The sequence below is a fragment of the Allobosea sp. P1_B10 genome, assembly GCF_056406735.1.
On the sequence record NZ_JBFTZP010000014.1, the window covers coordinates 1 to 100,272 of the forward strand.

Sequence of the window (100,272 nt, forward strand, 5' to 3'; positions counted from 1 at the left end):
TGTGTTAAGCCTGCCGCCAGCGTTCGCTCTGAGCCAGGATCAAACTCTCAGATTGTATCTTGAGCTTGTTCCGGCAGTCACTGCGTATTGACGGAGTCATTGCTTGATCACCCAGGCCGAAACCCAAGTAACCAGCGATGGCTCTTGTAAAACGCAGCACACCGAAGTTCTCTTGTCCCAGTCCTTAGACCGGAACCGCAAGAACATCGCCGTCCACGTTTCTCTTTCTGTCTTCAATTTTCAAACAGCATGTCTTCGACGAGACGACCTTGCACACCGAACTGGTCGGCGGCAAGCCCTGAATTCTCATGAAGCGGTAGGCGGCGGCGCCAGCGGCGCTGCCGTCCTGATGTGGCGTATATAGGCGACGGACCCCGAACATGTCAACACGCTTCGCGACGTTTTTCTGACAGGCCCCTCGTTTTTACCCGCGGGCCCGCGAAATCCGGTCCCCGGTGCTTAAGCGTTCGCGCGCGTGCGCGACGATGCCCGCAAACAGCCGCAATCGGCTCACAAAAGCATTCACACGGCGCGAGTGAGATTGATTCCGCCCTGTGAGGCGGGCATGGTCCGCAGGCCCTGCGGGCCGGACATTTCCGAAAGCGGCTCGCGCGCAGGCGTCGAACCCGTTTTTCACGGCTTGTAGACAGACGGACCAAGACACCCGACGATGAACGCCCACCCCGAGTTCAACCTGCCCGCCGAGCCGCTCGCCCCCGAGGCAGCGGCTTTGCTGGTCGATCTCGGGATCGAGCCGCCGATCCAGCCCGATGGCGCCACGCAGGCCGTCCAGGATCGCCGGGGCGTCTCGCTGCGCTGGCTCTTCGCCTGCATGCTGGTGGGATCCTGCGGGGCAGCCCTGCTGGGTGCAGCAATCCTCGTGGCGATGCGCGGCGATGCCAATATTGCCGAGCAGCCAGAGACCGTGACCGTGCGGGCTTCCTCGGGTGCGGGCTCCGGCGACGGCGCGCGCAAGGGCGACAAGCTGATCTCCGACCAGCCGGTGATGGCGGCGCGGCAGGCACTTCGCGCACCGATGTCCCAGCGCATCGGCGCGCGCGAGGTCATCCGGGTGCGCCCCTTCGTTCGGCTGGCGTCCAATCTCTCGCTGACGACCGGTACCTACGCGACCAATATTCCGGCCTTCAACCCGCTGCGGCTGTTCTCGGAGGGGAGCGAGCCCTCGGAGCGTTATGCCGAACCGGTCGCCGAGATGCCGGACGCCGACGTCACCATCGTCAAGCGCAGCCTGGCCGACATCGTCATCCCCGCCGGCAAGGCGCTGCTCGGCGATGCCGAGGTGATCACCCAGATCGAGGAGGAGCGCGCCAACCTCGCCGCCGCAGGGCGCCAGCGCCCTCTGCCTATTCCGCCACAGCTGATGCTGAGCCGCACCCTCAACGGTGCGGCCCAGCCCACGGGCGACATCCTGGGCTATGCGCCCTCCACCGATACGCGCTTTTCCGGGATCGAGGTGCGCGTCGTGCCCGAGAACGTCACCAACGCGCCCAAGACGCCGATCCCCGCCTCGCGCGAGCCGCTCGTCGAGGACAAGCTGGTGATCGCCAAGCGTGGCGAGAATTTCGAACAGGTCATGCGGGGCGCTGGCGCCAGCCCCGAGCAGATCCGCGGCATGATCCAGGCCTTCTCCGGCAAGGTCCGGATCGCCTCGCTGCCCGATGGCCAGGTGCTGCAGATCCTCTATGCGCCGGGTCCTCGCCCCAACGATCCCCGCCAGGTCGTCCGCGTCGCCTTCCTGACCAACGGACAGCCCGACGGCATCGTCGCGATCAACGACGCCGGCGCGTTCGTCTCCGTGGCCCTTCCGGGACAGGATCTCGTCGGTCCGCAACGGCCCCAGCGCAAGGCGGGCAACACCGACGACGATGACGATGACGATACCGGAGGCACCGGCGCGCGGCTCTATGAGAGCCTGTACGAGACCGGCATGCGCCATGAGATGCCGCGCCCGCTGATCGACGAGCTCATCCGGATCTTCTCCTATGACCTCGACTTCCAGCAGCGCGTGCGCGGCGGCGATTCGCTCGAGGTGACCTTCACCGAAGAGGACGAGGGCGAGCGTGCGGAGATCCTTTCGGCCTCGCTGACGGTCGGCGGCGAAACCCGGCGGGTCTATCGCTACCAGGCGCCCGATGACGGGCTGATCGAGTATTTCGACGAGGAGGGGCGTTCGCTGAAGAAGTTCCTGCTGCGCAAGCCGATCGCCGATGGCGAGCTGCGCTCGGGGTTCGGCATGCGCTACCACCCGATCATGCGCTATTCGAAGATGCATACCGGTGTCGACTGGTCTAACCGCATCGGCACGCCGATCCTGGCCGCCGGAAACGGCACTGTGCTCAAGGCCGGCTGGTCCTCCGGCTATGGCAAACACACCGAGATCCAGCACGCCAACGGTTACGTCACGACCTATTCGCACCAGTCGAACTTCGCCAATGGCATCGTGCCGGGCGCTCGCGTCCGGCAGGGCCAGGTCATCGGCTATCTCGGCAACACCGGCCTCTCGACCGGTCCTCACCTGCACTACGAGGTGAAGGTCAACGACAATTTCGTGAACCCGATGAAGATCCGCGTGCCGCGCGGTCGCGAGCTCGACGGCGGTGCGCTTGCCGAGTTCAAGCGCCAGCGCAACGAGATCCAGGGACTCATCGCCAAGGCCGGTGGCTCGGTAGCGCAAATGCGCTAGACGCATAACGCGCGCTTGGATGGCGATTGCGATTGCGTCCAGCGCGTGACTTAGGCATCGGATTTGCAAGAGCGGGCGTCACAGCCCTTCAGCCCTCCTGAGTTCGCGACCCCATGCTTGCCTCCCTTCTTGTCGTTCTACCCGTCTTCAGCCTGATCGGGCTCGGCTATGTCGCGCGCTGGACCCGGCTTGTGCGCGAGACCACCGGCGAGGGACTTTCCGATTTCGTCTTCGTGCTCGCGGTGCCCTGCCTGTTGTTCAGGACGCTGGCCAAGGCCGAGATCCCGGCCGTCCAGCCCTGGGGTTACTGGATCGCCTATTTCGCGGGCCTCGCCATCGTCTGGGCGCTGGCGATGCTGTTTGCGAGCCGCCTGTTTGCGCGCAACGGCCCTGAGCTCGTCGTCTCGGGATTTGCCGCCGCGCAGTCCAACACCGTCTTTGTCGGCGTGCCGATGATCCTGAAGGCCTATGGTGAGGCCGGCGCGGTGCCGCTCGGCCTGCTGCTTGCGGTACATCTTCCGGTGACGATGACCATTGCGACCGTGCTGGCCGAGGGACGCTCGACCTCGCTCGCCATGCTGGTGAAGCGTCTGTTCACGCATCCGATCATCATCGGCATCCTGTTGGGCTCGGCCGCGCGGCCTTTCATCGGCGTTCTGCCAGACCCGCTCTGGACCGTGATCGACCTGCTCGCCGGTGCCGCCGTGCCCTGCGCCCTGATCAGCCTCGGCATCGCGCTGCGCCGTTATGGCGTCGAGGCTGGCTTCGCCCTGCCCGCTATCCTGAGCGGGCTGAAGCTCGGGCTGCATCCGCTGATCGTCTATGTGCTGGCGACCAAGGTTTTCGAGATGCCGGCACATTGGTCCGGCGTGGCGGTGCTGTTTGCCGCCTGCCCCTGCGGGATCAACGCCTATCTCTTTGCCGAGCGCTACCGGCAGGGCGTCGCCGACGCCTCGAGCGCCATCGCGCTGTCGACGATGATGTCGCTTTTCACCACCGCCGCCTGGCTGACCTTTCTCGGCGTCGGCTGATCAGGCAAAGCCCAGCTTCGCCCGGACGTCAGTGGCTGTGACACCGCGCGCCCTCATATCGGCGAGGCTTTCCGACATCCGGCTTTTCGCCAGCTTCTGGCCGGTCTCATCAAGCAGAAGCGCGTGAAACTGATAGCGCGGCGTCGGCAGGCCGAGAAGCTGCTGCAGCACGACATGGATGTCGGTCGCCGCCTCGAGATCGCGGCCGCGCACAACATGGCTGACGCCCTGCAAGGCATCGTCGACCACGACGGACAGATGGTAGCTCGTCGGGGTCTCCTTGCGGGCCACGACGACATCGCCCCAGCGCTCGGGCTGGGCCGTGACCAGCGTGTCGTCGCCGGCTGCGTCGCATACCGGGTAGGTTACGGGGCAGCCGAGCTCCGCCACGGCCCTGGTCATGTCCAGGCGCCAGACATGCGGCAGGCCGCGCGCGACGCGCTGACTGGTCTGCGCGGCATCCAGCTCCTTGCAGGTGCCGGGGTAAAGCGGTGCGCCGTCGGGGTCGACCGCCTGGCGTGTTCCCGTCACAGCCTCGCGGGCCRAAAGCGCCTGCTTCACCTGCTGGCGCGAACAGAAGCAGGGATAGACCAGTCCGCGCTTCTGCAGATTGCCCAATGCCGAGGCGTAGTCGGCAAGATGCTCGGATTGCCGCCTGACCGCGCCATCGAAACGCAGGCCCAGCCAGGCTAGGTCGTCATGGATCGCCTGCTCGAATTCCGGCGTGCAGCGCGTGGGATCGATATCCTCGATGCGCAGCAGCAACCGACCGCCGATCTCGGCGGCACTGCGTTGATTGGTCAGCGCCGAAAGGGCGTGGCCGAGATGAAGGAGGCCGTTGGGGCTTGGCGCGAAGCGGAACAGCGGCTGACCGCTGGCGGGGAGGGACGTTTTCATCGCCACCCTCTATCATGAGTCGCGGCCGCGCCGAGCTTAATGGCGAGGGCTCGAGCGGTCCGTTTTGCTGCTGACACGGCCCGTCGCAAGCGTGGGTTTTCTAAGGGCACGATGACCAGAATCACCAGCAACGCCGATCTCGAAGCGGGCATGGCCGCGCTGCGCGACCTTCACCCGATCTGGACCGATATCATCGCGAAGACCGGGCTGCCGCCGCTGCGCCGGCGCGAGGGCGGCTTTGCCGGCCTGCTCGGTATCATCGTGGCGCAGCAGGTCTCCGTCGCCAGCGCCCGGGCGATCTTGGCCCGCGTCGAGACGGTGTTCACGCCGCTGACGCCGGAGCGCATCCTGGCCTCGACCGATGAGGAGATGCGGCTGGCGGGCCTGTCGCGTCCCAAGCAGCGCAGCATCCGCGCCATCGCCGCCGCCATCCATGAGGGCAGCCTCGATCTTGGCGGGCTGGAGGAGGCCGAGGCGGACCACATCCATCGGCATATGACGACGGTCTCGGGGATCGGTCCCTGGACCGCCGACATCTATCTGCTGTTCTGCCTTGGCCACCGCGACGGTTTCGCCGCCGGCGATCTTGCGATCCAGGAGGCGGCGAAGGTCGCCTTCGGCCTCGACGCGCGACCGAAGGCAGCCGAACTCCTCGCCATGGCGGAGGCCTGGCGGCCTTGGCGCGGCGTGGCGGCAAGGCTGCTCTGGGCCTATTACGCGGTCCTGAAATCGCGCGAGGGCATCGACGCCTGAGGCGGCCTTCAGCCGCGTATCGTCTTGAGCGCGGCCTGCGTTCCGGCGCGCAGCAGGCCGGTATCGCTCATCACCGTCACCATCTTTGCGCCCATGCCGACGAATGCCTTGGCGCGTTCGGCGGTCCCGGCGTAGATCGCGACCGGCTTGTTCACCGCCGAGGCGCGCGCGATGATGTGAGCAATCGCCTCATCGACCGCAGGCGAGGCGGCATCGACCTTCGCGCCGTCCGACAGCGCGATCGACAGGTCGGAGGGACCGATGAACACGGCGTCGATGCCGTCGAGCGCCAGGATGTCGTCGAGGATCGCCATGGCCTCGCGGGTCTCGATCATCGCGAACGACATCGAGAAGCGGTTGGCTTCCTTGAGATAGCCGTTCTGGTCGAGGCCGGAATTTGCGAGGCCGCCATAGCTGCCCCAGCTGCGCTCGCCCATCGGCGGAAACTTCGAATAGGCCGCAAACGTCTTTGCGTCGGCCATGGTGTTGATCATCGGCGCGATCACGCCCGAGACGCCGGCGTCGAACAGGCGCGAGACGTTCTGGAACTCGCCGACGGGGATGCGAGCCAGGGCAGGCTTGCCCGCCGCGTTGATCAGCGGGATCGCGCGGATGACGGTGCCGAGCTGGATCGGGCCGTGCTGCATGTCGAGGGTGACGGCGTCGAAAGCCTCCTGGGCCAGGGTCGCGCCGACGCTGGCATCGTCGATGCCGCACCAGGCAGACAGGATCGTGTCACCCTTGGCGAGACGGTCGGCGAGGGAGGACAGGATTGTCGATTTGGCCATGGCAGCGTTCATCCGTTCAAGGCCCGCTCTTGGGAAATCGGCGGGTCGCGTAATTGGACTATGCCGGGCCGGAAATGCAAACGGGCGCCCATGCGCCCGTTTCAATCACGACCTGCGTTCGCTACTCGGCGAAAGCGAGCGCGGCGCCAAGCCGGGCTCAGCGGCCGGCCTGGATTTCCTCGGCCGCCCGGACGAGCAGTTCGGTCATCACCCGGCGGATCTCGGCATCGTCGACGCCGACGCTGCCGGCCGCGAAGTCGGACTTGACCTTGCGCACCACGTCCTCGTCTCCCGCTTCCTCGAAATCGGCGACGACGACAGACTTGGCATAGGCATCGGCCTCAGCGCCGCTCTTGCCGAGCTTTTCCGCGGCCCACAGGCCCAAAAGCTTGTTGCGCCGGGCCGTCGCCTTGAAGCGCAGCTCCTCGTCATGGGCGAACTTGTGCTCGAAGGCATCCTTGCGCTGATCGAAGGTCGTCATGCGATGTTTCGTCCTCTTGGCGTTTGGTCAGGCGATGCCCTGCCTGCCATATAAGACGCCACATGGCACAGGACCAGAGGGGCGATCGCCGATCAGGCCAGCCTGCGCGCCCCGCGTTTGTTGCGTTTGCAGTGCAGAAGTCCCATATAGCGGGCGCAATCGGAGCTCCCGCGAGTTCCATCGCATTGAGCCAGGCGGCAGCGCAGACTAGGCTGGTTCGGTTTCGACCGGACGGCTCGAGCCATTGCGCAGTCCGGCTGAACAGGGGCCCATGATCCCGCCGCGGGGCAACCTGCGTCCAGAGTAAAGGCCTAAGTTTTGGATTTCCTCAAGCCACGGTACATCCCCATGAATCGCCGCCGTCGCATCTACGAAGGCAAGGCGAAGGTCCTCTATGAAGGACCCGAGCCCGGTACGCTGATCCAGCATTTCAAGGACGACGCGACCGCCTTCAACGCCAAGAAACACGAGGTGATCGACGGCAAGGGCGTGCTGAACAACCGCATCAGCGAGCACATCTTCAGCAACCTGAACGATATCGGCGTGCCCACGCATTTCATCCGCCGGCTGAACATGCGCGAGCAGCTCATCCGCGAGGTGGAGATCATTCCGCTCGAGGTCGTGGTCCGAAATGTCGCGGCCGGCTCCCTCTCGACCCGTCTCGGGCTCGAGGAAGGCACCCAGCTGCCGCGCTCGATCATCGAGTTCTATTACAAGAACGACGCGCTGAACGACCCGATGGTCTCGGAAGAGCACATCACCGCCTTCGGCTGGGCCACGCCCCAGGAGATCGACGACATCATGGCGCTCGCCATTCGCGTCAATGACTTCCTGTCAGGCCTGTTCCTCGGTGCCGGCATCCGCCTCGTCGATTTCAAGATCGAATGCGGCCGTCTCTGGGAAGGCGACATGATGCGCATCGTCGTCGCCGACGAGATCAGCCCCGATTCCTGCCGCCTCTGGGACATCAAGTCGAAGGACAAGATGGACAAGGACCGGTTCCGCCGGGACATGGGCGGGCTCATCGAGGCCTATACCGAAGTCGCGCGGCGCCTCGGCATCCTCGGCGAGAACGAGAAGGCCGGGCCGGCCGGGCCCCGCCTCGTCCAGTAAGCCCGATCGGCTTCCCGTGAGTCCGGTCTCCGGCGTGTCGCACATCTCGAAACGGGAGCCCTCGCGCTCCCGTTTTCGCGTTTCTGCGCTCGCGGGTGCGGCTCTGCTACTGGCAGGATGCAGCAGCCAGTTCGGCATCGGTTTCGCGGAGCTCGCCGCCGACCGCGGCTGGCAGCCTCTCCCGATCGGGCATTGGGTGCTGAATGACGGGCTCTCCGCCAAGGCCATGGCGATCTGCCCGCGGGAGAGCTGCACAAGACAGGGCTTTGCGGCGCTGATCGCGCTGGAGGGCCGCGAGGCCGATGCGCTGGAGCGCACCCTGGCAACCGACCCCACCCGTCTCGCCCGTGACTTCGCCAAGCCGCCGACACCCGCCGACAAGGCGAGCACGAAGGCTGCGGCAAAAACGACAGCGCGCTCCGCAAGGCCTGACGCCCCAAAGAGCGCCACAAGCGTCACTCGCTACACGGATGGCGATGCAAACGGCCTGCTTGTCGAGATCCGAGCGCTCGGCGACAGCGGCAAGCGCGCCGTCACCGCCATCCTGTCTGCTCGGTCCGGCACAACATTGAACGTCGCAATCGGTGTCAGCACCGACCCCGATGCCGCCCGGACTCAAGCCCGTGCCGCCTGGCGAGACCGTTGATTCACGTGAAACGGCACGCAAGAGGTTGAGCCTGCCACAATTCGCGGTTAAGTCACCCGCGACATTCCCCCGGAGAAGACCATGAAAGCCCGCGTCACCGTCACCCTCAAGACCGGCGTGCTCGACCCGCAGGGCAAGGCCATCGAGGGCGCGCTGAAATCGCTCGACATCGCCGGCGTCGCCTCTGTGCGCCAGGGCAAGGTCTTCGACATCGAATTCGACGGCACCGACAAGCCCGCCGCCGAGGCCGCGTTGAAGGTCGCCTGCGAAAAGCTGCTCGCCAACACCGTCATCGAGAATTATCGCGTCGAGATCGGAGCCTGAGCCGATGAAAGCCGCCGTCATCACCTTTCCCGGCTCCAACCGCGAGGGCGACGTTGCCAAGGCCTTGCGCCAGGCCGGCGCTGAGGTCGCGCATGTCTGGCACGCCGATACGGCGTTGCCGGCCGGAACCGACCTCGTCGTGCTGCCCGGCGGCTTTTCCTATGGCGACTATCTGCGGACCGGCGCCATCGCAGGCCGCGCGCACATCATGGACGCGACCCGCGCCCATGCCGAACGCGGCGGCTACGTGTTGGGCATCTGCAACGGCTTCCAGATCGCCTGCGAGGCCGGGCTCCTGCCGGGCATCCTGGTGCGCAATGCCGACCTGAAATTCGTCTGCAAGCGCCAGCATCTCACGGTCGAGCGTGCCGACACGGCCTTCACCGGCGCCTATGCCAAGGGCCAGGTCATCGATGTCTGCATCGCCCATGGCGAGGGCAACTACATCGCTGACGCCGAGACGCTGGCGCGGCTCGAGGGCGAGGGACTTGTCGCCTTCCGCTATGCCGATGCCGACGGGCAGGTCACGGCCGCAGCCAATCCCAACGGCTCGCTGAACAACATCGCCGGGATCTATTCGCCCAAGCTCAACGTGCTTGGCCTGATGCCGCATCCCGAGAACCTGATCGATGGGCTGACCGGCGGCATCGATGGCCGCGGCCTGTTTGACAGCCTGCTAGGCACCAAGCGCGCGGCCTGATCAGCGGCCCGCGATCGCTCGCGCCAACAGACGTCCGGCCGCTTGTGCATCGAGCGGCCCGACATGCTTCTCCAGGATGCGTCCGTCCCCGGCGATGACAAAGGTCTCGGGGACGCCATAGACGCCCCACTCGATCGCCGCGCGGCCGGCCTGGTCGACTCCGACGGCGGCATAGGGATTGCCCAGTGCACCGAGGAAGCGTCGCGCATTCTGCGCCTCGTCCTTGTAGTTCAGCCCGTACAGCGCAACCTTGCCGGCCTTCACGGCTTCCGATTCCGCCATGCCCATCAGGAACGGATGCTCGACCCGGCAGGGCGCGCACCAGCTCGCGAAAACATTGACGATTGAGGCGCGCCCCTTGCCGAGATCGGCCATGGCAAAGGCGGGAACCGGCTGGCCGTTGCGCTGCAGCCCCTCCAGCGAGGCGAGCGTGATCGGCGGCGCAGGCTTGCCGATCAGGGCCGATGGCAGCTTGCTGGCATCGCCGGAAAACAGGCCGGCGGCGAACACCAGCGCCAGTCCACAAAACAGGATCAGCGGGATCAGGTAGACGAGCGGCGAGCGCCGCGGCGTGTCCGTGCGGGTCTCGGCATCGCTCATGACGACCGGCCCGCGCGCCGGCCCGCACCGCGCTCCTCGAACGCTGCAAGCGCGCGCGCCTGGGCGCGATGGTCGAGCAGGATCGCGGCGATCAGCCCGCCGAGGATCACGACGACGGCGGCATAGGAAGCCAGGATGAAACCGGCATGTGGCCCGAGGCTGCTCATAGCTGGGTGCCAATCATGCCGGCTGGCCCTGCGCCGCGAGGCGATCGAGGCGCTCGGTTTCGAGGATCGTCAGCGTCCGCACGCGCCGCCGCATGATCTCGCTGCGCATCGCCACGAGATGCAGCGCGAGCGCCAGCAGCGTGAAACCCAGCGCAAGGATAAGCAGCGGCCAGAGCATGGCCGGATGGATCGTGGGGCCGCCGGCGCGCAGCACGGAGGCCGGCTGGTGCAGCGTGTTCCACCAATCCACGGAGAATTTGATGATCGGCACATTGACGAAACCGATCAGAGTCAGGATGGCGACCATCCGCCCGGCCTGGGTCGGCTCGTCGAGCGTGCGCCACAGCGCCAGGATCCCGAGATAGATCAGGAACAGCACGAGCACCGAGGTCAGCCTGGCATCCCAGACCCAATAGGTGCCCCACATCGGCTTGCCCCAGAAGGCGCCCGTCAGCAGGCATACCAGCGCGAACGCGGCACCGATCGGCGCGGCCGCCTTTTGGGCGACGTCGGCGAGCGGGTGACGCCAGACCAGCGTTCCCAGCGCCGAGAGCGCCATCATCGAATAGAACATCATCGCCAGCCACGCGGCAGGCACATGCACGAACATGATTCGGATGGTCTCGCCCTGCTGGTAATCGGCCGGGGCGACGAACCAGGCGAGATAGAACCCCACTGCCAGCAAGGCCAGCGCGAAGCCCGCCAGCCAGGGCAGCAGCACCAGCGACAGCCGCATGAAGCGGGTCGGATTCGCGAGATCGATCAGGCCTGCCATGTCTTCGCGATCAACTGTGGTCTCGGGGCCGCCCCACAGCTGCCGGGCTGCGTTTTAACAACCTCGCGCTGGCCGGGCAATCCGGGCCTGCGCCCATGCGACACCAGCGCCCGAGCGTGGCTTCAGGCTTCGTCCGAAGAGGCCGGGGCGTCGCCACCCTTGGCTACGACGCCGAAATCCTGAGAGCGCGCGCCTTCCCCCGCAAGGGAGAAGCCGTCGGCGGCCAGCCCGCGACGCAGCAACTCGCGCACGGCCGCCGCACGGCTTGGCATGCGCTTCTCGAAGCGCCAATCCTCGAGAGCTCGCAACTCGTTGTGATTCAACATGATCTGAAGGCGCTCAGGGCGTTCAAGCTCTGCCGACATCGCTGCACCTCCTTCCCGAAGTTGAATGAGTAACTGATGATATAAGCTCACTTGGCGCAAAATCAACATTGTGCGTGTCTGGCCCTGTCTGAGGCAGTAGCGCCATCGACGCCAAATCGGCCATTACCGCAACTTACTAACACATTGAATATATTAGATTTTCCACGACGATTTCGGTTGCGCTCGCAAGATGGAGGCCCTAGCTTTTGCATCATGCAAGGAGAATCCATGCTGATTCAGCTCTCAGACGAAGCGCAACGGGAAGTCGAGACGGCCATCCGGTCGAAGCTCGGCAGTTCGCTGGTCGTCAATGTCTATGAGACGGCAGCGGAAATCCGGCACAAGCACGCCATCGCCGACCTGACCATCGAGGATCTCGCGGCATCGATCGCCAAGCTCGCGGTCCAGCGCGGCTGCGCCGTCGAGTTCGGCAAGGCCCGAACCGACACCACGGAATCCCGCGCCTAAGCGCTGGCTCAACCCTGCCTCAGGGCGGCGGCGGCAGCGATCGTGCCTATCACGATCGCCCCCAGCGACAACGCGCACAGGATCAGGAACGGTGTCAGGAACGGCACGGTCCCACCCAACGCGCTATTGGCCGCGGAAACCCCGAAAATCAGCACCGGCACCGTCAGCGGTGCGACAAGAACCGGCAGGATCAGGCCGCCGCGTCGCAAGCCAGCGGTCAGGGCAGCCCCGCCGGCCCCGATGAAACTGAGCGCCGGCGTCCCGACCAGCAGGGTCGCGGAAATCGGCAGCATCGCTTCCGTGGGCAGCGCCACCAGCAAGCCCAGGAGCGGCGCAGCCAGCGCCAGCGGCAGGCCCGTCACCAGCCAATGCGCCAGCCCCTTGGCGAGGACGGCGAGTTCCAGCGGCAGCGACGAAGCCCGGATCAGGTCCAGCGAGCCGTCCTCCTCATCGCCCTGAAACAGCCGGTCGAGACCCAGTAGCGTCGAGAGCAGGGCGCCCAGCCAGAGGATCGCAGGCCCGATCCGCGACAGAAGGTTGAGATCGGGCCCCAGCGCAAACGGCACGAGCACGACGATCGTCAGGAAGAAGACGAGCGCGAGTTCGCCGCCGCCGCCAGCGCGGGCAGCCAGTGCGAGATCGCGTTTCAGGATCGCGAGGAAGGCGCGGCTCACAGGCCGATCCTCAGTTCGCGCGCGCCATCGAGCCCGAGCGGACCATGGGTCGCGGCGAGTATCGCACCGCCCTGGGCGAGATGGCTCTGCATCAGGCCGACCAGCATCACTTGCGCGGCCTCGTCCAGCGCCGACATCGGCTCGTCCAGCAGCCAGAACGGCCGGCGTGATACCAGCAGCCGCGCGAGCGCCACGCGCCGCCTCTGCCCCGCCGAGAGGTAGCCGACCGGCAGCGCCGCGACATGCGGCAGGCCGACCGCGGCAAGCGCCTGATCGGGCGAAGCGGCGGCCTCGCCGAGCAGCGCCTGAGCGAAATCGAGATTGTCGCGCGCCGTCAGCGCCGTCTTCAGGCCGTCGCGATGGCCGACGAGATGGATCAGCTCACGCAAGGGGGCCTCGTCGACGGAGCCCGCGACCTGGATCGTCCCGGCCTCCGGACGCAGCCGCCCGCACAGCATCGCGATCAGGCTCGACTTGCCGGCGCCGTTGCGTCCCGTCAGCGCGATGGCCTCGCCATTGCGCAAGGTCAGGCCCAGCCCCTCGAAAATCAGCCTGCCACCCCTGCGACAGGCGAGGTTCGCGACACTGAGGGTCAAATCGGGATAGAAAAACTGCCTCAAGACCTCAGCGCCACCCGCGTATCCGACCCTATTTCGTTCATGTAGCGCGCTTCTTGGAATTGCTCTATAGAGCCCTTGGCTACGCCGCACGCCGATCCGGCGCGGGGCTCGGGCACTCCCGAGGCGGCGCGCGCGTCATGCGCATTAGGCCTTCGATCCGGCCTGCCTGCAAGGGCGACCGGTCGCGACCGCAACCCCTTGATCAGGATAGCCCGCATGGCTTCGCTCGACTCATTCAAATGCCGCCAGACACTCACCGTCGGCGACCGCTCCTACGAATATTACTCCCTGCCGCTGGCCGAACAGAACGGACTGCCGGGCATCTCGAACCTGCCCTTCTCGATGAAGGTGCTGCTCGAGAACCTGCTCCGCTTCGAGGATGGCCGCTCGGTCTACAAGGCCGACATCGAGGCTTTCGTCGGTTGGCTGACCGACAAGGGCACCGCCGGCAAGGAAATCGGCTTCCGCCCCGCCCGCGTGCTGATGCAGGACTTCACCGGCGTCCCCGCCGTCGTCGACCTCGCCGCGATGCGTGATGGTGTCGTGGCGCTCGGCGGCGACCCGGCCCGGATCAACCCGCTCGTTCCCGTCGACCTTGTCATCGACCATTCGGTCATCGTCGACGAATTCGGCACGCCGAAGGCTCTCTCGCAGAACGTCGAGCTCGAATACGAGCGCAATGCCGAGCGTTACAAGTTCCTGAAATGGGGCCAGCTCGCCTTCGACAATTTCCGCGTCGTGCCGCCCGGCACCGGCATCTGCCACCAGGTCAATCTCGAATACCTCGCCCAGACCGTCTGGACCCGCAAGGAGACCATCGACGGCCAGGAGGTCGAGATGGCCTATCCCGACACCGTCGTCGGCACTGATTCGCACACCACCATGGTCAACGGCCTGGCCGTGCTCGGCTGGGGCGTCGGCGGCATCGAGGCCGAGGCGGCCATGCTCGGCCAGCCGCAGTCGATGCTGCTGCCGGAAGTCATCGGCTTCAAGCTGAACGGCTCGCTGAAGGAAGGCATCACCGCCACCGACCTCGTGCTCACCGTCACCCAGATGCTGCGCAAGAAGGGCGTCGTCGGCAAGTTCGTCGAGTTCTTCGGCCCGGGCCTCTACAACCTGACGCTGGCCGACCGCGCCACCATCGCGAACATGGGCCCGGAATACGGCGCCACCTGCGGCTTCTTCCCGGTCGATGCCGAGACGCTGGACTATCTCAACACCACCGGCCGCAGCACCGACCGGATCGCGCTCGTCGAGGCCTATTCGAAGGCACAGGGCCTCTTTGCCACGATCGAGACGGCCGACCCGGTCTTCACCGACACGCTCGAGCTCGACCTCTCCTCGGTCCAGCCCTCGATGGCCGGCCCCAAGCGCCCGGAAGGCCGTATCGACCTGAACGGCGTCGCAGCCGGCTTCAAGTCCGCTATGGCAACCGAATACAAGAAGGGCGGCGAGATCGCCCGCCGCGTGCCCGTGGAGGGTAAGAGCTATGATCTCGGCCATGGCGACGTCGTCATCGCGGCGATCACCTCCTGCACCAACACCTCCAACCCGTCGGTGCTGATGGCGGCGGGCCTTCTCGCCCGCAACGCCGTCGCCAAGGGCCTGACCGTGAAGCCATGGGTCAAGACCTCGCTGGCTCCCGGCTCGCAGGTCGTGGCCGAATATCTGGCCAAGGCCGGCCTTCAGGACGACCTCGACAAGCTCGGCTTCAACCTGGTCGGCTTCGGCTGCACCACCTGCATCGGCAATTCCGGCCCGCTGCCGGCGCCAATCTCGAAGGCGATCAACGAGCAGGGCCTGATCGCGGGCGCCGTCATCTCGGGCAACCGCAACTTCGAGGGCCGTGTCTCGCCCGACGTGCAGGCGAACTACCTCGCCTCGCCGCCGCTGGTCGTCGCCTATGCGCTCGCGGGCTCCGTGCAGATGGACCTGACCACGCAGCCGCTCGGCACCGGATCGGACGGCCAGCCCGTCTACCTCAAGGATATCTGGCCCTCCAACAAGGAGATCCAGACCTTCATCCGCGAGAACGTCACCCGCGCGATCTTCGAGGCGAAGTATGCCGACGTCTTCAAGGGCGACGAGCACTGGCAGGCAGTGAAAACCCCCGAGAGCCAGACCTATGCCTGGGACGACGATTCCACCTATGTGCAGAACCCGCCCTATTTCCAGGGCATGAGCCGGTCGCCGCAGCCGGTCACCGAGATCGTCGGCGCGCGCATTCTCGGCCTGTTCGGCGACAAGATCACCACCGACCACATCTCGCCGGCCGGTTCGATCAAGGCGGCGTCCCCGGCCGGCCTGTATCTGTCCGAGCATGGCGTGCCGGTTGCCGACTTCAACCAGTACGGCACCCGTCGCGGCAATCATGAGGTGATGATGCGCGGCACCTTCGCCAATATCCGCATCCGCAACCACATGATGGGCCCCAACGGGCGCGAAGGCGGCTACACCATCCACTATCCCAGCAAGGAAGAGCTGCCGATCTATGACGCCTCGATGCGCTACCAGGCGGAGCAGGTTCCGCTGGTCGTCTTCGCCGGCGTCGAATACGGCAACGGCTCCTCTCGCGACTGGGCGGCCAAGGGCACGAGCCTGCTCGGCGTCAAGGCCGTGATCGCCCAGAGCTTCGAGCGCATCCACCGCTCGAACCTGGTCGGCATGGGCGTGGTTCCGTTCACCCTCGCCGAGGGCACGAGCTGGGCGACGCTGGACCTGAAGGGCGACGAGAGCGTCACCATCCGCGGCCTGGCAACCGTCAAGCCGCGCCAGATGCTCGACGCCGAGATCACCTATGCCGACGGCGCTGTGAAGAAGGTGCCGATCCTCTGCCGCATCGATACGCTGGACGAGATCGACTACTTCAAGAACGCCGGCATCCTGCAATACGTCCTGCGCGGCATCGCCGCCTGAGGCGAAGCATCCTTCTCGGGCTGCGCAAAGCGCAGACCCGAGAACTTCTTCCAGTAGACTTTCCTGCGAGAGACGGTCGGCTCAAGGCCGACCGTGACGGCTCGCAGTTGTCCTCTCCCGCCCCGGGGTGTAAGGGGGCGGTTCAGTCATCCTTGGCGGGGGGCTTGGGGCAGGCGCGGAGATTCTCTGCGCCCGGATGTCATCCGCCTCCATCGCATCCAAGACGGGAGCACCCGCATGTCCGCTACGTTCGAGACGGTCGCCGGAATCATTTCTGAGACCTGCGACATTCCTCGCGAAAAAATCACGCCCGAGAGCCATGCCATCAACGATCTCGGCATCGATTCGCTGGCCTTCCTCGACATCGCCTTCGCCATCGACAAGGCGTTCGGCATCAAGCTGCCGCTCGAACAGTGGACTCAGGAAGTCAACGAAGGCAAGGCGCCGGCAGAGCAGTACTTCGTGCTCGAGAACCTGTGCCAGCGCATCGACGATCTCGTCGCCGCCAAGAAGGCGTAGTCTTCTCGTAGCCATTTCCGTCATTGCGAGCGTAGCGAAGCAATCCAGGAGACGTAGAGCTCTTCACGCTGGATTGCTTCGCTGCGCTCGCAATGACGAGGTCGCTGCGCTTGAGCCATGCGGACTCGCCCGGTAGAGCATAGCCGGCGCTCCGCTTCATCCAGCGCCGCGTCATTGATGATCGGAAGCGCATGCGCCTCGAATATTTCGACATGATCGACACCGTGGTCGCGTTCGAACCTTCGCAAAAACGCATCACCACCCGCTCGACCGTACCCGCCGCGACGGCCAGCCCCGTCTTCGAGGGTCATTTCCCGGGCCACCCGCTGGTCCCCGGCGTCCTGCTCACCGAAACCATGGCGCAGGCCTCCGGTTATCTCCTGCTCGGCCTCAACGGGCTCACGCAGATGCCCTTCCTGATGACGGTCGACAAGGCGCGTTTCCGCACCTTCGTCGAGCCCGACGCCGTCCTCGACATCACAGCCGAGCTCGTCATCGAGGGATCCGGCTACGCCGCCACCAAGGCGAAGATCACGATTGCCGGCAAGCCGATCTGCGACGCCGAGCTGCGCTTCCGCCTGATGCCCTTTCCCGCCGACATGCGCGCGCTGATGGAAGGTCGCATCGCCGCCATCGGTCTGAAGCCGGAGCCTGCCCGATGATCAAGCGCGACGTCGTCATCACCGGGATCGGGATAGCATCGAGCCTCGGCGAGGGCGTGGATGTCCATGCGCAGGCCGTGGCCGGCGACGCCGCGCCCGCGGTCGATGCCAAGAGCTTCGCGCCCTATCCCATTCACCCGCTGAAGCCGCTCGAGCTGGACCGCCAGATCCCGAAGAAATCGGATCAGCGCCAGATGGAGCCGTGGCAGCGCCTCGGCGTCTACACTGCCGGGCTGGCGCTCGATGCCGCCGGATTGAAGGATGATGTCGAGGCCAAGAGTGCCCTTCAGGTCATCGTCGCCGCTGGCGGCGGCGAGCGTGACCATGCCGTCGATGGCGCCATCCTGACCGATCTGCGCGGCGGCAACACGCCGGGCTCCTTCCTGAACGAGCGGCTGATGGGCGATCTGCGCCCGACGCTGTTCCTGGCTCAGCTCTCCAATCTCCTCGCTGGCAATATCGGCATCGTCCACGGCATCACCGGTGCCTCGCGCACCTTCATGGGCGAGGAGCAGGCCGGCGTCGACGCGATCCGCACGGCCCATGCCCGCATCGCGGCCGGACAGGCCGATGTCATGCTGGTCGGCGGCGCCTACAACGCCGAGCGCCGCGACATGCTGCTGCTGTTCGAGCTCGGCGGTTATCTCCGCAAGGGCGACTTCGCCCCCGTCTTCGCCCGCGAGGACGGACCCGGCGCGATCACCGGCAGCGCCGGCGCGTTCCTGGTGCTCGAATCGGCGGAGCGCGCCGCAGCCCGTAGCGCAAAGGCCTATGCCAAGCTCAGCCATGTCGGCGCGACGCGCTCGAAGCGTCAGCCCGGCACGGTCGAAACCGCGCTGCGCGGCCTGATCTCGGGCTTCGCGCCGGTCTCAGCCGGCGCACTGGCGATTTCAGCTTCGACCGGCGTCGCCGGAATCACCGCTGAAGAAGCGGCCGCCCTGGCGAGCCTGCCCGAAGCACGCCGCGTCGCCGCTGGAGATCTCGTAGGCCACGCGGTCGAGGCAGCCTTTCCCGTTGCGGTCGCCCTCGCGGCAGCGGCGATCTCGGCCGGACAGGCCGGCGAAGCCATCGTCACCGGCGCCGGCCATTGGCGCGGCGAGGGCGCGGCCCGGCTGGTGAAAGCGTGAGGAACGACCGATGAGCACACCCCATCGCGACTCGAAGGGCCGCCCGATCGTCGCCGTCACCGGCCTGGGCATCGTCACCTCGCTCGGCCAGGGCAAGCAGGTGAACTGGGATGCACTGACATCAGGCAAATCCGGCATCCACCGCATCGAGCGCTTCCCGACCGAGGGCCTGCGCACCAGCATCGCCGGCACCGTCGACTTCCTGTTCGATGGCGAGGTCACGGCCCCGGAGCTCTCTGAAAAGCTCGCGACGCTCGCCGGGCAGGAGGCGCTCACGCAGAGCGGCCTGGGTGAGCCAGGCGATTTCCCGGGCGAGCTCTTCATGGCGGTTCCCCCCGTCGAGATGGAGTGGCCCCAGAAGCAGGAGCTGGCGCAGACGCTGGAGGGTACCGTCGACTATGACGGCCTGCTGCGCGCCGCCGCCTCCCAAAAATTCAAACCGATGCACGAGCTCTTCCTGTTCGGCGCCGTCGCCGACCACATCGCGGAAAAGTTCGGCACCAAGGGTTCGCCGATCTCGCTCTCGACCGCCTGTTCCTCGGGCGCGACGGCAATCCAGATGGGTGTCGAGGCGATCCGCCGTGGCGATACCCAGAGCGCGCTCTGCATCGGCACCGACGGCTCGGTTCATGCCGAGGCGCTGATCCGTTTCTCGTTGCTCTCGGCACTTTCGACCCAGAACGAGGTCCCCGAGGCGGCCGCCAAACCGTTCTCGAAGAATCGTGACGGCTTCATCATGGGCGAAGGCGCGGGCGCGCTGGTGCTCGAGGATTATGATCACGCGTTGGCGCGTGGCGCGACCATCCTGGGCGTTGTCGCAGGCTGCGGCGAACGCGGCGACGGCTTTCACCGCACGCGCTCAAGCCCCGACGGCAAGCCCGCCATACTGGCGATGCAGGACGCGCTCGCCGATGCCGGCCTGAAGCCCGAGGATGTCGACTACATCAATGCGCACGGCACCTCGACGCCCGAGAACGACAAGATGGAAGCGATGAGCTGCACCGCCGTCTTCGGCGAGCGCATGGCGTCGCTGCCGATCTCGTCCAACAAGTCGATGATCGGCCACACCCTCACCGCCGCCGGCGCGATCGAGGCCGTGATCTCCTTCCTCACCATCGCCAATGGCCGCCTGCCGCCGACGATCAACTATGCCACCCCCGACCCCGCGATCGTTCTCGACGTGGTGCCCAATGTCGCCCGGGAGGCCCATGTCCGGACGGTAATTTCAAATTCCTTCGGATTCGGCGGCCAGAACACCTCGCTCGTCCTGACAGCGGAGCCCGCCCGCGGATGACCCGGATTCTCGTGACAGGCGGCGCCAAGGGCGTCGGTGCAGCAATCGTGCGCGCGCTGGCCGCAGCCGGGCATGACGTCGATTTCACCTATCGTTCCTCGGCCGAGCAGGCTCTGGCGCTGGCAGCCGAGATCTCGACTGCTTACCCCGAGCGACGCATAGCCGCGCTGCCGCTCGACCTTGCCGACAAGGTCGCGCTCGACGCCTTCTGCGAGGACCGCGAGGGCGAAGGCTATTTCGGCCTGATCCACAATGCCGGCCAGCCCTATGATTCGCTCGCCGCGATGATGGTGCAGGACAAGGCGGAAGCCGCGATGCAGGTCAATTTCTGGGCCTTCACCCGCCTCGCCAAGAGCCTGATGCGCGCCATGATCCGCGCCCGCTCCGGCCGGATCGTGGCCATCGGCTCGGTCGCGGCGCTGCGCGGCAACCCCGGAAATGCCGCCTATGCCGCCTCCAAGGGCGCGCTGGTCTCCTATGCCAACACGCTCGCGGTCGAGACCGGCAAGCGCGGTGTCACCGTCAACGTGATCGCACCGGGTTTTGTCGACACCGACATGATGGCGCCCTATGCCGCCTATCGCGACAAGATGCAGGCCCAGATCCCGGCCGGCCGCTTCGCGAAGCCGGAAGAGGTCGCCGGCCTCGCCGCCTTCCTGATGAGCGAGCCCGCCGCCTACATCACCGGCACCGTGATCCCGATCGATGGCGGCGTAACCGCGCAGCTGGGCGTGCATCGCTGATCGGTGTTGCTCGTCATTGCGGGCGTAGGCGAAGCCATCCAGGCTTGCAGGGCTCTACGCTGTTCTGGATTGCTTCGCTTCGCTCGCAATGACGGACGGATCCAACCCGATCGTGACGTCTCGGCCCCTACCGTGTTAGGTTCATAGCGAACCGAAGCGCACCGCCGAGGGAGCCCATGTGATGACAGCAGCTTTCACCATCCGCCTCGACGACGACATGCTGGCCAAGCTTGATGCGCTGGCCGCCGATACAGACCGCTCGCGCAGCTGGATCGCGGCCAAGGCGATCGAGAGCTATGTCGAGCTCAACGCCTGGCAGATTGCCAAGATCAAGGAGGGCATTGCCCAGGCCGATCGTGGGGAGTTCGCGACCGAGGAAGAACTCGACGAGATCGAAGCCGAGTTGCAGGCACGCATTGATGCCGCCCGATGAAGCTGATTTGGACACCTCGCGCCAAAGACGATCTACGCGAAATCGGCCACTATATCGCTGATTTCAATCCGACCGCGGCGCTTGCGCTGGCGCGGAGGCTTCGACATTCAGCCAAGGCGCTGGCCGATCACCCCGCCATAGGTCGGCCTGGCCGGGTCGAAGACACGCGTGAGCTCGTCGTCTTTGGAACCAACTATATTCTGCCCTACCGCGTCCGCGATGGACGCCTCGAAATCCTGGCCGCGCTTCACGCCTCGCGCGGATGGCCGGACGCACTCTGAAAGACGAAACTGTCCAATGCGTTCACTTCAGCTCCATGGCGACCGTGATCTCCGTCTCGAAGAGATCGAGCCGCCGCAGCCGCCCGCAGCCGGCGAGGTTCAGATCCGCATCCGCGCGGTCGGGCTGAACTATCTCGACGTCTGGGGCTTTCGCGGCATGGCCTTCGCCAGGCGCAAGATGCCGCAGGCGGCAGGCGTCGAGGCGGCTGGCGAGATCGTCTGCGTCGGCGAGGGCGTGACGAACCTCAAAGTCGGCGACACCGTCACCGCCTATGGCGCCGAGACCTGCGGGCATTGCAAGGCCTGCCTCGAGGGCCGCGACAATCTCTGCGAGAACGTCGCCGGCATTATGGGCTTCCATATCGACGGCTTTGCGCGCGAACTCATCAACAAGTCGGCGCGCCTCGTGATCAAGGCCCCGCCGGGCGTATCCTTCGAGGAGGCGGCCTGCGCACCGATCGGGTTTGGCACCGTCCAGCACATGCTGTTCGACAATGCCAAGCTGGAACCAGGCGAATCAGTCCTGGTCCATGCCGGAGGATCGGGCATCGGCACGGCCGCTATCCTGATGGCCAAGGCGATCGGCTGCACCGTCTACACCACGGTCGGCGACGACGAGAAGGGCGCCAAGGCCAAGGCGCTCGGTGCCGATTTCGTGGTCAACTACAAAACCGAGCGCTTCGAGGGCGAGGTTCGCCAGCTCACCAAGCGCAAGGGCGTCGACGTCGTCTTCGAGCATGTCGGTGCCGATACCTGGAACGGCTCGCTGCTCTGCCTGAAGCGCGGCGGCCGACTCGTGACCTGCGGCGCGACCTCCGGAGCCTCGACCACGATGAACCTTATGCAGCTCTTCCAGCAGCAATATCGCATCATGGGCTCCTTCGGTTGCCGCATCGAGAACATCGCGCAGTCGCTGGAGAAGATGGCCGGAGGCATGAAGCCGGTGATCGATTCGGTCTTCCCGCTCGAGGAATTCGAAAAGGGCCTGGCCCGGCTCGAGGGCCGCAAGGTCTTCGGCAAGGTCGTGGTCACGCTGTAGCAAGACCTCGCGCGGCCGCTCGTGCCGATCCGGTCGGGGGATGGAAGCGCGATGGACGTCCTCATTTTCAGAGCCCGCGCATAGATGGCGGGATGCCGGCCGGAACAGCACCGATTTCCATGCGCGAGCACGTTCAGTCCCGTCCGCCGGTCTCCCTCGAGGAGGGGGATCGTTCCCGCAATCGCACGTCCAGTGATGTGTCCCGCGGCACGGGGCTCGACGTCGCGGGCTGGGTCGTTCTGGCGGCGGTAGCTGCGGCCATTCTCTGGCGCCTCCCCCTTGGCCTCGACCTGTCCGATGAAGCCTACTACGCGGGTTTCATCGACGATTGGCTGAAAGGCTCGATCGCTTCCAGTCCCCTTTCGACGGTGCACCAGACAGCCGCGCTGATCGTTTATCCGGCCGCAAAGCTCTTTGTCGTGCTTACGGGTTCCAGCGACGGCATGGCGCTTTTCCTGCGGGCGCTCTTCCTGCTCGGCGCATTATCGGCCAGCGCGGCATGGCTGCTTTTCCTTCGCAGGCTGGGAGAGCCAGGCCTTGCGCCGTTCGTCCCGGCAATTGTCCTTGCCTTCGTACCGTTCGGCCTTCCCGCGCCGTCCTATAATACCCTTGGCCTGCAGGGCAGCGTTGTTGCACTGGCGGGATATGGCTGCAGCTTTTTGGCGTCGACATCGGCCGCCCGCGCGGTATGGGCTGCTATCGCGGCTGCGGGCTGTGCAGTTGCGCTGGTTGCCTAACCATCCTTGGTGCTGGCGATCGGGACACTGGGCGTCTTCGCGCTGATCTACGACCTCGGACGCGCCTCTTTCCTGCTCATCGCGATAGGAGCATCTGCCGCATCACTGGCAGCGACTGTGTACAGTCTCACACCCGGCAAGCTCTGGCAGAGCGCGGTCTATCTCACGCAGATCAACGATGCCAATGGGGTCGATCGCAAACTCGACTTCTCGCTCGGAATCCTCCGCGATCACCCGGCCTTCGCCATACTCGCTGCGGCGTCCATCCTGATCGGGATCATGCGCCCGAGACTGCCCGACTGGATCGTGACATGCTCGATCGGGTTGCTGGCTTTAGCGAGCTGTGCTTTTCCGCCAGCACTTTTTTCGAAGTCGCACGATGTCATCACTCTGATGGCCATGAGCGGCATCGGGCTGCTCGCGGGATTGGGCCCAGGTGCGGACACTCGCGGACGTATTGTCGCGATACTCTACGCAACCTCGCTCGCCGCCGGCATCGCAACCACGCTCTCTGCGTACAATTCGATCTACAACAGTTGCGTGGGACTTCTGCCGGCCGCCACCCTCGCACTGGTGCAAAACCCGTGCTCCGTACGGGCTGAGTCAGCGCATCGCTTCGCTGGCGTGCATTGCAGCAATGCTGGTGACGACGCTCGGGACCCACTACGGCGAACTTCCCGGGCCGCCTCGCCAGAAAATCGATAGCGGCTTCTATGCGGGAATCTGGGCGCGCCCTGCAGACTTGGCCGTGCTCGACATCATTCGCGCGCGCGTCAATCCGTTGCTGGTCGCTGAACCGACAATCGCGGTCATTGCCCGCATCCCCGGACTGATTCAGGTCACGCCCGCCCGAACGAAGATGCTCACGACATTTCCCCTGATGCGCAATGGTCAGGTTGCGGGGCTTGAAGCGACCGAGCGGTTTTACGCAGATTACAATAACCGTCCCGCTATCGTACTGATTTATAAGGATCCTTATTTCGACCCATTGAATCCGTTTGGGGCGGAGTTCGAGCGTTGGTACAGCCTGATCGAAAGCATTCCGACGCCGCTGGGTACGCTCGGCATCTATGCTCGAAACTAGGAAACGCCGCTGGCAAGACCTGCTGCGCCCCGGAAAAACTTGACGGGGCGGGCTTCCTGCCGCAAGTCGCCTGATCTTGCCCGAGAACGCTGCAATGACGGGCGCGCCTGGGGTCAAGGCCATCTTGAGACGATTGAAAGCCATTGCCGCACGCGCCGGCGCTGCCGTGATGATCGGCGTGATCCGGGCCCTGTTCGGCTTCCTGCGCCTGCTCGGGGCGGAACGTGCCAGCGATCTCGGCGGCTGGCTCCTGCGCAGCGCCAGCCCCTTGATCCCCGTCAACCGCGTCGCGCTGGCCAATATCCGTGAAGCCTTCCCGGACATGGACGAGCCCGAGGTGCGCAGGATCGCACGTGGCGCCTGGGAAAATCTCGGCCGCACCGCCGCCGAATACGCCCATCTGAAGACGCTGTTCGACTACGACTACCTCAATCCCGACAAGCCCTCGCGCGTCGAGGTCTCCGGAATCGAGCACTTCATCGCGCTCAAGGACGACGAGAAGCCCGGCCTGATCTTCTCAGCGCATCTCGCCAATTGGGAGCTGCCGGCGATCTGCGCGGCGGCCTATGATCTCGACACCACGGCCGTCTTCCGCGCCCCCAACGACCCCGCCATCGCCAGCGTCGTCTACGAGATCCGCTCCGGTGCGATGGGCGGGCTCGCCGCCGCCAAGCAGGGCGCCGCCTTCGCCATGCAGGGCGTGCTCGAGCGCAACGGCCATCTCGGCATGCTGATCGACCAGCATTTTACGCGCGGCGTCGTGGTTCCGTTCATGGGCCGGCCGGCGCTGACCAACCCGATCATGGGCAAGTTCGCCCGCCGCTTCGACTGTCCCGTCCATGGCGTGCGCGTCATCCGGTTGCCGAACCAGCGCTTCCGCCTGGAACTCACGCCGCCGCTCGATCTCCCGCGTGACGCTGCCGGCGAGATCGACGTGCAGGGCGCCATGGCCATGATGACGGCGGTCGTCGAAGGCTGGGTCCGCGAGCATCCCGAGCAGTGGCTCTGGATGCACCGGCGCTGGCGCCCGAACATGATCAAGGCATCCGCGGCACGAGCCGATCACGCCACCGCGATGAAGCCCATTTTCAAGGCAACGTGATTTCCCTGTGAGAATGAATGCGCGCTTTGTTATGGTCACGCATCGCGCGCCCCCAAGGCGCAGGGATGCCGGCCTGCGGCAGTCGATACGCCCATACCAAATCTTAGGGCGAATCTGATCTGATGCAGCTGGAACCGTCCTGATGCCTCGCCGAGTTCAAGACATGGTCCTTCCTGCCCGCCTTCTCCTGACCTCGCTCGCCGTGTTTCTCGGCGGCGCGATGGCCTCTGCGCAGGTGTCCGACAAGACCCAGCCCAAGGCGGTGATCGAGCTTTTCACCAGCCAGGGCTGCTCGTCCTGCCCGCCGGCCGATGCCCTGATGGTCGAACTCAGCAAGAGCCCCGATCTCGTCGCGCTGACCCTGCCCGTGACTTATTGGGATTATCTCGGCTGGAAGGACACGCTCGGCAAGGACAGCTTCGCCAAGCGCCAGAAGCTGTATTCGAAGGCGCGCGGCGACGGGCAGGTCTACACCCCGCAGGCCGTGGTCAACGGCGTCACGCATGTGATCGGCTCGGAGCGCGGCGAGATCCAGCGGGCGGTCAGCGAACACCCGGCGGCGAAGTTCGCAGCCAACGTCTCGCTTCAGGAGGAGGCAGGAGCCCTGCGTATCCGGCTGGCGCCGACAGGCACGCCCGGCGCGAAGGCCGCCAGTGTCTGGGTCCTACCGATCACGCGCATGGTCACGGTGCCCATCGCGCGCGGCGAGAATCAGGGCAAGACGATTTCCTACGCCAATGTCGTGCGCGGTCTGGTCCGCGTTGGCGAGTGGGACGGCAGCACCGCGACCGTCACCGCCCCGCTGACAGCGACGAAGGCGCCCGAGGCCGACAGCTACGTCGTCATCGTCCAGACCGAGAAGCCCGGCCAGTACGGCATGCTGCCAGGCGAAATCCTGGGCGTCGCGCGCGGCTCGCGCTGAGGCACGGCTACAGGATCACCACCTTGTTGGGGAGTTCGTCGACATCGTCGCCGGCACGCGGCGCATGGCTCGCGAGCACGCGACCGACAGCGCCCACCGCGTCGATCAGGCCCTCGCGCAGGTTGTCGTCGCGGGCCGCCGCCAGCAGGGGTTCGATGATCCCGCGCCAGGTCGCGTCGTCGACCTTACCGTCAATGCCCGTATCCGCGACGATCTCGGCATAGCGCTCCTGCAAGGCGACGTAGAGCAGGACCCCGGTCCGGTCCTTCGTCCGGGTCAGGCCGCGCGCCGCGAACTCGCGCAGGGCGACGTCATGCCCGCGCCGGCGCTTGACGAAGCCGGGCACGAAACGACCGCCCCGACCATACCAGAGCAGGGCGCCCAGCAGCACGGCCGCGCAGATCAGCTGGATCAGGAAGATCCGGGGCGCGCTCGTCATGGTCAGTGCCAGCAGGGGCCACGGCACGAACAGCGCGAGCCCCAGCGCCATCACCACGGGCACGGTGCGATAACTCGAGGCCGCGCGATCGATCACCACGACGATCTCGCCGGACGTCAACATCTCTGCCTGTCGCACAGCGTCCGCGATCGCGTCCCTATCGGTTGAATCCATCACCAGTCTCCCGAGGCGCCGCCGCCGCCCGACGAACCCCCGCCACCTGAAAACCCGCCGCCCGAGCCACCCGAGCTCCAGCCACCGCCACCGCCGCCCCAGCCCGAACCGGAGCCTGTGCTCCAACCGGTGCTCTGCKGCAGCGTCACCCACTGGCCGTTGCGCATCCGGTGGCGGCGCGGACCGCTCTTCTGGCTGACGCCGCGGATGAAGGCGACGATAAACAGGAAGATGAAGAGCATCGCGACGACGACCGCAATGTCCTCGGCAAACGAACTTTCGTCGTCGCGCACCACTGCGCGGCGCTGCCACTGCTCGGCATCGCCGCTGAGGATCTCGAGGATCGCATCGACGCCGCCCTCGATCCCCCCGGCAAAATCGCCGGTTTTGAATTTGGGTGTCACCGCCGTGGTGATGATCACCTTCGACAGCGCATCGGTCAGCGCGCCCTCGAGGCCATAGCCGACCTCGATGCGCACCTTGCGCTCATTGGGCGCCACGAGCAGAAGGACGCCATTATTGGTCTTGGCCACGCCCAGCTTCCAGAACCGGAAGAGCCCGTTGGCGAAGTCCTCGATGCCGATCCCCTGCAGGGAGGGCACCGTAGCGACCACGAGCTGGTCGCCGGTCTTGTCCTCATGCGCCTTGATCTTGGTCTCGATGCGCCCGCGCGCCTCGGTGCCGATCAGGCTCGCGCCATCGACGATGCGCCCGGTGAGTGCGGGGTAGGACGGCTCGGCGGCAAGAGCCAAGCCGGTCCAGAGGAGCAGAAGCAAGAGTGCGGGCACGCGCACCAGACCCCCCCTCCCAACTGGGAGAGAGGTTCTCCGTACGTCGCTGCGCCGGATTCCCGGATTCACGCGAAAACCCTGCCGGTTACGCTCAGAACTTCACCGCCGGCGGGCGTTCCGCACCCGATGTCGCGGCAAAGGTCTCCATCGGCTTGGACCCCCAGAACAGCTTTGCCCAGATCACGCCCGGAAAGGTACGGATCTCGGTGTTGAAGGCCTGCACCGTCTGGATGTAGTCGCGCCGCGCCACGGTGACGCGGTTCTCCGTGCCCTCGAGCTGCGACTGCAGCGCCAGGAAGTTCTGGTTCGACTTCAGCTCGGGATAGCGCTCGACCGTCACCATAAGCCGGCCCAGCGCGCCGCTGAGTTGGTTCTGCGCGTCCTGGAATTCCTTGAACTTTGCGGGGTCGGTGATGGTCGAGGCGTCGACCTTCACCTGGCTCGCCTTGGCGCGGGCCTCAATGACCTGCGTCAGCACCTCGCGCTCCTGTGTCGCATAGCCCTTCACGGTCTCGACGAGGTTCGGGATCAGGTCGGCGCGGCGCTGGTACTGGTTCTGGACTTCCGACCAGGCGGCCTTGGCCTTCTCCTCAAGGGTTGGGACGTTGTTGTAGCCGCAGCCGGCGAGCGCCAGGCCCATGAGGGCGACAGCCGCAACCGTCAGACTCCGGCGAAAAGCGATAGAAATGGAAAGCGACATGCCGGGGGCCCCTTCTGACGGCGTCTCGAAACTCACGAAGCGCGACCTTAGTCCGCCTCAACCGCCAGTCCAAGGCGGCGTGTGGCCTATTTGCGCGAGGCCATGGTGACGCCATCGATTTCGGCGTTACTGTGCCGCGCATAAGCCATTGAGGACGAGTCCGATGCCAATGCTGTCGCAAAAACCTCAACTGCTCTTCGCAACGGCCCTGTTGGCGGCGCTCAGCACCGCTCCGGCCAGCGCACAGACACTCGCGCCTGCTCCGGAAGCATCGACCGGGCGTATCGCCAAGACCTTCGGCAGCGCGCAGCGCTTTATGGTGGCCGCCGCCAATCCGCTCGCCGCCGACGCCGGTCGCGAGATTCTGCGTCGTGGAGGCAGTGCGGTCGATGCCGCGATCGCGGTCCAACTCGTGCTGAACCTGGTCGAGCCGCAGAGTTCGGGAATCGGCGGCGGCGCCTTTTTGGTGCATTGGGACGAGGCCGGCAGGAGCGTCGCCACCATGGATGGACGCGAAACCGCCCCGGCCGCAGCCCGGCCAAACCGCTTCATCGGGCAGGATGGCAAGCCGATGAAGTTCCAGGAGGCGGTCGTCGGCGGCCGCTCTGTCGGAGTGCCGGGAACCTTCAAGCTGCTCGAGGCCGCCCATCGGCGTTGGGGCAAGCTGCCCTGGGCAGAGGTGCTCGCGCCCGCGATCAAGCTGGCCGAGAATGGCTTCGCGATTTCGCCGCGCCTCAACGGCCTGCTTTCACGTGAAACATCGCTGGCGAAGAACGCGCTCGCGGCCGCCTATTTCTACGAGCCCGACGGCAAGGCCAAGGCTGTCGGGACCGTGCTGCGCAACCCCGCTTTCGCCGCGACCCTCAAGGCGGTCGCCGAGCGTGGCACCGACGCCTTTTATTCCGGCGCAGTCGCCGAGGACATTGTGGCGACGGTGACGGGTCACCCGACCAATCCCGGCGACATCACGCTGGCCGACCTGGCCGGCTATGGCGTCGTCGAGCGCGAACCGGTCTGCGGGGCGTATCGCGTCTGGCGCATCTGCGGCATGGGCCCCCCGAGCTCCGGCGCCATCGCGATCCAGCAGATGCTCGGCATCCTGGAAACCCGGGATCTCGCGAGGATGAAGGCCGGCCCCGAAGCGGTTCACTGGTTCAGCGAGGCCGGGCGCCTCGCCTTTGCCGATCGCGCGCTCTACGTCGCCGACCCCGGTTTCCTCAGCGTCCCCGTGACCGGATTGATCGACCGCGACTATGTCCGTTCGCGCGCCGGCCTGGTCAGCCCCGACAAATCGATGGGCCGCGCCAAGCCCGGCGACCCCCCGCACAAGCGCGCACAGTTACTGAGCCCCTCGGAGGGCATCGAGAACGGCACCAGCCACATCTCTGTCATCGACGCCGCCGGCAATGCCGTCTCGATGACCACCACGATCGAGGACGGTTTCGGCTCGCGGCTGATGACCAAGGGCGGCTTCCTGCTCAACAACGAGCTGACCGACTTCTCCTTCCTGCCCGAGGAGGACGGAAAACCCGTCGCCAACCGTGTCGAGGGCGGAAAGCGGCCGCGCTCGTCGATGGCGCCGACGCTCGTCTTCGACGCGTTCGGGCGGCTCTATGCCGTGGTCGGCTCGCCCGGCGGCAGCCAGATCATCGGCTATGTCGCCAAGACGCTGGTCGCATTGCTCGACTGGAAAATGGATCCGCAGGCGGCCGTCGACCTCGCGAATTTCGGCAGCCGCAACGGCCCGACCGAACTCGAGGCCGGTACAGAGGCCGATCCCTGGAAGGCCGCGCTCGAAGCCAAGGGCCACGAGGTCCGCGTGCTGGAGATGAATTCGGGAATCCAGGCGATCGTCAAGACGCCGGAAGGGTTTGTCGGCGGCGCCGACGGCCGCCGTGAAGGCGTCGCGATCGGGGATTGAGCCGCGGCAGAGCGCGCCTACTCTTCCTCGGCGCGCCGCTCGCCGCCGGCATCGCGGCCGGCGATCAGCCAGTAGACGAAGCCGCTGGCCGCGCCGACGAGATAGAGCGCGCCGATGACCCGCACTTCGGCGCCGCTGGGCGTCCGCGTCAGACCAAGCAGCGCCAAAGGCAGCACCGCCGCCAGCAGGCCCGTGAGCCCGCTCTGGATCAAGCCGCTGCGCATCCGGAAGAGCTCAGAGCCGATCGCGACCGCCGCGACCGGAATCACGATGATCGCCAGACCCAGGCGGCTGAGCAGTGACACCGCCGCCAGCGCCGTCGGCTCGATGTCGAGCCCCTCATCGGCCATGCCGAACAGGGCATCGACCAGTTGCCCGAAGCCACCGCCGAGCAGCATCGCCATCTCGGGAGAGGACACGCTGACGATCATCAGCGCGACCGTCCCCGCGCCCATGGCGACGAGCAAAGCGAAGGGGATCAGCAGCAGCCAGCGCAACACCGTCTTATTCCGCAGCTACAGCGGCGGCAGCGGCAGTGGCTTCGTCTTCCGCGTCCAGCATCAGCCGGGCGCGCGCCGAGAGTTTCTCGGTCTCGCTCTTGAGCTGGCCGCAGGCGGCGAGGATGTCGCGGCCGCGCGGCGTGCGCACCGGCGAGGCATAGCCAGCCCGGAACACGATCTCGGAAAACCGCTCGATCCGATCCCAATCCGAACATTCATACACCGTGCCGGGCCATGGGTTGAACGGAATCAGGTTGATCTTGGCCGGAATGCCCTTGAGCAGCCGAACCAGCTCGCGTGCATCGGCATCGCTGTCGTTGACGCCCTTGAGCATGACGTATTCGAAAGTGATGCGCCGGGCGTTCGAGACGCCGGGATAGGTCCGGCAGGCTTCGAGCAATTCGGCGATCGGGTATTTCTTGTTCAGCGGCACCAGCGTGTCGCGCAGTTCGTCGCGCACGGCATGCAGCGAGATCGCCAGCATCGTGCCCATCTGGTCTCCCAGCGGTCCGATCTGCGGCACCACGCCCGAGGTCGAGACGGTGATGCGGCGGCGGCCGAGCGAGAGCCCCTCATTGTCGGAAATCACGTCGATGGCATCGCGCACGCCGTCGAAATTATAGAGCGGCTCGCCCATGCCCATGAAGACGATGTTGGAGACGAAGCGTCCGCCATCCCTGGGAACGAACGCGCCCCCTGGTGCAGCCCGGCCCGGGAAATCGCCGAGCCGTTCGCGCGCCACCATCAGCTGCGCGACGATCTCCTCGCAGGTGAGGTTGCGCACCAGGCGCTGCGTGCCGGTGTGGCAGAAGGTGCAGGTCAGCGTGCAGCCGACCTGGCTTGAGACGCACAGCGTGCCGCGGTCGACCTCGGGAATGTAGACGCATTCGATCTCGGCGCCGCGGTCGCGCGGGCCGGTCGATGGCATCCTGATCAGCCATTTGCGGGTGCCATCGGTCGAGATCTGCTCGGCCGTGACCTCGGGTAGATCAAGCGTGAAGCGCTCGGCGAGCTGCCCGCGCAAGCCCTTGCCGATCGTCGACATCTCGGCGAAATCGCGCACGCCATAATGGTAGATCCAGTTCCAGAGCTGGCCGACGCGCATGCGCCGCTCCTTCTCGGGAACGCCGATCTCGGCCAGTGCCTCGGCAAGGCCTGCACGCGTGCGCCCGGCAAGCGAGCGGCGCTGCAAAACGACTTCGGCCGCAGGCGCGGCGGATTCTAGGACAGCAAGGGTCATCGGAACTCTGTTCGATCGGAGCGCGTTCGGGCCCGGATGACGGGCTCATAGCACAAGATTGGCGCGCTGCGAAATCGCTGCGCTGAGAGTCCGCCCGCAGGGCGCCGGATCGGCAGCCCCGCGAGGGCATGTGCGCTATTTGCAGGCGTCTTCGGCGCGCTTCACCGTCTGCGTCAGGCCGGCCAGCGAGTATTTGTCGCTGGTGGGATTGCCGCGCTTGGACGTGCCCTTGATTTCGAGGCCCGAACCCTTGCGCAGCGCATCCAGCATGCGGGGCTCCTCGGCCGGGTTCTTGAGCCACATGTTCTGGCCCTTGGCGACAAGAGCAAAACGATCCTTGTCGATGATCGCCTGATGCTCGACGCCTTCCTTGAGGTCGAAGTTCATCACGAAGCTGATCTCGTTGCGCACGCCCTCGGCCGGGCGGCTGGAGACGAAGAGCAGGCCCTCGACCTCCTTGAGATTGGCGGGCACCCGGACCTCGGCCTTCGACAGGGCGTAGCAGACCTTGCTGCGGCCCTGCTGGGACGAGAAAGCCTGCCACTTGCCGGCGGTCTCAAGCAAGAGCGCCTGGGCCTGCCCGGAGGCTGCAGCCGCGGCGCGCTGCGCGTGTGACGCGGTCGACAAGCCGAGGCTGACGACAAAAACTCCGGCAATCACGCCGGAGAGAGCCAGGAAACGGGATGCGAACGATCGGTTATGGAGCGTGTCTGGAATCATGGACCGCCATCAGTCAGTAAAAGTCTTAACACCGCGTTTACCTCCGGTTGACCGGAAAAGTTCGCGCGACACTCGGGAGGCCTGGACTAAGGTCCCATGATCCTGGCGAAAATGCGAGCATCATGGCATTTCGTTGGTTGCGGCAGCACCAGCTTGCCATGCCGGCTTGTCATGACCTCCGCGACCGGGCCAGCGCCGTCTCGGCGTATCCTGAGCCTTAACGGCGCCAGCAGCGACTATCTCGATCGCGATCCTATGCCTTATAGTCGGCAAGGCAAGGGAACCGCGGCAGCCATGCAGCATCAGACGCAGCGAACCGGACGGACCAGGCCATGAGGGCGCTGCTCTGCGAAAGCCATGGACCGGCCGAGACGCTGGTCGTCCGCGAACTGCCCGACCCTGTTCCCGGCCCCGGCGAGGTCGTCGTCGACGTCAAGGCTGCGGCGCTCAACTTCTTCGACACGCTGGTCATCCAGAACCGATACCAGGCGAAGCCCGCGCTGCCGTTCTCGCCCTGCGCCGAATGCGCCGGCACGATCTCTGCGCTGGGCCCCGGCGTCACGGGCTGGCGCGTCGGCGAACGTGTCGCAGCGTGGCTCGGTGTCGGGGCGGCCCGCGACAAGGTCGTCGTGTCCGAGGACGCATTGATCAGCCTGCCCGATTCGCTCGACGATGCCCGCGCGGCCGGCCTGTTCGTGACCTATGGCACCGCCATGCACGGGCTGATCCAGCGCGCCCGACTGAAGGGCGGCGAGACGCTCGCCGTACTCGGTGCCGCCGGCGGGGCGGGGCTTGCCGCCGTCGAGATCGGCGCCCTGCTCGGCGCCCATGTCATCGCCTGCGCCTCCTCCCCCGACAAGCTTGCGCTCGCCCGCGAACATGGCGCGCAGGAGGAGATCGACTACAGCCAGGAGGATTTGCGCGCGGAACTCCGCCGGCTCAGCGAAGGCCGGGGCATCGATGTGCTCTACGACACCGTCGGCGGCGATCTCGCCGAGCCGGCCGTCCGCTCGATGGCCTGGGAGGGGCGCTATCTCGTCATCGGCTTCGCCGGCGGCGTCATCCCGAGGATCCCGCTCAACCTGCTGCTGCTGAAGGGGTGCGACCTGCGCGGCGTGCATTGGGGCGACTTCGTGACCCGCGACCCGGCAGCCCATCGCCGCAACATGGAACGCCTGCTCGCCTGGGCCGCAAAGGGGCATATCCGCGCCCATGTACATGCGGAAATCCCGCTCGAGCGCTGGACGGAAGCCTTTGCGCTGATCGGCGACCGCAAGGCCAAGGGCAAGATCGTGCTGACCCTGTGAGACGGCGGCCGGAACGGGTCCGGCCGCAGCTTCATGAGGAGGCGTCGCGCGGCTGCGCCTCCAACGATAAGGCCAGGAGCGACGAAAGGCCGCTCAGAGGTCCGTCATCGACTGCCTGGCCTGCTCGCGATGGGCGGGCGTGATCGAACCCGCCACGGCCGCGATGGCAGCTGCGATGACAGCGGCATCATCTGTGAAGCCCAGGAACGGCATGATGTCCGGGATGGCATCGATCGGCAGCACGAAATAGCCGAGCGCCGCCAGCAGCGTCAGCCGCACGCGTCGCGGCGTCGCGGGATCGCGCGCGCAGATCCAGGCCGCGAGCAGATCCTCCGCGAACGGGATCTTCTTCGCCACACGCTTCAGCCGGCCGAGGAATTCCGAGCCGAACCGCGCCTCGTCACGCAGGCTGCGCCGGATCTCGGCCATCTCATCGGCACTGAAACGCGACGTGAAACCTTCGCTCATCCCTGCATCTCCTCGCCCGTCGCGGTGCTGGCCCCGCATGATGCGGAAAACCTGTGCGATCAGGACGGCTGAAAAATGGCCATGCCCGAAACCCTGCACAAGAGGGGAGCCCGAAAGTCGCTCTTGGCCCGCCTCCCAAGCCCCTCTAAACCCGGGGGAACGCTCGAATAAGATGAGGAAATGGCCATGAAACTCGATTCGTCGCTCTCCGCCATCGTCACCGGCGGCGCCTCCGGCCTCGGCGAGGCCACCGCCCGCATGCTGGCGGGACAAGGCGTGAAGGTCGCGCTGTTCGACCTGAACGCCGAGCGTGGACAGGCGGTGGCAAACGAGATCGGTGGCACTTTCGTCTCCTGCGACGTTACCAGCGAGGCCTCTGTGGACGCAGCCTTCGCCACGGCGCGCATCGCGCAAGGGGTCGAGCGCATCCTGGTCAACTGCGCCGGCATCGCGCCGGGACGCCGCATCGTCTCCAAGAAGCGCGAGACCGGCGAACTGATCGCCCATGACACCGCCCTGTTCGAAAAGGCGCTGGCGATCAACCTGACCGGCACATTCCGCATGATCGCGAAATCGGCAGTGGCGCTGGCGGCGCTTGATCCGATCACGCCCGATGGCGGGCGCGGCGTCTTCGTCTGCACGGCGTCGGTCGCGGCCGAGGACGGCCAGATCGGCCAGGCCGCCTATGCCGCCTCCAAGGCCGGCATCGTGGGCATGACGCTGCCGATTGCACGCGACCTCGCCCAGATCGGCATCCGTGTCATGACGATCATGCCCGGCCTGTTCGAGACACCGATGTTCGCAGGGCTGCCGGAGGATGCAAAAGCCTCGCTAGCCGCCTCGATCCCGCACCCCTCGCGGCTTGGCAAGGCGACGGAATACGCAAGCCTGGTTCGCAGCATCATCGAGAACGACATGCTGAACGGCAGCGCGATCCGGCTCGACGGCGCAATCCGTCTAGCGCCGCGCTGAGGCTCACCCTCTCCCGCCTGAGCCCTCATCCCGAGGGCTGCGGAGAGGCTCACAGGATCCGAAAAACCTCGCCGCGCGTAAGGTCGCGGTAGAGATCCACGCGCTCCCCGTTCCAGTGATAGTCGAGATGGCGGCCCTGCACAGGGTTTGCGGCGCCGTCTGGATAGAACAGTCCAACGCAGCGGCCCCCGAGCCTGCGCAGGCTTGGATAGACGACACCCTCCGCCCCCCCGGCCCTAAGCGTGGCACCGAGCGCCTGGCTCTCGGCATAGTCGTCCCGCGCCAGCACGCCGCCATCCGCCGGGTCGAGCCCGCAGAGATCATGCAGGCGTGCGCTAACATCGAGCTGAATTTCGCGGAACTGCGACGTCCAGCCCGGCTTCTCGGCGGTGGCGGCCATGAAGCGGGCATGGTGGTGGATCGTCTCGAACAGCGCGACCTCAAAGCTGTCGCCGGCATAGAGGACGCCGAAGCGGCCATCGCTGAAGCGGCTCGGACGGTCGGGGCTGGCATGGGTGAAGGGCGCCATCAGCCAGGTTGAGCCCGGGCCCGAGACGCGCCGTTCCACCGGCACCAGCGCAAGGTTACCGACACTCTCCATGACGCGCGGATTGGTCTTCTGCTCGGCCGAGAGGATCAGAGGCCAGTCGGCGGGGTCGGCAATGTCCTCGAACAGGTCGATCGGCGGGAACAGGCTGCGGATGATCCGCACGCCGCCGAGCCACTCGATCTGCGCCAGCGGAATATCCGCAGGCGCCGGCGCCGCGGCATCGTTCACCAGCCACCCCGCTCATGGTCGAGATAGCGCCGCACCCGCATCAGGTCGGTCAGTTCGCCGCCGAGCATGATCTCGAGCGCGCTGCGGCCGGCAAAGGCCGCGTTGGGCGCCTTGACCCAGTCATAACCGCGCTGCGGCTCGCGGAAGATCAGCCGCAGCGCCTTGTGGATTCCCATCAGGTTCGACAGGCGCGCCTTGCCGTCGCGCGAACAGCGGCCGATCTCACCGGCCTTCCAGCGCCGGAAACTGCGCAGCGGCAGATCGAGCAGCGTTGCCGCCTGATCGTCGGTCACGCGCCAGAGCCTGAACAGGTTGACGACGGCGCGGAACATCGCCGCCGCTTCGTCGTCGGAGATCGGATCCGGGACGAAGTCGGGCGGGGCCGTCTCGATGCGCAGCAGAGCCGTCATGGCGCGATCTCCATTTGGCATAAATTGGTATCAAAGATGCCAAATGGCAAGGCTGTTCGATTGAGGCAGCCTATTCGGCAGCCGTCGGCTTCGCCTTGATCTCGTGCTTCAGGATCAGAGGGGTCTGGGCCAGCGCGAAGATCATGGTCAGTGGCATAACCCCCCAGACCTTGAATGCGACCCAGAAATCCTGCGTCTGCGTGCGCCAGACGACCTCGTTCAGCGCCGCCAGCACGAAGAAGAACAGGCCCCAGCGCAGGGTCAGCTTGCGCCAGCCCTCCTCGTCGAGTTGGAGCACGGTCTCCAGCACAAGTGCCAGCAGCGAGCGCCCGAAGAACAGGCCCCCGAGCAGCACGCAACCGAACAGCGCGTTCACGATGGTCGGCTTGACCTTGATGAAGAAGGCATCGTCGAGAAGGATGGTCAGGCCGCCGAAGACGCTGACCACGATCGCGTTGACGATCGCCATGCGCGGCAGGTAGCCCATCAGAATGCGCGACAGCGCCAGCGCCACCAGCGACGCCACCATGAAGACGCCCGTGGCGACGAAGATCCGCCGGTCGGCCGTGACGCCGAAGAACCGGTCGCCATAGGCATTTGCGAAGAAGAATATCGCCAGCGGGCCGAATTCGAGCGCGAGCTTCAGAAGCGGATTGACGGCTGGCTTGGCCGCCGCCCCGCTTGCCCGCTTGTCTTGATCAAGGCCACTCTCGCTCACGCCGCTTCTCCCAGCCCTGCGACCGCACGGGCAAATTCCTCGGCCGAGAACGGCTCCAGATCCTCGACGCTCTCGCCGACGCCGATGAAATGCACCGGCAAGCCAAATCGCGCCGCCAGCGCCACCAGAATGCCGCCGCGTGCGGTGCCGTCGAGCTTCGTCATGACGAGTCCGGTTATGCCCGCAGTGTCCTGGAACGCCTCGACTTGGCTGATCGCATTCTGGCCGACGGTCGCGTCCAGAACCAGAAGTGCCGCATGCGGCGCCTCGGGCTCAAGCTTGCGGATCACCCGGACGACCTTGGCGAGTTCGTCCATCAGACCTGTCTTGTTCTGCAGGCGCCCGGCCGTGTCCACGAGCAGCACATCCGTGCCGGCGGCCCTGGCCTTCTGCAGCGCCTCGAATGCGAGACCCGAGGCATCGGCGCCCTGCTGGCCCGAGACGACCTCGCAGCCGGTGCGCTCGCCCCAGACCTTGAGTTGCTCGATCGCAGCGGCGCGAAAGGTGTCGCCGGCGGCGAGCATCACGGTCTTGCCCTCCGCCCGGAACTTTGCCGCGAGCTTGCCTATGGTCGTGGTCTTGCCGGAGCCGTTGACCCCGACCATCAGGATCACGAAGGGCTTTTTCGTGGCGTCGATCGCCAGTGGCAGCGCAACCGGCGTCAGGATCGCCTCGACCTCGCGCGCCAGGATCGCCTTCACCTCGGCTGGGTCGATCTGCTTGTCGTAGCGGCCTTCGCCGACCGCCTTGGCGATGCGGGCCGAGGTGGCGAGGCCGAGATCCGCCTGGATCAGGATGTCCTCAAGGTCCTCGAGCGTGCCGGCGTCGAGCTTGCGCTTGGTGAAGAGCTCGCTGATCCCCGTGGTCAGCGCCGAGGATGTGCGCGACAGCCCCTGCGTCAGCCGCTTCCACCAGCTCTGCTTGGGCTTGGGCGCCACGACGACCGGCGGCTCCATCACAGGCTCCGCCTGGACAGGCGCAGGTTCGGGCATCGCGACAGGCAGGGGCACGTCGATCGGCAGCGGTGAGGCCTCGCCCATCAGCACGTCGGGCGCGATCAACGCCTCGGGTTCGGGCTCCGGCGGTGCTTCTGTTGCCGGCGCCGCGGGCAACTGGTCCGGCTTCGCCTGCTCGTCCTCAAGTCCGAAAAGCCTCGAAAGGAAGCCGCGTTTCTTCGGTTGCGTCTCGCTCATCACCCGTCCTGTCGTCCGGCCGCGACGCTCCCCGAGGTTGCGTCGCAAGGCCGCCTTCGCTAGCGCAATGCCATGACCGCGCCCGATCAACCAGAAATTTCGCAAGCCCTGCCCTCGCAGGAGCAAGACCGCGACGAAACGGCACTGCCGGTGCCGCTGCTCTACCGCGACGCCATGATGCTGGTCATCGACAAGCCAGCGGGCCTGCCTTCGCACCGCGGCCCCCAAGCCAAGCGCCGGGTCATCCCTGTGCTCACCGACCATCTCGACGCGCTGCGCTTCGGCCTGCCGCGCAAGCCAGAGGCCGCGCACCGTCTCGACAAGGACACCTCCGGCTGCCTCGTGCTCGGCCGGCATCCGCGCGCCATGGCCGATCTCAACCAGATGTTTCGCGAAGGCCGCATCGGCAAGACCTACTGGGCCGTTGTCGAGGGCAGCCCTGAGCAGGACGAGGGGCTCATCGACCTCGCCTTGTCACGACGCGATCCCGACCGGGGCTGGTGGATGAAGGTCGATCCCGAGGGCCTGCCCTCGCAGACACGATTTCGTGTGCTCGGGCGCGGGAGCATGGACGGCACGGCGCTCGCCTGGCTCGCGCTGGAACCGCTGACAGGCCGCACGCATCAATTGCGCGTGCATTGCGCCGCCATGGGCTGGCCGATGCTGGGAGACGAGATCTATGGCTCGGCGCCGCGCGAAGGCGGGCCCGGACTACATCTCCACGCACGCAGCATTACGATCCCGCTCTACAAGAAGCGCGCCCCGGTCCAGGTCGAGGCGCCCCCGCCCGCCCATCTGCTGGCGGCGCTGACGGCCTGCGGCTGGTCCGAACCTTTCCAGAATCCTAACGCACCCGCCTGAGTCCCGCTGGCTCCGTGCAACCGTTCCCTAAGGTCTTCGCGCTATGGGCTTGGGCTCACGCGAGCGACGGCAGGGGCCATGCACCAGACAGCCACCGTGACCAGTGCGGAAGGGACGCCCTCCCTGCACACGCTCGAGGCTGCGCGGCTTGCCAGTGACGGGGCACCCGGCTCTCCGCTCTCGACGCTGCTCGGCTGGGTCGAGGGCTATCTGATGAGCGCCCATGCCGAGCTCGGGCGCAGCGGCGCGGTCTGCCCCTTTACAAGGCAGGCGGCCAGGCTGGACACCGCACGCATCGGCATCTGCGAGGCCAGCCCCGAGGACGAGGACTTGGCCTTCGCGCTGATCCGCAGCAGTTTTCGTGCGCTGGAGGCCATCCCCGCCAAGCCGAGCATGGCGCATTTCCGCACTGTGATCGTCGGTTTCCCCGCCTGCGCTTCGCCCGAAGGCATTACGATGCTGCAGCGGGTGCAGAAGCGCCACAAATTCTATTCGCTCGCCCGCAACCGGATGATCGGCCTGATGTATGCGGGTTCTGACGCGCCAGGCCTGTGGAACCCGGATTTCCGGCCATTGCGCGCGCCGCTGCCCGTGCTGGCGATCCGCCACATGGTCGAGCAGGACGCGCCATTCGCAGCGCGCCACCCCTTGCTGCTGCTGCCCTATCTGGCGCGCTTCCCGCTGGCAGGGACCAGGCGCCTGTTTGCGCTCGCCCGGACAGGCGCCTGATGACGCCTTCGGTCGCGCTGCGGACGGCCTGCCTCGACCCGACTGCGCAAGCCGACATGCTCACGCGCCAAAGCGGGCTGGCGATCGAGATCGTGCGCGACGACGCCGGCTTCCTCGCTCTGCGGGAGGACTGGGATGCCCTGTTCGCCCGTTCCGCGCTGCCGCACCAGCTCTTCCAGAGCCATGTCTTCCTGCGCCATTGGGCCACGCATTACCGCGAGCCCGGCGCCCGGCTGAGCATCGTCACGGCGCGACGCGACGGGCGGCTCGTCATGGTCTGGCCGCTTCAGAGCCAGCGCCGCTTCGGGCTCCAGATGCTGTGCTTCATGGGGCTCCCCGTCGCGCAATTCGGCGATGTCCTAGTGGAGCGCGACGGTCACGAGGCGACCCTGCTGGCTGCCGGCTGGAGCGCGGTGCGGTCCCTGCGCGCCGACCTCTTCGAACTGCGCAGGGTGCGCAGCGATGCCGCGCTCAACTTCACCAGCGAGCCCCCCGGCAGCGTTCTGATGGAACGGCGCGAGGCCCCTCGCGTCGACCTCGACCTGCGAGTCGGCCCCGACGGACCGAGCTCGATCTATCCAGCCCGCGAGCGCTCGAACTATCGCCGCCGCCTGCGCCGGCTTGGAGAACATGGCAGCATCGGCTTTGCCACGCTCGGCCCCGGCCCCGAGGCGGCCCGCCTTGCCGGCGAGGCTATCGCCATGAAGCAGGCGGCGCTAACGCGCCACGGCGTGCTGGCGCCGACGGTGTCGGACCCGCGCTTCGCCGCCTTCTTCCGCGACCTCGCAGGCGATACGCAGGGCGGCTCGCCGCTGCGCATGACCGCGATCTCCTGCAATGGCAGCGCGATCGGCATCGACATCGCGTTCGACTGCAAACGGACGAGCTTCGGTCACGTCATCGCGACGCATCCCGATCATGAGCGCGGCGGCGTCGGCAGTGTCCTGATCCATCGCAGCTTCGACGCCGCCAAGGCGCGCGGAAACACGCATTTCGACCTGCTGGCGCCGGCCGATCCCTACAAGCTCGAACATTCCGACGAAGTAACCGGGGTCGAGGACCGGCTGATGCCACTGTCGCTGGCCGGACAGCTGGTCTGCCGGATGGGTCGCGCATCTGCGCCCGATGCTGCGCGCGACGCTGCGAAACCTGCCGGCCCCGGTGACGCAGCGCCTCGCAGCCTGGTCGCGACCGGGCAAAAGCTGAGCGCTCAGCCGATCAGCGCATCCATCGCGCGCGCCATACGGACGTCGAGCTCGGTCAGGCCACCAGCATCATGCGTCGCCAGCGTGACCTCGACGGTGCGGTAGATATTGGTCCATTCCGGGTGATGGTCCATGGTCTCTGCCAGCAGCGCGACCCGTGTCATCCAGCCAAAGGCCTCGCTGAAATCGCGGAAGGTGAAGCGTTTGGCGATCGCCTCGCGGCCCTCGACCAGCTTCCAGCCGCTCAGCGTCACGAGCGCCTCGTCGCGGGCTTCGGAACTGAGACGCTTGGGCCGCGTCATCGCCGCTGCACCGCACGGCTCGGCAGGCGGTTCGGGTAGGACGGCCCCAGCGGATAGGCCGCCTCCATCACATAGGGCCCGCCGCCGACCGAATCGCGCGACGACATCAGCGCCAACCGTCTCACTGTGAAGCTGATCGGCCGCACGATCGGGTGCAGCGAAAGAAAATGTGCGACATCGACGGGGCTGGTGTCGCGCAGCCGCGCCAGCGTGACATGTGGTACGAACTTGCGCGCTTCCGGGGGCAGGCCGAGCCGCCGCATCATCCGCTCGAGGTCGCCTTGCAGGTCCATGAGCTTGGGGCTCGGCTGGACGCGGGCGAAAACAGCGCGCGGCTTGTCGCCGCCAAAGCTGCCGAGTGCATCGAGCGTGACCTCGAAGGGATAGGACTGCAGGTCACCGAGGAAGGCGTCGACCTCATTGGCGGTGCGCCGGTCGACATCGCCCAGAAAACGCAGGGTGATGTGGAAGTCCGCCGGCTCGATCCAGCGCGCACCGACCAGGCCGCCCCGATGCAGCGTCAGCGCCGAAGCGACGTCGGCGGGAATCTCAAGAGCTGTGAACAGCCTCGGCATGTGCGAATCAGTGCCAAGTTTTTGTGACCCTGGCGAGACGATAGCACTGCTTAGCCGATATTCGTCCACAGGAGGCAGGGCTCGCGGTCGTTCCGGGGCAGGCCGACGGCCTGAGCAAGGGGCCCGCCCCAACGGGGCGCCCGGAATGACAGCGCGGCGACCCTTACGGGCAGGGATTGCCGACGAGCTGATGCACGGCGTCGATCTTGGCTTCGAGCTCGGGCGAGATCGCGACCTCCGTCGAAGCGATATCGGTCTTGAGCTGCGCCATGGAGGTCGCGCCGATGATGTTCGCGGTCACGAAGGGCCGCGAGGTCACGAAGGCGAGCGCCATCTGCGCGGGGTCGAGGCCAGCCTCCCTGGCGAGCGCGATATAGCTCTTGATCGCTCCTTCGGCGCCCTCCGTCTGGTAGCGCTGGCCGCGATCGAACAGGGTCGTGCGGGTGCCCGCCGGCCGTGCGCCGTCGAGGTATTTGCCGGTGAGGAAGCCCTGTGCCAGCGGCGAATAGGCGAGCAGGCCGACATCCTCGCGCAACGCGACCTCGGCAAGCGCGGTCTCGAAGGTGCGGTTCAGCAGGCTGTAGGCGTTCTGGATCGACTGCACGCGCGGTCGCTCGCCCTGCTCGGCGTCGCGCAGGAACTGCATCGTGCCCCAGGCGCTCTCGTTGGACAGGCCGAGATGGCGGATCTTGCCGGCCTTCACAAGTTCGCCGAAGGCGTCGAGCTGCACGGCAATCGGCGTCTCGTCGGCCGGGCGCTCCAGCAGCGCCTTGCTGAATCGGGTCGGGTTCGAGCCCCAAGGCATGGGGCGCTCGGGGAAATGCAGCTGGTAGAGGTCGATATAGTCGGTCTGCAGCCGCGCCAGGCTCTTGTCGACCGCCTCGAAGATCTGCTTGCGGGTGACCCGCGTCTCGCTCTTGTCGTCGCGGAACCAGGTGTTTCCGCCACGCCCGCAGACTTTCGAGGCGAGGATCACCTTGTCGCGCTTGCCGTGCGCCTTGAACCAGCTGCCAATGATGCTCTCGGTCGAGCCCTGGGTCTCCGGCCTGGGCGGGATCGAGTAGAGCTCGGCGGTGTCGAAGAAGTTGATGCCCTGGTCGAGGGCATAGTCCATCTGCTGGTGGCCCTCGGCCTCGGTGTTCTGCTCGCCCCAGGTCATGGTGCCCAGGCAGATGGCCGAGACCTTGAGATCGGTGCGGCCGAGACGACGATATTCCATGACGATGCAACTCCGATAGGCACGAGCGAGGACGCCGCGAGATGGCTTGAGGTGATTTCGGGCCGGACGGCCGTTTCAGGATCTGGCGGGCAGCGTCGCGAGGAAGCGCTCGACCGTGGGCAGGATGTTGCGGACGATGACGCGGACGCCTTCGGCCGTGGGATGAAGCAGATCGGGCTGGTTCAGCGCGCGGTCACCCGCGATGCCCTCCAGGAAGAAGGGGTAGAGCACCAGCCCGTGCTTTTCGGCAAGCCTGGGAAACAGCCCGTCGAAGCGGGCGACATAGTCGGCTCCGAGATTGCGCGGGGCATACATCCCTGCCAGCAGGACGGCGATGTTGCGCGCCTTCAGCCGGGTGATGATCGCGTCGAGCGTCTTCTCGGTCAGGGCGGGATCCTGCCCGCGCAGGGAATCGTTGGCGCCGAGTTCCAGGATCACGCCATCGGTGCCGTCGGGCACCGACCAGTCGAGCCGCTCCAGCCCGCCTTGCGCGGTGTCGCCGGACACACCGGCGTTCACGATCTCGACAGCAACCCCCTTCTGGCGCAGCGCTTGCTCCAGAACGACAGGAAAAGCCGCGTTCTGCGGGAGGTTGTAGCCGGCCGACAGCGAGTCGCCGAGCGCCACCAGCTTGACCGGCTTGGCGGAGCTTTGGGCCTGGGACAGGCTTGTCATCGGGAAAACCAGGCTGAGAGCGAACAGAAAAACCGCGGCGAGCGATTGGAGAAGCCCGGACAAGCGCCCATATCGCCGCAGGAGGGGGCGTGAATCCGGCCTGCCCCGCTGCGGTCGCGATCGCATGCAAGTGGGATCAATCTTGAATTGCGAAGGAATCATTGAGCGATGAGCGATGCGCGTTCCGAGGCTGGAAGGCCTGCGATCGAATTGCAGGATGTCCAGCTTAGTCTGGGGCGTGCGGCGGCTCGCGTCCATATCCTCAAGGGCGTTTCTTTGGCGCTGGCCTCAGGCGAGGCGACCGGGCTGGTCGGTCCCTCGGGCTCCGGCAAGTCGACACTGCTGATGACGATGGCCGGTCTGGAGCGCCCGGACTCCGGCGTCGTGCGCGTGGCGGGTCAGGATCTCGGTGCGCTCGACGAGGACGGGCTCGCCGTGTTTCGCGGGCGCCGCATCGGCATCGTCTTCCAGTCCTTCCATCTCGTGCCGACCATGACGGCGCGCGAAAACGTCGCCCTGCCGCTCGAACTGGCCGGCGCCAGCGACGCCTTCGCCCGGGCCGAGGCGGAATTGCGCAATGTCGGGCTAGGCGACCGCATGGACCATTACCCCGCCCAGCTCTCGGGCGGCGAGCAGCAGCGCGTCGCGATTGCGCGCGCGGTCGCGCCCGATCCGGCGATCCTCGTCGCCGACGAGCCGACCGGCAATCTCGACGAGGGCACGGGCCGCTCGATCGTCGACCTGATCTTTGCGCTGCGGCGCGAGCGTGGCGCCACCCTGGTGCTGGTGACCCATGACCTAGCCTTGGCCGCGCTCTGCGACCGCACCGTGCGGCTGCGCGCCGGACGCATCGAGGCCGACGCCGATCTGGCGGTAGCCTGACCATGCACGCGACCGTCAAGCCTCAACCCCGGCCAGCCCCGAACCAGCTCTCCACTGCCGCGAGCGCGGAGCTGGCGCTGCGCCTCGCCTGGCGCGATCTGCGCGGTGGTTTTCGCGGCTTTGGCGTCTTCATCGCCTGCCTGGCGCTCGGCGTCATGGCGATCGCCGCCGTTGCCTCCGCCTCACGCGGCCTGACCGAAGGTCTCTCTCGCGAGGGCCGGCGCATTTTGGGCGGCGACGCCGCCTTCAGCCTGATCCATCGCGAAGCCACGCCGCCGGAGCTCGCCTTCCTGACGTCACGCGGCACGGTCTCGACTATCGCCACCATGCGCGGCATGGCCAATGCCGGCGAAAAGGGCGCGGCGCTTGTCGAGATCAAGGCGGTCGATGCCGGCTATCCCAGCATCGGCGAGGTCACGACCGATCCGCAGATGCCCGTCGCCGCCCTGATGGCCGAGCGCGATGGCGTCTATGGCGCCGCTGCCGACCCCGTGCTGTTGGGCCGGCTCGACCTGAAGCCCGGCGACACCATCATGGTCGGCTCTGCAAAGATCCAGCTGCGCGCCAATCTCGTCTCCGAGCCCGACAAGATCGCAGCCGGCGTCGGCTTCGGCCCGCGCCTTCTCCTGTCGCAGGACGCGCTGCGCGCGACCGGCCTGATCCAGCCCGGCAGCCTGGTGCGCTGGACCTACCGCGTCCAGCTGCCGCAGGCGGCCGCCGATGACGCGTCGCTTGCCCGGCTGATCGCCGATGCCGGCACGCAGACGCGCGATGCCGGCTGGGAAATCCGCTCGCGCAGCAATGCCAATCCGGGCTTCCAGCGCAATCTCGAGCGCTTCACCCAGTTCCTCACCCTTGTCGGCCTGACCGCCCTGCTCGTCGGCGGCGTGGGTGTGGCCAATGCGGTGCGGCGTTTCGTCGAGGCCAAGAAGCTCGACTTCGCCACCATGAAGGCAGTCGGTGCCACCGGCGGCCGCGTCGTCGCGATCCACCTGACCGAGGTCATGCTGGTGGCGGCGGTGGGCACCGCGATCGGGCTGGCGCTGGGCGCCGCCGCTCCGTTCGCGCTGGGCTATGCCTTGCAGGGCGTCCTGCCACTGCCCTTCGAGCCCACCCTGGCGCCCGGCGAGCTCGGCGTCGCCGCGCTCTACGGCCTGCTGACCGCGCTGGTCTTCGCGATCCTGCCTCTCGGCCGCGCCCATGATGTCCCGGTCTCGGCGCTGTTCCGCGACCAGATCGAGCCCGATGCCCGCCGCCCGCGCGCGATCTATCTTGTGATCTGCCTGCTGGCGCTGGCGGGACTCGTCGGTGTCGCGCTCGCCTTCGCCTATGAGCGCCGGATCGCGCTGATCTATATCGGCGTGATGACCGGCATCTTCATGCTGCTGCGCGGCGTCTCCTGGGGCCTGATGGCACTCGCCCGCCGCGCCCCGCGCCCAAAAAGCCCGGCGCTGCGCATGGCGCTGGCCAACAGCTACCGCCCCGGTGCGCTCACGCCTTCACTGGTGCTCTCGCTTGGCCTTGGCGTCGCGCTACTCTCGGCGCTTGCCTTCATCGATGTCAGCCTGACGCGGCAGCTCACCCAGGCCCTGCCCACCAAGGCGCCGAGCTTCTTCTTCCTCGACATTCCCAACGCGGAATCGGCCCGCTTCGATGCCTTCCTGGCCCAGGAGCGTCCCGGCGCCACGCTGGAGCGCGTGCCGATGATGCGCGGCCGCATCGTCAGCATCAACGGCGTCCGGGCCGAGGACATCAAGGCCTCCGAGCAATCCGCCTGGGTGCTCGATGGCGACCGCGGCATCACTTATGCCGAGAAGATGCCCGACGGCTCCAAGCTCGCCGCCGGCGAATGGTGGCCGGAAAACTATCGCGGCGAGCCGCTGGTCTCGTTCGATGCCCAGAACGCCGCCGGCATCGGCCTCAAGATCGGCGACATCCTCGCGGTCAATGTGCTCGGCCGCAACATCAGCGCCCGCGTCGCCAATTTCCGCGCGGTCGAATGGCGCTCAATGGGGATCAATTTCGTCATGCTGTTTTCGCCCAACAGCTTTGCCGGCGCGCCGCACACAAATCTGGCGACAGTGACCGCCGCGCCCAATGGCGCCGGCGCGACCGACGCCGCCCTGATGCGGCGCCTCGCACTGGACTTCCCCTCGGTGACGGCCGTGCGGGTCAAGGATGCGCTCGAGGCGGTCAACACCATCGTCGGCCAGCTGGCCACCGCGATCCGCGGCGCCTCGGGCCTGGCCATCGCGGCGAGCCTGCTCGTGCTGGGCGGGGCCCTCGCCGCAGGGCAGCGCGCGCGGCTCTATGACGCGATGATCCTGAAAACTCTCGGCGCGACCCGCCGCTTTATACTTTCGTCGTACGCCCTTGAATATGCGGCGATCGGGTTGGTGTCGGCACTGTTCGGCGTTGTCGCGGGTGCTCTGGCGGGCTGGGGCGTCGTCACGCAAGTGATGAAGATCGAATTCGTCAGTGATCCCACGGGGGCTTTACTGGCCGCGACTGCGGCTGTCGGGGTCACCGTTCTGTTCGGTCTGACAGGAACCCTGCAGATACTGGCGAAAGCACCGGCTTCTCATCTAAGAAATTTGTGAAGACTAGCCTCAATAGCCTGCGGATAGACATGGACGCCGCGTCATATTGCATGGTCGAGCACCTCACGTTTCTTGGCGCGGCGTGCCTTAACCATGGCCGCCCCTTGTAAGCGCGGGCAATCCGCCTCATATTCCGGGCATCGCCGCGCTTTCGGCGACGATGGACGCCGCATGGGCGATGTCCATCCCAGGAATTCAACGTCAGGGGAACTCGCTCGATGAGCAACTTCGACCGCAATGCTCCAGTCTGGGGTGCCGGCCGCGCACAGCAGACCAGCGCCGTCGAGATGGATCAGGGCCTGCGCTCGTTCATGCTCGGCGTCTACAACAACATGACCGTCGGCCTGGCCATCACCGGTCTCGCCGCCATCGGCATCAGCATGCTCGCGATCGCCGGCGTGTCCGCCGAGGGCAAGATCACCGGTCTGACCCCGCTCGGCGTGGCGCTCTACACCAGCCCGCTGAAATGGGTCGTGATGCTGGCGCCGCTGGCTTTCATCATGCTGTTCTCGTTCAAAGCTGAAAGCATGAGCTCGGCTTCGGCGCGGATTATGTTCTTCGCCTTCGCGGCAGTGATGGGTGTGTCCCTGTCGTCGATCTTCGTCGTCTTCACCGGCGCGTCGATCACCCAGGTGTTCTTCATCACGGCGGCCACCTTCGGCGGCATCAGCCTCTACGCATACACGACCAAGCGCGCGCTTTCGGGCATGGGCTCGTTCCTGATCATGGGCCTGATCGGCCTGATCCTCGCCTCGGTGGTCAACATCTTCCTGGCTTCGAGCGCGCTCGCCTTCGCCATCTCGGCGATCGGCGTGTTGATCTTCGCAGGCCTCACCGCCTGGGATACCCAGCGCCTCAAGGAGATGTATCTGTCCTCGGACATGGATTCGGAATCGGCTGCGAAGCTTTCGGTGAACGGCGCGCTGTCGCTCTACCTGAACTTCATCAACATGTTCCAGATGCTGTTGCAGCTCTTCGGCGATCGCCGCTGAGCGAGCGCTGGCTTCAGTGAACACCAAGCCCCGGCCGCAAGGCCGGGGCTTTTCTTTTGGTACGGGCTTTGCTGATCATCGGCGCATGACGCCAGTTTCGATCCGCCCGGCCGCGGCCGCCGACATTCCCGCCATCACCGCGATCTACGCGGACGCGGTCTTGCACGGCACGGCCTCCTGGGAACTCGCCCCGCCTGACGAGGCCGAGATGCTGCGCCGCCACGAGGCGATCCTCGCTGGCGGCTACCCCTATCTGGTCGCCGAGCGCGACGGCATCCTTCTGGGCTACGCCTATGCCGGCGCCTACCGGCCACGGCCGGCCTATCGCGCCACCGTCGAGAACTCGATCTATATCGCGCCCGACGCCCAGGGCGCGGGTGTGGGTTCAGCGCTGCTGGAAGCTCTGATGTGCGCCTGCACGAAAAGCGGCTTCCGCCAGATGATCGCAGTGATCGGGGACGGCACCGGCGCCTCGGTAGGCTCGCGGCGCCTGCATGAGCGAGCCGGGTTCCACCTTATCGGGGTAGCAGAGAAGGTCGGCTACAAACACGGCCGCTGGCTCGACCAGATGCTGATGCAGAAGGAGCTGGGCCAGGGGGATGCGACGCCGCCAACCTTGTGAGCCCGCGCGTCATCGCCAGCCAAGCGAAGCAATCCGGACTGACGAGCTCTATGATCCTGGATTGCTTCGCTTCGCTCGCAATGACGGATAGAGTCGTTTTCAGCCGACCACGCTCAGCTTCTTGTCGAGCACGGCCAGCACGCGCGAGAGCTCTGTCCCGCGCTTCAGCACGAGGCCCGTCGCCGCCACCACCGAATAGGCGCCCTGGCGACGCGCTAGCGCGGGGTCCTTGACGATCCGGTAGAGCGGCACTTCTGACGACCGCCGATAGACCGAGAACTCGGCCTTGTCCTTGAGAAAATCGATGGCGTAGTCGCGCCATTCCCCCGCCGCCACCATCCGGCCGTAGAGGCTCAGAAGCGCCGACAATTCGCGTCGATCGAAAGTGACGCTCGCCGGTTTAGCCGGAGCGGCGGTGGTCACGGGGAACGCCACCACGGCCCCAGCCGCTCGCGACTGCGGCGTTTCGCTTTCGCTCATTGCGCCTCCTGATCGGCGGCCGGCACGGCCATGCCGACATACGCGCGCGATGATGCGCCCGTGATGCCGTGCTGGCAATATGTCGTCCGGTGCGCTTGGCCGGCCGATCACGGCTTCGTCAGCACCGCCGCATTTTCGCCCCGAACGCGCCCAGCCGCGGCCAAGTTGGAGGTCTCAACTGCCGGTGTTGCCTCGACGGCCCGGCTCTGCAGTTCTTCGGATTTGTCAGCCCCCCAGCCCCCCGGAGTCCAGCGGGGTCGGGCCATTCGCTTCGAGGCCAACTCAACGGCTGGCGTCTCGCGTCGGCCGTTTTTCTTTGCCCGCCCGCTCTCAGCGTGCCTGCCGGTGGTATTCGGCGTTGGGGCGCATATCGACCGCCGACGCCATCCGGTTCGACATGTTGAAAAAGGCGGCGACCGCTCCGACGTCCCAGATGTCGCGCTCGCCGAGGCCGGCCTTGCGCAGGGTCTCGCGATCCGCCTCGCCGACCTGATGCGGCGCTTCCGTGAGCTTCACGGAGAAATCCAGGATGGCGCGATGCCTGGCCGACAACTCGGCCGCGCGGAAGTTCATCGCCATCAGTTCGCCGAGCACGGGATCGCCCGAGAGCTGACGCACGGCCGCGCCATGGGCGGCCAGGCAGTAGAAGCAGCGGTTCACGCTGGAGACCGCAACCGCGATCATCTCCCGCTCGAGCTTCGATAGGCCCGAGGGCGCAAGCATCAGATCATTATAGAATGCCGCGAACGCCGTGAGCTTGGCGTCGTCATGCGCATAGGACAGGAGCACGTTCGGCACGAAGCCGAGCTTCTCCAGGCATTTGTCGAAATAGGCCTGATTCTCCGCAGATAGCGCGCCCTGCGGAAGGTCCAGAGCCATCACGGCCGGCGTTTCGTCCTGACGGACCGGCATCTCGCCCGGCTTCGATTTGTCATGCTTTGTCGTCATGGTTCCTCCGTCAGGCCGTTCCGTGCTGGACTTCGACATAAATCGGTCGCTGTCTCGGTCGATTCGACCGTATCGCGACATCGCTCGCGGCATAAGTTGAATGGCGACGCAGCCTATGCCATCGCTGCTGCAAAACAACGGGGGAAGCGAAACATGGGCAAGCGCGTGACGAATGCGACGGCGGCAGCCGTTGCGGCGATCGAAAGCGCAGCCGCCGGCCTCTCCGGCCCGATGCCGGCCGAGTTCCCGCGCCTGCTCTACGGACGCGCGGTCGCAGAGGATCTGGAAGCGCTTCCCGCCGATCTGCTCGCCCAGGCTGCGTCTGCCGCTTATGACCATCTGGTCGAGCCGCGCCCGCCCGAGACGATCAACCTGCGCTTTCGCGACGACAGCTTCAGCGTCGGCGGACGCGACCGCCAGATCACGATTCTCGAGGTCGTCAACGACAACAAGCCCTTCCTGCTCGATTCGACCCTGGCGGAACTCGCCGACCAGGGCTACGAGCCGCGCCTCGTCGCCCATCCCATTCTTGCTGTGGCGCGCGACGCATCGGGCAAGTTCGTCTCCCTTGCGGGAGAGGCTGCCGGCCGGGCGCCTGAAGGCACCCGTCGCGAGAGCCTGATCCATATCCATCTCGACCGGATCGATACGCCCGAGGCGCGCGACCGACTACGGACCGGGCTGGAGCGCGTCTATGGCGATGTCGGCCTTGCGGTCGAGGACTGGGCCGCGATGCGCGGGCGCATCACCGAGGTGATCCAGGCCTATCGCTCGAACCCGCCGCCGCTGCCCGAGGACGAGGTTGCCGAGGCCCTGCAATTCCTCGAATGGATCGCCGGCGACAATTTCACCCTGCTCGGCATCCGCGCCTATCGCTTCCCCGGCGGCGACGCTGCGGCCGACCCGATCGACGGATCCGGCCTGGGCATCCTGCGCGACCCCTCCGTGCGCGTGCTGCGCAAGAACCGCGAAATGGTGGTGACGACGCCGGAGATCCGAGCGTTCCTCGCCAAGCCGCAGGCGCTGATCATCACCAAGGCCAACGTCAAGAGCCGCGTCCACCGCCGTGTCCATCTCGACTATGTCGGGGTGAAGCTGTTCACCCCGGACGGGCGCCTCGACGGCGAGTTGCGCATCGTCGGCCTGCTGACCTCCAACGCCTATACCGGCAGCGCCCGCTCGATTCCCTATCTGCGCCTCAAGGTCGCCCGCGTCGCCAAGGCCACTGGCTTCGACGCGGCGAGCTATTCCGGGCGGGCCCTGCTCAACGTGCTCGACGCGTTTCCGCGCGACGAACTCTTCCAGATCGATGCCGGCACGCTGGAGAGCTTTGCGCTCGACATCCTGCAACTGACCGAGCGCCCGCGCATCCGCGCGCTGCCCCGCGTGGATGAGTTCGACCGCTTCGTCTCGATCCTGGTCTTCATCCCGAAGGACCGCTACGATACCCAGGTGCGCGCCCGCGTCGGCGAGTTCCTGGCGCGGATCTATCAGGGGCGCCTGTCGGCGGCGTACCCCGCCTATCCCGACGGCCCGCTCGCCCGCACCCATTACATCGTCGGGCGCGACGAGGGCAAAACCCCGCGCATCGACCGCGCCACGCTCGAGGCCGGGATTGCGGCCATCGTCCAGACCTGGGGAGACGGGCTCAAGGACGTGCTCGACCAGGAGAAGGCCGGCCCCTCGGCCCGCGCCTTGGCCGAGCGTTATGCGGAAGCCTTCGGCGCCGCCTATCGCGAGCGCTTCTCGGCCAGCGACGCGTTGGTGGACATCGAGATGCTGCAGCAGCTGACGCCGGACCGTCCGCGCGCCGTCAACCTTTACCGCCGCAAGGGAGACCCGGAGACCCGGGCCAACCTCAAGGTGTTTTCGCGCGGCGCTGCGATCTCGCTTTCGGCGCGCGTGCCGCTGCTCGAGAACATGGGCTTCCGCGTCGTCAACGAGCGCACCTACGACATCATGCCGCAATCGTCGGGCCCGGACTCCGAGACCGCGCGCGTCTGGCTTCACGACATGACGCTGGAACGTGCCGATGACGGCGCCATCGACGTCGAACGCCTCGACCCCGCGATCGAAGCCGCGCTGATGGCGCAGTTCCGTGGCCTGTCGGAATCAGACCGCTTCGACCAGCTCGTCCTCGCCGCAGGCCTCGCCTGGCGCGAGGCGGCGTTGCTGCGCGCGCTCGGCCGCTATCTCAGGCAGGTCGGCGCGCCCTATGCCCAGGACTACATCGCCGACGCCCTGACCCGCCATCCCGACATCGCCTCGGGCCTCGTCGCCTATTTCGTCGCCAAGTTCGATCCGCGGCTCGGCGATGCCGACCGCGATCGAAAGGCATCGGCCGCGCGCGAGCGGATCGAGACCGCGCTCGACGCCGTCACCAGCCTCGACGAGGACCGCATCCTGCGCCGCCTGGTCAATCTGGTCGACGCAGGCTTGCGCACCAACTTCTTCCAGATCGGGCCGGACGGGCATCCGCGCGGCACGATCTCGATGAAATACGATTGTGCAAAGGTGGACTCACTGCCCTTGCCGCGCCCGCTCTACGAGATCTTCGTCTATTCGCCGCGCGTCGAAGGCGTGCATATGCGCTTCGGCAAGGTGGCGCGCGGCGGCTTGCGCTGGTCCGACCGGCCGCAGGATTTCCGCACCGAGGTGCTGGGCCTGGTCAAGGCGCAGCAGGTCAAGAACGCCGTCATCGTGCCCGTCGGCGCCAAGGGCGGCTTTGTGCCAAAACTCTTGCCGCCTCCGGGCGACAGGCAGGCCTGGCTCGCGGAAGGCACCGAGAGCTACCGCATCTTCATCCGCACTTTGCTCGAGCTCACCGACAATCTCGACGGCGAGGTCGTGGTCCCTCCGGCCGATACGGTTCGGCATGACGGTGACGACCCCTATCTCGTCGTCGCCGCCGATAAGGGCACCGCAACCTTCTCCGACACCGCCAACGCGCTCTCGTTAGAGAAGCACCACTGGCTCGGCGATGCTTTTGCCTCGGGCGGCAGCCAAGGCTACGACCACAAGGCCATGGGCATCACCGCGCGTGGCGCCTGGGAGGCGGTAAAACGGCATTTCCGCGAAGTCGACATCGACATCCAGACAACGCCCTTCACGGTTGCCGGCGTCGGCGACATGTCGGGCGACGTTTTTGGCAACGGCATGCTGCTCTCGCCTGCGATCAAGCTGGTCGCCGCCTTCGACCACCGCGACATCTTCCTCGACCCCGATCCCGATTGCGCGAAATCGCTGGCCGAGCGTCAGCGCCTGTTTGCTCTCGCGCGATCCTCCTGGGCCGATTACGACAAGTCGCTGATCTCTGCCGGCGGCGGCATTTTCTCGCGCCAGTCCAAAAGCATTCCGCTGTCGCAGCGCGTTCGGGAGTCGCTCGATCTCGACAAGGCGGAGGTCGCGCCGCAGGAGCTGATGACGGCGATCCTGAAGGCGCGTGTCGATCTGCTCTGGTTCGGCGGCATCGGCACCTATATCCGCGCCTCCGATGAGAGCGACGCCGAGGTCGGCGACCGTGCCAATGACGCGATCCGGATCGCCGGCAGCGATATCCGGGCGCGCGTCGTCGGCGAAGGTGCCAATCTCGGCGCGACCCAGCGCGGCCGCATCGAGGCGGCGCGCAAGGGCGTCAGGCTCAACACCGACGCGATCGACAACTCCGCCGGCGTCAACACCTCCGACGTCGAGGTCAACATCAAGATCGCGCTCGCCGAGCCCGTGAAGGATGGCCGCCTCGCCGAGGACGACCGCAACGCGTTGCTCGCAACGATGACCGACGAGGTCGGCCTGCTGGTCCTGCGCAACAATTATCTGCAGACGCTGGCGCTCTCGCTCACGGAAGCGCAGGGACCGGCCGCGACGCCCGGCCTGCGCCGACTGATGCAATCGCTGGAGGCCGAGGGCCGCCTCGACCGCACGGTCGAGTACCTCCCCAGCGACGCCATCCTCGCCGAGCGCGAGAAGCGCGGCGAGGGCCTGACTAGGCCCGAACTGGCGGTGCTGCTGGCCTATGCCAAGCTCGCCTTGCACGACGCGCTGCTGGACTCGCCGATCCCCGACGATCTCTATCTCAACGGCGAACTGGTGCGTTACTTCCCTCGCGCGCTGCGCGACGGCTACGCAGCCGACATCGCCGCACACAAGCTGCGCCGCGAAATCGTCGCCACGCAGCTTGCCAATGCGATCATCAATCGCGGCGGGCCGGCCATCGTCACCGCGCTGGCCGACCAGACCCGCGCCGAGGCCCCGGCCATTGCCGCAGCCTACGCCATCGCCCGCGATTCCTTCGACCTGATCGCCCTCAACGGCGCCATCGATGCGCTCGATGCGCAGGTTCCGGGCAAGACCCAGCTCGGCCTCTACGCCGCAGCGCAGGCCCTGGTCAGCGACCGCATGAGCTGGTTCCTGCGTCGGGACGTCGCCAAGCCGGGCTCGATCGAGCAGACCGTTGCGCACTACGCCCGTGGAGTCTCCGAACTCGCGGGCGAACTCGACAAGCTGCTGCCCGAAGCCGCCGCGCAGGCGCGGCTCGCGCGCATCGCTGTGCTCGTCGCCGACGGTGTCCCGGAGGCTCTCGCCGCACGGGTCGCGAGCCTTCCTGCCCTAGCCGAGGCGACCGACATCGTCGATATCGCCGAGCGCACCGGGCGCAGCATCGCAGAGGTCGCGCGGATTCATTTCGGAGTCGATTCGGTCTTCGGTCTGTCGGGCCTCGGGGGCTCGGCTGCCGCCGTGCCTGCCACCGACGATTACGAGCGCCTGGCGCGCGACCGCGCAGTCGAGACGCTGGACGACGCCCATTCCGGCCTGACCCAGGAGATCGCGGCGGCCAGCAATGGCGCCGGCACGCTCGAAAGCTGGCTCGAACAGCGCGGCATAGAAGCAGACAGGACCCGCAGCACTGTCCAGGCCATCGCCCTGTCGGGCCTGTCGCTGCCGAAGCTGATGGTGGCGGCCGGCATGCTCGCCGACCTGCCCCGCAAATCATCCTGAACCGAAGCTGGAAGACATGACCCAGACCCAAAGCGGCGAGACCCGCATCGACCCGAAACTGCTCGAGATCCTGGTCTGCCCGGTGACCAAGGGCACGCTCGAATACGACGCCGCCAAGCAGGAGCTGATCAGCCGCGCGGCGAAGCTGGCCTATCCGATCCGCGACGGCATCCCGATCATGCTGCCGGAAGAAGCACGGCAATTGGAGGGCTGACACCCCTCCACGTCATTGCGAGCGTAGCGAAGCAATTCAGACTCGGAGCGCTATGCCTCTGGGTTGCTTGCCTTCGCTCTCAATGACGATTCTGCTTAGAGCGCCTCGCCGCGGAGCAGACGCGGCGTGGTGCCGGCAAGCCCTGCAGCCTCGCGGATGAAGAAGCGCTTCAGCCCGGGCAGGCGGTCGACGAGGCCGAGCCCGAGGTCGCGCGCCAGGCGCAGCGGCGTGGCGTCGTTGGAGAACAGCCGGTTGAGGCCGTCCGTGACGGCGCCCATCGCGACGGTATCGAAGCGCCGCGCCCGTTCGTAATCCTCGAGCACGTCGAGGCCGCCGATATCGATTCCGAGCCGGGCCGCGTCGACGATCGCCTCGGCCAGGGCCGCGACATCTTTCAGCCCGAGATTGAGCCCCTGGCCCGCGATCGGATGGATGACATGCGCGGCGTCGCCGAGCAGGGCCAGCCTCTCACCGACGAAACGACGCGCCACGCCAAAGCTCAGCGGGTAGGCTCCGACGGTGCTTTCCAGCGCGATTTCGCCAAGTTCCAGTCCGAAGCGCCGCTCGATTTCGTCGCGCAGGTCGCTCTCGTCAAGCGACAGCAGCGCCGGCACGCTCTCGGTCGCCTCCGTCCAGACGATAGAGGAACGATGGCCGAGCTTGCCGCCGTCGCTGAGCGGCAGGATCGCAAACGGCCCCGCCGGCAGGAAATGTTCGACGGCGCGGCCATCATGCGGACGCTCATGGCTCAGTGTCGCCACCAGACCCGACTGCGCATAGGACCAGCCGACCCAGCCGATGCCCGCCTGCTCGCGCAGCTTCGAGCGCGCCCCATCGGCCGCGACCAGCAGCGCCGCATCGAGACGCTCGCCGCCGGCGAACTGCAGCGCGATCCCGGCCTCGTCGCTCTCGAATCGGCGCACGCCCTCCGGACGCAGGACGACGCCCGCCCCGCGGCAGGCGTCGAGCAGGCTCGACAGCAGCAGCGCATTCTCGACCATGTGGGCGAACGGCTTCCCGGGCTCGACTTCACCGTCGAAGGTCAGGAACACCGGGCGCACCAGGTCCGAGCCGCGACTGTCGGTCACGACCATCTCGAGCATCGGCTGCGCGCTCTTGGCGACCGCCTGCCAGATGCCCAGCGCCTCGAGCATGGCCTGCGCCCCGGCAGCGACCGCATAAGCACGACTGTCCTGGCGCGGCGCGGCCAGCAGCGCGGGATCGGCGAGCACGATCGCGAAGCCCGCGCCGAGCGCTTGTTTCAGCGCGAGCGCCAGGGACAGGCCGGCGATGCCGCCGCCCGCGATCACGATCCGGTTGCGGGCCAAGCCCGGTCCAGCAGCCATATCCAAACCACTCCCTGGGCAGCTGTCCTGACACGGACAGCGGCTTGACGACGCGCGACCTCTCGGTGCTGATGCAGCATAGCCTGTCACAGCGCCTGCCCGAAGAGCCCTCCGAACATGTCACAGATCAGCGACTCCCTGATGTCGATTCTCGACCTCGAGCCGCTCGAACGCAATCTGTTCCGGGGTCGCAGCCCCAAGATCGGCTGGCAGCGCGTCTTCGGCGGGCAGGTCATCGGCCAGGCGCTCTTTGCAGCCTGCAAGACCGTCGAGAACCGCCAGCCGCACTCGCTTCACGCCTATTTCCTGCTGCCGGGCGATCCCGAGATCCCGATCGTCTACGAGGTTGAGCGCCTGCGGGATGGGCGCTCCTTCACCACCCGGCGCGTGCTGGCGATCCAGCGTGGCGAGGCGATCTTCGCCATGTCGGTCTCGTTCCAGGTCGCGGAGGAAGGCTACGAGCATCAGATGCCGATGCCCGACGTGCCGATGCCCGAGGACCTGCCCGATCGCGAGGAGATGAAGCGCAGCATCCTGCCGCATATGCCGAAGCTCGTGCGCGCCTATTACGAGCGCGAAAGACCCATCGAGATCCGGCCCGTAGAACTCCGGCGCTACGCCGCCGGCGGCAAGATGGAGCCGAAGTTCAACGTCTGGATCAAGGCGATGCAGCCCTTGCCGGACGATCCCGCGATCCACCAGAGCGTGCTCGCCTATGCCTCCGACCTGATGCTGCTCGATTCTAGCCTCATCGCCCATGGCCTCAGCGTGTTCGACACGAAGATCCAGGGGGCGAGCCTCGACCACGCGCTCTGGTTCCACCGGCCCTTCCGCGCCGACGAATGGCTGCTCTACTCCCAGGACAGCCCGTCGACCTCCGGCGCGCGCGGTTTTGCGCGCGGGCTGGTCTTCGACCGGGAGGGCAGGCTCGTCGCCTCAGTGGCCCAGGAGGGTCTGATCAGGCCCCGTCCCGACCGCGCCTGAGCCGCACGCGCCGCGCTCACGCGTTAGCCATCTGCCCAAAAATTAATCAGCCCTCGGCTGCATCTCCGCTCGGGCGGGCATGATCGGGCATTTCGCCCGGTTTCGCGCCCGCGCGGCAGTTGGCACGCCGCTTGAATTGCGTTGCGACGACGCGCTGCGGGATCGCAGGGCGCGCGCAGCGCAACGAGATCGCCGGGGCTGACTTCCGGGCGGCGTAAACGGGGAAACCCTAAAATGAAAATCGTGATGGCTATCATCAAGCCGTTCAAGCTGGAGGAGGTGCGCGACGGGCTCACCGCCATCGGCGTGCACGGCCTGACCGTGACAGAGGTGAAGGGCTATGGCCGGCAGAAGGGCCATACCGAGATCTATCGTGGCGCCGAATACGCCGTGAGCTTCCTGCCAAAGATCAAGATCGAGGTCGCGGTGTCCGACGAACTCGTCGGCAAGGTCATCGAGGCGATCACCGCCGCCGCCCGCACCGGCCAGATCGGTGACGGCAAGATCTTCGTCTCGTCGATCGAGAAAGCCGTGCGCATCCGCACCGGCGAGACCGACGGCGACGCCCTCTGAGCCCCCGATCTTCAGGAGTTTCCAACGATGAGTTTCAAGAATGTCCTGCGGGCCGGATCGCCGGCTCTCGCACTCACTGCCGCCTTGGCCTCTCTGGCTGCCAGCACAGGTTCGGCCCTCGCCCAGGCGGCCGCCACCCCGACCCCGACGCTGAACAGCGGTGACACCGCCTGGATGATCGTCTCGACCGTCCTGGTCCTGCTGATGATCGTTCCCGCTCTCGCCTTGTTCTACGGCGGCCTCGTGCGCTCCAAGAACATGCTCTCGGTCCTGACGCAGGTCCTGTGCGTCGCCTGCATGACCATGGTCATCTGGGTCATCTACGGTTACAGCCTCGCCTTCACCGGCGGCGGTTCGCTGACCAGCTTCATCGGTGGCTTCTCGAAGGCCTTCCTCGCCGGCGTCACCCATGAGACGATCACCAGCGGCGGAATTCCGGAATACGTCTTCCTCGGCTTCCAGATGACCTTTGCCGCGATCACCCCGGCCCTGATCGTTGGCGGCTTCGCCGAGCGCACCAAATTCTCCGCCGTCATGCTGTTCATGCTGCTCTGGGTGACCTTCGTCTATTACCCGATGGCCCACATGGTCTGGCATGAGGACGGCTACCTGATGAAGCTCGGCGCACTCGACTTCGCCGGCGGCACGGTCGTCCACATCAATGCCGGCATCGCGGCCCTGGTCGGCGCCTACATGATCGGCAAGCGCATCGGCTATCGCAAGGAGCTCATGGCCCCGCACTCGCTGACCCTGACCTATGTCGGCGGCGCGCTGCTCTGGGTCGGCTGGTTCGGCTTCAATGCCGGCTCTGCCCTGACCGCAGGCCCCGTCGCCGCCCTGGCCCTGGTCAACACCCTGGTCGCGACCGCGGCGGCTGCGCTCGGCTGGCTATTCATCGAATGGATGGTCAAGGGCAAGCCCTCGCTGCTCGGCAGCATCTCCGGCGTCATCGCGGGCCTTGTCGCGATCACCCCGGCGGCCGGCCTGGTCGGCCCGATCGGCGCGATCGTGCTCGGCGCCGTGGGTGGCATCGTCTCCTTCTACTTCTGCACCACCGTCAAGACCGCGCTGGGATATGATGACACCGCCGACGTCTTCGGCGTCCACGGCGTCGCCGGCATCATCGGCTCGATCGGCACCGGCATCTTCGTCTCGCCTGCTCTCGGCGGCGTCGGTGTCGCCGACTACGCCATGGGCGCCCAGGTCTGGAAGCAGTTCGTCGCTGTCGCTATTGCCGTCGTCTGGTGCGGTATCGGCTCGTTCATCCTGTTCAAGATCGTCGATGTGATCGTCGGCCTGCGCGTCACCCCCGACGAGGAGCGCGAGGGTCTCGACATCGCCGAGCATGGCGAGCGCGCCTACAACATGTGAGATCGCGCTGCGGTTCACGCGAAACACCCCCGGCGGGCGACCGCCGGGGTTTTTTCATGCCCTCGGCCCGGCGCCCCGACCGGGCCCCGCAAGGTTAAGCAGGTCTTAACCTCGGCTTCATAACGTGATCAGACAGGCCGGACCGTCCGGTCGCACGTCAAAACGTCACGGCACCTTGCATGCGCACCACCCGACGCTCCACTTCGCTGATGGACCGCCTGCCCGATCCGGTGCGGGAGTTCCTGTCGCGTCGCGCGACGGAGCTGACCGGGCTCGGCCTGCTCACCATCATGGCCGCAGTCGCGCTGGCGCTCGCCACCTGGTCCGTCGATGATCCCAGCATCAACAACGCGACCAGCGGGGCCCTGAAGAACTGGCTGGGCCGGCCCGGCGCCATGGTCGCCGACCTGCTGATGCAATTGATCGGGCTCGGCGTCATCGCGCTGCTCTTCCCGCCGGCCGTCTGGGCGCTGCGCCTGATCCGCGTGCACCTGTTCGACCGTGGCGCGCTGAAGCTCGGCCTCTGGGTGGTCGGCGTCGTCGCCACGTCCGCCGTGGCCAGCGCGCTGCCCGCAACGCCACGCTGGCCGCTCCCGACCGGCATGGGCGGCGTCATCGGCGACGGGCTGCTGTTCGGAACCCGCAACATCGCCGGCATCGCAGGCAATGCGCTCGGCGGCCTCGTCGGCTTCATCTATGCCGGCATCGCGATCCTGGCGATCACAGCCGCAGCCGGCTTCGGCTTCGTCCATGACGACGATCCGATCAACGAGGCCGAGACCGGCGACGAATCCTGGAGCGAGACCGAGGAACGCCGCGACGACGAGCCGGGCATCGCAGTCATCCTGATCGGCTGGCTCGCCCACGGCGCCATGGCGCTGCGCGGCATGATCCTGCGCCGCCTGCCCCATGCCCCGGAGCCGCTCGCCAGCACCGGGCCGGCAGGCACCCCAGAACAGAGCGCCGGACGCGTCCGGCGCGAGCCGCAATTCAACGACGCGCCGCGGGCGACCGCGCCGGTGCCGCCCTTCGCGCCGGAACCTCTGCCCGGCGCGCGCGGCCAGCGTCCCGCACCCGTCGGCGATGGCTTCGAGGACGACGAGGAGCCGCAGGACCTGCGCGATCTCAACGCGCCGCGCGTCACCGCCCCGCCGATCGCACCGAAGCCCGGCAAGCGCATCCAGCGCGAGGCCCAACCCTCGCTGCTCGACCGCGACCAGTTCGAGCTCCCGCCGCTGACCTATCTGTCCGAGCCCAAGAAGATCCAGGCCAACACGGTCTCGACCGACGCGCTCGAGCAGAACGCCACGCTGCTCGAAGGCGTTCTCGAGGATTTTGGCGTGCGCGGCGAGATCACGCAGGTGCGCCCCGGCCCCGTGGTCACGCTCTACGAGCTCGAGCCCGCTCCAGGTACAAAATCCTCCCGCGTGATCTCATTGGCCGACGACATCGCGCGCTCGATGAGCGCCATCGCGGCCCGTGTCGCGGTGATTCCCGGCAAGAACGCGATCGGCATCGAGCTGCCCAATGCCAAGCGCGAGACCGTCTTCCTGCGCGAGCTCTTGGCGAGCCAGGACTTCGAGAGTTCCAAGCACAAGCTGGCGCTCGGGCTGGGCAAGACGATCGGCGGCGAGCCGATGATCGTCGATCTCGCCCGGATGCCGCATTTGCTCGTCGCCGGCACCACCGGTTCAGGCAAGTCGGTGGCGATCAACACCATGATCCTGTCGCTGCTCTACCGGCTCACGCCCGAACAGTGCCGCCTGATCATGGTCGATCCCAAAATGCTGGAACTGTCGGTCTATGACGGCATCCCGCATCTCCTCACCCCCGTCGTGACCGACCCGAAGAAGGCCGTCGTGGCGCTGAAATGGGCGGTGCGGGAGATGGAGGAGCGCTACAAGAAGATGTCGAAGCTGGCGGTGCGCAACATCGACGGCTTCAATGCCCGTGTCGGCGAGGCCAAGGCTGCCGGCGAGATCATCACCCGCACGGTGCAGACCGGCTTCGACAAGCACAGTGGCGAGGCGATCTACGAGGAAGAGGTCATGGACCTCGAGCCCTTGCCCTACATCGTCGTCATCGTCGACGAGATGGCCGATCTGATGATGGTCGCCGGCAAGGAGATCGAAGGCACCATCCAGCGTCTCGCCCAGATGGCACGCGCGGCCGGCATCCATGTTGTGCTCGCCACCCAGCGCCCCTCGGTCGATGTCATCACCGGCACGATCAAGGCGAACTTCCCGACCCGGATCTCCTTCCAGGTCACCTCGAAGATCGACTCGCGCACCATCCTGGGCGAGCAGGGCGCCGAGCAGCTCTTGGGCCAGGGCGACATGCTCTACATGGCTGGTGGCGGCCGCATCACCCGCGTCCACGGCCCCTTCGTCTCGGACGCCGAGGTCGAGAAGGTGGTGGCCCATCTCAAGACCCAAGGCCGGCCGCAATATCTCGAGGCCGTCACCTCGGAAGAGGAGCCGGCGGGCGAGGGCGAGGACGGCGCCGTCTTCGACAAGAGCGCGATGGGCCAGGCCGAAAGCGACGACCCCTACGAGCAGGCGGTTGCGGTCGTGCTGCGCGACAAGAAGGCCTCGACCTCCTACATCCAGCGCCGCCTCCAGATCGGCTACAACCGCGCCGCCTCGATCATGGAGCGGATGGAGAACGAGGGCATCGTCGGCCCCGCCAACCATGCCGGCAAGCGCGAGATCCTTGTCGAGGCCAGCCACGCCCGCGAGGATGAGGACTAACCTGCGGGTGCAGCGCCATGGCGCGGACCGCAGCCGGTCCTCAAATTGCCATGACGCTGCTGCAACCTGCGGGTACTCGACGCGTTGCCAGACAGGTGATGCGATTTCATGATTGCATACCTATCTAGATTCGCATGATCCCGGCCTCGACGGCTGAAACCACTGGAGCTTCATGCTCATGACACGCCACTTCACGCTGCGGGCCTCGATCAGCACGCTCGCTGTGCTCGGCTTTGCGGTGACGGCAGGCGGGCTTTCCGCGCAGCCCTTGAATTTGCAGCCTTCCAAGCAGGCCATCGCAGCCGCGTCCAAGCCTGCCGCCCGCGCGACACGTCTGCCGCCTGTCCGCCCGCAAGGCCTGGGCCTGCCGCGCCTCGCCTCGGCCGAGACCGTCCCTGCAGCACCTGCCAGCCTTCCCGGCCCGGTCCGGACGGCGTCTGCCGACCCGGTTCGCATCGCCGAGGCCCCGGCCAAGCCGGTGCGCCCGAGCGCGCCGCTCTCCCAGTCGGAAGCCGTCGAGAAGCTCAACTCCTATTTCAACGGCTTTTCCAACCTGCAGGGCGATTTCATCCAGTTTTCGCCCAATGGCCAGCGCGTCGAGGGCAAGCTCTATATCCAGCGTCCCGGCAAGATGCGCTTCGACTATCATGCCCCCGTCACCACCGAGGTCATCGCAGACGGCACCTCGGTTGCGATCCGCGACAAGAAGCTCGCGACCCAGGACCTCTACTCCATCGGCCAGACGCCACTGAAGTTCCTGGTCAAGGAGCGCATGAACCTGGCCAAGGATTCCTACGTAACCGGCGCCACCACGAAGGGTGACATTCTCTCGGTCACGATCGAGGACCGCTCGACTCTCGGCGGGACATCGAAGATCACCCTGAACTATGACCTCGCCGCCAATACCCTGCGGCAATGGGTCGTCGTCGATCCCCAGGGCTATGAGACATCCGTGTCGCTCTACAATCTCGACACCCAGCGCCGCCCGGATCCCAAGAATTTCGTGATCAACTACGAGCGGGTGCTCTGAGGGATTCCATCCGCCATCGCTGTGCGAGGGCTACGAGGTCGTCCAATCTTTCTCGGTCGACCTGAACGGCTTGGCCGAGCGCCATGACGATGCGTGCTTGCTTTTCCGTGCGCCGCGAACCAGTTTCCGGCACCCGCCGTCCGGAAAGCTCTCGTGAAACTCACCGTTACCAGCTGGAACATCAATTCCGTCCGCCTACGCATCGGCATGGTCTCGGACTACCTGACGGCGCATGCGCCCGACGTCCTGTGTTTGCAGGAGACCAAGACGCCAGACGAGCAGTTTCCGGCAAAAGCCTTCGAGAAGCTGGGCTATATCCATCAGGCCTTCATTGGCCAGAAGGGCTATAACGGCGTTGCCATCGTCTCCAAGCTGCCCTTCAGCGAGAAGGACGCCATGGCGATGTGCGGCAAGAACGATGCCCGCCACATGACCGCCGTGCTCGACACCGGTGCGGGCGCCGCCGCCGGCATCGCCATCCATAATTTCTACATCCCCGCCGGCGGCGACATTCCCGACCCCGAGAAGAACGTGAAGTTCGCGCACAAGCTCGCCTTCCTGGACGAGATCGGAGCCTGGGGCATTGCCAAGAAGCCGACGGACCGACCCTCCATCCTGCTCGGGGACCTCAATATTGCCCCCTATGAGCACGACGTCTGGAGCCACAAGCAACTGCTTGACGTGGTCAGCCACACGCCCATCGAAACCACCACGCTGGAACGCCTGCGCAGCGAGCTCGGCTGGACCGACGCGGCGCGCGCGCTGCGGCCCGAGCCCGAGAAACTCTACAGCTGGTGGAGTTATCGGGCCGCCGACTGGCGGGCCTCCAATCGCGGCCGCAGGCTCGACCACATCTGGCTCTCGGACGGACTCAAACCGACCCTTCGCGACGTGACGTTCCTGAGCGAGGCGCGCAGCTGGGAGCGCCCCTCGGACCATGTCCCGGTGACGGTGACACTGGAGCTCTAAGGCTCCTGCCCGCGCTCAGCTGCGGTCGATGGCGTCGAGGCGCTGCTTGACCTGGCCGAGTTCGCCGACAAAGGCGCGCAGCCGCTCCGCCACGACATCGGCGATCGCCTGCGCGGATTCGGGAAACTCGGTCAGCACGCGCCGCATCACGCTGCGTGACAGCCGCATGATCTGCGTGGGTTCGCGCGCAACCGCGGTGACCGGACGCTTCACCGAGGTGAACAGGGCAAGCTCGCCCAGCAGCGTGCCGGGGCCGGCGATCTCGTCGGCCGGCTGCCCGTCATCGCCGCTCGTCAGCGCGATCGCGCCAGAAATCACCAGGATCGCGCCGTCGGAGTTCTCGCCGCCACGGAACAGCACGTCGCCGGCCCGCAGCGTGCGGCTGTCGGCGGCAAACGCCACCAGCCGCAGCGCATCCCGTTCCATCAGGCTCAGCAGGGGCTGCCGGGCCAACAGGGCGATGTCGTTGTCTAGCGCCATGATCTCTAGGGGTTGAGGCGGTAGCCGCCCGCATCCGTGACAAGCAGCCTTGCATTGGCCGGGTCGGGCTCGATCTTCTGGCGCAGCCGGTAGATGTGGGTTTCGAGCGTATGCGTCGTGACCTGGCTGTTATAGCCCCAGACTTCCTGCAGCAGTATTTCGCGCGCGATCGGCTTGCGGCCGGCGCGGTACAGGAACCGCAGGATCGCCGTCTCCTTCTCGGTCAGCTTGGTCTTCGAGCCCTTTTCGCTGACGAGCAGCTTCGAACCCGGGTGGAAGGTGTATGGCCCTACCTGGAAAACCGCGTCCTCGCTCGCCTCGTATTGCCGCAGATGGGCCCTGATGCGCGCCAGCAGCACTGCAAACTTGAACGGCTTCACGACATAGTCGTTGGCCCCGGCCTCCAGGCCGAGCACCGTGTCGGCGTCCGAGCCCTGGCCGGTCAGCATGATCACAGGGCTCTTGAAGCCGTTCTTGCGCATCATCTTGACGGCTTCGCGACCGTCCATGTCGGGCAGGCCGACATCCATCACGGTGAGATCGATACGCTCGGCCTGGACAGCCTTGACCGCGCCGGTCGCTGTTTCCGCGGTCGAGATCTTGAACTCGTCATAGAGCGCGAGCTGCTCGGCGAGAGCCTCGCGCAATGTCTGGTCGTCGTCGACAAGCAGGATATGATGGACGGCGGACATGAACGGGTCATTTTGTATAATTGCTCGGTCTGGCACCATGAGCCCGGCGAATCACGACTGCAAGTCACGCAAGATGGAATTCCCGTGAGAATAGTTGAACCTGCGGTCGCAGCCCGGTCATTTCGCCAGAAGCCGGGGCTCAAGACCCTGCGCGTCGTCCGCTCGGTGCATGACCGGAGCAAGGGGTTCCTGGTCGCGGGTGGGGCCGTATTTCCCTGCGCGCTCGGCCGGGGCGGTATCGTGGTCGACAAGCGCGAGGGCGATGGCGGCACGCCACGCACCCGCCTGCCGCTACGCAGCGTGTTCTACCGGGCCGACAGGCTGCCACGCCCGCGTACGCTCCTGCCCGTGCGGGTCATCAAGCCGCGCGACGCCTGGTGCGACGATAGTGGCGACCGCCGCTACAACCGACTGATCGACCGTCCGCCAGGCGAGGCCGAGGAGCGCCTGACCCGCGACGACCATCTCTACGATGTCATTGTCGAACTCGGCTGGAACGACCGGCCGGTGATGCGCGGCCGCGGCAGTGCCATCTTCTGGCACCTCGCCCGGCAGGGTTTCACGCCGACAGCGGGCTGCGTCGCCGTCAGGAGCCATGTCTTCTCGAAGATCCTGCCCCGGCTGGCGCGCCATTGCGCCATTCTGGTCAGATAGCGGGAGATCGGCTAGAAACTGTGCCGGGCACCGTCTCAATCGACACCATGGATCGGCCGACAGGATGCGGGCACCGTCTCGCGCCATCGCGCCGCTCCCAGGCGAGACATCACAATGACCGAAACGACCGCTTCACGAATCCGCTTCGGGCGGATCGCCGCCATGCTGCCTGTCGGCGACATCGCCCGAGCACAGGCATTCTATGTCGGTACGCTCGGCTTCACCAAGACCTTCGAGAACGGCGACCCCGTCGGCTTCATGATCCTGAGGAAGGGCGAGGCCGAGCTGCATCTGACGCTCCAGCCCGGCCACAAGCCGGCGCCCTTCAACGTCGCGCATATGATGGTCGAGGAGATCGACGCTTTCCACGCCGTGATCCGGGCGCGGGGCCTGCGCATCGTCAAGGGCCTGCGCGACAAGGATTACGGCCTGCGCGCCTTCGTCTTCGAAGATCCGGATGGCAACCGCATCGATGTCGGCGAGCCCCTGAAGCGGTAGTCCGCTCGCTCCCCGTCAAAGCGAGCGCAAGCAAGCAATCCAGACGAACAGAGCGCGAAGCTCCACTGGATGGCCTGGCAGCGCTCGCAGTGACGCGTGGCTCGTCAGCCTCGCGCGCCAAAAATCGCGCTGCCGACGCGGACATGTGTCGCGCCGAGCTGGATGGCGGCCTCGTAATCGGCGCTCATGCCCATCGAAAGCCCAGCCAGGCCATGCCGCGCCGCGATCTTGGCGAGCAGCGCAAAATGAGGCGAGGGCGGTTCGTCGGCCGGCGGGATGCACATCAGGCCGCTGACCACCAGGCCATGCCGCACGCGACAAGCCTCGAGGAAGGCGTCGACCTCGCGGGGGCTGATGCCGCCCTTTTGTGGCTCATCGCCGGTGTTGACCTGGACGAACAGGGTAGGCGCCTTGCCGACGCGGCCGATCTCCCGCGAAAGCTCCTTGGCAAGGCTGTCGCGGTCGAGCGAATGGATGGCATCGAACAGTTCGACGGCCTCGCGCGCCTTGTTGGATTGCAGGGGCCCGATCATGTGGACCTCGACATCCGGGAAGCGCTGCCGCAGCGCCGGCCATTTGGCCTTCGCCTCCTGAACGTAGTTCTCGCCGAAGACGCGCTGCCCGGCTTCGAGCGCCGGCACGATGGCCTCCTCCGGCATGGTCTTGGAGACCGCGATGAGGGTGACCGACTCCGGCTCGCGCTCGAAATCGCGCGCCATGCGGGCAATCGCAGCCTTCGTCTCGGCCAAACGCATAACCGTATCGCTCATGGTAGTCCCTTCATGCCCGCAGCGACGTTGACCGCGTGGCCTCAATGGTGTCCTAGTCCGGCAAACTCCAATCATGCAAGAATTGCCCGCGATCATGGCTGTCGAACGTTACAACCCCAAGGAATCAGAGCCGAAATGGCGCCGCGTCTGGGATGAGCGCAAGCTCTTCGAGACCCGCAACGACGACACCCGGCCAAGCTACTACGTCCTCGAGATGTTTCCCTACCCTTCGGGTCGCATCCATATGGGCCATGTTCGCAACTATGCGATGGGCGACGTGGTCGCGCGCTACAAGCGCGCCAAGGGCTTTGCGGTTCTGCATCCGATGGGCTGGGATGCCTTTGGCCTGCCGGCCGAGAACGCCGCCAAGGCCAATAACGTCCATCCGCGCGAATGGACCTACGCCAATATCGCATCGATGCGGACGCAGTTGCAGTCCATGGGCCTCTCGCTGGACTGGAGCCGCGAGCTTGCGACCTGCGACCCCAGCTACTACCGCCACCAGCAGAAGCTCTTCCTGGACTTCCTGAAGGCCGGGCTGGTCGATCGCAAGACCGCGAAGGTCAACTGGGATCCCGTCGACGAGACCGTGCTCGCCAATGAACAGGTCATCGACGGCCGCGGCTGGCGCTCCGGCGCRCCCGTCGAGATCCGCGAGCTGACGCAGTGGTTCTTCAAGATCACCGCGTTCGGCCAGGAACTGCATGACGCCCTGGAAGGCCTGAACCGCTGGCCCGAAAAGGTGCGGCTGATGCAGAAGAACTGGATCGGCCGGTCGGAAGGCCTGTTGATTCGTTTCGCTCTCGAATCGAACGTCTTTGGCCAGAACGAACTCGAGATCTACACCACACGGCCCGACACGCTGTTCGGCGCAAAGTTCATGGCCGTGGCGCCCGACCATCCGCTCGCCAAGGCGGCGGCTGCCGACAATCCGGACCTGCAGGCCTTCATCGAGGAGTGCAAGAAGACAGGCACCGCGCAGGAGAACATCGACAAGGCCGAGAAGCTGGGCTTCGACACCGGCCTGCGTGCGGTGCATCCGCTTGATCCCTCTTGGACTTTGCCGGTCTACGTGGCCAATTTCATCCTGATGGAATACGGCACCGGCGCGATCTTCGGTTGCCCGGCGCATGACCAGCGCGACCTCGACTTCGTAAACAAGTATGGCCTGGGCAATACCCCCGTGGTCTGCCCCGAAGGCACCGATCCCGCGACCTTCGTGATCACCGACACCGCCTATACCGATGACGGCCGCATGATCAATTCGCGCTTCCTCGACGGAATGACCATTCCGGAGGCGAAAGAAGAAGTCGCCCGCCGCCTTGAGTCCGAGACCCGCGGCAATGCGCCGGTCGGCACACGAAAAGTCAATTTCCGCCTGCGCGACTGGGGCGTCTCGCGCCAGCGCTACTGGGGATGCCCGATCCCGGTGATCCACTGCGCCGACTGCGGCACGGTGCCGGTTCCCGATGCCGATCTGCCGGTCGAACTCCCCGACGACGTCTCCTTCGAGCGCCCCGGCAACCCGCTCGACCACCACCCAACCTGGAAGCACGTCGCGTGCCCGCATTGCGGCAAGGATGCGCGGCGCGAGACCGACACGATGGATACGTTCGTCGATTCATCCTGGTATTTCGCGCGCTTCACCGATCCCTGGCGGACGGAAAGCCCGACGGATCGCGCGGTCGTCGACCGCTTCCTGCCCGTCGACCAGTATATCGGCGGCGTCGAGCACGCGATCCTGCACCTGCTCTATTCGCGCTTCTTCACCCGCGCCATGAAGGCGACGGGCCATGCCGGTCTGGACGAGCCTTTTGCGGGCCTGTTCACCCAGGGCATGGTTGTGCACGAGACCTATCGAGCGCAGGACGGTACGTGGGTGGAGCCGGGCGATGTTCGCATCGAGGCTGTCGGCGCCGAGCGTCGCGGATTCCATGTCGACACCGACGCCCCGATCGACATCGGTGCGATCGAGAAGATGTCGAAGTCGAAGAAGAATGTCGTCGATCCCGACGACATCATCGCCTCCTACGGCGCCGACACCGCGCGCTGGTTCATGCTCTCGGACTCGCCGCCCGATCGTGACGTGATCTGGACCGATGAAGGCGTCCAGGGCGCCGCCCGCTTCGTCCAGCGCATCTGGCGACTGGTCGGTGAGATCGCCGATCGCACCGGCAACGCCGCAAACCTGCCCGCTGCATTCGACGAACCTGCTCTGACCCTGCGCCGCGCCAGCCACCGCGCCCTGCACGCGGTCGGCGCCGATATCGAGCGTCTCGGCTTCAACCGCTGCGTCGCGCATATCTACACGCTGACCAACGCGATCGGCAAAGCGCTGGATGCCGCCGCCGAGGAAGCAGCCCTTGCGCCCGATGTGGCCTACGCGCTGCACGAATCCGCCATCATCGTCACGCAACTTATCGCACCGATGATGCCGCATCTTGCCGAATCCTGCTGGGAAGCGCTGGGCCAGTCTGGGCTAGCCGGCGAGGCCGCCTGGCCGGTCGCGGACGAGACGCTGCTCAAGGACGACAGCATCGTCCTGCCGGTCCAGGTGAACGGCAAGAAGCGCGCGGAGGTGACTGTGCCCGCCGATGCCGATACCGTGGCCGTCGAGGCCATCGTGCGTGCCACGGAGGCCGTGACCCGGACGTTGGATGGTCGTGCGATCCGCAAGATCATCGTCGTTCCCGGGAGGATCGTGAATGTCGTCGTCTGAGGCGCCCAGCCGGAGTTTGCCGATGCCTGTTTCCCGACGCTCGCTCCTGGCATCGGCCCTGTTCGCGGCGTCGCTGGCCGGCGGATGCATGCAGCCACTCTATGGCGAAGGAACCACCAGCACGATCGGCGGTAATGTCCGCACCGCGCTGAAAGGCGTCGAGATCCCCGAGATGAAGGGGCTGATCGGCCACTACCTGCGCAATGAACTCGTCTTCGAGCTTGATGGCGGCGGCGATGCGGACGCGCAGAAGCGGCTGCGCCTTGACGCGAACATCACCGAATCGATCGAGGTCGTGACCGTCGATTACGCCAGCGGCCGCGCCGATTCGGCCGTGCTCATCGCAACCGTGACCTGGTCGGTGAAGCGCATCGACAACGGCCAGGTCGTGGCCTCAAGCACCAGCGTCGTTCGCGCGCCCTATGAGCGGTCCTCTCAGCGTTTTGCCACGGTTCGCGCCGCGCGTGACGCCCAGATCCGGGCCGCCAAGGCCCTGGCCGAACGTATCAAGGGTCAGCTCTCCGCAGACCTCGTCGCCGGCTGAGGCCGGGCGAAGCCATGGCCTCAATCAAGGCTCACGAGGCAGACCGGGCGCTGGCCAAGCCGGACCCGGCCTGGCGGCTTTTCCTGATCTACGGCCCCGATGCGGGGCTCGTATCCGAGCGCGCCTCGGCACTTGCCAAGGCAAATGTCGACGACGCCGGCGACGCCTTCCAACTCGTGCGGATGAGTGGCGACGAGATCGCCGCGGACCCGCTGAAGCTTGTCGACGAAGCCAACACGATAGGCCTGTTCGGCGGCCGCCGCGCAATACGCGTCTCACCCACCGGCAAGCCGCTTGCCTCAGCCGTAGAGCCGCTGCTGGCAACCCCTTCGCGCGATGCGATCGTGATTGTGGAGGCTGGCGACCTGCAGCGCAGCAATCCCCTGCGGGTGGCCTGCGAGAAGGCGCGCACAGCCTTGGCTGTGCCCTGCTACAGCGACGGCGCCCGCGACCTCGGCGGGCTTGTCGACGAGATGGTCCGCTCGGCCGGAAAGACCATCGATCGCAGCAGCCGCGACCAACTCACAGAGCTCCTCGGCGGCGATCGCCAGACTTCGCGCCGCGAAGTGGAGAAGCTCCTGCTTTATGTGGGGAGCGATCCCTCCGTAACCGAAGCGCATATCAGTGCAGTCGTCGGTGACACCGCGCAACGCGAACAGGCGGCGCTTGTCGACGCCGTCTTCTCCGGCAAGCTGCCCGTTCTCGATCTGGCCTTCGCCAAGCTGACCAGCGAAGGCCTCGACACCGGGGTGATGCTGGGAGCTCTGCTCCGTCAGGCCCTTGCGTTCCTCAAGGCGCGCCAGGCCGTCGATGGCGGGCGCAGCGTGCGCGATGCCGTCTCGTCGATGCGGCTGCCCTATCCCCGCATCGCCGCGACCGAAGCCGCGCTATCGGTCTGGACAACGCCGAAACTCACCGAAGCCGTCAATGTCGTTGGAACCGCGATAGCCGCCGTCAGGCGCGACGGCGACATGGCAAGGCCGATCGCGTCGCGCGCGCTCTGGACGCTGGCGCGTATGGGTCGCGTCCCGCCAAGAGGCGGCAATTAGGCTTTCAGACGTCTGCACAGACCGTCGAGCTGTTCCAGGGTCTTGTAACCGATCTTGAGCTCGCCCGTTCCGTTGGGGCGGTGCTGTATCGACACAGAGAGCCCTAGCGCTTCCTCCAGTGCCTTTTCCAGGGCGCGGGTATCGGGATCCTTTTCGGGCTTCGGCTTGCTGGTGCCGCTCCTCGACTCGCCGCGAGACTCGTTTTGTACGATACGCTCGATGTCGCGAACGCTCAGACCCTCGGCGACAATCTTCTTGGCCATCAGTTCCGGTTCCGAAACTGAAAGCAAGGCACGGGCGTGACCGGCCGAAACCGTTCCGGCACTGACCATGTCACGTACCGGCTCCGGCAGCTTCGACAGGCGCAGCGTATTGGCGACATGGCTACGGCTCTTGCCGATGACGCGGGCCAGATCGTTCTGGGTATAGCTGAACTCGGCGATCAACCGCTCATACCCGGCCGATTCCTCGATCGCATTAAGGTCTGCACGCTGAACATTCTCGACGATGGCGATCTCGAGCGCCTGGCGATCGTCAGCCTCGACCAGAATGACCGGAACCTCGTGCAGGCCAGCCCGCTGCGACGCCCGCCAGCGTCGCTCGCCGGCGATGATCTCATAGGCATCGATCATTCCGCTGATCGAGCGGACGATGATGGGTTGCAGGACGCCGCGCTCGCGCACCGAGGCGGTCAGATCCTCGAGGTCATCCTCGACGAATGTCCGGCGTGGATTCTTGGGGTTGGGTCGCAGGAATTCGACTGGAACCCGGCGCTGGCCGCGGGCGCGGTCGATCGCTCCGATCTCCTCGCCGACATCGCCGATCAACGCCGCCAAGCCGCGGCCCAAGCGTGAGCGCCCCTGTTCTTCGGCCATGGCCATCCCCGTATTCCCTAAAACTGCGTCAGGCTGCGGCGCGCAGGGCGCGTTCGCGCTTGATGACTTCGGAGGCGAGCTTCAGATAGGCCTGCGAGCCCGAGCAGCGCAGGTCATAGAGCAGCGCCGGCTTACCGTAGGACGGCGCTTCGGAGACCCGCACATTGCGCGGGATCACGGTCTCATAGACCTTGTCGCCCAGGAACTCGCGAACATCGGCCATGACCTGGCCCGACAGGTTGTTGCGGGGGTCATACATCGTCAAAACCACGCCCTGGATGATCAGGCGCGGGTTCAGGCCGTTTCGCACCTGTTCTACCGTCTTGAGCAACTGGCTCAAACCTTCGAGCGCGAAGAACTCGCATTGCAGCGGCACCAACACGGCATCCGACGCGGTCATCGCGTTGATCGTGATCAGGCTGAGCGAAGGCGGGCAGTCGATCAGGATGTAGGTCAGGTCCGAGCAGCGCTGATCGTAGACCAGCTCGTCGATCGCATTCTTGAGGCGGTGCGCGCGATCCTTGGCGCTGGCGATCTCCAGCTCGACGCCAAGCAGGTCGAGCGTGGAGGGCGCCAGGAACAGGCCAGGCACTGCAGTCTCCTGCATGGCCAGCCCCAGCCCGACATCGCCACAGAGCACGTCATAAGTCGAGGAGCGGCGACTGCGACGGTCAACGCCGAGCCCGGTTGACGCGTTACCCTGCGGATCGAGATCGACGATAAGGACTTTCTCGCCGATCGCCGCCAGAGCCGTACCGAGGTTGATCGCCGTCGTCGTCTTGCCGACGCCGCCCTTCTGATTCGCGAGTGCCAGCACCCGCGGCCGACGCGGGACGGCAATTGGGGTAAGATCGGTCATGAATCAGGCCCGTTTCTCGGCCGCGCGAACCAACAGGACGCCAGCGGCGCTATCCGTCACGGAGGACACCGTCGTAGCCTGAATCTTCCAATATTTAGCAGCTTCGGTCAATTCAGCCTCTAGATGTTGTCCCTTCGGAAACAGACCCAGGGCGCCATTTCTCAACAGCTCTTTACACCAGTCGAGCAATTGCGGCAGCGGCGCGAGCGCACGGGCGCAGACGACATCGATCTGACCGGAGAAATCGTCGACGACATCCTCGATCCGCGCATTGTGGACCGTGACCGGCGAACCCGTCAAACGCGCCGCATGGCGCAGGAACGCGCATTTGCGGGCATTGCTTTCGACAAGATGAATCCTGCCACGGCCGCGCTCGGCCAGGCAGATCCCGATGACCAGACCCGGAAAACCGCCGCCTGAACCGAGATCGAGCCAACGCTCGGCATCCGGTGCCAGCGCGTGCACCTGAAGGGAATCGGCGATATGGCGCGTCCAGACATCGGCCAATGTGGTGTTCGAAACCAGGTTCTTCGCGAGTTGCCAGCGCTCGAGCTCCGATACCAGCAGCGCCAGGCGCTCCTCTGTTTCACGTGAAACAGGAGTCAAGCGCAATGCGCGCGTCCTATCGGTATCATCCACAGTACTGCTCAAGCTCCATTAACAGCAGTCGGCACCCTGCGCCCGCGCCGGGCGTGGGCAGCAAGCAAGGTCAAGGCCGCTGGAGTCATCCCCTCCATCCGGGCGGCCTGCGCCAGATCGGCCGGACGCTCGCTGGCAAGCTTGAGCTTGAGTTCATTGGAAAGACCGGAGATGCCATCGATATCGAGATCCTCCGGAACCTTCAGCGCCTGGTCCCGCTTGTAGGCTTCGATCTCAGCGGACTGCCGGTTAAGATACACCGCGTAGACGGCATCGGCAGTCACGCGAGAGATGACTGCAGGGTTATAGGACGCCAGCTCCGGCCAGATCGTGACGAGCTGGCTGTAGTCGATATCGGGATAGGACAGCACCTGATAGGCGCTGCGCCGCAGCCCGTCGCGATTCAACTGCATCCCGCCGGCTTCGGCCTGCTGCGGCGTCAGAGTAAGGGCGGTGAGGCGCTGCCGCAATTGCTCGATCTCGGCCGAACGAGCCTCGAAGTGGCCCGCGCGTGTCGAGCCCACCAATCCGTTCTCGATGCCAAGTCTTGTCAAGCGCTCGTCTGCATTATCGACGCGCAGGGAAAGACGAAACTCCGCTCGCGACGTGAACATTCGATACGGTTCCGTAACGCCCTGCGTCACGATATCATCGACGAGGACGCCAATATACGAAGCTGACCGCTCGAAGCTGACCGGCTTTGCCCCACTTGCCAGCCTCGCGGCGTTGAGCCCCGCAAACAGGCCCTGCGCCCCGGCCTCCTCATAGCCAGTCGTCCCATTGATCTGGCCGGCCAGGAACAAGCCGGTGATCGCACGGGTCTCTAGCGTATTCTTCAGTGCGCGCGGATCGACGAAATCATACTCGATCGCATAGCCGGGCCGCAGCATCTGAGCGTACTCGAGCCCCGGGATGGTCTTGAGGACTCCAAGCTGGACATCCACGGGCAGGGATGTCGAGATCCCATTGGGATAGACGGTGTCGTCGTCGAGCCCTTCGGGCTCCAGGAAGATCTGATGCCCGTCACGGTCGCCAAAGCGACCAACCTTGTCCTCGATAGACGGGCAATAGCGGGGGCCGCGACCCTCTATCTGCCCCGAGAACATCGGCGCTCGATGGAGATTGGCCCGGATCAGGTCGTGGGTCGCCAGCGTCGTGCGGGTGATGCCGCAGGAGATCTGAGGCGTGGTGATCGCGGTCGTCAGCGAGGAGAATGGCTCAGGCGGCTCGTCGCCGGCCTGCATGTCGAGAGACGCCCAGTCGATGGTCCGCCCGTCGAGACGGGGCGGCGTCCCGGTCTTGAGCCGACCGAGCGGAAATCCATGCCGCTCCAGCGTCAAGGACAGGCCAACGGACGGGGCTTCGTCGACGCGCCCGGCGGGCGTCTTGGTCTCGCCGATATGAATCAAGCCGCGCAGAAAAGTGCCCGTCGTCAGCACAACCGTTCCGGTTACGAATCGACGGCCGTCGGCAAGGACGACCGCTGTGACGCGCCCGGCCTCGACGTCGATGTCAAACGCTTCACCCGCGATGATGTCGAGATTGGGCTGCTCGGCAAGGAGGTCCTGGACCGCCGCTCGGTAGAGCTTTCGGTCAGCCTGGGCTCTTGGCCCCCGAACGGCTGGACCTTTGCGCCTGTTGAGCATCCGAAACTGTATCCCCGCACGATCCGCGGCGCGCGCCATGATGCCATCGAGCGCATCGATCTCACGGACGAGATGGCCCTTGCCGAGACCGCCTATGGCCGGGTTGCACGACATGACACCGATCGTCTCGATCCGATGGGTCAAGAGTGCCGTGCGCGCGCCCAGGCGGGCGGCAGCTCCCGCCGCCTCCACGCCGGCATGGCCGCCGCCGACGACGATCACGTCATAGCGGTTCTGAGGTTGTGACATTCGGTTTGGCTATCGAAGCTGAGGCAAGGGGTCAACGAATTAAAGGTTGGTGAACAGCGGTTTCACGTGAAACCGCCCTTCGATCGCTACTTTCCGATGCAGAAGCCGGAGAATAGCTGATCGAGGACATCCTCGACCCCGATTCTGCCGACAAGGCGCTCCAATGCCAAGACGGCAAGCCGCAGGTCCTCGGCCATCAGCTCGACCTGCCCGTGCTCATCGGCCACAACCCTGTCGAGCGCCAGAACGGCATCGGACACAGCCGATCGGTGGCGCTCGCGGGTCAGCAAGGCCGGCTCGACCTGCGCCAATCCACCAAGCCGCCGTTTCAAAGCCTCGAGCAAACCGTCGATGCCCGAGCCTGTCATGGCTGACACCGCGAGTTCGCCCGGCATGACGACTCCCGGCAGGTCCGACTTGGTCGCCAATTTCAGCAAGGTCGGGCCAGCCGTGGATTGGTCCGGGTCCGAATCGATCGGCCTGAGCTTGAGGACGAGGTCTGCGCGCTCAATGAGGGCCTGCGCGCGACGGACACCCTCGGCTTCGATCGCGTCACTGGTGTCGCGCAATCCGGCAGTGTCGACCAGTATGACGGGCAATCCCTCGAGATCGAGGCGGACCTCGATGGCATCCCGGGTCGTACCTGCGACCGGTGAGACGATCGCGATATCACGCCGCGCCAACGCATTCAGCAGGCTCGACTTGCCGGCATTGGGCGCTCCCGCCAGCACGACGACAAATCCGTCTCGCACGCGCTCGCCCATGCGAAAGCTGCCCAGCGCCGCTTGCAACTCTGCCCGTATGGCGGTGGCAATCGCGATCGCCTGTTCGGAAAGCGGGCCGGTGACATCGCCTTCGTCCGAAAAATCGAGTTCGGCGGACAGCAACGCCATCGCGTCGATCAAGCCGCGGCGCCAGCCCACCGTTTGCTTTCCGAGCGCCCCATCCATTTGCCGCAGCGCTTGCTTCCGCTGCCATTCCGTTTCCGAATCGATCAGGTCGGCCAGGCCCTCCACGGCCGCCAGGTCGAGCTTTCCAGCCTCAAACGCGCGGCGCGTAAATTCGCCGGCCTCGGCCAGGCGAACACCGGCAATCGAGGTCAGCAACGCTAGCAGTCGGGACAGGACCGCGCGCGAGCCGTGAACCTGAAGTTCAGCGACGTCCTCGCCTGTGAAGCTGTGTGGCGCCGGGAAATAGAGCACGAGACCGCTATCGACGACATCCTCGCCATCGCGCAGCCTGCGCAGCGCGGCTGTCCGTGGCGAGGGGAGGTCGCCTGCAATCGTTTCGAGGATGAATCGAACGCGCGGCCCGGATATCCGGATGACCGATACGCCGGCGCGGCCCGCTCCGGACGACAGGGCGACGATGGTCTGGGCGTCATTCGCATTCATTGAGAGGTCCGTTGCCGGCAGGGGTCGCTTCGGTTCCGAATCGGATCATTTTTTGAGATGGTATGCCCGAGTATGGCTGCGATCAGGGAGCGGTATGACTCTGTTTGCCTCTGCGGCAGGGGCCCCGCACTGCCCCGGGTCGATAGCAATGACTTGCTCATAGCCTGCGAACGGAAACGGACCCGCACTTGGTACGGGTCCGAATCAAACTGCCGGAGTCGAGGCCTGGATGCAGCGCCGCGGCGCTGCCGTCAGGTGTTCATGGAATCGAAGAAGTCCGAGTTCTGTTTGGTCTGGCGCAGCTTGTCCATCAGGAACTCGATCGCGTCCTGCGGACCCATCGGGTTGAGAATGCGACGCAAGACATAGGTCTTCTGCAGGTCGGACTTCGGCGTGATCAGCTCTTCCTTCCGGGTGCCCGACTTGAGGATGTCGATGGCCGGGAAGATGCGCTTGTCGGAGACCTTGCGATCCAGAATGATTTCCGAATTGCCGGTGCCCTTGAACTCCTCGAAGATCACCTCGTCCATGCGCGAGCCGGTATCGATCAGGGCGGTCGCGACGATGGTCAGCGAACCGCCTTCCTCGATGTTACGGGCGGCGCCGAAGAAGCGCTTGGGCCGCTGCAGGGCGTTGGCATCGACACCGCCGGTCAGGACCTTGCCGGAGGAGGGGACAACCGTGTTGTAGGCGCGTCCGAGACGGGTGATCGAGTCCAGCAAGATCACGACGTCGCGGCCATGCTCGACCAGGCGCTTGGCCTTCTCGATCACCATCTCCGCGACCTGGACGTGGCGGGTCGCCGGCTCGTCGAAGGTCGACGAAACGACCTCGCCCTTCACGGAGCGCTGCATGTCCGTGACCTCTTCAGGCCGCTCGTCGATGAGCAGAACGATGAGGTAGCATTCAGGATGGTTGGTGGTGATCGACTGAGCGATATTCTGCAGCAGGACGGTCTTGCCGGTCCGCGGCGGCGCGACGATCAGCGCGCGCTGGCCCTTGCCGATCGGCGAGACGATGTCGATGACACGTGCCGAGAAATCTTTCTTGGTGGGGTCGGTGACCTCGAGCCTCAAGCGCTCATCGGGATAGAGCGGCGTCAGGTTGTCGAAGTTGATCTTGTGCTTGATCTTCTCGGGGTCTTCGAAATTGATCGTGCTGACCTTGAGCAGCGCGAAATAGCGTTCGCCGTCCTTGGGTCCGCGGATCGGCCCCTCGACGGTGTCGCCGGTGCGAAGCCCGAACTTCCGGATCTGCGTCGGCGAGACATAGATGTCGTCGGGCCCCGGCAGATAATTGGAATCGGGCGAGCGCAGGAAGCCGAACCCGTCGGGCAGGACCTCTACTACGCCTTCGCCGAGGATTTCGGTCTCTTTCGCAGCGAGCTGCTTCAGGATCGCGAACATCAGCTCCTGCTTGCGCATCGTGCTGGCGTTCTCGACCTCGAGCCCCTCGGAAAAGGCGAGCAGTTCGGTCGGCGACTTGACCTTGAGGTCTTGGAGCTTGATTTCCCGCATGGGGCACCCGGATCGTAAAGCCCGGCCCGAAACAAGGCAGGGATGATGGCATGGTGGAAGGGACGTCAGACCCAGGACGGGCCCGCGTAACTGTTGCAAGCCAGTGAGCGTCTGCAGCGGCAGCCGGCCCACGAATCATCAACAACAGGAAAGTACGCCGGAGAGGCGTACACGGTGATAGCGGGAAACGCAGCCGCGCTCAAGCTGGAATCGCGACGGCGCTCAGAACGGCTTGACGATGACCAGGATCACGATTGCGGCCATCAGGACAGCGGGGACCTCGTTGATGATCCGGTAGAAGCGAGGGCTCTTGTCGTTGCGGTCCCCGGCGAAGGCGCGCACCCGGCCGGACAGGTAGCCGTGGATGCCCGAAAGGATGAAAACCAGCAGGATCTTGCCGTGCAGCCAGCCGCCCTTGAAGCCGAAGGCGCTCCAGGCGAGGTAGAGTCCGAGCACCCAGGTCACGATCATCGCGGGGTTGATGATGCCCTTGAGCAGCCGTCTTTCCATGATCTTGAAGGTCTCGGACTGAATGGATCCGACCTGCGCCTCCGCGTGATAGACCATCAGCCGGGGCAAATAGAGCATTCCGGCCATCCACGCGATCACGGCCATGACGTGGAACGCCTTGATCCATTCATACATCGGGATCGATCCTTCAGGCTCTGACTGCGGCGAGCAGGCGCTCGACATGGGCGATCGGGGTGTCGGGCAGAATGCCGTGCCCGAGATTGAAAATGAAGGGACGCTCGCCGAAAGCCGCCCGGATCGCCGCGACCTCGGCCTCCAGCTCGGGACCACCGGCCCGGAGGACCAGCGGGTCGAGATGGCCCTGGACCGGCACGAGAGGCTGGATCTCGCTGCGGACGAAATCGCGATCGATCTCGGTTTCCAGCCCGACTGCATTGACCCCGGTCTGTGCGACATAGGCCGGGATCTGCCGGCCGGCCCCGCGCGGGAAGCCGATGATGCGGGCCTGCGGATGACGCGCGCGCACCAACTCGACCAGCCGCCGCGTCGGGGCGATGCACCAGCGCACGAAGTCCTCGGGTGCGAGCGATCCCGCCCAGCTGTCGAAGATCTGCACCGCATCGACGCCCGCATCGATCTGGCGGCAGAGATAATCCGCGGAAACCTCGACGATGCGATCGATCAACCGCTGGAACAGCTCTGGGTCCCGCGTGAACAGGTCCTTCGCCGGACCCTTGTCCGGCGTACCGCGCCCGGCCACCATATAGGTCGCCACAGTCCAGGGAGCGCCACAGAAGCCGATCAGCGCGGTCTTGCCGGGCAGGGCTGCCTTGACCCGGGCGACGGTCTCGTAGACCGGCCCGAGGACGGTCTCGTCGGCATGTTCGTGAAGTTCGCGAAAGCGAGCCTCGTCAGGGACCGGGTCCAGGCGCGGACCCTCGCCTTCGACGAACCAGAGCTTCTGGCCCAGCGCATGCGGGATCACCAGGATATCTGAGAACAGGATCGCTGCGTCGAACCCGAAGCGTCGGATCGGCTGCAAGGTCACCTCGGCAGCCATTTCTGGATTGTAGCAGAGCGACAGGAAGCTGCCGGCCTTGGCGCGCAATTCACGATATTCGGGAAGATACCGTCCGGCCTGGCGCATCATCCAGATTGGCGGAACGGGCAGCGCTTCGCCAGCGAGCGCTCGGAGAAAGAGGGGTGTCTCGGACGTCGGCATACCCACTCAGGACCTCAATCTTCATCTCTCTTCAATAAAATTTTAATAGAGAGAGATTCTTCTGTTTTGACTCTTGGATGGGGGCAGATAGCCCGACGCAAGATTGTCCACAACGGGTCCACAGGCTCTGCGCCTGCGAGCGATCGCCGCATATCCGGCGGCTCGGCGCCATAAGCCGTTCTTAACAAGCGTGAATCGCCGGACGCCGCTTCGGGTCGAAAATGATTCACGTGAAACATTCCTTCGCTGCGGTCACAGCGCTTGGCCTGTTGATCGAATCCGGGAGTTATACACGGCGGCCGTCACCGCCGGAAAAACAGTTCGGTTGTCCACACTAACCCCCAGCTCCTGAGCGACCTGCCCGAACCCGAAAGCCTCGCGCGAATCGGGTGTCGCGTTTGCATTGCGGGCTCGCCGGGTTAGAGGTTGCATATGGCGCAAACCCCGGAAACAGCCTTGCCCCGCAACTACTTTCATCTCCACCTTGTCTCCGATGCCACCGGCGAGACCCTGATCGCGGTCAGCCGGGCTGCTGCGGCCCAGTACGAATCGGTCTCGGCGATCGAGCATGTCTATCCGCTGGTGCGGTCGGAGGCGCAGCTCGCGCGCGTGCTGGCCGAGATCGAGGCCTCTCCCGGTGTGGTGCTCTACACATTGGTCGAACCGGAATGGCAGGCTCGGCTGGAGAGTTTCTGCGCTGAACTCGGTTGTCCCTGCCTCTCGGTGCTGCAACCGGTGCTGTCGCTGTTCCAGTCCTATCTGGGCCAGGCCTCGGCGCCGCGGCCTGGTGCGCAGCACGTGCTCAACGCGGAATATTTCCGTCGCATCGACGCGATGAACTACACGCTGCTGCATGATGACGGGCAACTCGGCGGCGATCTCGAAAGCGCCGACATCGTCCTTGTCGGAATTAGCAGGACCTCCAAGACGCCGACCTCGATCTATCTCGCCAATCGCGGGATCAAGACAGCCAATATCCCGCTCGTCCCGCATGTGCCGTTGCCACCCGAGGTCGAGCGCCTGAAGAAGCCCCTGATCGTCGGCCTCGTCGCCAGCGCCGATCGCATCATTCAGATCAGGCAGAACCGGCTGCTGTCCCTGAAGGCAGATGACGAAACGCCCTATGTCGACCCCGACGCCGTCGCTGATGAGATCGTCCAATCGCGCCGACTCTGCGCGCGGCGCGGCTGGCCCGTGATCGATGTCACCCGCCGCTCGATCGAGGAGACCGCCGCGGCGATCCTCGATCTCCTGCGCGATCACCGCATGAAGTTCATCGCGACATGAGCGCAGGTTCTGCGTTCTGGCTGTCCGATGTGCCCTTGCTGCTGGCCTCGGGCAGCACAACCCGTCGCGATATGTTGCAGGCAGCAGGCATCCCCATCGAGATCGCCAGGCCCGAGATCGACGAACGCGCTGTCGAAAAGCCTTTGCAGGATGCGGGCGCGCCCGCAGATGCGATTGCCGCTGCGCTCGCCTGTGCCAAGGCGCTGGCCGTCTCGACCCTGCATCCCGGGCGGATCGTACTGGGCGCCGACCAGACGCTGAATTGTGCCGGCGCAAGCTTTCACAAGCCCGAGGATATGGCGGCGGCCCGCGACCAGATCACGGCCTTGGCGGGGCAGACCCATGAACTGCACTCCGCCTTCGTGCTGGCCCGCGATGGTAGTCTGATCGGGGAGGGCGGCGCGACGGCGCGTCTGACGATGCGTTCGCTGGCGCCTGCGTTCATCGAAACCTATGTCGCCGCGATGGGCGATGCCGCCCTGACGAGCGTCGGCGCCTACCAGATAGAGGGCATCGGAGCCCAGCTCTTCGAGACGATCGAGGGCGACCATTTCACCATTCTCGGCCTGCCGCTTTTCGCCGTTCTCGCGGCCCTGCGCGAGCATGGCCTGTTGCGACACTGAGGACTGCGAGACCTATTCCATGAGCCCGCGCTGTTTCGTCATCGGTCACCCGATCGCCCACTCCCGCTCGCCCCTGATCCATGGAACCTGGCTCGCACAGCATGGGCTGGCCGGCTCCTATGAACGGATCGACGTCGCGCCCGCAGCGCTGCCTGATTTCATCGGACGTATCCGCTCGGGCGAACTCACGGGTGGCAATGTCACGGTGCCGCACAAGGAGTCCGTCCTGCCACTGCTCGACCATCTCACCGAGACGGCCCGCACGATGGGCGCCGCCAACACGCTCTGGTGCGAGGATGGCAGGCTCCATGGTGACAACACCGACGCCGCCGGTTTCCTCGGGCATCTCGACGCGACCGTCCCGGGATGGGATGCCCGGGTCGGGACGGCCTTGCTGCTCGGGGCAGGCGGGGCTGCCCGTGCCATCGCCTATGGCTTGAGGACACGCGGCGTCGGGCGCATCATCCTCGCCAACCGCAGTGCTGCCCGTGCCGCCGATCTCGCGGCGTCGCTCGGTGCGCCGCTGGAGACCGCCGATTGGGCCGGCCGCAATACGCTCGTGGGAAGCGCCGACCTCATCGTCAACACGACGTCGCTCGGCATGAAGGGCCAGCCGGCGCTCGATCTCGACCTGTCCGCGCTGCGGCCGGGAACGATCGTCGACGACATCGTTTATGTCCCGCTGAAAACCGCGCTGCTCGAAGAAGCCGAGCGTCGCGGCGGCATCATCGTCGATGGTCTCGGCATGCTGCTGCATCAGGCGGTTCCCGGCTTCGCGCGCTGGTTCGGAATCACGCCCTCGGTCACGCCGGCGCTGCGGGCAAGGCTCGAAGCCGATATCCTCGGGGCCTGATTCGACACGGCCGCAACGGCAAGGCGCTCATGACCTTCATCCTCGGACTGACCGGCTCGATCGGCATGGGCAAGTCGACGACCTCGGAATTCTTCCGGGCGCGCGGCGTGCCGGTCCATGATGCCGATGCCTCCGTCCATGCGCTCTATCGCGGCCGCGCGGTACCTGTGATCGAGGCGGCGTTTCCCGGCGTGGTCGTAGACGGCGTGGTCGACCGGAGCCGACTTTCGGCTGCCGTCGTCGGCCGGACTGACGCCTTGACGGCTCTGGAAGCTGTGATCCATCCGCTAGTCCGTGAGGAGGAGCAGGCCTTCATCGCGCGCTGCCGCAAGGCCGGGCTGGGGCTTGCGGTGCTCGACGTGCCGTTGCTTCTGGAGACCGGAGGGCAGGGCCGCTGCGACGCCGTTCTGGTCGTCACCGCATCGGCCGAGATCCAGCGCGCCCGGGTCCTGGCCCGTCCGGAAATCACCGAGGCGAAGCTCCAGGCGATCCTCGCCCGCCAGATGCCCGATGCGCAGAAGCGTCGTCATGCCCACTTCCTTGTGGACACGGGCCGCGGGCTGCTGGCAGCACAGCGACAGGTCGGTTCTATCCTCAGCGTACTCGCCGGCCGGCCCGGCCGAGGGGGTTCATCCAAGGCCGCCACAAATGCGTGAGATCGTTCTCGATACCGAGACCACAGGCGTCGAAGCCAATTCCGGCGACCGCATCGTCGAGATCGGTTGCGTCGAGCTGATCAACCACTGCCCGAGCGGCAAGAATTTTCACGTCTACATCAATCCCGAGCGGGGGATGCCGGACGGCGCCTTCCGGGTCCACGGCTTGTCGGAAGCGTTCCTGTCGGACAAGCCGGTCTTTGCCGCGATCGCCGACGATTTCATCGACTTCATCGCCGATGCCAGGCTCGTCATCCACAACGCCTCCTTCGACATCGGCTTCCTCAATATGGAGATGAAGCGGCTCGGCCATAGCCCGATCGAGATGACGCGCGTCGTCGACACGCTGGCTCTGGCGCGTCGAAAACATCCCGGCGCTTCCAACAGCCTGGATGCACTGTGCTCGCGCTATGGCATCGACAATGCCCGGCGCACCAAGCACGGCGCGCTGCTGGATTCCGAGATCCTGGCGGAAGTCTACATCGAGCTGATCGGCGGCAAGCAGACCACGCTTGGCCTCGGCACTGTCGATGCCGGGAGCGCGGCCGGTGGATTGGCGGCGGCGCTGATCGAGCGTCCGCAGCGGCAGCGCCCCTTGGCGCCGCGGCTCGATGCGGCGACGCTGGCGGCCCACGAGGCCTATGTCCTCACGCTCGGCAAGACACCGCTCTGGCGCGGTTATCTCGGTCTCAACGACGAGGCGTAAAGGCCTCGTCGAGAGCGCAGGGCAGCAGGCCGTTGCCGGGAGAGGCAGGACGCTGGAGCGCTGCCTCACCCGAATGACTTAACCTCGCTGTAGGTCAGCGCTTGGTCCGGCGCCGCGACAGCATGTTGAGCGCCTCGATCAGTGCCGAGAATGCCATTGCCGCATAGATGTAGCCCTTCGGAACATGCACGCCGAAGCCTTCGCCGATCAGCGTTCCGCCGATCATCAGCAGGAAGCCCAGCGCCAGCATCACGATGGTCGGGTTCCGTTCGATGAAGCCCGCCAGCGGGTCGGCCGCGAGCAGCATCACCAGCACCGCGACGATCACGGCGATGACCATCACAGGAATATGCTCGGTCATGCCGACCGCGGTGATGATGGAGTCGATCGAGAAAACGAGGTCGAGGATCAAGATCTGGACGATCACGCCGCCGAAGGTCACGGCTGCGGCCCTGCCGCCATCAAAGACATCGGGGCCATGGTCGGCATCGACCTTGTGATGGATTTCGGTCGTTGCCTTCCAGACCAGGAAGAGTCCGCCGGCGATCAGGATCAGGTCGCGCCAGGAAAAGGCCTTGCCGAGGACGGAGAAGATCGGGGCCGTCAGCTGCACGATGATTGCCACCGTGCTGAGCAGGCCCAGGCGCAGGATCAGCGCCAGTCCGATGCCGATCCGGCGACCGCGCGAGCGCTGCTCCTCGGGGAGCTTGTTGGTCAGGATCGAGATGAAGATCAGGTTGTCGATGCCCAGGACGACCTCCATGGCGATCAATGCCCCGAGCGCGACCCAGACGGCGGGATCGGCGGCAAGCGTCAATAGGTAGTCCATTCATCCTCCTGCTGATGGCGAAACGGCGGGCGCCTGGGTGGCGTCCGCCGTGCTCGATCACAGCGAGATGGAGGGCCCATGGCCCACCCGCAAGGTTCTGCGGCGGCCAAAAACGCAGAAAGGGCCCATGAGGGCCCTTTCCTTGGATGCGATCGGCACGAGCCGGATCAGGAATTCGCAGCGTTCGGCTGGCCCTGCATCTCCTGCAGACGCTGCTGGAACAGCGCGGCGAAATCGATCGGCGGCACATAGAAGGGCGGGAAGCCGCCATTCTGCACGGCCTCGGCGATGATCTGCCGGGCGAAGGGGAAAAGCAGGCGGGCGCAGTCGATCACCAGCACCGGGTGAATGTGCTCCTGCGGGATGTTCTGCAGGCGGAACACGCCGCCATAGCTGAGATCGAATGCGAACATGGTCTCGCCATTGAGCTCGGCCTTGCCCTCGAGCTGCAGCACGGTCTCGTAGTCGTCGCCGCCCAGCGCGGTGCCGGAGACGTTGACCTGCAGGGACATCTGCGGTCCCTGCTCGCCCTGCTGCCCGAGCGCGCGCGGCGCCTTCGGGTTCTCGAACGAGAAATCCTTGGTGTACTGGATGAGCGCGCTCATGCTCGGCGCCGCGTCGGCTGCTTGCGCGCCGTTTCCGTTGGGAATGTCGTTGGCCATCGGTCCCATCATGATCTGCAGGCTGACTTTGGGAAATCCCGCGCCGAAGCCGGCGCCCGGGACTTTCGCATCGTTCTCCGATGCATTTGCGGGCGTCGGCTAACATGGACGCTGCCGCCGCACAAGAAGCCGCCTTCACAAGCAGGGGGGTGGATGTTACGAGCCTGCATGCCCATATTGCGCTTGTCGGTCAAAAGCCCTGCGGGGACAGGCCGATGCGAGATGCGACCACTGGAGCTCCGGATCAGGTTTCGATGCAAAATTCCTTCGACATGACGACTCTGGTCTTCCTGGCTCTGGCCGTTTTCGTCGCCTGGAAGCTGCGCTCCGTGCTCGGTCAGAAGACCGGCCAGGAGCGCCCGCCTACCGATCCTTTCGCCCGCCGCGACAATGCGGCGGCACGGCCCGATCAGGCGGCCCCGACGGCCGCCGATGGCAAGCGCGACAATGTCATCCGCCTCCCCGGCGCTGCCAATGATCCCGCCGCTGCACCCGCCCCTCCGGCCGCCGATCGCTGGGCCAGCATCGCGCCGGCGGATTCGCCGATCGTGGCCGGCATCGAGGCGATCATCCGCCAGGAGCCGTCCTTCGATCCGCATGCCTTCCTCGGCGGTGCCAAGGCTGCGTATGAGACCATCGTCACCGCGTTTGCCCGCGGGGATCGTAAGACCCTGAAGGGCCTGCTCGCCAAGGAAGTCTATGAGGGCTTCGAGCAGGCGATCACGGATCGCGAGAAGCGCGGTGAAAAGGCCGAGTCCTCTTTCGTCTCGATCGACAAGGCCGAGATCACCGGCGTCGACGTCAAGGGCAAGACCGGTCAGGTCACGATCGGCTTCATTTCGCAGCTGATCAGCGTGGTTCGCGATGCGCAGGGCGCCGTCGTCGACGGCAGCGCCGAGGCGGTCTCCGAGGTCAATGATATCTGGACTTTCTCGCGTCAGCTCGGCAGCCGCGATCCCAACTGGTTGCTGGTCGCGACCGAATCCGCTGCGTGATCCGTGGCGCCGGTGTCGTGCTGGCGCTCGCCTTCGCAGCCTGTGGCGCGACCATGAACCCGGCCTTGTCTGACGCGCCGCCGCTTCCTCCCGGGGTTCGTGCGGACGCTGTCGCGCGGGAAACGATCGCCGGCTGGGCTCGGGACGATCATCGCATCGCCTTGGAGATCTTTGCGCGCGGTTGCATGACCGATCCGCCGCTGCGTGCAGCCGTGGCGGTTCCCGCTGCGCTCGGGCGCGCCTGCGACGCAGCCCGCGCCCTCGTACAGGCCGGCCCGGTCGACGCAGAAACCGCCCGGAGCTTCTTCGAGACCCGCTTCACGTTCTGGCGTATCCGCCCCGCGCAGGGCGAGACCGGCTTCATGACCGGTTATTTCGAACCGGAGTTCGAGGGCTCGCTGACACGATCGGAGGCGTATCCGACGCCGCTCTACGGCCGTCCCGCCGATCTCGTCACCAGGATGCCGGGCGATGACTGGCCGGGCCTGGACAATGCGCTTTCGGCCGCCCGGCGCACAGCTCGTGGGCTCGAAGCCTTTCCCGACCGGGCCGCCATCGAGACCGGCGCGCTCGAAGGCCAGCAGCTGGAAATCCTCTGGATGCGCGATCCCGTCGATCGCTTCGTCCTGCAGGTCCAGGGTTCCGGCCGCATCCGCCTGCCCGACGGCGGCGTCACCCGCCTCGTCTATTCCGGCCGCAACGGCCACGCCTACACCTCGCTCGGCCGCGTCCTGAGCGAGCGCGAGAACATTCCGCCCGCGCAGATGACGATGGACCGGCTGGTCGCGCGTTTGAAGGCCGACCCGGATTTCGCCCGCGACCTGATCCGGCTCAACCGTTCCTTCGTGTTCTTCGCCCGGCGCGACGACCTGCCGCCTGATTCCGGCCCGATCGGTGGGGCCGGCCTGCCGCTGACGCCTATGCGCAGCATCGCCATCGATCGCACCATCTGGCCCTATGGCCTGCCCGCCTGGATCGAAGCCACGCTGCCCGACGGCACGGGCGGCGACGAGCGCCTTGCGCGGTTGGTGATCGCGCAGGACACCGGCTCCGCGATCCTGGGCGCGGCGCGCATCGATCTGTTCGTCGGCTCGGGCGCGACGGCGGGACACCGCGCCGGGCTTGTCCGCCATCCCTTCGACTTCACCGTGCTCTGGCCGCGCTGACGATGCGCACGCGGCGGGGCAAGACATTGTCGGAGGCGGATATCGCGCTCTGGCGGCAGGTGGCGCGTTCGGTCAAGCCGTTGCCGGGCCGGGCCCCGATCGAGCCCGAAACTGTCGCGCAGCCTGCGCCGCCCCCGAAAACGGACACGGCCCCGCTGGCGATTTCCGTTTCATTGAAGCCGGTCGCAAAGCCCGCACCGCCGCCGCTGGCGCCGCTCGAGCGCCGCCTGCGGACACAGTTGCGACGGGGCCAGCAGACCGTCGAGGCCAAGATCGACCTGCACGGCCTGCGCCAGGACGAGGCGCACAGCGTCCTCAACGGCTTCCTGCGCCGCGAACAGGGCCGTGGCACCAAGCTCGTACTGGTCGTCACCGGCAAGGGCGGCGTCGGCGCGAGTCTGTTCGGTGACGAGCGCGGTGTGCTGCGCCGTATGGTGCCGCATTGGCTGGGATTGCCGGAGATGCGCGCACTGGTCGTCGGCTTCGAGGAGGCCGAGCTGCGCCATGGCGGTTCCGGCGCACTCTATATCCGCCTGCGCCGCAACCGTGAGTTCGGCGCGTGACGCCCTTCGGCCAGCGCGTCCGGCAATTGCGCGCCCAAAGGGGCATCACCCTGGCCGAGATGGCCGAGGGACTGGGTGTGACGCCGGCCTATCTCTCGGCGCTCGAGCACGGCAAGCGAGGCCGCCCGACCTTCACGCTGATCCAGGGCACCATCCATCTGCTTGGTGTGATCTGGGACGATGCCGACGAACTGATCCGCCTGGCCGACCTCTCGCATCCCCGCGTGACGGTCGATACGGCGGGGCTCGAGCCCGAGGCGACGCTGCTCGCCAACCGCCTGGCGCGGGATATCGGCGAGCTGGAGCCCGACGAGATCCGCGAACTCGGCGATATCCTCGACGCCGCCGCGACGCGCCGCGCCGCTTCCCCAAAGCCCGCTTGAGCGCGCCGGCTTGACCCCGGGTCCGGCGGATGCAACACGCGCGCCCAATCCCATCCCTCAGTTCAGCATCCGGACCCTGCCACGATGAGCCAATCGCGCACCGACGTCCTCGCCCTCGGCAACGCTATCGTCGATGTCATCGCCACGGCAGAGGAGGATTTCCTGAAACGCTTCGAGCTCAACAAGGGCTCGATGGCGCTGATCGACGAGGCCCGCGCCGAAACGCTCTATACCGCCATGGGCCCGGCCAAGATCATCTCGGGCGGCTCGGCCGCCAACACCATTGCCGGCCTCGCCTCCTTCGGCGGAAAGGGCGCCTTCATCGGCAAGGTCAAGGCCGATGAGCTCGGAAAGCTCTATCGCCACGATCTCACCTCGCTCGGCGTCTCCTTCGACACCGCTGCGGCGACCGAGGGCGCCGCCACGGCGCGCTCCTTCATCATGGTGACCCCTGATGGCGAGCGCACCATGAACACCTATCTCGGCGCCTGCCAGGGCCTCTCCGTGGCCGATGTCGACGCCAAGGCCGTCGAGAACGCGGACATCATCTATCTCGAAGGCTATCTCTGGGATCCGCCGGCCGCCAAGGATGCCTTCCGCAAGGCATCGGAAATTGCCCACAAGGCTGGCGGACGCGTGGCGATAACCCTGTCGGATTCATTCTGCGTCGACCGCTACCGCGACGAGTTTCTGGGCCTGATCCGCAACCGGATGGTCGATATCGTCTTCGCCAACGAGCATGAGCTGAAGAGCCTCTACCAGGCGGCGGCCTTCGACGATGCGCTTGCTGCGCTGCGCGCCGAGAACATCCTCGCCGTCATCACCCGCTCCGAGAACGGCGCGCTGGCCCTGACGCCTGATGGAATCGTTGCCGAGCCCGTCTTCCCCGTCGATCGCGTGGTGGACGCCACCGGCGCCGGCGATCTCTTCGCTGCCGGCTTCCTGTACGGTCTGACCTCGAACCGCGAAGTCCGCGACAGCCTGCGGCTCGGTGCTCTGGCTGCGGCCGAGATCATCAGCCATGTCGGCGCCCGACCCGATGTCAGCCTGAAGACCCTGGCGGGGAACGAAGGGCTGCTGTGAGCGTGCCGTTCTCCTTCCGGAGAAGCGGCCCCATAGCCGTCACATGAAGAAGGGGCCGCGTCAGCGGCCCTTTCTCGTTTGGCCCGAGATCAGGCTCTTCAATACAGCGTCGCCTTGACGCGCCCAGGTAGCGCTCTGTCGTAGGCCTCCCCGTCAAAGGTCTCGACAGCCGCATCACGCGCCGTGATGTCGCGCAGGATCTGCCCCGCGCTCGGCAGCTCTCGCCTGTCGACATGCCGCGTTGGGTTCCACAGGTCGCTCCGCACCACCGCGCGCGAGCACTGGAAGTAGACAGACTCCACCGCGACCACGATGACGCAGGCCGGGAGCTTTCCGGCCATCTCGAACGCGCCACACAACTTAGGGTCGCTGGAAATCGACGCGCGTCCGTTCACGCGCAACGTCTCTCCGCAACCGGGTATCAGGAAGAGCATTCCGATTCTCGGATCGAACAGGATATTCTGCAACGAATCCAGTCGGTTATTGCCTTTTCGGTCCGGAATGAGGAGCGTTTTCGCGTCCCTCAGCCTGACGAAGCCCGGCATATCCCCACGCGGTGAACAATCCAGGCCGTCGGGACCATTTGTCGCGAGCACGAAAAAGGGCGAGGCGGTGATCAGCGCAGCATAATTGGCATCGACGTGGTCGATCTCCTTGGCGAGCGACGCCGGCGCCACGGGGTTAGCGTAGAGCGCCGCAAGGTCGTCGGGCGAAGTGATGGCGTGAGTCGACATGCGGTCTCCGATCGGTCGCATAAGTCTAGACTATGGAAATTCGATGCGCCAGCACCCGGCTAGGCGATAGCCGCGGCGATCGCGCTAGCAAGGCCAGACGGATTCTCCACCGCCATCGAGTGCCCGGCACGCGGCACGACGGCGAGACAGATATCCTGAAGGTTCTCCGCATCCGGATAAGGAAGCGATGCTTCTCCGACGATCAGTGTGCGTGGAACCACAAGTCCCGAGAGGATGTTCCGCCAGCTTGGGTCGGTGCCTGCGACAAGCGACACTGCTGCGCGATGAACCGCATAGGGCGCGCTGCCAGACAGGGACGCGGCCCAGGCTTGATCTCCCTCGGCCAGGCTGGAGCGCACAAGCTCGTCATGTCCCGACGCGACGTAATCGGCCTCGCCCAGCATCGCGATACGCCGGCTGAAGACACCACCGCCCGGGTCGAGGTTTGGTTCTCCCAGCACCAGTCGGCGCAAGCGGCCCTGGAGCATCGCACCAGCCGATATCGCGACCGCTCCGCCCATGCTGTGCCCGAACAGGTCAAGCTCCGGGAGGCCGAGAGCTTCAATCAGCGATACCAGGCTGATGGCATGGTCGGCGATCGAATAGGAGAAATCGCCCGGCCGGTCGCTGCCGCCGGAGCCGAGCAGGTCGACGAGCAGCATGCGGCGCCCCCGCAGCGCCGCGTCAGCTGCCACGGCCGGATAATCGGAGGACGAGGCGCAGCCCAGACCATGGATGAAGATCAGCGGCGGACCCTCGCCGGCGAGGTCGTGGTAGCGCAGAAACCCGCCAGCAGCCGGCACCATGAAGGATGTCATCGTCGTCTCCGATCTGTCCCGATCCTGATGCTTGGCGGCCTCGACGATGTCAGCAGTCCTGCCGCCTGAAAAGCAAAACGCCCCGCATCCTGGGATGCGGGGCGTTTCCTTATTCAATCAAGCGTCGAGCGCAGGGCTCACTCGGCCTGCTGCTTCTCGCGGGTCTTCTCGGCGTCGCGCTGCGCCTTCAGTTTCTCGGTCAGGTCTTCGCCGGTCTCCTGGTCGACAACCTTCATCGAGAGGCGGATCTTGCCGCGATCGTCCTGGCCGAGGAACTTGACCTTGACCTTGTCGCCTTCCTTGACGACGTCCGAGACCTTCTGGACGCGGTTTGCGGCCAGTTCGGAGATGTGGACGAGGCCGTCCTTGGCGCCGAAGAAGTTCACGAAGGCGCCGAACTCCATGATCTTCACGACGGTACCGTCATAGATCATGCCGACTTCGGCCTCGGAGACGATCGACTTGATCCACTTGATCGCAGCTTCGATCGACTTGCCGTCGGCCGATGCGATCTTGATGGTGCCGTCGTCCTCGATGTTGACCTTGGCGCCGGTCTTCTCGACGATTTCGCGAATGACCTTGCCGCCGGAGCCGATGACTTCACGGATCTTGTCGACCGGGATCTTCATCGTCTCGATGCGCGGGGCATATTCGCCGAGCTGGCCGCGCGAGGTGGCAAGCGCCTTGTTCATCTCGTTGAGGATGTGGTCGCGACCGCCCTTGGCCTGGTCGAGGGCGACCTTCATGATCTCCTCGGTGATCCCCGCGATCTTGATGTCCATCTGCAGCGAGGTGATGCCCTCGGCCGTTCCGGCGACCTTGAAGTCCATGTCGCCGAGATGGTCCTCGTCACCCAGGATGTCGGAGAGCACCGCGAAGCGCTCGCCTTCCAGGATCAGGCCCATGGCGATGCCGGCGACGGGTGCCTTCAGGGGCACGCCGGCGTCCATCAGGGCAAGCGAGGTGCCGCAGACGGTGGCCATCGAGGAGGAGCCGTTCGACTCGGTGATCTCCGAGACGACGCGGATGGTGTAGGGGAATTCCGACTTCGCCGGCAGCATCGGGCGAATGGCGCGCCAGGCGAGCTTGCCGTGGCCGATTTCGCGACGGCCGGGCGAACCCATGCGGCCAGCTTCACCCACCGAGTAGGGAGGGAAGTTGTAGTGCAGCAGGAAGGTTTCCTTGTAGGTGCCTTCCAGCGAGTCGATGAACTGCTCGTCGTCGCCGGTGCCCAGCGTGGTCACGACCAGCGCCTGGGTCTCGCCGCGGGTGAACAGGGCCGAGCCGTGGGTGCGCGGCAGGATGCCTGCTTCCGACACGATCTTGCGGACCGTGGTGAGGTCGCGGCCGTCGATGCGGACGCCATCGTCCAGGATCGTCCAGCGAACGACCTTGGCCTGGGCTTCCTTGAACTGGCCGGCGACCTGCTCCTTGGTGAAGCTGGTCACGCCGTCCGGCTCATCCGAGACGAGCGCGGCGACCTTGGCCTTGGCGGCGTCGAGGGCCTTGTAGCGCTCGGCCTTGGTGCGGATCTGGTAGGCTGCGCGGATATCCGCATCGACCAGCTTGAGCACGGCGTCGAGCACGACGGAGTTGTCGGCCGGGGTGTAGTCGCGCGGCTCCTTGGCGGCCTTCTCGGCCAGGCGGATGATCGCGTCGATGACCGGCTGGAAGTGCTTGTGGCCGAACATCACGGCGCCGAGCATGATCTCTTCCGAGAGCTGCTTGGCTTCCGACTCGACCATCAGCACGGCGTCGGGGGTGCCGGCTACGATCAGATCGAGTTCCGACTCCTTGATCTCGTCGACCAGCGGGTTGAGCTTGTAGGCGCCGTCGAAATAGCCGACGCGGGCGGCGCCGACCGGGCCCATGAAGGGCACGCCAGACAGGGTTAGGGCAGCCGAGGTCGCGACCATGGCGACGATGTCGGGGTCGTTCTCGAGGTCATGCTGCAGCACGGTGCAGACGACCTGCGTCTCGTTGCGGTAGCCTTCGACGAAGAGCGGGCGGATCGGCCGGTCGATCAGGCGCGAGACCAGCGTCTCCTTCTCGGTCGGGCGGCCTTCGCGCTTGAAGTAGCCGCCGGGAATGCGGCCGGCCGCGAAGGTCTTTTCCTGGTAGTTCACGGTCAGCGGGAAGAAGTCGATCCCCGGCTTCGGCGACTTGGCCGAGACGACGGTCGCGAGCACGACGGTCTCGCCATAGGTCGCGAGCACGGCGGCATCGGCCTGGCGGGCGATCTTGCCGGTTTCGAGCACGAGCTTGCGCCCGCCCCAGATCAGTTCTTCGGTCTGTACATCGAACATGGATTTTCTTTCGGATCGGATGCGATCCAGCCTTGGCGTCGCAAGCCCATGAGCAAGACGGCGAAGCGCTCGGTTATGTGACGGTTTTGCGCCCGAGCGCTCGGCGATCCTGCCATGGACGAGGAAGGTGCCCGGCGGATCATGCGAAAGTCCGCCCCATGCGGCCTTCGCGTTGGATCGGGGCACTGACCGCACCATTGCGGCAGCCCCGGTAGAAAGGCCGCCCGGAGCGAGATCGCACCGGGCGGCAAAGGCGTTTCAGCCGATGATCAGCGGCGGATGCCGAGCTTCTCGATCAGGCTCTTGTAGCGGCCTTCGTTCTTGCTCCTCAGGTAGTCGAGCAGCGAACGACGCTGCGAGACCATCTTGAGCAGGCCGCGACGGGAATGGTTGTCCTTGGTGTGCGACTTGAAGTGGCCGGTCAGGTTGTTGATGCGCTCCGTGAGGATCGCGACCTGGACCTCCGGCGAACCGGTGTCGTTGAGGGTGGTGGCATGCTCTTTCATGAGCGCGGTCTTGCGCTCGGCAGTGATCGACATCGGGGGATCCTTCGGTTGGGTGTTGATCTGGCGGGCCAGGCCGGGATGTCGTCCAGCAGGGTCCGAAGTCCGCAGCGCTCTCATCGCGGAGAGGCTGCGCCGCCGGTTATAAGGCCGGTTGGGGCGGGATATACACGAAATCGCGGGAAACGCCAGCGCGCAGCCGCGCCGTGGAACATGTGCCGGAGCGCACGGTTTGAGTCGCGAACCTGGAAATGTGAGTGATCGCCATGGCCGACACCGCCAAGGACCGCCTGATCATCGCGCTCGGCGCGCAACTCAGGGCAGAGCGCGAGACGCGCGAGGCGCTGGCAGGCGTCATCGCCAACGGCCAGCTCGACCCGGAGGTTCTGCAGGCCATCCTGAGTGATCCCGTGCCCGTGGTGACCCGCGAGGATCTCATGCATGCCGAGGCAATTGCGATGGGGGACCGGCCGCTCGGAGCGAAGCGGCCCGACGATCGGCTTCGCGCCGCCTGACGGCGCGGGCGAGGGGCAGGCTCAGGGCGTACCGGCCTCGTCCCTCGGATGGCCGCCGCGATCATAGAGTCTCTGCGCCTCTTCGACGGCGCCGATATTTGCCTCTGCCCAGAGCCGGAGGCTGTCGACCGTCGCCGCCAGCGTGCGTCCAAGCTCGGGCAGCGAATATTCCACCGTCACCGGCACGGTCGCGAACACCTCGCGCCGGATGAGCCCGTCTCGCTCCAGGCTTTTCAGCGTCTGCGAGAGCATTTTCTGTGAGATGTTATCGATCCGCCGGCGCAGCGCGTTGAAGCGCAGCGTGCCGTCCCCGAGTGCGATCAGGATCAGCACGGCCCAGCTGTCGCCGATGCGGTCGAGTACACGGCGCGTGGGACATTGCGCATTGAAGGGGTCGGGGCGCTGCAGCATCGCGGTTTCCCTGAGGTGACCAGGTCGCGCGAAAGTGCCTTCTTTACGGGAGGGCAACGGCGAGCCATCTAGGTTCTATCGGAGTGGTAGTATCCAATAGTTACCAGGGCAAGGGTTTCTGTCATGTCCATCGCACTCATCGGCGCCACCGGCCATATCGGCTCGCGCCTGCTCGGCGAACTCGTTGCGCGCGGCCACGCGGTCACGGCCATCGTCCGCAATCCGGACAAGGTGCCTGCGCTGCCGGGCGTCGCCGCGGCGAAGGGGGATGTCTTTGAACAGGCAGGCCTCGCCACGCTGCTGGCCGGTCATGACACCGTGATCAGCGCCGTGCATTTCTCCGCCAGCGATCCCGTTGCCCTGATCGGCGCCGTGAAGCAGGCGGGAGCCAAGCGCTATCTGGTGGTTGGCGGGGCCGGCAGCCTCGAGGTCGCACCGGGCGTGAAACTCTTCGACACGAAAGAGTTCCCCGCAATCTATCTCGACGAGGCCAGGAAGGGCGGCGTCTTCCTCGATCTGCTGAAGCAGGAATCCGCGCTGGACTGGACCTTCCTGTCGCCCTCGGCGCTGATCCAGCCCGGCGAGCGCACCGGTGTCTTCCGCCTGGGATCGGACCAGCTTCTGGTCGACGCAGACGGCAAGAGCACAATCTCCACCGAGGACTTTGCCGTGGCCCTGGTCGACGAACTCGAGAAGCCCGCCCACCGGCGCCAACGCTTCACCGTCGGTTACTGAGGCGCGGTGGGCCTACTTCGTTCAGGCAAGGCGGCCCGAGGCCTGCCGGAGCGCGGCCGGCCTGACGAAACGGTGATCGCCGAGGGTCAGGATGCCGCGCCGGGCGATGGCGATCGCGGTGCGGCCGGTATCGCTCTCGAAATAGAGCTGCGAACCGTCGACCTCGTAGCGGCCGCTATAGGCGCCGCCATCGAGGCCGAGCTTCTTGTCGTAGCGGCCGTTGGGACGCAGCGCGAGGCGCGTCGACCCGCCATCGCTGACCCAGAGCCCCATCATGGCGCGCTCTTCCGGCGTCGGCTGGGCGAAGTCTGCGAGGTCGATCTCCAGCGCGCGGCCGGTGCTCGGGATACGCACCGCATTGGTAAGGTTGCCGATGAGGGTGAGGACACGGTTGAACTGCATGATGGCCTCCTGCGGACAATTTGAGAAAACTGCGTCGCGGCAAACCTGCCGCAACGCTCGAGCGTGAGCTCAATATGGACTGGCAGCTGGCCGAACGATGATTTCGCTGACATCGACATCGCCGGGCTGCTCGATCGAGAAGGCGATGGCGCGGGCGATGGCCTCGGGCTCGATCGCGATCTGGCGGAACTCGGCCATGGCGGCTTGCGCCGCAGGGTCGGTGATCGTTCCCGCCAGCTCCGAGCGGGTGACGCCAGGGGAGATCACGGTGACACGTATGTCGTTGTGCTCCTGGCGCAAGCCCTCCGAGATCGCCATGACGGCGAATTTCGTGGCGCAGTAGACCGCGGCCGTCGGGAAGACGGCATGTCCTCCGATCGAGGAAATATTGACGAACTGGCCCGAGCCCTGGCGCTTCATGACCGGAAGGCCGGCCTTGATGCCATGCAGTACGCCGCGGATGTTGACGTCTATCATCCGGTTCCATTCGTCGATTTTGGCGGCTACCAGAGCCGAAAGCGGCATCAACCCGGCGTTGTTGACGATGACGTCGACACGCCCGAACTCGGCCTGCGCAAAACCGATGAAATCCTCGAAGTCCCCGGCATCGGCGACGTCGAGCGCCTTGAACCGGACCGAGCCGCCCGAGGCCTGAATGCCGGCCGCCAGCCTCTCGAGGAGATCGACGCGCCGCGCGCCGATCACGACATGGGCGCCCTTGGCGGCGAGTTCGCGCGCAGTGGCCTCGCCGATGCCGCTGCTTGCGCCTGTGATCACAACGACCTTGCCCTTGATCTCCGACATGATGCTTCTCCTCTATGGCCAGTCGCTGGGATGCTCCGGCGTGAGCACATCAATGCCGTCCGGAGCCTGCGAGGCGGTAGACCGAAGCGCCACAAGGATTGCACGATCCTCCAGATCGGCCGATTTGGGATCGCGATACTGGCTCAATTCATTGTATGAAACTCCAGACGCGACCGATCAGGAGATTGGGCACGCGGCAAGCGGGAGGGTTGATCGATGCGGCAGGCCGATGAACTTGCAGCCTTGATTGCGAGGCTCGTCACCACGGATGGCATGCATGAGACCGCGATCCCGCGCCTGGCGCTGATCCACTCCTGCCGCCCGACAGAGCCGCTCCATGCGCTTCACGAGCCGGCCCTCTGCATCATCGTGCAGGGCAGCAAGCAGGTCATCCTGGGCGACCAGATCCACCTGTATGACCGCTCGCACTACCTCGTCGTCTCGGTCGACCTGCCCGTCGTCGGCCAGGTCCTCGACGCCACCGATGCGGCCCCCTATCTCTGCCTGCGGCTCGATCTGGATCCCGTCCAGCTCGGTGCATTGTTGCTCGAGACCAAGCCCGAAATCGGCGATGTCACCGATAGCGTCCGCTTTGGCGCCAGCCCAGGGCTCGCGGTCAACGCAGCCGCGCCCGAACTGCTAGACGCCGCGTTGCGGCTCGTCAGGCTCTTGGAGACGCCGCGCGACATTGCGGTTCTGGCGCCGTTGGCCGAGCGCGAAATCCTCTATCGCCTGATGCATGGCGAGCAGGCCGCGCGCCTGCGGCAGATTGCGACGGCGGAAAGCAGGATGCAGCAGGTCAATCGCGCCATAGGCTGGATCAAGCAGAACTATGCCCGGGGCTTCAGCATCGAGACGCTGGCCAGCGAGGCGCGCATGAGCCCCTCGGCGCTCCACCAGCATTTCAAGGCGGTCACCGCGATGAGCCCGCTGCAATACCAGAAACAATTGCGGCTGCAGGAGGCGCGCCGCCTGATCCTGGGCAAGGCGCTCGACGCCGCCTCCGCCGGGTTCGAGGTCGGCTATGACAGCCCCTCGCAATTCAGCCGCGAATATCGCCGGCTGTTCGGCGCCCCGCCGCTGCGCGATGTCGCGCGGCTGCGGAACGCGTCGTCATTGGAACTGGCGGGAGCCTGAGCGACCGGCGCTCAGAACTCTTCCCAACCGGCATCGCTGGCGCGGCTGTTGGCGGTCTTTCGCGCCGGAGCCGCGGCAGCAGGACGTGGTGTGTCTGCCTTGGCAGATGCGCGGCTCTGGGCGAAAGCGGCCTCGGCGAGCTGGCGCAGGCGCTGCGGCTCGCTGCCCGGCTTCGGCGCGGCTTTCGCAGCAGAGGCAGTGGCTCGCTGCGGCGCCGCGGCCACAAGGCCTGTCGCCCGCGCGGGAGCAACCTCATGGCCGGTGCGGAAGGCCGCGACGAGGTCGTTGAGCTGGCCAATGCGGCCCGACAGCGAACCCGCAGACGCAGCGCTCTGCTCGGCGAGTGCCGCATTGGCCTGCGTCATCTCGTCGAGATGCGCGACCGCCTGGCTCATCTCGTCGATGCCGTTGGCCTGCTCGCCGGAGGCTGCCGAGATGTCGGCGATGGTGGCGGCAACCTTCTGCGAGGCCGCCTGGATCTTGGTCAGCGAGGCACCCGCCTGGCGCACCAGCTTGACGCCCTCGCCGACCTCGGCGTTCGAGGACGAGATCAGCCCCGAAATATCCTTCGCGGCTGCGCCCGAGCGCTGCGCCAGCGTACGCACCTCGGAGGCGACGACGGCAAAGCCCTTGCCGGCATCGCCGGCGCGCGCGGCTTCGACCGCCGCGTTCAGCGCCAGCAGGTTGGTCTGGAAGGCGATGTCGTCGATGACGCGGATGATCTCGGAGATCTTCTGCGAGGCGCTCTCGATGCGCGCCATCGCCTCGACGGCCTCGCCGGCGATCGCGCCGCCGGCCTGGGCGGCCTGCATCGCCTCGTCTGCGATCGCCGCCGCCTCACGCGACGCCTGCGCGGACGCTTTCACGGATGCCGCGAGTTCCTCGGTGGTGGCCGCCGTCTGCTCCAGCGACGAGGCCTGCTCCTCGGTGCGCTTGGAGAGATCGTCGGCGCCGGTGTTGATCTCGCGGGCCGCCAGCCCGACATCGGCCGAGGTGATCTGGATCGTGCGGACCGTCTGGGAGAGCCGCTCGACGGTGTCGTTGATGGCGCCCTTGAGTTCGGCAAATTTTCCGCGATAGGCGGTGTCGATGCGGGTGGTCAGGTCGCCACCTGCGATCGCCTGCAGGGCCTGCGAGAACTCGCTGGTGGCGCTGTCGACAACCCCGTTGATCTCGTTGATGCCCTCGACAAGCTCCTTCAG

106 protein-coding genes are annotated in these 100,272 nt (G+C 66.0%); 58 read left to right on the plus strand and 48 right to left on the minus strand.

Annotated elements, in window-relative coordinates:
- Positions 1 to 670: 670 nt before the first annotated feature.
- Both AC1D2L_RS21725 and AC1D2L_RS21730 read left to right on the plus strand, forming a co-directional pair.
- A complete protein-coding gene (locus AC1D2L_RS21725; RefSeq protein WP_476847983.1) occupies positions 671 to 2,704 on the plus strand; it encodes a peptidoglycan DD-metalloendopeptidase family protein in 2,034 nt (677 codons plus the stop codon).
- A 113-nt stretch (positions 2,705 to 2,817) separates the two neighbouring features.
- A complete protein-coding gene (locus AC1D2L_RS21730) occupies positions 2,818 to 3,735 on the plus strand; it encodes an AEC family transporter (protein WP_476847984.1) in 918 nt (305 codons plus the stop codon).
- Here AC1D2L_RS21730 and gluQRS read toward each other — a convergent pair whose 3' ends face one another.
- The gene (gene gluQRS / locus AC1D2L_RS21735; RefSeq protein WP_476847985.1) at positions 3,736 to 4,632 is read right to left on the minus strand and encodes a tRNA glutamyl-Q(34) synthetase GluQRS; all 897 of its coding nucleotides are present in this window, start codon (positions 4,630 to 4,632) and stop codon (positions 3,736 to 3,738) included. It abuts the gene before it with no gap.
- Between the two features lie 111 nt (positions 4,633 to 4,743).
- On the opposite strand from gluQRS, the gene AC1D2L_RS21740 reads away from it, so the two are divergent.
- On the plus strand, positions 4,744 to 5,385 hold the full coding sequence (locus tag AC1D2L_RS21740; RefSeq protein ID WP_476847986.1) for a DNA-3-methyladenine glycosylase family protein: 642 nt from the start codon (positions 4,744 to 4,746) through the stop codon (positions 5,383 to 5,385).
- A gap of 8 nt (positions 5,386 to 5,393) precedes the next feature.
- Here AC1D2L_RS21740 and AC1D2L_RS21745 read toward each other — a convergent pair whose 3' ends face one another.
- Both AC1D2L_RS21745 and AC1D2L_RS21750 read right to left on the minus strand, forming a co-directional pair.
- Complete coding sequence (locus AC1D2L_RS21745) at positions 5,394 to 6,173, minus strand: HpcH/HpaI aldolase family protein (protein ID WP_476847987.1); 780 nt, start codon at positions 6,171 to 6,173, stop codon at positions 5,394 to 5,396.
- A 157-nt stretch (positions 6,174 to 6,330) separates the two neighbouring features.
- Complete coding sequence (locus AC1D2L_RS21750) at positions 6,331 to 6,654, minus strand: DUF1476 domain-containing protein (protein ID WP_476847988.1); 324 nt, start codon at positions 6,652 to 6,654, stop codon at positions 6,331 to 6,333.
- 318 nt (positions 6,655 to 6,972) lie between these two features.
- On the opposite strand from AC1D2L_RS21750, the gene purC reads away from it, so the two are divergent.
- The 4 genes from purC to purQ all read left to right on the plus strand — a co-directional run bounded on the left by purC (position 6,973) and on the right by purQ (position 9,437).
- A complete protein-coding gene (purC, locus tag AC1D2L_RS21755) occupies positions 6,973 to 7,767 on the plus strand; it encodes a phosphoribosylaminoimidazolesuccinocarboxamide synthase (protein WP_476847989.1) in 795 nt (264 codons plus the stop codon).
- Positions 7,768 to 7,783: 16 nt separating this feature from the next.
- Positions 7,784 to 8,413, plus strand: coding sequence for a hypothetical protein (locus AC1D2L_RS21760; RefSeq protein WP_476847990.1), 630 nt, complete (start codon positions 7,784 to 7,786; stop codon positions 8,411 to 8,413).
- 81 nt (positions 8,414 to 8,494) lie between these two features.
- On the plus strand, positions 8,495 to 8,737 hold the full coding sequence (gene purS / locus AC1D2L_RS21765) for a phosphoribosylformylglycinamidine synthase subunit PurS (protein WP_476847991.1): 243 nt from the start codon (positions 8,495 to 8,497) through the stop codon (positions 8,735 to 8,737).
- A gap of 4 nt (positions 8,738 to 8,741) precedes the next feature.
- The gene (purQ, locus tag AC1D2L_RS21770) at positions 8,742 to 9,437 is read left to right on the plus strand and encodes a phosphoribosylformylglycinamidine synthase subunit PurQ (protein ID WP_476847992.1); all 696 of its coding nucleotides are present in this window, start codon (positions 8,742 to 8,744) and stop codon (positions 9,435 to 9,437) included.
- On the opposite strand, the gene AC1D2L_RS21775 is transcribed toward purQ, so the two are convergent.
- The 4 genes from AC1D2L_RS21775 to AC1D2L_RS21790 all read right to left on the minus strand — a co-directional run bounded on the left by AC1D2L_RS21775 (position 9,438) and on the right by AC1D2L_RS21790 (position 11,344).
- Positions 9,438 to 10,037 (minus strand): DsbE family thiol:disulfide interchange protein, encoded by a 600-nt coding sequence (locus AC1D2L_RS21775; RefSeq protein WP_476847993.1) that lies wholly within the window; start codon positions 10,035 to 10,037, stop codon positions 9,438 to 9,440.
- Positions 10,034 to 10,204, minus strand: a complete 171-nt coding sequence (ccmD, locus tag AC1D2L_RS21780) for a heme exporter protein CcmD (protein ID WP_476847994.1) — start codon at positions 10,202 to 10,204, stop codon at positions 10,034 to 10,036. The genes AC1D2L_RS21775 and ccmD overlap by 4 nt, the downstream gene beginning before the upstream one ends.
- A gap of 13 nt (positions 10,205 to 10,217) precedes the next feature.
- Complete coding sequence (locus AC1D2L_RS21785) at positions 10,218 to 10,979, minus strand: heme ABC transporter permease (protein WP_476847995.1); 762 nt, start codon at positions 10,977 to 10,979, stop codon at positions 10,218 to 10,220.
- Positions 10,980 to 11,101: 122 nt separating this feature from the next.
- Complete coding sequence (locus AC1D2L_RS21790; RefSeq protein ID WP_476848083.1) at positions 11,102 to 11,344, minus strand: hypothetical protein; 243 nt, start codon at positions 11,342 to 11,344, stop codon at positions 11,102 to 11,104.
- A 228-nt stretch (positions 11,345 to 11,572) separates the two neighbouring features.
- Between AC1D2L_RS21790 and AC1D2L_RS21795 the strand changes: the two genes are divergently transcribed.
- Positions 11,573 to 11,812: a hypothetical protein gene (locus AC1D2L_RS21795; protein ID WP_476847996.1), complete on the plus strand. Its 240-nt coding sequence runs from the start codon at positions 11,573 to 11,575 to the stop codon at positions 11,810 to 11,812.
- A gap of 8 nt (positions 11,813 to 11,820) precedes the next feature.
- On the opposite strand, the gene ccmB is transcribed toward AC1D2L_RS21795, so the two are convergent.
- Complete coding sequence (ccmB, locus tag AC1D2L_RS21800) at positions 11,821 to 12,486, minus strand: heme exporter protein CcmB (protein WP_476847997.1); 666 nt, start codon at positions 12,484 to 12,486, stop codon at positions 11,821 to 11,823.
- Positions 12,483 to 13,082, minus strand: coding sequence for a heme ABC exporter ATP-binding protein CcmA (gene ccmA / locus AC1D2L_RS21805; protein WP_476848084.1), 600 nt, complete (start codon positions 13,080 to 13,082; stop codon positions 12,483 to 12,485). Before ccmA ends, ccmB begins: the two co-directional genes overlap by 4 nt.
- Before the next feature lie 240 nt (positions 13,083 to 13,322).
- Between ccmA and acnA the strand changes: the two genes are divergently transcribed.
- The 14 genes from acnA to AC1D2L_RS21875 all read left to right on the plus strand — a co-directional run bounded on the left by acnA (position 13,323) and on the right by AC1D2L_RS21875 (position 25,965).
- A complete protein-coding gene (gene acnA / locus AC1D2L_RS21810; protein WP_476847998.1) occupies positions 13,323 to 16,022 on the plus strand; it encodes an aconitate hydratase AcnA in 2,700 nt (899 codons plus the stop codon).
- A gap of 237 nt (positions 16,023 to 16,259) precedes the next feature.
- Entirely contained in the window at positions 16,260 to 16,541 is a 282-nt protein-coding gene (locus tag AC1D2L_RS21815) for an acyl carrier protein (RefSeq protein WP_476847999.1), read from the plus strand.
- Positions 16,542 to 16,732: 191 nt separating this feature from the next.
- The gene (locus AC1D2L_RS21820) at positions 16,733 to 17,203 is read left to right on the plus strand and encodes a 3-hydroxyacyl-ACP dehydratase FabZ family protein (RefSeq protein WP_476848000.1); all 471 of its coding nucleotides are present in this window, start codon (positions 16,733 to 16,735) and stop codon (positions 17,201 to 17,203) included.
- On the plus strand, positions 17,200 to 18,330 hold the full coding sequence (locus AC1D2L_RS21825) for a beta-ketoacyl-ACP synthase (protein ID WP_476848001.1): 1,131 nt from the start codon (positions 17,200 to 17,202) through the stop codon (positions 18,328 to 18,330). The genes AC1D2L_RS21820 and AC1D2L_RS21825 overlap by 4 nt, the downstream gene beginning before the upstream one ends.
- Positions 18,331 to 18,340: 10 nt before the next feature.
- Entirely contained in the window at positions 18,341 to 19,624 is a 1,284-nt protein-coding gene (locus AC1D2L_RS21830) for a beta-ketoacyl-ACP synthase (protein WP_476848002.1), read from the plus strand.
- Positions 19,621 to 20,367 (plus strand): SDR family oxidoreductase, encoded by a 747-nt coding sequence (locus tag AC1D2L_RS21835; protein WP_476848003.1) that lies wholly within the window; start codon positions 19,621 to 19,623, stop codon positions 20,365 to 20,367. The genes AC1D2L_RS21830 and AC1D2L_RS21835 overlap by 4 nt, the downstream gene beginning before the upstream one ends.
- Before the next feature lie 181 nt (positions 20,368 to 20,548).
- Positions 20,549 to 20,800 carry a CopG family ribbon-helix-helix protein gene (locus AC1D2L_RS21840; RefSeq protein ID WP_476848004.1) on the plus strand — a complete coding sequence of 84 codons (252 nt, stop codon included), beginning with the start codon at positions 20,549 to 20,551 and terminating at the stop codon, positions 20,798 to 20,800.
- Positions 20,797 to 21,081, plus strand: a complete 285-nt coding sequence (locus tag AC1D2L_RS21845; protein WP_476848005.1) for a type II toxin-antitoxin system RelE/ParE family toxin — start codon at positions 20,797 to 20,799, stop codon at positions 21,079 to 21,081. The genes AC1D2L_RS21840 and AC1D2L_RS21845 overlap by 4 nt, the downstream gene beginning before the upstream one ends.
- 16 nt (positions 21,082 to 21,097) lie before the next feature.
- Entirely contained in the window at positions 21,098 to 22,120 is a 1,023-nt protein-coding gene (locus AC1D2L_RS21850) for a zinc-binding dehydrogenase (RefSeq protein WP_476848006.1), read from the plus strand.
- A gap of 92 nt (positions 22,121 to 22,212) precedes the next feature.
- Complete coding sequence (locus tag AC1D2L_RS21855) at positions 22,213 to 22,857, plus strand: hypothetical protein (RefSeq protein WP_476848007.1); 645 nt, start codon at positions 22,213 to 22,215, stop codon at positions 22,855 to 22,857.
- A 6-nt stretch (positions 22,858 to 22,863) separates the two neighbouring features.
- Positions 22,864 to 23,562 (plus strand): hypothetical protein, encoded by a 699-nt coding sequence (locus AC1D2L_RS21860; RefSeq protein WP_476848008.1) that lies wholly within the window; start codon positions 22,864 to 22,866, stop codon positions 23,560 to 23,562.
- A gap of 43 nt (positions 23,563 to 23,605) precedes the next feature.
- The gene (locus tag AC1D2L_RS21865) at positions 23,606 to 23,941 is read left to right on the plus strand and encodes a hypothetical protein (RefSeq protein WP_476848009.1); all 336 of its coding nucleotides are present in this window, start codon (positions 23,606 to 23,608) and stop codon (positions 23,939 to 23,941) included.
- A gap of 124 nt (positions 23,942 to 24,065) precedes the next feature.
- Positions 24,066 to 25,043: a lipid A biosynthesis lauroyl acyltransferase gene (locus AC1D2L_RS21870; RefSeq protein ID WP_476848010.1), complete on the plus strand. Its 978-nt coding sequence runs from the start codon at positions 24,066 to 24,068 to the stop codon at positions 25,041 to 25,043.
- A 163-nt stretch (positions 25,044 to 25,206) separates the two neighbouring features.
- Entirely contained in the window at positions 25,207 to 25,965 is a 759-nt protein-coding gene (locus AC1D2L_RS21875; protein ID WP_476848011.1) for a DUF1223 domain-containing protein, read from the plus strand.
- A 7-nt stretch (positions 25,966 to 25,972) separates the two neighbouring features.
- On the opposite strand, the gene AC1D2L_RS21880 is transcribed toward AC1D2L_RS21875, so the two are convergent.
- From AC1D2L_RS21880 to AC1D2L_RS21890, 3 genes are all read right to left on the minus strand, one after another.
- On the minus strand, positions 25,973 to 26,578 hold the full coding sequence (locus AC1D2L_RS21880; RefSeq protein WP_476848012.1) for a TPM domain-containing protein: 606 nt from the start codon (positions 26,576 to 26,578) through the stop codon (positions 25,973 to 25,975).
- Complete coding sequence (locus tag AC1D2L_RS21885) at positions 26,578 to 27,366, minus strand: TPM domain-containing protein (RefSeq protein ID WP_476848085.1); 789 nt, start codon at positions 27,364 to 27,366, stop codon at positions 26,578 to 26,580. Before AC1D2L_RS21885 ends, AC1D2L_RS21880 begins: the two co-directional genes overlap by 1 nt.
- A gap of 94 nt (positions 27,367 to 27,460) precedes the next feature.
- Entirely contained in the window at positions 27,461 to 28,069 is a 609-nt protein-coding gene (locus AC1D2L_RS21890) for a LemA family protein (RefSeq protein WP_476848013.1), read from the minus strand.
- Between the two features lie 163 nt (positions 28,070 to 28,232).
- Between AC1D2L_RS21890 and ggt the strand changes: the two genes are divergently transcribed.
- Positions 28,233 to 29,990 (plus strand): gamma-glutamyltransferase, encoded by a 1,758-nt coding sequence (gene ggt, locus AC1D2L_RS21895; RefSeq protein ID WP_476848014.1) that lies wholly within the window; start codon positions 28,233 to 28,235, stop codon positions 29,988 to 29,990.
- A gap of 17 nt (positions 29,991 to 30,007) precedes the next feature.
- On the opposite strand, the gene AC1D2L_RS21900 is transcribed toward ggt, so the two are convergent.
- The 3 genes from AC1D2L_RS21900 to AC1D2L_RS21910 form a co-directional block, all read right to left on the minus strand.
- Positions 30,008 to 30,490, minus strand: a complete 483-nt coding sequence (locus tag AC1D2L_RS21900; protein WP_476848015.1) for a hypothetical protein — start codon at positions 30,488 to 30,490, stop codon at positions 30,008 to 30,010.
- Positions 30,491 to 30,494: 4 nt separating this feature from the next.
- On the minus strand, positions 30,495 to 31,730 hold the full coding sequence (gene rlmN / locus AC1D2L_RS21905; RefSeq protein ID WP_476848016.1) for a dual-specificity RNA methyltransferase RlmN: 1,236 nt from the start codon (positions 31,728 to 31,730) through the stop codon (positions 30,495 to 30,497).
- Between the two features lie 135 nt (positions 31,731 to 31,865).
- Entirely contained in the window at positions 31,866 to 32,357 is a 492-nt protein-coding gene (locus AC1D2L_RS21910) for an invasion associated locus B family protein (protein ID WP_476848017.1), read from the minus strand.
- 425 nt (positions 32,358 to 32,782) lie between these two features.
- Here AC1D2L_RS21910 and AC1D2L_RS21915 point away from each other — a divergent pair, with 425 nt between their 5' ends.
- A complete protein-coding gene (locus AC1D2L_RS21915; RefSeq protein WP_476848018.1) occupies positions 32,783 to 33,757 on the plus strand; it encodes an NADPH:quinone oxidoreductase family protein in 975 nt (324 codons plus the stop codon).
- Between the two features lie 93 nt (positions 33,758 to 33,850).
- Here the strand turns inward: AC1D2L_RS21915 and AC1D2L_RS21920 are convergent, their stop codons facing one another.
- Positions 33,851 to 34,225, minus strand: a complete 375-nt coding sequence (locus AC1D2L_RS21920; RefSeq protein ID WP_476848019.1) for a YkvA family protein — start codon at positions 34,223 to 34,225, stop codon at positions 33,851 to 33,853.
- Positions 34,226 to 34,411: 186 nt separating this feature from the next.
- Between AC1D2L_RS21920 and AC1D2L_RS21925 the strand changes: the two genes are divergently transcribed.
- Positions 34,412 to 35,197, plus strand: coding sequence for an SDR family NAD(P)-dependent oxidoreductase (locus tag AC1D2L_RS21925; protein ID WP_476848020.1), 786 nt, complete (start codon positions 34,412 to 34,414; stop codon positions 35,195 to 35,197).
- 49 nt (positions 35,198 to 35,246) lie between these two features.
- Here AC1D2L_RS21925 and AC1D2L_RS21930 read toward each other — a convergent pair whose 3' ends face one another.
- From AC1D2L_RS21930 to ftsY, 4 genes are all read right to left on the minus strand, one after another.
- Positions 35,247 to 35,975 carry an RES family NAD+ phosphorylase gene (locus AC1D2L_RS21930; protein ID WP_476848021.1) on the minus strand — a complete coding sequence of 243 codons (729 nt, stop codon included), beginning with the start codon at positions 35,973 to 35,975 and terminating at the stop codon, positions 35,247 to 35,249.
- Positions 35,972 to 36,385 (minus strand): MbcA/ParS/Xre antitoxin family protein, encoded by a 414-nt coding sequence (locus tag AC1D2L_RS21935; protein WP_476848022.1) that lies wholly within the window; start codon positions 36,383 to 36,385, stop codon positions 35,972 to 35,974. Before AC1D2L_RS21935 ends, AC1D2L_RS21930 begins: the two co-directional genes overlap by 4 nt.
- Before the next feature lie 70 nt (positions 36,386 to 36,455).
- Entirely contained in the window at positions 36,456 to 37,103 is a 648-nt protein-coding gene (locus AC1D2L_RS21940) for a septation protein A (RefSeq protein WP_476848023.1), read from the minus strand.
- Positions 37,100 to 38,296, minus strand: coding sequence for a signal recognition particle-docking protein FtsY (gene ftsY / locus AC1D2L_RS21945; protein ID WP_476848024.1), 1,197 nt, complete (start codon positions 38,294 to 38,296; stop codon positions 37,100 to 37,102). The genes AC1D2L_RS21940 and ftsY overlap by 4 nt, the downstream gene beginning before the upstream one ends.
- Positions 38,297 to 38,470: 174 nt before the next feature.
- Here ftsY and AC1D2L_RS21950 point away from each other — a divergent pair, with 174 nt between their 5' ends.
- The 3 genes from AC1D2L_RS21950 to AC1D2L_RS21960 all read left to right on the plus strand — a co-directional run bounded on the left by AC1D2L_RS21950 (position 38,471) and on the right by AC1D2L_RS21960 (position 41,196).
- Positions 38,471 to 39,157 carry an RluA family pseudouridine synthase gene (locus AC1D2L_RS21950; RefSeq protein ID WP_476848086.1) on the plus strand — a complete coding sequence of 229 codons (687 nt, stop codon included), beginning with the start codon at positions 38,471 to 38,473 and terminating at the stop codon, positions 39,155 to 39,157.
- 78 nt (positions 39,158 to 39,235) lie between these two features.
- Positions 39,236 to 39,886 (plus strand): DUF6875 domain-containing protein, encoded by a 651-nt coding sequence (locus AC1D2L_RS21955; RefSeq protein ID WP_476848025.1) that lies wholly within the window; start codon positions 39,236 to 39,238, stop codon positions 39,884 to 39,886.
- Positions 39,886 to 41,196: a GNAT family N-acetyltransferase gene (locus AC1D2L_RS21960; protein ID WP_476848026.1), complete on the plus strand. Its 1,311-nt coding sequence runs from the start codon at positions 39,886 to 39,888 to the stop codon at positions 41,194 to 41,196. Before AC1D2L_RS21955 ends, AC1D2L_RS21960 begins: the two co-directional genes overlap by 1 nt.
- On the opposite strand, the gene AC1D2L_RS21965 is transcribed toward AC1D2L_RS21960, so the two are convergent.
- The 4 genes from AC1D2L_RS21965 to AC1D2L_RS21980 form a co-directional block, all read right to left on the minus strand.
- Positions 41,097 to 41,393 carry a 4a-hydroxytetrahydrobiopterin dehydratase gene (locus AC1D2L_RS21965; protein WP_476848027.1) on the minus strand — a complete coding sequence of 99 codons (297 nt, stop codon included), beginning with the start codon at positions 41,391 to 41,393 and terminating at the stop codon, positions 41,097 to 41,099. The genes AC1D2L_RS21960 and AC1D2L_RS21965 overlap by 100 nt on opposite strands.
- Complete coding sequence (gene thpR, locus AC1D2L_RS21970) at positions 41,390 to 41,968, minus strand: RNA 2',3'-cyclic phosphodiesterase (RefSeq protein WP_476848028.1); 579 nt, start codon at positions 41,966 to 41,968, stop codon at positions 41,390 to 41,392. The genes AC1D2L_RS21965 and thpR overlap by 4 nt, the downstream gene beginning before the upstream one ends.
- A gap of 163 nt (positions 41,969 to 42,131) precedes the next feature.
- Positions 42,132 to 43,187, minus strand: a complete 1,056-nt coding sequence (locus AC1D2L_RS21975) for an aldo/keto reductase (RefSeq protein WP_476848029.1) — start codon at positions 43,185 to 43,187, stop codon at positions 42,132 to 42,134.
- Positions 43,188 to 43,262: 75 nt separating this feature from the next.
- On the minus strand, positions 43,263 to 43,862 hold the full coding sequence (locus AC1D2L_RS21980) for an arylesterase (RefSeq protein ID WP_476848030.1): 600 nt from the start codon (positions 43,860 to 43,862) through the stop codon (positions 43,263 to 43,265).
- 168 nt (positions 43,863 to 44,030) lie between these two features.
- Here AC1D2L_RS21980 and AC1D2L_RS21985 point away from each other — a divergent pair, with 168 nt between their 5' ends.
- The 4 genes from AC1D2L_RS21985 to AC1D2L_RS22000 all read left to right on the plus strand — a co-directional run bounded on the left by AC1D2L_RS21985 (position 44,031) and on the right by AC1D2L_RS22000 (position 48,958).
- Positions 44,031 to 44,744: an ABC transporter ATP-binding protein gene (locus AC1D2L_RS21985; RefSeq protein ID WP_476848031.1), complete on the plus strand. Its 714-nt coding sequence runs from the start codon at positions 44,031 to 44,033 to the stop codon at positions 44,742 to 44,744.
- A 2-nt stretch (positions 44,745 to 44,746) separates the two neighbouring features.
- Entirely contained in the window at positions 44,747 to 47,344 is a 2,598-nt protein-coding gene (locus AC1D2L_RS21990; protein WP_476848032.1) for an ABC transporter permease, read from the plus strand.
- A gap of 218 nt (positions 47,345 to 47,562) precedes the next feature.
- The gene (locus AC1D2L_RS21995; RefSeq protein WP_476848033.1) at positions 47,563 to 48,336 is read left to right on the plus strand and encodes a Bax inhibitor-1/YccA family protein; all 774 of its coding nucleotides are present in this window, start codon (positions 47,563 to 47,565) and stop codon (positions 48,334 to 48,336) included.
- Between the two features lie 85 nt (positions 48,337 to 48,421).
- Positions 48,422 to 48,958: an N-acetyltransferase family protein gene (locus tag AC1D2L_RS22000; protein WP_476848034.1), complete on the plus strand. Its 537-nt coding sequence runs from the start codon at positions 48,422 to 48,424 to the stop codon at positions 48,956 to 48,958.
- Between the two features lie 99 nt (positions 48,959 to 49,057).
- Here AC1D2L_RS22000 and AC1D2L_RS22005 read toward each other — a convergent pair whose 3' ends face one another.
- Together AC1D2L_RS22005 and AC1D2L_RS22010 are read right to left on the minus strand one after the other, a co-directional pair.
- On the minus strand, positions 49,058 to 49,438 hold the full coding sequence (locus tag AC1D2L_RS22005) for a DUF2794 domain-containing protein (RefSeq protein WP_476848035.1): 381 nt from the start codon (positions 49,436 to 49,438) through the stop codon (positions 49,058 to 49,060).
- A gap of 330 nt (positions 49,439 to 49,768) precedes the next feature.
- Complete coding sequence (locus AC1D2L_RS22010) at positions 49,769 to 50,386, minus strand: peroxidase-related enzyme (RefSeq protein ID WP_476848036.1); 618 nt, start codon at positions 50,384 to 50,386, stop codon at positions 49,769 to 49,771.
- 153 nt (positions 50,387 to 50,539) lie between these two features.
- Between AC1D2L_RS22010 and AC1D2L_RS22015 the strand changes: the two genes are divergently transcribed.
- The gene (locus AC1D2L_RS22015) at positions 50,540 to 55,384 is read left to right on the plus strand and encodes an NAD-glutamate dehydrogenase (protein WP_476848037.1); all 4,845 of its coding nucleotides are present in this window, start codon (positions 50,540 to 50,542) and stop codon (positions 55,382 to 55,384) included.
- Between the two features lie 16 nt (positions 55,385 to 55,400).
- Positions 55,401 to 55,598: a Trm112 family protein gene (locus tag AC1D2L_RS22020; RefSeq protein ID WP_476848038.1), complete on the plus strand. Its 198-nt coding sequence runs from the start codon at positions 55,401 to 55,403 to the stop codon at positions 55,596 to 55,598.
- 95 nt (positions 55,599 to 55,693) lie between these two features.
- Here AC1D2L_RS22020 and AC1D2L_RS22025 read toward each other — a convergent pair whose 3' ends face one another.
- Entirely contained in the window at positions 55,694 to 56,944 is a 1,251-nt protein-coding gene (locus tag AC1D2L_RS22025) for a ubiquinone biosynthesis hydroxylase (RefSeq protein ID WP_476848039.1), read from the minus strand.
- A gap of 117 nt (positions 56,945 to 57,061) precedes the next feature.
- Between AC1D2L_RS22025 and tesB the strand changes: the two genes are divergently transcribed.
- From tesB to xth, 6 genes are all read left to right on the plus strand, one after another.
- Entirely contained in the window at positions 57,062 to 57,928 is an 867-nt protein-coding gene (tesB, locus tag AC1D2L_RS22030; protein ID WP_476848040.1) for an acyl-CoA thioesterase II, read from the plus strand.
- A gap of 234 nt (positions 57,929 to 58,162) precedes the next feature.
- Positions 58,163 to 58,501, plus strand: coding sequence for a P-II family nitrogen regulator (locus AC1D2L_RS22035; RefSeq protein WP_054141588.1), 339 nt, complete (start codon positions 58,163 to 58,165; stop codon positions 58,499 to 58,501).
- Between the two features lie 27 nt (positions 58,502 to 58,528).
- Positions 58,529 to 59,872 (plus strand): ammonium transporter, encoded by a 1,344-nt coding sequence (locus tag AC1D2L_RS22040; protein WP_476848041.1) that lies wholly within the window; start codon positions 58,529 to 58,531, stop codon positions 59,870 to 59,872.
- A 179-nt stretch (positions 59,873 to 60,051) separates the two neighbouring features.
- Positions 60,052 to 62,622, plus strand: a complete 2,571-nt coding sequence (locus AC1D2L_RS22045) for a DNA translocase FtsK (RefSeq protein WP_476848042.1) — start codon at positions 60,052 to 60,054, stop codon at positions 62,620 to 62,622.
- Between the two features lie 178 nt (positions 62,623 to 62,800).
- On the plus strand, positions 62,801 to 63,652 hold the full coding sequence (locus AC1D2L_RS22050; protein ID WP_476848043.1) for an outer membrane lipoprotein carrier protein LolA: 852 nt from the start codon (positions 62,801 to 62,803) through the stop codon (positions 63,650 to 63,652).
- Positions 63,653 to 63,805: 153 nt separating this feature from the next.
- Positions 63,806 to 64,621 (plus strand): exodeoxyribonuclease III, encoded by an 816-nt coding sequence (gene xth, locus AC1D2L_RS22055; RefSeq protein ID WP_476848044.1) that lies wholly within the window; start codon positions 63,806 to 63,808, stop codon positions 64,619 to 64,621.
- 15 nt (positions 64,622 to 64,636) lie between these two features.
- Here the strand turns inward: xth and AC1D2L_RS22060 are convergent, their stop codons facing one another.
- Complete coding sequence (locus tag AC1D2L_RS22060; protein ID WP_476848045.1) at positions 64,637 to 65,101, minus strand: cyclic nucleotide-binding domain-containing protein; 465 nt, start codon at positions 65,099 to 65,101, stop codon at positions 64,637 to 64,639.
- Positions 65,102 to 65,106: 5 nt separating this feature from the next.
- Entirely contained in the window at positions 65,107 to 65,793 is a 687-nt protein-coding gene (locus AC1D2L_RS22065; RefSeq protein WP_476848046.1) for a response regulator transcription factor, read from the minus strand.
- 84 nt (positions 65,794 to 65,877) lie between these two features.
- On the opposite strand from AC1D2L_RS22065, the gene AC1D2L_RS22070 reads away from it, so the two are divergent.
- Both AC1D2L_RS22070 and AC1D2L_RS22075 read left to right on the plus strand, forming a co-directional pair.
- Positions 65,878 to 66,447 carry a L,D-transpeptidase family protein gene (locus tag AC1D2L_RS22070; protein ID WP_476848047.1) on the plus strand — a complete coding sequence of 190 codons (570 nt, stop codon included), beginning with the start codon at positions 65,878 to 65,880 and terminating at the stop codon, positions 66,445 to 66,447.
- A gap of 114 nt (positions 66,448 to 66,561) precedes the next feature.
- The gene (locus AC1D2L_RS22075; protein WP_476848048.1) at positions 66,562 to 66,945 is read left to right on the plus strand and encodes a bleomycin resistance protein; all 384 of its coding nucleotides are present in this window, start codon (positions 66,562 to 66,564) and stop codon (positions 66,943 to 66,945) included.
- A 104-nt stretch (positions 66,946 to 67,049) separates the two neighbouring features.
- On the opposite strand, the gene AC1D2L_RS22080 is transcribed toward AC1D2L_RS22075, so the two are convergent.
- Positions 67,050 to 67,715 (minus strand): YggS family pyridoxal phosphate-dependent enzyme, encoded by a 666-nt coding sequence (locus AC1D2L_RS22080; RefSeq protein WP_476848049.1) that lies wholly within the window; start codon positions 67,713 to 67,715, stop codon positions 67,050 to 67,052.
- Positions 67,716 to 67,809: 94 nt separating this feature from the next.
- Between AC1D2L_RS22080 and leuS the strand changes: the two genes are divergently transcribed.
- Genes leuS through holA form a run of 3 tightly spaced genes read left to right on the plus strand, consistent with a single transcriptional unit; the run spans position 67,810 to position 72,027 of the window.
- Complete coding sequence (gene leuS, locus AC1D2L_RS22085) at positions 67,810 to 70,434, plus strand: leucine--tRNA ligase (protein ID WP_476848050.1); 2,625 nt, start codon at positions 67,810 to 67,812, stop codon at positions 70,432 to 70,434.
- A gap of 22 nt (positions 70,435 to 70,456) precedes the next feature.
- Entirely contained in the window at positions 70,457 to 70,978 is a 522-nt protein-coding gene (gene lptE, locus AC1D2L_RS22090; RefSeq protein WP_476848051.1) for an LPS assembly lipoprotein LptE, read from the plus strand.
- Positions 70,979 to 70,992: 14 nt separating this feature from the next.
- Positions 70,993 to 72,027 carry a DNA polymerase III subunit delta gene (gene holA, locus AC1D2L_RS22095; protein ID WP_476848052.1) on the plus strand — a complete coding sequence of 345 codons (1,035 nt, stop codon included), beginning with the start codon at positions 70,993 to 70,995 and terminating at the stop codon, positions 72,025 to 72,027.
- On the opposite strand, the gene AC1D2L_RS22100 is transcribed toward holA, so the two are convergent.
- The 8 genes from AC1D2L_RS22100 to hemE form a co-directional block, all read right to left on the minus strand.
- Complete coding sequence (locus tag AC1D2L_RS22100; RefSeq protein WP_476848053.1) at positions 72,024 to 72,902, minus strand: ParB/RepB/Spo0J family partition protein; 879 nt, start codon at positions 72,900 to 72,902, stop codon at positions 72,024 to 72,026. The genes holA and AC1D2L_RS22100 overlap by 4 nt on opposite strands.
- A 28-nt stretch (positions 72,903 to 72,930) precedes the next feature.
- Entirely contained in the window at positions 72,931 to 73,761 is an 831-nt protein-coding gene (locus tag AC1D2L_RS22105; RefSeq protein WP_476848054.1) for a ParA family protein, read from the minus strand.
- A 3-nt stretch (positions 73,762 to 73,764) separates the two neighbouring features.
- The gene (gene rsmG, locus AC1D2L_RS22110) at positions 73,765 to 74,400 is read right to left on the minus strand and encodes a 16S rRNA (guanine(527)-N(7))-methyltransferase RsmG (protein WP_476848055.1); all 636 of its coding nucleotides are present in this window, start codon (positions 74,398 to 74,400) and stop codon (positions 73,765 to 73,767) included.
- 8 nt (positions 74,401 to 74,408) lie between these two features.
- Positions 74,409 to 76,295 (minus strand): tRNA uridine-5-carboxymethylaminomethyl(34) synthesis enzyme MnmG, encoded by a 1,887-nt coding sequence (gene mnmG / locus AC1D2L_RS22115; RefSeq protein WP_476848056.1) that lies wholly within the window; start codon positions 76,293 to 76,295, stop codon positions 74,409 to 74,411.
- A gap of 86 nt (positions 76,296 to 76,381) precedes the next feature.
- Entirely contained in the window at positions 76,382 to 77,689 is a 1,308-nt protein-coding gene (mnmE, locus tag AC1D2L_RS22120) for a tRNA uridine-5-carboxymethylaminomethyl(34) synthesis GTPase MnmE (RefSeq protein WP_476848057.1), read from the minus strand.
- A 251-nt stretch (positions 77,690 to 77,940) separates the two neighbouring features.
- Positions 77,941 to 79,206, minus strand: coding sequence for a transcription termination factor Rho (gene rho, locus AC1D2L_RS22125; protein WP_476848058.1), 1,266 nt, complete (start codon positions 79,204 to 79,206; stop codon positions 77,941 to 77,943).
- A 222-nt stretch (positions 79,207 to 79,428) separates the two neighbouring features.
- A complete protein-coding gene (gene hemJ / locus AC1D2L_RS22130; protein WP_476848059.1) occupies positions 79,429 to 79,851 on the minus strand; it encodes a protoporphyrinogen oxidase HemJ in 423 nt (140 codons plus the stop codon).
- A 13-nt stretch (positions 79,852 to 79,864) separates the two neighbouring features.
- Entirely contained in the window at positions 79,865 to 80,899 is a 1,035-nt protein-coding gene (gene hemE / locus AC1D2L_RS22135; protein ID WP_476848087.1) for a uroporphyrinogen decarboxylase, read from the minus strand.
- 456 nt (positions 80,900 to 81,355) lie between these two features.
- Between hemE and AC1D2L_RS22140 the strand changes: the two genes are divergently transcribed.
- The 5 genes from AC1D2L_RS22140 to dnaQ are packed head-to-tail and all read left to right on the plus strand — an operon-like array spanning position 81,356 to position 85,024.
- Entirely contained in the window at positions 81,356 to 82,186 is an 831-nt protein-coding gene (locus tag AC1D2L_RS22140; RefSeq protein ID WP_476848060.1) for a pyruvate, water dikinase regulatory protein, read from the plus strand.
- Positions 82,183 to 82,809, plus strand: coding sequence for a Maf family protein (locus AC1D2L_RS22145; protein WP_476848061.1), 627 nt, complete (start codon positions 82,183 to 82,185; stop codon positions 82,807 to 82,809). The genes AC1D2L_RS22140 and AC1D2L_RS22145 overlap by 4 nt, the downstream gene beginning before the upstream one ends.
- A 19-nt stretch (positions 82,810 to 82,828) precedes the next feature.
- The gene (locus tag AC1D2L_RS22150) at positions 82,829 to 83,662 is read left to right on the plus strand and encodes a shikimate dehydrogenase (protein ID WP_476848062.1); all 834 of its coding nucleotides are present in this window, start codon (positions 82,829 to 82,831) and stop codon (positions 83,660 to 83,662) included.
- A gap of 29 nt (positions 83,663 to 83,691) precedes the next feature.
- Positions 83,692 to 84,318 carry a dephospho-CoA kinase gene (gene coaE, locus AC1D2L_RS22155; RefSeq protein WP_476848063.1) on the plus strand — a complete coding sequence of 209 codons (627 nt, stop codon included), beginning with the start codon at positions 83,692 to 83,694 and terminating at the stop codon, positions 84,316 to 84,318.
- A complete protein-coding gene (gene dnaQ / locus AC1D2L_RS22160; protein WP_476848064.1) occupies positions 84,311 to 85,024 on the plus strand; it encodes a DNA polymerase III subunit epsilon in 714 nt (237 codons plus the stop codon). The genes coaE and dnaQ overlap by 8 nt, the downstream gene beginning before the upstream one ends.
- Before the next feature lie 94 nt (positions 85,025 to 85,118).
- Here dnaQ and AC1D2L_RS22165 read toward each other — a convergent pair whose 3' ends face one another.
- Positions 85,119 to 85,853, minus strand: a complete 735-nt coding sequence (locus AC1D2L_RS22165; RefSeq protein ID WP_476848065.1) for a TerC family protein — start codon at positions 85,851 to 85,853, stop codon at positions 85,119 to 85,121.
- A 167-nt stretch (positions 85,854 to 86,020) separates the two neighbouring features.
- Positions 86,021 to 86,515, minus strand: a complete 495-nt coding sequence (gene secB / locus AC1D2L_RS22170) for a protein-export chaperone SecB (protein WP_476848066.1) — start codon at positions 86,513 to 86,515, stop codon at positions 86,021 to 86,023.
- A gap of 254 nt (positions 86,516 to 86,769) precedes the next feature.
- Between secB and AC1D2L_RS22175 the strand changes: the two genes are divergently transcribed.
- The 5 genes from AC1D2L_RS22175 to AC1D2L_RS22195 all read left to right on the plus strand — a co-directional run bounded on the left by AC1D2L_RS22175 (position 86,770) and on the right by AC1D2L_RS22195 (position 90,705).
- The gene (locus AC1D2L_RS22175) at positions 86,770 to 87,510 is read left to right on the plus strand and encodes a Tim44/TimA family putative adaptor protein (RefSeq protein ID WP_476848067.1); all 741 of its coding nucleotides are present in this window, start codon (positions 86,770 to 86,772) and stop codon (positions 87,508 to 87,510) included.
- Positions 87,507 to 88,676 carry a murein transglycosylase A gene (gene mltA, locus AC1D2L_RS22180; RefSeq protein WP_476848068.1) on the plus strand — a complete coding sequence of 390 codons (1,170 nt, stop codon included), beginning with the start codon at positions 87,507 to 87,509 and terminating at the stop codon, positions 88,674 to 88,676. Before AC1D2L_RS22175 ends, mltA begins: the two co-directional genes overlap by 4 nt.
- 2 nt (positions 88,677 to 88,678) lie before the next feature.
- The gene (locus tag AC1D2L_RS22185; RefSeq protein WP_476848069.1) at positions 88,679 to 89,239 is read left to right on the plus strand and encodes a Smr/MutS family protein; all 561 of its coding nucleotides are present in this window, start codon (positions 88,679 to 88,681) and stop codon (positions 89,237 to 89,239) included.
- Positions 89,236 to 89,622, plus strand: a complete 387-nt coding sequence (locus AC1D2L_RS22190; protein ID WP_476848070.1) for a helix-turn-helix domain-containing protein — start codon at positions 89,236 to 89,238, stop codon at positions 89,620 to 89,622. Before AC1D2L_RS22185 ends, AC1D2L_RS22190 begins: the two co-directional genes overlap by 4 nt.
- A gap of 84 nt (positions 89,623 to 89,706) precedes the next feature.
- Positions 89,707 to 90,705: an adenosine kinase gene (locus AC1D2L_RS22195; RefSeq protein WP_476848071.1), complete on the plus strand. Its 999-nt coding sequence runs from the start codon at positions 89,707 to 89,709 to the stop codon at positions 90,703 to 90,705.
- Between the two features lie 98 nt (positions 90,706 to 90,803).
- Here AC1D2L_RS22195 and AC1D2L_RS22200 read toward each other — a convergent pair whose 3' ends face one another.
- The 4 genes from AC1D2L_RS22200 to rpsO form a co-directional block, all read right to left on the minus strand.
- Positions 90,804 to 91,439 (minus strand): pyridoxamine 5'-phosphate oxidase family protein, encoded by a 636-nt coding sequence (locus AC1D2L_RS22200; protein ID WP_476848072.1) that lies wholly within the window; start codon positions 91,437 to 91,439, stop codon positions 90,804 to 90,806.
- Between the two features lie 59 nt (positions 91,440 to 91,498).
- Entirely contained in the window at positions 91,499 to 92,257 is a 759-nt protein-coding gene (locus tag AC1D2L_RS22205; RefSeq protein WP_476848073.1) for an alpha/beta fold hydrolase, read from the minus strand.
- A 137-nt stretch (positions 92,258 to 92,394) separates the two neighbouring features.
- A complete protein-coding gene (gene pnp / locus AC1D2L_RS22210; RefSeq protein ID WP_476848074.1) occupies positions 92,395 to 94,563 on the minus strand; it encodes a polyribonucleotide nucleotidyltransferase in 2,169 nt (722 codons plus the stop codon).
- A 269-nt stretch (positions 94,564 to 94,832) separates the two neighbouring features.
- Positions 94,833 to 95,102 carry a 30S ribosomal protein S15 gene (gene rpsO, locus AC1D2L_RS22215; protein ID WP_476848075.1) on the minus strand — a complete coding sequence of 90 codons (270 nt, stop codon included), beginning with the start codon at positions 95,100 to 95,102 and terminating at the stop codon, positions 94,833 to 94,835.
- A 230-nt stretch (positions 95,103 to 95,332) separates the two neighbouring features.
- Here rpsO and AC1D2L_RS22220 point away from each other — a divergent pair, with 230 nt between their 5' ends.
- Positions 95,333 to 95,581: a hypothetical protein gene (locus tag AC1D2L_RS22220; protein WP_476848076.1), complete on the plus strand. Its 249-nt coding sequence runs from the start codon at positions 95,333 to 95,335 to the stop codon at positions 95,579 to 95,581.
- Between the two features lie 21 nt (positions 95,582 to 95,602).
- Here AC1D2L_RS22220 and AC1D2L_RS22225 read toward each other — a convergent pair whose 3' ends face one another.
- A complete protein-coding gene (locus tag AC1D2L_RS22225) occupies positions 95,603 to 95,992 on the minus strand; it encodes a winged helix-turn-helix transcriptional regulator (protein WP_476848077.1) in 390 nt (129 codons plus the stop codon).
- Between the two features lie 123 nt (positions 95,993 to 96,115).
- On the opposite strand from AC1D2L_RS22225, the gene AC1D2L_RS22230 reads away from it, so the two are divergent.
- A complete protein-coding gene (locus tag AC1D2L_RS22230; RefSeq protein ID WP_476848078.1) occupies positions 96,116 to 96,727 on the plus strand; it encodes an NAD(P)-dependent oxidoreductase in 612 nt (203 codons plus the stop codon).
- 21 nt (positions 96,728 to 96,748) lie between these two features.
- Here the strand turns inward: AC1D2L_RS22230 and AC1D2L_RS22235 are convergent, their stop codons facing one another.
- Positions 96,749 to 97,129 (minus strand): Atu4866 domain-containing protein, encoded by a 381-nt coding sequence (locus tag AC1D2L_RS22235; RefSeq protein ID WP_476848079.1) that lies wholly within the window; start codon positions 97,127 to 97,129, stop codon positions 96,749 to 96,751.
- A 69-nt stretch (positions 97,130 to 97,198) separates the two neighbouring features.
- Positions 97,199 to 97,933 (minus strand): SDR family oxidoreductase, encoded by a 735-nt coding sequence (locus AC1D2L_RS22240; protein ID WP_476848080.1) that lies wholly within the window; start codon positions 97,931 to 97,933, stop codon positions 97,199 to 97,201.
- Between the two features lie 216 nt (positions 97,934 to 98,149).
- On the opposite strand from AC1D2L_RS22240, the gene AC1D2L_RS22245 reads away from it, so the two are divergent.
- The gene (locus AC1D2L_RS22245; RefSeq protein ID WP_476848081.1) at positions 98,150 to 99,070 is read left to right on the plus strand and encodes an AraC family transcriptional regulator; all 921 of its coding nucleotides are present in this window, start codon (positions 98,150 to 98,152) and stop codon (positions 99,068 to 99,070) included.
- A gap of 11 nt (positions 99,071 to 99,081) precedes the next feature.
- On the opposite strand, the gene AC1D2L_RS22250 is transcribed toward AC1D2L_RS22245, so the two are convergent.
- The coding region (locus tag AC1D2L_RS22250; protein WP_476848082.1) for a methyl-accepting chemotaxis protein at positions 99,082 to 100,272 on the minus strand (1,191 nt) is incomplete at its 5' end.

Excerpts from the sequence above, each read along its gene's own strand:
- AC1D2L_RS21725 (WP_476847983.1), top strand. The coding sequence starts at position 671 with ATGAACGCCCACCCCGAGTTCAACCTGCCCGCCGAGCCGCTCGCCCCC.
- AC1D2L_RS21730 (WP_476847984.1), top strand. The coding sequence starts at position 2,818 with ATGCTTGCCTCCCTTCTTGTCGTTCTACCCGTCTTCAGCCTGATCGGG.
- AC1D2L_RS21740 (WP_476847986.1), top strand. The coding sequence starts at position 4,744 with ATGACCAGAATCACCAGCAACGCCGATCTCGAAGCGGGCATGGCCGCG.
- AC1D2L_RS21745 (WP_476847987.1), bottom strand. The coding sequence starts at position 6,173 with ATGGCCAAATCGACAATCCTGTCCTCCCTCGCCGACCGTCTCGCCAAG.
- AC1D2L_RS21750 (WP_476847988.1), bottom strand. The coding sequence starts at position 6,654 with ATGACGACCTTCGATCAGCGCAAGGATGCCTTCGAGCACAAGTTCGCC.
- purS (WP_476847991.1), top strand. The coding sequence starts at position 8,495 with ATGAAAGCCCGCGTCACCGTCACCCTCAAGACCGGCGTGCTCGACCCG.
- purQ (WP_476847992.1), top strand. The coding sequence starts at position 8,742 with ATGAAAGCCGCCGTCATCACCTTTCCCGGCTCCAACCGCGAGGGCGAC.
- AC1D2L_RS21775 (WP_476847993.1), bottom strand. The coding sequence starts at position 10,037 with ATGAGCGATGCCGAGACCCGCACGGACACGCCGCGGCGCTCGCCGCTC.
- ccmD (WP_476847994.1), bottom strand. The coding sequence starts at position 10,204 with ATGAGCAGCCTCGGGCCACATGCCGGTTTCATCCTGGCTTCCTATGCC.
- AC1D2L_RS21785 (WP_476847995.1), bottom strand. The coding sequence starts at position 10,979 with ATGGCAGGCCTGATCGATCTCGCGAATCCGACCCGCTTCATGCGGCTG.
- AC1D2L_RS21790 (WP_476848083.1), bottom strand. The coding sequence starts at position 11,344 with ATGTCGGCAGAGCTTGAACGCCCTGAGCGCCTTCAGATCATGTTGAAT.
- AC1D2L_RS21795 (WP_476847996.1), top strand. The coding sequence starts at position 11,573 with ATGCTGATTCAGCTCTCAGACGAAGCGCAACGGGAAGTCGAGACGGCC.
- acnA (WP_476847998.1), top strand. The coding sequence starts at position 13,323 with ATGGCTTCGCTCGACTCATTCAAATGCCGCCAGACACTCACCGTCGGC.
- AC1D2L_RS21815 (WP_476847999.1), top strand. The coding sequence starts at position 16,260 with ATGTCCGCTACGTTCGAGACGGTCGCCGGAATCATTTCTGAGACCTGC.
- AC1D2L_RS21820 (WP_476848000.1), top strand. The coding sequence starts at position 16,733 with ATGCGCCTCGAATATTTCGACATGATCGACACCGTGGTCGCGTTCGAA.
- AC1D2L_RS21825 (WP_476848001.1), top strand. The coding sequence starts at position 17,200 with ATGATCAAGCGCGACGTCGTCATCACCGGGATCGGGATAGCATCGAGC.
- AC1D2L_RS21830 (WP_476848002.1), top strand. The coding sequence starts at position 18,341 with ATGAGCACACCCCATCGCGACTCGAAGGGCCGCCCGATCGTCGCCGTC.
- AC1D2L_RS21835 (WP_476848003.1), top strand. The coding sequence starts at position 19,621 with ATGACCCGGATTCTCGTGACAGGCGGCGCCAAGGGCGTCGGTGCAGCA.
- AC1D2L_RS21840 (WP_476848004.1), top strand. The coding sequence starts at position 20,549 with ATGACAGCAGCTTTCACCATCCGCCTCGACGACGACATGCTGGCCAAG.
- AC1D2L_RS21845 (WP_476848005.1), top strand. The coding sequence starts at position 20,797 with ATGAAGCTGATTTGGACACCTCGCGCCAAAGACGATCTACGCGAAATC.
- AC1D2L_RS21850 (WP_476848006.1), top strand. The coding sequence starts at position 21,098 with ATGCGTTCACTTCAGCTCCATGGCGACCGTGATCTCCGTCTCGAAGAG.
- AC1D2L_RS21855 (WP_476848007.1), top strand. The coding sequence starts at position 22,213 with ATGCCGGCCGGAACAGCACCGATTTCCATGCGCGAGCACGTTCAGTCC.
- AC1D2L_RS21875 (WP_476848011.1), top strand. The coding sequence starts at position 25,207 with ATGGTCCTTCCTGCCCGCCTTCTCCTGACCTCGCTCGCCGTGTTTCTC.
- AC1D2L_RS21880 (WP_476848012.1), bottom strand. The coding sequence starts at position 26,578 with ATGGATTCAACCGATAGGGACGCGATCGCGGACGCTGTGCGACAGGCA.
- AC1D2L_RS21890 (WP_476848013.1), bottom strand. The coding sequence starts at position 28,069 with ATGTCGCTTTCCATTTCTATCGCTTTTCGCCGGAGTCTGACGGTTGCG.
- ggt (WP_476848014.1), top strand. The coding sequence starts at position 28,233 with ATGCCAATGCTGTCGCAAAAACCTCAACTGCTCTTCGCAACGGCCCTG.
- rlmN (WP_476848016.1), bottom strand. The coding sequence starts at position 31,730 with ATGACCCTTGCTGTCCTAGAATCCGCCGCGCCTGCGGCCGAAGTCGTT.
- AC1D2L_RS21915 (WP_476848018.1), top strand. The coding sequence starts at position 32,783 with ATGAGGGCGCTGCTCTGCGAAAGCCATGGACCGGCCGAGACGCTGGTC.
- AC1D2L_RS21920 (WP_476848019.1), bottom strand. The coding sequence starts at position 34,225 with ATGAGCGAAGGTTTCACGTCGCGTTTCAGTGCCGATGAGATGGCCGAG.
- AC1D2L_RS21925 (WP_476848020.1), top strand. The coding sequence starts at position 34,412 with ATGAAACTCGATTCGTCGCTCTCCGCCATCGTCACCGGCGGCGCCTCC.
- AC1D2L_RS21935 (WP_476848022.1), bottom strand. The coding sequence starts at position 36,385 with ATGACGGCTCTGCTGCGCATCGAGACGGCCCCGCCCGACTTCGTCCCG.
- ftsY (WP_476848024.1), bottom strand. The coding sequence starts at position 38,296 with ATGAGCGAGACGCAACCGAAGAAACGCGGCTTCCTTTCGAGGCTTTTC.
- AC1D2L_RS21950 (WP_476848086.1), top strand. The coding sequence starts at position 38,471 with ATGATGCTGGTCATCGACAAGCCAGCGGGCCTGCCTTCGCACCGCGGC.
- AC1D2L_RS21955 (WP_476848025.1), top strand. The coding sequence starts at position 39,236 with ATGCACCAGACAGCCACCGTGACCAGTGCGGAAGGGACGCCCTCCCTG.
- AC1D2L_RS21960 (WP_476848026.1), top strand. The coding sequence starts at position 39,886 with ATGACGCCTTCGGTCGCGCTGCGGACGGCCTGCCTCGACCCGACTGCG.
- AC1D2L_RS21965 (WP_476848027.1), bottom strand. The coding sequence starts at position 41,393 with ATGACGCGGCCCAAGCGTCTCAGTTCCGAAGCCCGCGACGAGGCGCTC.
- thpR (WP_476848028.1), bottom strand. The coding sequence starts at position 41,968 with ATGCCGAGGCTGTTCACAGCTCTTGAGATTCCCGCCGACGTCGCTTCG.
- AC1D2L_RS21975 (WP_476848029.1), bottom strand. The coding sequence starts at position 43,187 with ATGGAATATCGTCGTCTCGGCCGCACCGATCTCAAGGTCTCGGCCATC.
- AC1D2L_RS21980 (WP_476848030.1), bottom strand. The coding sequence starts at position 43,862 with ATGACAAGCCTGTCCCAGGCCCAAAGCTCCGCCAAGCCGGTCAAGCTG.
- AC1D2L_RS21985 (WP_476848031.1), top strand. The coding sequence starts at position 44,031 with ATGAGCGATGCGCGTTCCGAGGCTGGAAGGCCTGCGATCGAATTGCAG.
- AC1D2L_RS21990 (WP_476848032.1), top strand. The coding sequence starts at position 44,747 with ATGCACGCGACCGTCAAGCCTCAACCCCGGCCAGCCCCGAACCAGCTC.
- AC1D2L_RS21995 (WP_476848033.1), top strand. The coding sequence starts at position 47,563 with ATGAGCAACTTCGACCGCAATGCTCCAGTCTGGGGTGCCGGCCGCGCA.
- AC1D2L_RS22000 (WP_476848034.1), top strand. The coding sequence starts at position 48,422 with ATGACGCCAGTTTCGATCCGCCCGGCCGCGGCCGCCGACATTCCCGCC.
- AC1D2L_RS22005 (WP_476848035.1), bottom strand. The coding sequence starts at position 49,438 with ATGAGCGAAAGCGAAACGCCGCAGTCGCGAGCGGCTGGGGCCGTGGTG.
- AC1D2L_RS22010 (WP_476848036.1), bottom strand. The coding sequence starts at position 50,386 with ATGACGACAAAGCATGACAAATCGAAGCCGGGCGAGATGCCGGTCCGT.
- AC1D2L_RS22015 (WP_476848037.1), top strand. The coding sequence starts at position 50,540 with ATGGGCAAGCGCGTGACGAATGCGACGGCGGCAGCCGTTGCGGCGATC.
- AC1D2L_RS22020 (WP_476848038.1), top strand. The coding sequence starts at position 55,401 with ATGACCCAGACCCAAAGCGGCGAGACCCGCATCGACCCGAAACTGCTC.
- AC1D2L_RS22025 (WP_476848039.1), bottom strand. The coding sequence starts at position 56,944 with ATGGCTGCTGGACCGGGCTTGGCCCGCAACCGGATCGTGATCGCGGGC.
- tesB (WP_476848040.1), top strand. The coding sequence starts at position 57,062 with ATGTCACAGATCAGCGACTCCCTGATGTCGATTCTCGACCTCGAGCCG.
- AC1D2L_RS22035 (WP_054141588.1), top strand. The coding sequence starts at position 58,163 with ATGAAAATCGTGATGGCTATCATCAAGCCGTTCAAGCTGGAGGAGGTG.
- AC1D2L_RS22040 (WP_476848041.1), top strand. The coding sequence starts at position 58,529 with ATGAGTTTCAAGAATGTCCTGCGGGCCGGATCGCCGGCTCTCGCACTC.
- AC1D2L_RS22045 (WP_476848042.1), top strand. The coding sequence starts at position 60,052 with ATGCGCACCACCCGACGCTCCACTTCGCTGATGGACCGCCTGCCCGAT.
- AC1D2L_RS22050 (WP_476848043.1), top strand. The coding sequence starts at position 62,801 with ATGACACGCCACTTCACGCTGCGGGCCTCGATCAGCACGCTCGCTGTG.
- AC1D2L_RS22060 (WP_476848045.1), bottom strand. The coding sequence starts at position 65,101 with ATGGCGCTAGACAACGACATCGCCCTGTTGGCCCGGCAGCCCCTGCTG.
- AC1D2L_RS22065 (WP_476848046.1), bottom strand. The coding sequence starts at position 65,793 with ATGTCCGCCGTCCATCATATCCTGCTTGTCGACGACGACCAGACATTG.
- AC1D2L_RS22075 (WP_476848048.1), top strand. The coding sequence starts at position 66,562 with ATGACCGAAACGACCGCTTCACGAATCCGCTTCGGGCGGATCGCCGCC.
- AC1D2L_RS22080 (WP_476848049.1), bottom strand. The coding sequence starts at position 67,715 with ATGAGCGATACGGTTATGCGTTTGGCCGAGACGAAGGCTGCGATTGCC.
- lptE (WP_476848051.1), top strand. The coding sequence starts at position 70,457 with ATGCCTGTTTCCCGACGCTCGCTCCTGGCATCGGCCCTGTTCGCGGCG.
- holA (WP_476848052.1), top strand. The coding sequence starts at position 70,993 with ATGGCCTCAATCAAGGCTCACGAGGCAGACCGGGCGCTGGCCAAGCCG.
- AC1D2L_RS22100 (WP_476848053.1), bottom strand. The coding sequence starts at position 72,902 with ATGGCCGAAGAACAGGGGCGCTCACGCTTGGGCCGCGGCTTGGCGGCG.
- AC1D2L_RS22105 (WP_476848054.1), bottom strand. The coding sequence starts at position 73,761 with ATGACCGATCTTACCCCAATTGCCGTCCCGCGTCGGCCGCGGGTGCTG.
- mnmG (WP_476848056.1), bottom strand. The coding sequence starts at position 76,295 with ATGTCACAACCTCAGAACCGCTATGACGTGATCGTCGTCGGCGGCGGC.
- mnmE (WP_476848057.1), bottom strand. The coding sequence starts at position 77,689 with ATGAATGCGAATGACGCCCAGACCATCGTCGCCCTGTCGTCCGGAGCG.
- rho (WP_476848058.1), bottom strand. The coding sequence starts at position 79,206 with ATGCGGGAAATCAAGCTCCAAGACCTCAAGGTCAAGTCGCCGACCGAA.
- hemJ (WP_476848059.1), bottom strand. The coding sequence starts at position 79,851 with ATGTATGAATGGATCAAGGCGTTCCACGTCATGGCCGTGATCGCGTGG.
- hemE (WP_476848087.1), bottom strand. The coding sequence starts at position 80,899 with ATGCCGACGTCCGAGACACCCCTCTTTCTCCGAGCGCTCGCTGGCGAA.
- AC1D2L_RS22145 (WP_476848061.1), top strand. The coding sequence starts at position 82,183 with ATGAGCGCAGGTTCTGCGTTCTGGCTGTCCGATGTGCCCTTGCTGCTG.
- AC1D2L_RS22150 (WP_476848062.1), top strand. The coding sequence starts at position 82,829 with ATGAGCCCGCGCTGTTTCGTCATCGGTCACCCGATCGCCCACTCCCGC.
- coaE (WP_476848063.1), top strand. The coding sequence starts at position 83,692 with ATGACCTTCATCCTCGGACTGACCGGCTCGATCGGCATGGGCAAGTCG.
- dnaQ (WP_476848064.1), top strand. The coding sequence starts at position 84,311 with ATGCGTGAGATCGTTCTCGATACCGAGACCACAGGCGTCGAAGCCAAT.
- AC1D2L_RS22165 (WP_476848065.1), bottom strand. The coding sequence starts at position 85,853 with ATGGACTACCTATTGACGCTTGCCGCCGATCCCGCCGTCTGGGTCGCG.
- secB (WP_476848066.1), bottom strand. The coding sequence starts at position 86,515 with ATGGCCAACGACATTCCCAACGGAAACGGCGCGCAAGCAGCCGACGCG.
- AC1D2L_RS22175 (WP_476848067.1), top strand. The coding sequence starts at position 86,770 with ATGCAAAATTCCTTCGACATGACGACTCTGGTCTTCCTGGCTCTGGCC.
- AC1D2L_RS22185 (WP_476848069.1), top strand. The coding sequence starts at position 88,679 with ATGCGCACGCGGCGGGGCAAGACATTGTCGGAGGCGGATATCGCGCTC.
- AC1D2L_RS22195 (WP_476848071.1), top strand. The coding sequence starts at position 89,707 with ATGAGCCAATCGCGCACCGACGTCCTCGCCCTCGGCAACGCTATCGTC.
- AC1D2L_RS22200 (WP_476848072.1), bottom strand. The coding sequence starts at position 91,439 with ATGTCGACTCACGCCATCACTTCGCCCGACGACCTTGCGGCGCTCTAC.
- AC1D2L_RS22205 (WP_476848073.1), bottom strand. The coding sequence starts at position 92,257 with ATGACATCCTTCATGGTGCCGGCTGCTGGCGGGTTTCTGCGCTACCAC.
- pnp (WP_476848074.1), bottom strand. The coding sequence starts at position 94,563 with ATGTTCGATGTACAGACCGAAGAACTGATCTGGGGCGGGCGCAAGCTC.
- rpsO (WP_476848075.1), bottom strand. The coding sequence starts at position 95,102 with ATGTCGATCACTGCCGAGCGCAAGACCGCGCTCATGAAAGAGCATGCC.
- AC1D2L_RS22220 (WP_476848076.1), top strand. The coding sequence starts at position 95,333 with ATGGCCGACACCGCCAAGGACCGCCTGATCATCGCGCTCGGCGCGCAA.
- AC1D2L_RS22225 (WP_476848077.1), bottom strand. The coding sequence starts at position 95,992 with ATGCTGCAGCGCCCCGACCCCTTCAATGCGCAATGTCCCACGCGCCGT.
- AC1D2L_RS22230 (WP_476848078.1), top strand. The coding sequence starts at position 96,116 with ATGTCCATCGCACTCATCGGCGCCACCGGCCATATCGGCTCGCGCCTG.
- AC1D2L_RS22235 (WP_476848079.1), bottom strand. The coding sequence starts at position 97,129 with ATGCAGTTCAACCGTGTCCTCACCCTCATCGGCAACCTTACCAATGCG.
- AC1D2L_RS22240 (WP_476848080.1), bottom strand. The coding sequence starts at position 97,933 with ATGTCGGAGATCAAGGGCAAGGTCGTTGTGATCACAGGCGCAAGCAGC.
- AC1D2L_RS22245 (WP_476848081.1), top strand. The coding sequence starts at position 98,150 with ATGCGGCAGGCCGATGAACTTGCAGCCTTGATTGCGAGGCTCGTCACC.